Annotated in this window: 102 protein-coding genes (1 of these 102 running past the window's edge); 54 read left to right on the plus strand and 48 right to left on the minus strand. The window is 44.8% G+C overall.

What is annotated here, in order from left to right; translation table 11 throughout:
- The coding region (locus DVG78_RS03135) for a transposase (protein ID WP_147276975.1) at positions 1-386 on the plus strand (386 nt) is incomplete at its 5' end.
- A gap of 27 nt (positions 387-413) precedes the next feature.
- On the opposite strand, the gene DVG78_RS03140 is transcribed toward DVG78_RS03135, so the two are convergent.
- Both DVG78_RS03140 and DVG78_RS03145 read right to left on the minus strand, forming a co-directional pair.
- The gene (locus DVG78_RS03140) at positions 414-1,613 is read right to left on the minus strand and encodes an N-acetylmuramoyl-L-alanine amidase family protein (RefSeq protein WP_114459627.1); all 1,200 of its coding nucleotides are present in this window, start codon (positions 1,611-1,613) and stop codon (positions 414-416) included.
- A 10-nt stretch (positions 1,614-1,623) separates the two neighbouring features.
- Positions 1,624-2,655 (minus strand): LacI family DNA-binding transcriptional regulator, encoded by a 1,032-nt coding sequence (locus tag DVG78_RS03145; RefSeq protein WP_114459628.1) that lies wholly within the window; start codon positions 2,653-2,655, stop codon positions 1,624-1,626.
- 294 nt (positions 2,656-2,949) lie between these two features.
- Between DVG78_RS03145 and DVG78_RS03150 the strand changes: the two genes are divergently transcribed.
- From DVG78_RS03150 to DVG78_RS03175, 6 genes are all read left to right on the plus strand, one after another.
- Entirely contained in the window at positions 2,950-3,711 is a 762-nt protein-coding gene (locus tag DVG78_RS03150) for an SDR family oxidoreductase (RefSeq protein WP_199563188.1), read from the plus strand.
- A 47-nt stretch (positions 3,712-3,758) separates the two neighbouring features.
- Positions 3,759-4,589: a 5-dehydro-4-deoxy-D-glucuronate isomerase gene (gene kduI / locus DVG78_RS03155; RefSeq protein WP_114459630.1), complete on the plus strand. Its 831-nt coding sequence runs from the start codon at positions 3,759-3,761 to the stop codon at positions 4,587-4,589.
- Positions 4,590-4,617: 28 nt separating this feature from the next.
- Entirely contained in the window at positions 4,618-7,809 is a 3,192-nt protein-coding gene (locus DVG78_RS03160; RefSeq protein ID WP_114459631.1) for a SusC/RagA family TonB-linked outer membrane protein, read from the plus strand.
- Positions 7,810-7,876: 67 nt separating this feature from the next.
- Complete coding sequence (locus DVG78_RS03165) at positions 7,877-9,664, plus strand: RagB/SusD family nutrient uptake outer membrane protein (protein ID WP_114459632.1); 1,788 nt, start codon at positions 7,877-7,879, stop codon at positions 9,662-9,664.
- A 60-nt stretch (positions 9,665-9,724) separates the two neighbouring features.
- On the plus strand, positions 9,725-10,798 hold the full coding sequence (gene pelA / locus DVG78_RS03170) for a pectate lyase (protein ID WP_114460017.1): 1,074 nt from the start codon (positions 9,725-9,727) through the stop codon (positions 10,796-10,798).
- A gap of 12 nt (positions 10,799-10,810) precedes the next feature.
- A complete protein-coding gene (locus DVG78_RS03175) occupies positions 10,811-12,694 on the plus strand; it encodes a pectinesterase family protein (protein WP_114459633.1) in 1,884 nt (627 codons plus the stop codon).
- On the opposite strand, the gene DVG78_RS03180 is transcribed toward DVG78_RS03175, so the two are convergent.
- Entirely contained in the window at positions 12,689-15,544 is a 2,856-nt protein-coding gene (locus DVG78_RS03180) for a PAS domain S-box protein (protein ID WP_114459634.1), read from the minus strand. The genes DVG78_RS03175 and DVG78_RS03180 overlap by 6 nt on opposite strands.
- Position 15,545: 1 nt before the next feature.
- Positions 15,546-16,082: a heme NO-binding domain-containing protein gene (locus DVG78_RS03185; RefSeq protein WP_114459635.1), complete on the minus strand. Its 537-nt coding sequence runs from the start codon at positions 16,080-16,082 to the stop codon at positions 15,546-15,548.
- Positions 16,083-16,272: 190 nt separating this feature from the next.
- On the opposite strand from DVG78_RS03185, the gene DVG78_RS03190 reads away from it, so the two are divergent.
- Entirely contained in the window at positions 16,273-17,388 is a 1,116-nt protein-coding gene (locus DVG78_RS03190) for a lactonase family protein (protein ID WP_114459636.1), read from the plus strand.
- Between the two features lie 28 nt (positions 17,389-17,416).
- Complete coding sequence (locus DVG78_RS03195; RefSeq protein ID WP_114459637.1) at positions 17,417-18,682, plus strand: DUF2264 domain-containing protein; 1,266 nt, start codon at positions 17,417-17,419, stop codon at positions 18,680-18,682.
- Between the two features lie 6 nt (positions 18,683-18,688).
- Here DVG78_RS03195 and DVG78_RS03200 read toward each other — a convergent pair whose 3' ends face one another.
- The 10 genes from DVG78_RS03200 to plsY all read right to left on the minus strand — a co-directional run bounded on the left by DVG78_RS03200 (position 18,689) and on the right by plsY (position 28,905).
- Positions 18,689-19,972, minus strand: coding sequence for a UDP-N-acetylmuramoyl-tripeptide--D-alanyl-D-alanine ligase (locus tag DVG78_RS03200; protein ID WP_114459638.1), 1,284 nt, complete (start codon positions 19,970-19,972; stop codon positions 18,689-18,691).
- 59 nt (positions 19,973-20,031) lie between these two features.
- Complete coding sequence (locus DVG78_RS03205) at positions 20,032-20,730, minus strand: membrane or secreted protein (protein WP_229598119.1); 699 nt, start codon at positions 20,728-20,730, stop codon at positions 20,032-20,034.
- Between the two features lie 108 nt (positions 20,731-20,838).
- Positions 20,839-21,765 (minus strand): AraC family transcriptional regulator, encoded by a 927-nt coding sequence (locus DVG78_RS03210; RefSeq protein ID WP_114068635.1) that lies wholly within the window; start codon positions 21,763-21,765, stop codon positions 20,839-20,841.
- Between the two features lie 559 nt (positions 21,766-22,324).
- On the minus strand, positions 22,325-23,464 hold the full coding sequence (locus DVG78_RS03215; protein WP_199563200.1) for an acyl-CoA dehydrogenase: 1,140 nt from the start codon (positions 23,462-23,464) through the stop codon (positions 22,325-22,327).
- Between the two features lie 143 nt (positions 23,465-23,607).
- On the minus strand, positions 23,608-24,498 hold the full coding sequence (locus DVG78_RS03220; RefSeq protein WP_114459640.1) for a leucine-rich repeat domain-containing protein: 891 nt from the start codon (positions 24,496-24,498) through the stop codon (positions 23,608-23,610).
- 47 nt (positions 24,499-24,545) lie between these two features.
- Positions 24,546-25,280, minus strand: a complete 735-nt coding sequence (fabG, locus tag DVG78_RS03225; RefSeq protein ID WP_114459641.1) for a 3-oxoacyl-[acyl-carrier-protein] reductase — start codon at positions 25,278-25,280, stop codon at positions 24,546-24,548.
- Positions 25,281-25,385: 105 nt separating this feature from the next.
- Positions 25,386-25,841 carry a MaoC family dehydratase gene (locus DVG78_RS03230; protein ID WP_114459642.1) on the minus strand — a complete coding sequence of 152 codons (456 nt, stop codon included), beginning with the start codon at positions 25,839-25,841 and terminating at the stop codon, positions 25,386-25,388.
- 55 nt (positions 25,842-25,896) lie between these two features.
- Positions 25,897-27,498 carry a M28 family peptidase gene (locus tag DVG78_RS03235; RefSeq protein ID WP_114459643.1) on the minus strand — a complete coding sequence of 534 codons (1,602 nt, stop codon included), beginning with the start codon at positions 27,496-27,498 and terminating at the stop codon, positions 25,897-25,899.
- Between the two features lie 31 nt (positions 27,499-27,529).
- Positions 27,530-28,150: a rhomboid family intramembrane serine protease gene (locus DVG78_RS03240; protein ID WP_114459644.1), complete on the minus strand. Its 621-nt coding sequence runs from the start codon at positions 28,148-28,150 to the stop codon at positions 27,530-27,532.
- A 113-nt stretch (positions 28,151-28,263) separates the two neighbouring features.
- On the minus strand, positions 28,264-28,905 hold the full coding sequence (plsY, locus tag DVG78_RS03245; RefSeq protein WP_114459645.1) for a glycerol-3-phosphate 1-O-acyltransferase PlsY: 642 nt from the start codon (positions 28,903-28,905) through the stop codon (positions 28,264-28,266).
- A 132-nt stretch (positions 28,906-29,037) separates the two neighbouring features.
- Here plsY and DVG78_RS03250 point away from each other — a divergent pair, with 132 nt between their 5' ends.
- The 5 genes from DVG78_RS03250 (at position 29,038) to DVG78_RS03270 (ending at position 33,589) form a co-directional block, all read left to right on the plus strand.
- Positions 29,038-29,748, plus strand: coding sequence for an SDR family oxidoreductase (locus DVG78_RS03250; protein WP_114459646.1), 711 nt, complete (start codon positions 29,038-29,040; stop codon positions 29,746-29,748).
- 85 nt (positions 29,749-29,833) lie between these two features.
- Complete coding sequence (locus DVG78_RS03255; RefSeq protein WP_114459647.1) at positions 29,834-30,742, plus strand: ROK family protein; 909 nt, start codon at positions 29,834-29,836, stop codon at positions 30,740-30,742.
- 89 nt (positions 30,743-30,831) lie between these two features.
- Positions 30,832-31,947: a glycoside hydrolase family 130 protein gene (locus tag DVG78_RS03260; RefSeq protein WP_114459648.1), complete on the plus strand. Its 1,116-nt coding sequence runs from the start codon at positions 30,832-30,834 to the stop codon at positions 31,945-31,947.
- 56 nt (positions 31,948-32,003) lie between these two features.
- Positions 32,004-32,693 (plus strand): 3-keto-disaccharide hydrolase, encoded by a 690-nt coding sequence (locus DVG78_RS03265; protein WP_229598120.1) that lies wholly within the window; start codon positions 32,004-32,006, stop codon positions 32,691-32,693.
- A 20-nt stretch (positions 32,694-32,713) separates the two neighbouring features.
- Complete coding sequence (locus DVG78_RS03270) at positions 32,714-33,589, plus strand: tyrosine-type recombinase/integrase (RefSeq protein ID WP_114459649.1); 876 nt, start codon at positions 32,714-32,716, stop codon at positions 33,587-33,589.
- A gap of 94 nt (positions 33,590-33,683) precedes the next feature.
- Here the strand turns inward: DVG78_RS03270 and DVG78_RS03275 are convergent, their stop codons facing one another.
- Complete coding sequence (locus DVG78_RS03275) at positions 33,684-34,334, minus strand: SdpI family protein (RefSeq protein WP_114459650.1); 651 nt, start codon at positions 34,332-34,334, stop codon at positions 33,684-33,686.
- Positions 34,331-34,588, minus strand: coding sequence for an autorepressor SdpR family transcription factor (locus tag DVG78_RS03280; protein WP_114459651.1), 258 nt, complete (start codon positions 34,586-34,588; stop codon positions 34,331-34,333). Before DVG78_RS03280 ends, DVG78_RS03275 begins: the two co-directional genes overlap by 4 nt.
- 183 nt (positions 34,589-34,771) lie before the next feature.
- Between DVG78_RS03280 and DVG78_RS03285 the strand changes: the two genes are divergently transcribed.
- The 9 genes from DVG78_RS03285 (at position 34,772) to DVG78_RS03325 (ending at position 46,580) form a co-directional block, all read left to right on the plus strand.
- Complete coding sequence (locus DVG78_RS03285) at positions 34,772-36,001, plus strand: OmpA family protein (RefSeq protein WP_158549954.1); 1,230 nt, start codon at positions 34,772-34,774, stop codon at positions 35,999-36,001.
- 154 nt (positions 36,002-36,155) lie between these two features.
- Positions 36,156-36,824, plus strand: a complete 669-nt coding sequence (locus DVG78_RS03290) for a CBS domain-containing protein (RefSeq protein ID WP_114459653.1) — start codon at positions 36,156-36,158, stop codon at positions 36,822-36,824.
- A gap of 61 nt (positions 36,825-36,885) precedes the next feature.
- Positions 36,886-37,761, plus strand: a complete 876-nt coding sequence (locus tag DVG78_RS03295; RefSeq protein ID WP_114459654.1) for an NAD kinase — start codon at positions 36,886-36,888, stop codon at positions 37,759-37,761.
- An 85-nt stretch (positions 37,762-37,846) separates the two neighbouring features.
- Positions 37,847-38,830: a hypothetical protein gene (locus tag DVG78_RS03300; protein WP_114459655.1), complete on the plus strand. Its 984-nt coding sequence runs from the start codon at positions 37,847-37,849 to the stop codon at positions 38,828-38,830.
- Between the two features lie 32 nt (positions 38,831-38,862).
- Positions 38,863-39,555: a type IX secretion system protein PorG gene (gene porG / locus DVG78_RS03305; RefSeq protein WP_114459656.1), complete on the plus strand. Its 693-nt coding sequence runs from the start codon at positions 38,863-38,865 to the stop codon at positions 39,553-39,555.
- A gap of 67 nt (positions 39,556-39,622) precedes the next feature.
- Positions 39,623-40,633, plus strand: coding sequence for a dipeptide epimerase (locus DVG78_RS03310; RefSeq protein ID WP_114459657.1), 1,011 nt, complete (start codon positions 39,623-39,625; stop codon positions 40,631-40,633).
- A 202-nt stretch (positions 40,634-40,835) separates the two neighbouring features.
- The gene (locus tag DVG78_RS03315) at positions 40,836-42,110 is read left to right on the plus strand and encodes a Gfo/Idh/MocA family oxidoreductase (protein ID WP_114459658.1); all 1,275 of its coding nucleotides are present in this window, start codon (positions 40,836-40,838) and stop codon (positions 42,108-42,110) included.
- Positions 42,111-42,158: 48 nt separating this feature from the next.
- Positions 42,159-45,581: a DUF1080 domain-containing protein gene (locus tag DVG78_RS03320; RefSeq protein ID WP_114459659.1), complete on the plus strand. Its 3,423-nt coding sequence runs from the start codon at positions 42,159-42,161 to the stop codon at positions 45,579-45,581.
- Positions 45,582-45,752: 171 nt separating this feature from the next.
- Positions 45,753-46,580, plus strand: a complete 828-nt coding sequence (locus DVG78_RS03325; RefSeq protein ID WP_114459660.1) for an FkbM family methyltransferase — start codon at positions 45,753-45,755, stop codon at positions 46,578-46,580.
- A gap of 1 nt (position 46,581) precedes the next feature.
- Here the strand turns inward: DVG78_RS03325 and DVG78_RS03330 are convergent, their stop codons facing one another.
- Together DVG78_RS03330 and DVG78_RS03335 are read right to left on the minus strand one after the other, a co-directional pair.
- Positions 46,582-47,292, minus strand: coding sequence for a response regulator transcription factor (locus tag DVG78_RS03330; RefSeq protein WP_114459661.1), 711 nt, complete (start codon positions 47,290-47,292; stop codon positions 46,582-46,584).
- A gap of 13 nt (positions 47,293-47,305) precedes the next feature.
- Positions 47,306-49,087, minus strand: a complete 1,782-nt coding sequence (locus DVG78_RS03335; RefSeq protein WP_229598121.1) for a sensor histidine kinase — start codon at positions 49,085-49,087, stop codon at positions 47,306-47,308.
- Positions 49,088-49,249: 162 nt separating this feature from the next.
- Here DVG78_RS03335 and DVG78_RS03340 point away from each other — a divergent pair, with 162 nt between their 5' ends.
- From DVG78_RS03340 to DVG78_RS03370, 7 genes are all read left to right on the plus strand, one after another.
- Positions 49,250-50,119, plus strand: coding sequence for a T9SS type A sorting domain-containing protein (locus tag DVG78_RS03340; RefSeq protein WP_114459662.1), 870 nt, complete (start codon positions 49,250-49,252; stop codon positions 50,117-50,119).
- A 265-nt stretch (positions 50,120-50,384) separates the two neighbouring features.
- A complete protein-coding gene (locus DVG78_RS03345; RefSeq protein ID WP_114459663.1) occupies positions 50,385-50,954 on the plus strand; it encodes an adenylate kinase in 570 nt (189 codons plus the stop codon).
- 212 nt (positions 50,955-51,166) lie between these two features.
- The gene (gene obgE, locus DVG78_RS03350; RefSeq protein WP_114459664.1) at positions 51,167-52,159 is read left to right on the plus strand and encodes a GTPase ObgE; all 993 of its coding nucleotides are present in this window, start codon (positions 51,167-51,169) and stop codon (positions 52,157-52,159) included.
- Between the two features lie 115 nt (positions 52,160-52,274).
- A complete protein-coding gene (locus tag DVG78_RS03355; RefSeq protein WP_114459665.1) occupies positions 52,275-56,102 on the plus strand; it encodes a T9SS type A sorting domain-containing protein in 3,828 nt (1,275 codons plus the stop codon).
- Positions 56,102-56,860, plus strand: coding sequence for a shikimate dehydrogenase family protein (locus DVG78_RS03360; RefSeq protein ID WP_114459666.1), 759 nt, complete (start codon positions 56,102-56,104; stop codon positions 56,858-56,860). The genes DVG78_RS03355 and DVG78_RS03360 overlap by 1 nt, the downstream gene beginning before the upstream one ends.
- A gap of 16 nt (positions 56,861-56,876) precedes the next feature.
- Positions 56,877-57,668 carry a metallophosphoesterase family protein gene (locus DVG78_RS03365; RefSeq protein ID WP_114459667.1) on the plus strand — a complete coding sequence of 264 codons (792 nt, stop codon included), beginning with the start codon at positions 56,877-56,879 and terminating at the stop codon, positions 57,666-57,668.
- A gap of 106 nt (positions 57,669-57,774) precedes the next feature.
- Positions 57,775-59,001: a 4-hydroxy-3-methylbut-2-enyl diphosphate reductase gene (locus DVG78_RS03370; RefSeq protein WP_114459668.1), complete on the plus strand. Its 1,227-nt coding sequence runs from the start codon at positions 57,775-57,777 to the stop codon at positions 58,999-59,001.
- Positions 59,002-59,113: 112 nt separating this feature from the next.
- Here the strand turns inward: DVG78_RS03370 and fcl are convergent, their stop codons facing one another.
- The 3 genes from fcl to DVG78_RS03385 form a co-directional block, all read right to left on the minus strand.
- Complete coding sequence (fcl, locus tag DVG78_RS03375; RefSeq protein ID WP_114459669.1) at positions 59,114-60,055, minus strand: GDP-L-fucose synthase; 942 nt, start codon at positions 60,053-60,055, stop codon at positions 59,114-59,116.
- 61 nt (positions 60,056-60,116) lie between these two features.
- The gene (locus DVG78_RS03380; RefSeq protein WP_114459670.1) at positions 60,117-60,887 is read right to left on the minus strand and encodes a LytR/AlgR family response regulator transcription factor; all 771 of its coding nucleotides are present in this window, start codon (positions 60,885-60,887) and stop codon (positions 60,117-60,119) included.
- A 97-nt stretch (positions 60,888-60,984) separates the two neighbouring features.
- Positions 60,985-62,016 (minus strand): sensor histidine kinase, encoded by a 1,032-nt coding sequence (locus tag DVG78_RS03385; RefSeq protein ID WP_229598122.1) that lies wholly within the window; start codon positions 62,014-62,016, stop codon positions 60,985-60,987.
- Positions 62,017-62,219: 203 nt separating this feature from the next.
- Here DVG78_RS03385 and DVG78_RS03390 point away from each other — a divergent pair, with 203 nt between their 5' ends.
- Complete coding sequence (locus DVG78_RS03390; RefSeq protein WP_114459671.1) at positions 62,220-62,744, plus strand: gamma carbonic anhydrase family protein; 525 nt, start codon at positions 62,220-62,222, stop codon at positions 62,742-62,744.
- On the opposite strand, the gene DVG78_RS03395 is transcribed toward DVG78_RS03390, so the two are convergent.
- Complete coding sequence (locus DVG78_RS03395) at positions 62,737-63,318, minus strand: Uma2 family endonuclease (RefSeq protein ID WP_114459672.1); 582 nt, start codon at positions 63,316-63,318, stop codon at positions 62,737-62,739. The two genes, DVG78_RS03390 and DVG78_RS03395, sit on opposite strands and share 8 nt — an antisense overlap.
- A gap of 82 nt (positions 63,319-63,400) precedes the next feature.
- Between DVG78_RS03395 and DVG78_RS03400 the strand changes: the two genes are divergently transcribed.
- Positions 63,401-65,476, plus strand: a complete 2,076-nt coding sequence (locus DVG78_RS03400; RefSeq protein ID WP_114459673.1) for a S9 family peptidase — start codon at positions 63,401-63,403, stop codon at positions 65,474-65,476.
- Positions 65,477-65,533: 57 nt separating this feature from the next.
- Here DVG78_RS03400 and recQ read toward each other — a convergent pair whose 3' ends face one another.
- Positions 65,534-67,681 carry a DNA helicase RecQ gene (recQ, locus tag DVG78_RS03405; protein WP_114459674.1) on the minus strand — a complete coding sequence of 716 codons (2,148 nt, stop codon included), beginning with the start codon at positions 67,679-67,681 and terminating at the stop codon, positions 65,534-65,536.
- A 168-nt stretch (positions 67,682-67,849) separates the two neighbouring features.
- Between recQ and DVG78_RS03410 the strand changes: the two genes are divergently transcribed.
- Complete coding sequence (locus DVG78_RS03410; protein ID WP_114459675.1) at positions 67,850-68,683, plus strand: hypothetical protein; 834 nt, start codon at positions 67,850-67,852, stop codon at positions 68,681-68,683.
- 139 nt (positions 68,684-68,822) lie between these two features.
- Here DVG78_RS03410 and DVG78_RS03415 read toward each other — a convergent pair whose 3' ends face one another.
- The 5 genes from DVG78_RS03415 to DVG78_RS03435 all read right to left on the minus strand — a co-directional run bounded on the left by DVG78_RS03415 (position 68,823) and on the right by DVG78_RS03435 (position 74,505).
- The gene (locus DVG78_RS03415; protein ID WP_114459676.1) at positions 68,823-69,668 is read right to left on the minus strand and encodes an HIT family protein; all 846 of its coding nucleotides are present in this window, start codon (positions 69,666-69,668) and stop codon (positions 68,823-68,825) included.
- Complete coding sequence (locus tag DVG78_RS03420; protein ID WP_229598123.1) at positions 69,669-70,772, minus strand: HNH endonuclease domain-containing protein; 1,104 nt, start codon at positions 70,770-70,772, stop codon at positions 69,669-69,671.
- A gap of 148 nt (positions 70,773-70,920) precedes the next feature.
- Positions 70,921-71,172 carry a hypothetical protein gene (locus tag DVG78_RS03425; RefSeq protein ID WP_114459677.1) on the minus strand — a complete coding sequence of 84 codons (252 nt, stop codon included), beginning with the start codon at positions 71,170-71,172 and terminating at the stop codon, positions 70,921-70,923.
- Positions 71,169-71,705, minus strand: a complete 537-nt coding sequence (locus DVG78_RS03430; RefSeq protein ID WP_114459678.1) for a hypothetical protein — start codon at positions 71,703-71,705, stop codon at positions 71,169-71,171. The genes DVG78_RS03425 and DVG78_RS03430 overlap by 4 nt, the downstream gene beginning before the upstream one ends.
- Before the next feature lie 214 nt (positions 71,706-71,919).
- On the minus strand, positions 71,920-74,505 hold the full coding sequence (locus tag DVG78_RS03435) for a glycosyl hydrolase (RefSeq protein ID WP_229598124.1): 2,586 nt from the start codon (positions 74,503-74,505) through the stop codon (positions 71,920-71,922).
- Between the two features lie 234 nt (positions 74,506-74,739).
- Between DVG78_RS03435 and DVG78_RS03440 the strand changes: the two genes are divergently transcribed.
- The 3 genes from DVG78_RS03440 to DVG78_RS03450 all read left to right on the plus strand — a co-directional run bounded on the left by DVG78_RS03440 (position 74,740) and on the right by DVG78_RS03450 (position 76,149).
- Positions 74,740-75,282, plus strand: a complete 543-nt coding sequence (locus tag DVG78_RS03440; protein WP_114459679.1) for a ferritin — start codon at positions 74,740-74,742, stop codon at positions 75,280-75,282.
- Between the two features lie 169 nt (positions 75,283-75,451).
- A complete protein-coding gene (locus DVG78_RS03445; RefSeq protein ID WP_114459680.1) occupies positions 75,452-75,952 on the plus strand; it encodes a hypothetical protein in 501 nt (166 codons plus the stop codon).
- A complete protein-coding gene (locus DVG78_RS03450) occupies positions 75,949-76,149 on the plus strand; it encodes a helix-turn-helix transcriptional regulator (RefSeq protein ID WP_114459681.1) in 201 nt (66 codons plus the stop codon). Before DVG78_RS03445 ends, DVG78_RS03450 begins: the two co-directional genes overlap by 4 nt.
- Position 76,150: 1 nt before the next feature.
- On the opposite strand, the gene DVG78_RS03455 is transcribed toward DVG78_RS03450, so the two are convergent.
- On the minus strand, positions 76,151-76,813 hold the full coding sequence (locus DVG78_RS03455) for a response regulator transcription factor (protein ID WP_114459682.1): 663 nt from the start codon (positions 76,811-76,813) through the stop codon (positions 76,151-76,153).
- Between the two features lie 176 nt (positions 76,814-76,989).
- Here DVG78_RS03455 and DVG78_RS03460 point away from each other — a divergent pair, with 176 nt between their 5' ends.
- The 7 genes from DVG78_RS03460 to DVG78_RS03490 are packed head-to-tail and all read left to right on the plus strand — an operon-like array spanning position 76,990 to position 84,457.
- On the plus strand, positions 76,990-77,610 hold the full coding sequence (locus DVG78_RS03460; protein WP_158549955.1) for an FHA domain-containing protein: 621 nt from the start codon (positions 76,990-76,992) through the stop codon (positions 77,608-77,610).
- 31 nt (positions 77,611-77,641) lie between these two features.
- Positions 77,642-78,430 (plus strand): hypothetical protein, encoded by a 789-nt coding sequence (locus DVG78_RS03465; protein WP_114459684.1) that lies wholly within the window; start codon positions 77,642-77,644, stop codon positions 78,428-78,430.
- 32 nt (positions 78,431-78,462) lie between these two features.
- The gene (locus DVG78_RS03470) at positions 78,463-79,050 is read left to right on the plus strand and encodes an FHA domain-containing protein (RefSeq protein ID WP_114460023.1); all 588 of its coding nucleotides are present in this window, start codon (positions 78,463-78,465) and stop codon (positions 79,048-79,050) included.
- 3 nt (positions 79,051-79,053) lie between these two features.
- The gene (locus tag DVG78_RS03475) at positions 79,054-80,742 is read left to right on the plus strand and encodes a serine/threonine protein kinase (protein ID WP_114459685.1); all 1,689 of its coding nucleotides are present in this window, start codon (positions 79,054-79,056) and stop codon (positions 80,740-80,742) included.
- Positions 80,739-81,815: a PP2C family protein-serine/threonine phosphatase gene (locus DVG78_RS03480; protein WP_114459686.1), complete on the plus strand. Its 1,077-nt coding sequence runs from the start codon at positions 80,739-80,741 to the stop codon at positions 81,813-81,815. Before DVG78_RS03475 ends, DVG78_RS03480 begins: the two co-directional genes overlap by 4 nt.
- 33 nt (positions 81,816-81,848) lie before the next feature.
- Positions 81,849-83,630 (plus strand): serine/threonine-protein kinase, encoded by a 1,782-nt coding sequence (locus DVG78_RS03485; protein ID WP_158549956.1) that lies wholly within the window; start codon positions 81,849-81,851, stop codon positions 83,628-83,630.
- A gap of 35 nt (positions 83,631-83,665) precedes the next feature.
- Positions 83,666-84,457, plus strand: a complete 792-nt coding sequence (locus DVG78_RS03490; protein WP_114459688.1) for a caspase family protein — start codon at positions 83,666-83,668, stop codon at positions 84,455-84,457.
- Here DVG78_RS03490 and DVG78_RS03495 read toward each other — a convergent pair.
- Positions 84,450-86,312 (minus strand): sensor histidine kinase, encoded by a 1,863-nt coding sequence (locus tag DVG78_RS03495; RefSeq protein WP_147276977.1) that lies wholly within the window; start codon positions 86,310-86,312, stop codon positions 84,450-84,452. The genes DVG78_RS03490 and DVG78_RS03495 overlap by 8 nt on opposite strands.
- 164 nt (positions 86,313-86,476) lie before the next feature.
- Here DVG78_RS03495 and DVG78_RS03500 point away from each other — a divergent pair, with 164 nt between their 5' ends.
- Positions 86,477-86,941 carry a hypothetical protein gene (locus tag DVG78_RS03500; protein ID WP_114459690.1) on the plus strand — a complete coding sequence of 155 codons (465 nt, stop codon included), beginning with the start codon at positions 86,477-86,479 and terminating at the stop codon, positions 86,939-86,941.
- On the opposite strand, the gene DVG78_RS03505 is transcribed toward DVG78_RS03500, so the two are convergent.
- Together DVG78_RS03505 and gltX are read right to left on the minus strand one after the other, a co-directional pair.
- Positions 86,938-87,762: a histidinol-phosphatase gene (locus tag DVG78_RS03505; RefSeq protein ID WP_114459691.1), complete on the minus strand. Its 825-nt coding sequence runs from the start codon at positions 87,760-87,762 to the stop codon at positions 86,938-86,940. The genes DVG78_RS03500 and DVG78_RS03505 overlap by 4 nt on opposite strands.
- A 6-nt stretch (positions 87,763-87,768) precedes the next feature.
- Positions 87,769-89,286, minus strand: coding sequence for a glutamate--tRNA ligase (gene gltX / locus DVG78_RS03510; RefSeq protein WP_114459692.1), 1,518 nt, complete (start codon positions 89,284-89,286; stop codon positions 87,769-87,771).
- Between the two features lie 180 nt (positions 89,287-89,466).
- Here gltX and DVG78_RS03515 point away from each other — a divergent pair, with 180 nt between their 5' ends.
- Genes DVG78_RS03515 through hisF form a run of 3 tightly spaced genes read left to right on the plus strand, consistent with a single transcriptional unit; the run spans position 89,467 to position 91,501 of the window.
- Positions 89,467-90,153, plus strand: a complete 687-nt coding sequence (locus DVG78_RS03515) for a CAP domain-containing protein (protein ID WP_158549957.1) — start codon at positions 89,467-89,469, stop codon at positions 90,151-90,153.
- Between the two features lie 55 nt (positions 90,154-90,208).
- Complete coding sequence (locus tag DVG78_RS03520) at positions 90,209-90,670, plus strand: GNAT family N-acetyltransferase (protein ID WP_114459694.1); 462 nt, start codon at positions 90,209-90,211, stop codon at positions 90,668-90,670.
- Positions 90,671-91,501: an imidazole glycerol phosphate synthase subunit HisF gene (hisF, locus tag DVG78_RS03525; protein WP_114459695.1), complete on the plus strand. Its 831-nt coding sequence runs from the start codon at positions 90,671-90,673 to the stop codon at positions 91,499-91,501.
- Here hisF and DVG78_RS03530 read toward each other — a convergent pair.
- Together DVG78_RS03530 and DVG78_RS03535 are read right to left on the minus strand one after the other, a co-directional pair.
- On the minus strand, positions 91,498-92,223 hold the full coding sequence (locus DVG78_RS03530) for a LytR/AlgR family response regulator transcription factor (RefSeq protein WP_114459696.1): 726 nt from the start codon (positions 92,221-92,223) through the stop codon (positions 91,498-91,500). The two genes, hisF and DVG78_RS03530, sit on opposite strands and share 4 nt — an antisense overlap.
- On the minus strand, positions 92,220-93,263 hold the full coding sequence (locus tag DVG78_RS03535) for a sensor histidine kinase (RefSeq protein WP_114459697.1): 1,044 nt from the start codon (positions 93,261-93,263) through the stop codon (positions 92,220-92,222). The genes DVG78_RS03530 and DVG78_RS03535 overlap by 4 nt, the downstream gene beginning before the upstream one ends.
- 299 nt (positions 93,264-93,562) lie before the next feature.
- Here DVG78_RS03535 and DVG78_RS03540 point away from each other — a divergent pair, with 299 nt between their 5' ends.
- Positions 93,563-94,129: a YceI family protein gene (locus tag DVG78_RS03540; RefSeq protein WP_114459698.1), complete on the plus strand. Its 567-nt coding sequence runs from the start codon at positions 93,563-93,565 to the stop codon at positions 94,127-94,129.
- Between the two features lie 74 nt (positions 94,130-94,203).
- On the opposite strand, the gene DVG78_RS03545 is transcribed toward DVG78_RS03540, so the two are convergent.
- Entirely contained in the window at positions 94,204-95,049 is an 846-nt protein-coding gene (locus DVG78_RS03545) for an MBL fold metallo-hydrolase (protein ID WP_114459699.1), read from the minus strand.
- An 84-nt stretch (positions 95,050-95,133) separates the two neighbouring features.
- Between DVG78_RS03545 and DVG78_RS03550 the strand changes: the two genes are divergently transcribed.
- From DVG78_RS03550 to DVG78_RS03560, 3 genes are all read left to right on the plus strand, one after another.
- Entirely contained in the window at positions 95,134-95,745 is a 612-nt protein-coding gene (locus DVG78_RS03550; RefSeq protein ID WP_114459700.1) for a Uma2 family endonuclease, read from the plus strand.
- Positions 95,746-95,793: 48 nt separating this feature from the next.
- Positions 95,794-96,495, plus strand: coding sequence for a response regulator transcription factor (locus DVG78_RS03555; protein WP_114459701.1), 702 nt, complete (start codon positions 95,794-95,796; stop codon positions 96,493-96,495).
- Between the two features lie 131 nt (positions 96,496-96,626).
- Positions 96,627-98,732, plus strand: coding sequence for a M3 family metallopeptidase (locus tag DVG78_RS03560; protein ID WP_114459702.1), 2,106 nt, complete (start codon positions 96,627-96,629; stop codon positions 98,730-98,732).
- A 71-nt stretch (positions 98,733-98,803) separates the two neighbouring features.
- Here the strand turns inward: DVG78_RS03560 and DVG78_RS03565 are convergent, their stop codons facing one another.
- Positions 98,804-100,231: a pyridoxal phosphate-dependent decarboxylase family protein gene (locus DVG78_RS03565; RefSeq protein WP_114459703.1), complete on the minus strand. Its 1,428-nt coding sequence runs from the start codon at positions 100,229-100,231 to the stop codon at positions 98,804-98,806.
- A gap of 101 nt (positions 100,232-100,332) precedes the next feature.
- On the opposite strand from DVG78_RS03565, the gene DVG78_RS03570 reads away from it, so the two are divergent.
- Positions 100,333-101,220, plus strand: coding sequence for a LysR family transcriptional regulator (locus tag DVG78_RS03570; RefSeq protein ID WP_114459704.1), 888 nt, complete (start codon positions 100,333-100,335; stop codon positions 101,218-101,220).
- An 86-nt stretch (positions 101,221-101,306) separates the two neighbouring features.
- A complete protein-coding gene (locus tag DVG78_RS03575; RefSeq protein ID WP_114459705.1) occupies positions 101,307-101,531 on the plus strand; it encodes a hypothetical protein in 225 nt (74 codons plus the stop codon).
- A gap of 43 nt (positions 101,532-101,574) precedes the next feature.
- Here DVG78_RS03575 and DVG78_RS03580 read toward each other — a convergent pair whose 3' ends face one another.
- Both DVG78_RS03580 and DVG78_RS03585 read right to left on the minus strand, forming a co-directional pair.
- Positions 101,575-102,048, minus strand: coding sequence for a hypothetical protein (locus DVG78_RS03580; RefSeq protein WP_114459706.1), 474 nt, complete (start codon positions 102,046-102,048; stop codon positions 101,575-101,577).
- Between the two features lie 6 nt (positions 102,049-102,054).
- A complete protein-coding gene (locus DVG78_RS03585; protein WP_158549958.1) occupies positions 102,055-102,621 on the minus strand; it encodes an RNA polymerase sigma factor in 567 nt (188 codons plus the stop codon).
- A gap of 147 nt (positions 102,622-102,768) precedes the next feature.
- Here DVG78_RS03585 and DVG78_RS03590 point away from each other — a divergent pair, with 147 nt between their 5' ends.
- Positions 102,769-103,110, plus strand: coding sequence for a DUF6249 domain-containing protein (locus tag DVG78_RS03590; protein ID WP_114459708.1), 342 nt, complete (start codon positions 102,769-102,771; stop codon positions 103,108-103,110).
- Between the two features lie 52 nt (positions 103,111-103,162).
- Here the strand turns inward: DVG78_RS03590 and DVG78_RS03595 are convergent, their stop codons facing one another.
- From DVG78_RS03595 to DVG78_RS03640, 10 genes are all read right to left on the minus strand, one after another.
- Positions 103,163-105,121: an alpha-1,4-glucan--maltose-1-phosphate maltosyltransferase gene (locus DVG78_RS03595; protein WP_114459709.1), complete on the minus strand. Its 1,959-nt coding sequence runs from the start codon at positions 105,119-105,121 to the stop codon at positions 103,163-103,165.
- Between the two features lie 85 nt (positions 105,122-105,206).
- Positions 105,207-105,578, minus strand: a complete 372-nt coding sequence (locus DVG78_RS03600; protein ID WP_114459710.1) for a helix-turn-helix domain-containing protein — start codon at positions 105,576-105,578, stop codon at positions 105,207-105,209.
- Positions 105,579-105,649: 71 nt separating this feature from the next.
- Positions 105,650-105,826 (minus strand): hypothetical protein, encoded by a 177-nt coding sequence (locus DVG78_RS29995; RefSeq protein ID WP_158549959.1) that lies wholly within the window; start codon positions 105,824-105,826, stop codon positions 105,650-105,652.
- A gap of 189 nt (positions 105,827-106,015) precedes the next feature.
- The gene (locus tag DVG78_RS03605; protein WP_114459711.1) at positions 106,016-107,410 is read right to left on the minus strand and encodes an NADH-quinone oxidoreductase subunit N; all 1,395 of its coding nucleotides are present in this window, start codon (positions 107,408-107,410) and stop codon (positions 106,016-106,018) included.
- Positions 107,411-107,489: 79 nt separating this feature from the next.
- Positions 107,490-108,944, minus strand: coding sequence for a complex I subunit 4 family protein (locus DVG78_RS03610; RefSeq protein WP_114459712.1), 1,455 nt, complete (start codon positions 108,942-108,944; stop codon positions 107,490-107,492).
- Between the two features lie 37 nt (positions 108,945-108,981).
- Positions 108,982-110,181, minus strand: coding sequence for a hypothetical protein (locus tag DVG78_RS03615; RefSeq protein ID WP_147276983.1), 1,200 nt, complete (start codon positions 110,179-110,181; stop codon positions 108,982-108,984).
- Between the two features lie 63 nt (positions 110,182-110,244).
- On the minus strand, positions 110,245-112,155 hold the full coding sequence (nuoL, locus tag DVG78_RS03620) for an NADH-quinone oxidoreductase subunit L (protein WP_114459714.1): 1,911 nt from the start codon (positions 112,153-112,155) through the stop codon (positions 110,245-110,247).
- 65 nt (positions 112,156-112,220) lie between these two features.
- The gene (gene nuoK, locus DVG78_RS03625; protein ID WP_013928043.1) at positions 112,221-112,565 is read right to left on the minus strand and encodes an NADH-quinone oxidoreductase subunit NuoK; all 345 of its coding nucleotides are present in this window, start codon (positions 112,563-112,565) and stop codon (positions 112,221-112,223) included.
- A gap of 456 nt (positions 112,566-113,021) precedes the next feature.
- Entirely contained in the window at positions 113,022-114,557 is a 1,536-nt protein-coding gene (murJ, locus tag DVG78_RS03635) for a murein biosynthesis integral membrane protein MurJ (protein WP_114459716.1), read from the minus strand.
- Positions 114,554-115,343 carry the 3' portion of a hypothetical protein gene (locus DVG78_RS03640; protein WP_114459717.1) on the minus strand. It continues 188 nt past the right edge of the window, so only the last 790 of its 978 coding nucleotides appear in the window; the start codon falls outside the window, past its right edge; it ends in the stop codon at positions 114,554-114,556. Before DVG78_RS03640 ends, murJ begins: the two co-directional genes overlap by 4 nt.

The following is a 115,343-nucleotide window of genomic DNA, read 5'->3' on the forward strand; positions in this document are numbered from 1 at the left end:
TGCTTACCCAAGCCAATGTGGCGGATAATAATGCTCATGTACTTACCCACTTATTGGACAATTTGAAAGGGCAGTGTTTCGGTGATCGAGGTTACCTTTCCAGTTTGTTTTCCGAGTTTTACCAAAACGGATTGCAAATAATCACTAAGTTACGACGTAAAATGAAAAATATGCTCATGCCGTTAGGGGATAAACTTAAACTCCGCAAAAGAGGACTTATTGAATCTGTCAATGATTTATTGACGTCTATTTTTGATATAGAGCATACTCGACATCGAAGTCCAATCAATGCCCAAATCAACATTCTTGCTGGGCTCATTGCTTATTGTTTTTACCATACTAAGCCCTCAATCGTTATTGCTCCCCAAAAGCACCTATATCCATAACTCACGTTAAAATTACGTAATCTATTTTTACGAACGTTGCTTTCTGACTTGTTTTAGCCAATCTGCTACTCCTTTCCGAATCTGTTTCGCCATTTTTTTTCGGTACCCGTCTTCCAAAATAAGCGCCTCGTCGTCGGGGTGGCTTAAAAACAGCCCTTCTACCAACACGTTGGGGTATTCGGTAGGGCTGTTGAGCGCAAAATTAAAACGACCTACATTGCCGTATTCGGTCAATCCCATTTCCAACAATCGCTCCAAAATGGCTTGACTCAACGGCCTGTATCCAAGGTGTTTATAGTACGTACTTGTTCCTTTGGTTTTGGTGGTATCGCCTGCCGCGTTGTTGTGAATACTAATGAGCAAGTCGGGTTTGAGTTTACGAAGGCTCAGTACGCGGTCGGTGTTATTGATCAGGGAATCATTGTTGCGGGTCATCAGCACCGTTGCCCCCTTACGTTCAAGTTCTTCCTGTAAATGTCGGGCAATGCTGAGATTAAAGTCTTTTTCGTATTGTTTTGACCGCAGTCCCCGAGCGCCTAAGTTGCTACCGCCGTGGCCAGCGTCTACCGCGATGGTCAGGTCACGAAGGCGTAATTTTTCGGGTTGATGCGTAACGCGTATCACCAGCCGACGCCCTTCGTAGCCGATGGCGTAACCCCAATGCTGCGCATGTTGCAGGGAAATAATAACCCGGAATTGGTCATCGGCAACCTGCTCATAATCAATGTTTTTAATCTCTTTAGCTGTGCGAAGTTGCGTAATCCAGTTGGTGTTGGCCGTGACCCCGAAAATGTCCACCACAATTCGCGCTGGATTCATCTCCTGACGGCTGCGGTAGGGCAATCGTTCGGGCAATGGGATGGACACATAATCTTGGCGATTGTCGCCAGATATGCGCCAAGAAGCCGTTAAATATTGTACCGATGGGAGTCGTACGTTGGTATCGCGTTTGGTGAGGGTTTGTGGAATCCACGCCGACAGTTGGTCGGTCAAACGTACCCGATAAAGGTCTTTGTATTTAGCGGTGACTTTGAGCAACACCAGCGAATCGACATACCCCATTTTTGCGCCTCCGAGGCGGTCTTCACCCACCCCATAATTGAGGTAGGCCAATGGGCCTTTGGTGCGGACAAAAAAGGTAGAATCGGATCGAAGTGCCGTGAGGGTGTCGCGGGTTTGGGCCTGTAAAAAAAAAGGAAAACAGGCAATGCACAAAAAACGAAGCATTGGTCTGAAATTACGTGGTGGCTTTGAGAGAAGAATCACGGATAATCAAATGTGTATCCAATTTTTTCGTTTCGAAACGAATCGTCGCTTTCGGGCGCTCAATCAGATCGATTAAAAATTCGGTGGCCAATTGCCCCATCTCATACGCTGGCTGACGAACCGCACTCAGGGCGGGATTGAGCAAATGAGCCGTAATCAAATTGGTAAATCCAACGATGGCGATGTCTTCGGGAATACGCAGCCCTTCTCGCCGAATCAGCGACATGCAAGTGGTAGAAAGGCGGTCGCCAGCCGTAAAAATAGCATCGGGTCGGTTGGGATGGTTAATCAACTCCATTACTGCCTGTTCAACTTCTTCCAAAATCATCCCCCCGTGACTGCAATACTTGATGTAGGAGTCTTCAATGGGGATGTCGTGGTTTTGGAGCGCTTTTTTGTAACCTTCCAGCCGTTCATACGTAATGGAAAGCCACGAAGGACTGGTTAAGTGGGCAATGCGGCGAAAACCCTGTTTAATCAGGTGCTCGGTGGCTTCGTATGCTCCAGCAAAGTTATCGGCGATTACTTTGTGCGTAATGTAATCCTGCGGTACTCGGTCAAAAAAAACAATCGGTAAGCCTTTGGTTTGCAGCTCTTTAAAGTGTTCCAAGTCATTGCTTTCTCCCGAAAGAGAAACCAGAAGCCCGTCTACCCTGCGTTGAGCAAGATATTGTGTGCTGACCAGCTCACGCTCGTAAGATTCGTGGTTTTGCGAAATCACCACATGATACCCACGATTGTAGGCGATGGATTCCATGCCGTTAATGGCCTGCGAAAAGAAATTGTTGGCAATCTCAGGAATAATTACGCCAATCGAACGGCTACGGTTTTCTTTTAAACTCAAGGCAATGGGGTTGGGGCGGTAGTTCATCCGCTCGGCATATTCCATGACCAGTCGCTTGGTTTCGGGGTTAATTTCGTAGCTCCCCCGCAACGCCCTCGATACTGTAGAAGTTGAAAGATTGAGCGCCTTAGCTATATCTTTTATGGTAATTATCTCCACAGTCTTAATTATTGGTTTTGTACAATTTTTTTATTCTGGGTAAAGGATTCTCTTTTGAGAAGTGAAGATACGCCTTTTTGGTAAACAACTCAAAAAAAAACAAGATAAACTCTGTTTCTGACATTTTGGGAACGTTGCCGACAACGATTGCATAAAAAAAGTCAACAAAATATTTGTAATGTACTAAAATTATGGACTAAACTTGAATACTGCAACGACTGAATAGAATGAGGTAAAGCAAATGGATAACAATGCTTTTTATCCAAATTTCTAAAAAAAATTAAAATCAGGAAAATGAAAAACTTCGACTTGACGGGTAAAGTGGCATTGATAACTGGCTGCGACCGAGGAATTGGCTTGGCAATAGCCACTGGTCTCGCCGAAGCGGGGGCCGACATCATCGGGGTGTCGCGGTCAATGCCGTTGCAAGGAAGTGAAATTGAAAAAGCCGTGCATCAATTGGGACGGAAATTCAGCCCCTACGCGGCTGATTTAGGCGACCGCAGTTCATTATACACATTTATCAATCAGGTAAAAAAAGACCATTCTTGCATTGATATTCTCTTCAATAACGCGGGCATTATCCTACGCGAACCAGCGGCTAGCCACCCCGATGAGTATTGGGATAAAGTGCTGTCCATCAACCTAGATGCGCAGTTTATTTTGGCCAGAGAGTTTGGGAAAGAAATGATGGAAAGAGGGTATGGGAAGATTGTCTTCACGGCCTCGTTGCTCACTTTTCAGGGGGGGATAAACGTACCTGGCTATGCGGCGAGCAAAGGGGCGGTAGGGAGTCTCGTAAAAGCCCTCGCCAATGAATGGGCGGGCAGAGGGGTCAACGTCAACGCGATTGCGCCTGGCTACATTTCAACGGATAACACAACCGCGTTGCGGGCCGATGCCGACCGTAGCAAGTCCATTTTAGACCGTATTCCGGCGGGTCGTTGGGGCGAGCCAGATGACTTCAAAGGTCCAGCCGTGTTTTTGGCATCTTCGGCTTCTGACTACGTAAATGGTACGGTTTTGACCGTAGATGGCGGATGGATGGGGCGGTAAATATTTGAAATACAGCGAATTATTTCACATTTAATTAATGAACTCAAATGCAAATAAGACACGAAAGTAGCCGTAAAGAAACGGCCCAGATGAATACCGAAGAGCTTCGCGAAAACTTCTTGATTGAAACACTATTTACACCCAATCAAATCGAATGGGTGTATTCGCATTATGACCGGGTGTTGACTGGCGGTGCAATGCCGCTGGAGAGTACCATTACGCTCGAAACACACGATGCTCTCAAAGCTACCTATTTTCTGGAGCGCCGCGAACTGGGCATTATCAATGTGGGGGGCAAAGGCCGTATCGTGGCCGACGGAGTTACGTTTGAACTGGACAAATTAGGTTGTTTGTACCTAGGGAAAGGTACTCAGAATGTGGTTTTTAGCAGCCAAAATGTAGAGAACCCTGCCCGCTTCTTTTTGTTGTCGTCGCCAGCGCATCATACGTATCCCAATCGGGCTTTTACCAAAGAAGAAGCGTCGCCGGTTAATCTGGGTGCGGTCGAAACGGCCAACCAACGCACCATTTACAAATACATCCACGAAGGCGGTATTCAAAGCTGTCAATTGGTGATGGGATTGACGGTACTCCAAACGGGGAGTGTCTGGAATACGATGCCGGCTCACACGCACGACCGACGCATGGAGGCCTATTGTTACTTTGACGTGCCCGAAAACCACGGGGTGCTGCACCTCATGGGCGAGCCTACACAAACGCGTCATTTGTGGGTAGCCAATCACCAAGCTATCCTTTCACCGCCGTGGTCGATTCACTCGGGCTGCGGTACGTCCAGCTATTCTTTCATCTGGGGAATGGCGGGCGAGAACAAGGATTTTACCGATATGGATTTGCTTCCGATTCCTGCTTTACGATAGTTACTTACACCAATAAACGACCTATTACATGAAAAAACACCTTTTTACCTTATGCTTGTTTCTCGGTTTTGTGCCCTTGGCATGGTCGCAAAATCGGCGGGTAACGGGAACCGTGACCGACGGCGTATCGGGCGAAACCCTACCTGGCGTGAGTATTTTGCTCAAAGGCACCAACGTAGGAACGACCACTTCTGTCGAAGGAAAGTTCTCGATTAACGTTCCCGAAAAAAATGAGGCAGTGCTTATTTTTAGCTTTGTGGGCTACCTCCCCGAAAGCGTCGTAGTGGGCAACCGCTCGGAGGTAAATCTCTCCCTCAATCCCGACCAAAAAATGTTGGAGGAGGTGGTTGTGATTGGGTACGGCGAGGCCATCAATCGCCGCGATTTGACGGGTTCGGTTTCGTCGGTCGGGGCTAAGCAATTGAAAGATATTCCCCTCACCAATGCCGCCGAAGCCCTCACGGGGCGCTTGGCGGGAGTGCGTGTTACCACCTCAGAAGGTGCGCCGGGGGCCGATATTCAAATCCGTATTCGTGGCGGCGGTTCTATTACCCAAGATAATTCACCCATCTATATCGTTGACGGGATTCAGGTTGAAAATGCGCTTTCATTCCTTTCGCCGCAAGATATTGAGACCATTGATGTGCTGAAAGATGCTTCAACGACCGCTATTTATGGCGCACGTGGCGCTAATGGCGTGGTAATTATTACCACAAAGTCGGGCAAAGGTGGCAAAACAACCGTGAGTTATAACGGCTCCGTGGGCGTACGTGAAATATTTAAAAAACTGCCCGTCATGAATCCGTACGATTTTGTACGTTGGCAGTACGAGCGCAGCCGCAACGATGCAGCGGCCGAAAAAAGCTTTTCGGATCAGTACGGTGCTTGGGAAAACCTCAATCAATACAAAACCGTAACCCCGATTGACTGGCAAGAAGAGGTATTTGGGCGGCAGGCCACGTACCAAAACCATAATTTGATTGTCAACGGTGGCAATGCCGCTACCAACTATAATTTAAGTCTTACGGCCAACAAAGAAGACGGTGTATTGTTGGAATCAGGTTTTGACCGGTATTTGGCGACCTTCAAAATGGACCACAAAGCCTCCGAAAAACTGCGGCTTGGATTCAACGTACGCTACCTGAACCAGACTGTCAGCGGAGCAGGTACTACCACAAGCGGGACGAAATCGACCAACCGCCTTCGCCACTCAGTGCAGTATCGTCCGTTGGTTGTTGGGGTGGCTCCAGAAGTAGATGATTTTGATGAAGATCTCTATATATCTTCGGGCAACTTGGTCAATCCCATTCTGATGACGCAGGCCGAATACCGCAAAGCCTACACGAAAGCCATCAACCTGAGCGGCTACGCAAGCTACAGTATTCTGAAAAATCTGACGTTTAAAACCACCATCGGAATTGACAACAATGATGCCCGGAATAACTCATTCTGGAGTAAAATTACGGGAACTGCCCGCAATTTTGCCCGGCAGCCAGTAGCTTCTATTTTTCAACAATCGGCCGTTACCATCAACAATTCAAATACGCTGCAATACAGCAAAAAGTTTGAGTCCAAACACGACTTAAACGTGATTGTAGGGCAGGAAATTTATCAGAATGTCAGCAAAAGTACCACGATTGAAACGCGCTATTTTCCCAGCGATATTTCGGCCGAACAGGCCTTGGCCAACATGGGCCTCGGCTCGCCGCCCACGGGCGCACAGCAGGCGCGGCCTATCTCCAACGAAACGCCTGCCAACCGTCTGTTTTCGTTGTTTGGGCGCGTGAGTTATGGATATAATGATAAATATTTGGCGACGGTTTCGCTGCGTTCCGACCGTTCTTCGAAGTTTAAGTACGCCAACGGAGCGCTCGTTTTTCCTTCGGGAACCGTGGCTTGGCGCTTTACTAAGGAGAATTTTATGAAAGGAAGCAAATTTCTCACCGACGGTAAAGTGCGACTTGGATACGGTGTTGCGGGCAATAACCGCATTGGCGATTTATTGTATCAGCAACTGTACGGCGTCACGGGCGAATACGCCCTCAACCACAGCGTGTTGCCGGGCTATGCGCCGATTGCCTTGGCCAATGAGGACTTGAAATGGGAGTCAAACGTGTCACAAAACGTAGGTTTGGATTTATCATTTTTGAGTAACCGTTTCCAACTTTCCATTGATGCGTACAAAAACAGCGGAAGAAATTTATTGTTGGCCGTGGCTATTCCTCCAACTTCGGGGTATTCGTCGCAAATCAAAAATTTGGGCTCTACTACCAATAAGGGAATCGAAGTACAGCTAAACGCGTACATCATTCAGAAAAAAGACTTTACGTGGAATTCAAACCTGAACATTTCGACCAATAAAAATACGGTGACGGGGCTCGGTACGGTGACCCAATTGACCCGCAACTCAGGCTGGCAAGGCTCCGACGGCACCGATGATTACCTCGTAAAAGTAGGCGAGCCAGTAGGGCTGATGTACGGTTTTGTGACCGACGGATTTTATAAAGTGGATGATTTTACCTTCAATGCAACCACCAATACTTATACCATTAAGCCGGGTATTGCCGTCAATTCTGTCTATGGCACCCCGCAGCCGGGGATGTTGAAATGGAAAGACATTGATGGTGACGGACTTGTCACTGCCGACAAAGACCGCACGGTTATCGGCAATGCCAACCCGAAATTTATCGGTGGCTGGAACAACCAGATTGCGTATAAAAACTTCGATTTGAGCCTGTTTATGAACTGGGTGGTAGGGAATGACATCTACAACGCCAATAAAATTGAAATGACCGACGGGGCGTTTCCAAGCCTAAACATGCTGGAATTTATGAAAGACCGCTGGACCAACATCAACGACCAAGGACAGGTTGTCACTGACCCCACTTCGCTGGCGGCCTTGAATGCCAACGCCACTATTTGGTCGCCAGTGCGCGTTCAGCGTTATTGGTTGCACTCGTGGGCAGTTGAAGATGGTTCGTTTTTAAGAATCAACAACCTCACTGTGGGCTATTCGTTGCCGAGTGAAGTGTTGAAGAAAATCAAACTGTCAAGATTCCGGGCTTTTGCGACGGTCAACAATTTGGCCACGTTGACCAAATACACTGGCTACGACCCCGAAGTAAATACGCGTCGCTCCGATCCACTTACGCAAGGAGTCGATTTTGCAGGCTATCCTCGGGCTAAAACATGGGTTTTGGGAGTGAATTTGACGTTTTAACCTCATCCCTAAATCCCTTCTCCAGAAAGTAGAAGGGACTTTAAAACATCTATAATTTCGATTCAAGATGAAAAATATATTAAAAAAAATAACTGTTTTAGCCATCCCTTTCTTCGTTACGCTGTTGATGGTGAGTGGCTGTAAAGAATATCTCGAAGTGCAGCCCAAATCTCAAATCAGCATTTCGGATGCGTTTGGGAATGTTGCCAACGCCACCAACGCGGTCATCGGAGTGTATGATGAACTCATGGGCGACAATGGCTACGGAATCCGTATCAATATGTATTACCCATACGATTCGGACGAAATGATTGTCTCTGGCAACATTGATAACGGCCGCCGGGGCATTGGTCGTTATCAATTGTTGCTCACCAACGCTGAGCTTCGCAATCCGTTTTTGCAGTTGTATCGGGGTATCGAAAAAGCCAATTTGTGCATCGAACAAATTCCGCAAATGGCTCTTTACGCGAACGGAAGCGACGCCGAAAAGAAAGAATTACGCCGCTTACACGGGGAAGTATTGACCTTGAGGGCACAGTTTTTGTTTGAACTGATTCGTAACTGGGGCGACGTACCTGCCCCGTTTACGCCTGCCTACAAGCAGGAAGATTTGTTTATTCCTCAGGCTGACCGCGACGTGACCTACGCCAAACTCATCGAAGATTTAAAAACAGCCACCGACCTTGTGCCGTGGCGTACCGAAGCGGGCCCTCGCAATGAGCGCATTACGAAAGGAGCCGTGAAGGCGTTGCGGGCTAAACTGGCGATGTTCAGGGGCGGTTACGCCTTGCGCAGCAACGGGAAAATGGAGCGTAATACTGATTATCAAACCTACATCAAAATTGCCCGCGATGAGTGTGCCGACCTCATGGCCAAGCGCGGTGAACATACCCTCAACCCAAGTTTTGAAGATATTTGGCGCAAGCTAACGTCGTTTACGTATGACCCTTTCGGTGAAATTATTTTTGAAGTGGGCGCTGGCGGGTCCAATTCCAACTCCGACAGCCGCATGGGAAATTACAACGGGCCGTCGGTCAATGCCGCTTCTCGCTACGGTACTGGCGGGGGTGGTTTGTTGGTATTACCCAATTATTTCTATGCTTTTGACTCCACCGACACCCGCCGCGACGTAACCACAACGTTGTATGCCGTAGCGGCAACCAATCTCAAATCGCCGCGACGTTTGGGGGAAATCACCGACGGAAAATTCAGAAAAGACTGGCGTGTGCCCTTGCTGCCAGGCACGGCCCTCAACCCTGGCTATAACTGGCCTTTGATTCGCTTTGCGGATGTGTTGCTGATGTTTGCTGAAGCCGAAAACGAACTGAACGGGCCAACGGCCGCCGCCATTTCTGCTTTTGAGGAAGTGCGAAAAAGAGCCTATAAAGGCAACGAAGGCAAAATGGGCAAAACCCCCACCGATAAAGCAGGCTTTTTTGAGGCTATCGTCAACGAACGATACTTAGAATTTGGCAGCGAAGGCATTCGTAAATTTGACTTGATTCGTTGGAATTTATTGACCCAAAAAATTGCCGAAACCCGTCAAAAAATTCAAGATATGAGAGATGCAAAAGGAGCTTATGCAAATGTGCCAAGGTATATTTTCTGGAAAAATAACGGGGAAGAAATCCAGTGGATGAATTCCTTCTATCAGCCCACTGCGCTCACCACGGCCCCTGCGGGATGGACGCGTTTGGATTGGAGACAACACCTGACCACCAATCTCATCGACGGAGTGCAGCTCCACGCAGGAATTGCCCGATTCTTTGTGTCTGGAAAAAGTGAACTTTTCCCGTATGACCAAGCTACGGTAGATGCGTATCAGGGTAAATTGAAGCAAAATCCAGGGTATTAATCCGCAGTTATGCAGTCGCTCGCATCTCGCGAGCGACTGCATAAACAAAAAGAAAAGCCCATGAAAAACAAATCGTTGTTAAGCTTACTGATTACATTTTTGTGTTCATGTCTTCTTTGGGGTTCGGGAAGTTGTAAAATAGCGTTACCGACTTCGACCCCGCAGGAAGTTGTGAAAGATTCGATTGCGGAACGAATGTTGCTCTACCAGCGCAACAACGGCGGCTGGCCTCAGCCGGGAGGCAATGCGATTGATTATAACAAAACATTGCCAGAAGCATTGAAGGCGACGTTGCGTACCGAAAAAAATAACTTAGACGCGACCATCGACGACCAAGCAACTACCCGAGAAATAAAAACCTTGGTTTCAACCTACAAAAAGACCCATAATCTGGCGTATTTGCAGGCTGCCGAAAGAGGGATTAACTATCTCTTGACCGCTCAAAATCCAGCGGGAGGTTGGGGGCAATTTTATCCTGATACGAGTGGCTATCGCAAACATATCACCTTCAACGACAACGCGATGATAGACGTGATGTGGCTCATGAAGTCCATTTCAGAAAGAGTCAATGATTTTGAAAACGTAGATAAATCCCTGATTCCCCGGGCCAAAGTCGCGGTAGAGAAAGGGATAAACTGCATTTTGAAAACCCAATTTATTCAAAAAGGAAAACTCACCGCTTGGGGTGCCCAACACGACCGCACAACCCTCCTGCCTGCCAAAGCGCGAGCTTTTGAGTTGGCTTCTTTGAGCGGAAGTGAAAGCGTAGGAATCGTACGATTTTTGATGTCCGTCGATAATCCGTCGCCTGAAATCAGAAAGGCAATCAATGCCGCCGTGGCGTGGTTGGATGCTTCAAAAATCGTTGGAATCAAAACCCAAGATATTGTAGATGCTACCCAAACCAAAGGCAAAGATAGAATTGTAGTAGCTGACCCCAATTCAACGGTTTGGGCGCGGTTTTATGACCTCGAAACCAACAAGCCGTTTTTTACGGGGCGAGATAGCGTACCGAGAGCGACATTGGCCGAAATTGAGAACGAGCGCCGCGTCGGGTACGCGTATTATGGCACTTGGCCTGCGAAGCTATTGTCAACGGAGTATCCCAACTGGGTACAAAAGTGGGGGAAATAAAAATAACAAAACATGAGAAGTTATCTCTTTTTGAGCCTTATTTTGGTAAACAATTTGTTTGCCCAATCAACCCATAAAAACCTTATTACCGTTGCCCAAGACGGTTCGGGGGATTTTACGACGGTGCAGGCGGCCTTTAATGCGGTGCCTCTCAATAACACAAAGGCGGTTTTAATCCGTATCAAAAAAGGTATTTACAAAGAAAAACTCACCCTCGATTCGACCAAAAATCACGTGACGCTCATGGGCGAAGATGCCCAACATACGGTGCTTACGTACGATGATTATTCGGGCAAAATCAATGCCGAGGGTATCAAGCTTGGCACCACGACCTCAACCTCTACGCGCATTGTTGCCAATGATTTTACGGCCATTGACATTACTTTTGCCAACGCTTCGGGGCCGGTGGGTCAGGCCGTTGCGATGCTTGTTGACGGAGACCGGGCGCGTTTTATAAATTGTCGATTCTTAGGGTTTCAAGATACCCTTTATCCCAAAAGAGAAGGGGCGCGGCAGTATTACAAAAACTGTTATATAGAAGGTACCGTAGATTTTATCTTTGGTTGGGCGATTGCTTATTTCCAACATTGCCGAATCTATTCCAAACTCAAAGGCGGCTATATTACGGCGGCTTCTACGCCTTCGGGACAGGCATTTGGGTATGTATTTAACCAATGCGACTTGGACGGTGAGTCGCCCGAAGCCAGTGTTTATTTGGGGCGCCCGTGGCGAGACTATGCCCAAACCGTTTTTCTAAATTGTAATCTTTCAAAAGTTGTCAAGCCCGAAGGCTGGCACAATTGGGACAAACCCAACGCCGAAAAAACGGCTTTTTATGCCGAATATCAATCCAAAGGTGCGGGGGCAAATCCCGAAAAACGGGTAGCTTGGTCAAAGCAATTATCTGAAAATGATGCTAAAAAATACACTGTTGCGCAGGTGTTGGGCGGCAAAGACCACTGGAATCCAGAAGCGCCTTTGCTTACTTTCGGGTTGACGGGCGTGCGAGATACATCGTTTAACACGAAACGGGCTTTTGCCCAGATTCAGAAACAATTTCCCAACAGTGCAGTGGTGGAAGCTAAAAAGCTTGCTTCGGTCAATGAAGTCTATGACATTGCTTACGCCAATACGGGTACGCGCGATTTGGAATTAGATGTGTTTTATCCAAAAGCCAAAACGACCAAGCCTCGCCCTACGGTTCTCATTATTCACGGGGGAGGCTGGAGGTCGGGCGACCGTTCTCAGCACATACCCTTGGCCCAAAAACTGGCTGAACGTGGATTTGTGGCCGTGACTGTCGAGTACCGACTGTCGACCGAAGCACTGTATCCTGCGGCGGTATATGACCTGAAAGCGGCGGTTCGATGGTTGAGGGCCAATGCTAAAAAATATACCATTGACGTCGACAAAATTGCCGCATTGGGATTTTCGGCGGGCGGGCAGTTAGCGGCCTTGTTGGGCAGCACCAACGGCTTGCCGAAATTTGAAGGGGAGTTGGGCAATGCCGCTTTTTCGAGCAAAATCAACGCCATTGTTGACCTTGACGGTACGTTGGCGTTCATTCATCCCGAATCTGGAGAAGGAGACGACAGCAAGTCTATTTCGGCCGCTACGTATTGGTTTGGCTATAATAAAACCCAAAATCCTGAACTTTGGAACGAGGCGGGGGCGCTACAGCACGTTGACAAAAACACACCGCCTATTTTGTTTATCAATAGTTCGGTCAATAGAATGCACGCTGGCCGCGATGAAATGCGGCGAAAAATGGACGCTTTGGGGCGTTATTCAGAGGTGCACTCTTTTCCAGAAGCCCCGCACACTTTTGTATTGTTTACTCCCTGGTTTGACCCAATGGTGGAGCATATTGTATCTTTTTTGAGAAAGGTGTTATAGTTTCAGCTTCTCAATTTCGCGTTTAATTTCTTTTACGCCTGTTTCAAGTTGGGTATTGACGTGGTTTAAAAGTAGCTGTAAACTTTCAGCTTCTGGTTGCTTACGGGCTTGGTTTTCAATTTCGGCCATTGTTTTTTCCAAATCTGTGAGTCCTACCATCCCGAGGCTAGGTTTTAACCGGTGTGCCAACTTGCTCAAAGTCACCCAGTCGTTGGTATTTATTAATGCCTGAAATTCTGAAAAATCGGGTAGTGCATCGGTCAGAAAAGTTTCCATCATATCCAGAATGTACTCATTGTCGTCGCCGTACAATTCTTTGAGGCGAGAGAAATCGAGAAGCGTAGATGTTGGCTCAGGGAGAGAAACTGGGGTGGGTGTAGGTAGGTTTTCTACTTTGAGGAACTTTTGAATAACACTTAACAGCTGCGAGGGAGTAAATGGCTTGGTGATAAAATCATTCATTCCGACCGATTTCGTCTTGTTTTTCTGGTCTATCATTGCCGAGGCGGTAAGGGCAACAATGGGCGTATTTTGGTTGAGATTATTTGTATTTCGAATGGTCAACGTTGCTTCGTAGCCGTCCATATTTGGCATTTGAATATCCATCAGAATAATATCGAAATGCTGTTTATGGGCTTGTTCCACCGCTTTTCTGCCGTCAATGGCGATGGTAAACGGAATATTCCATTTGTTGAGCAAGCCGCTGATGTAGCGTTGGTTCATGATGTTATCTTCCACAACGAGCAAGTTGCACAGCTCTAAATTGGCGGTGCCATCTTCAATTGTATAGTCGTTTTTAACAATCTCAGTGTCGGATTTTTGAAAGGGCAGGGTAAACGTAAAAGTGGTTCCTTCTCCTTCGTAGCTTTTTACCGTTAGGGTACCGCCTTGCAATTCAACGAGTTGTTTGGTAATAGATAGCCCCAGGCCAGTGCCCTTGTGTTTGTGTCCTTGTGGGTTGACTTGCTTAAATTTCTGAAAAATTAATTCCAATTTTTCTTTCGGAATGCCGATGCCCGTGTCGGCTATTTTAAACTCAATCCAGCAGGTTTCATTGTCTTCTTTCTTGAGTTTTACCGTCATTTCAATCGTTCCTTCTTCCGTAAATTTCTCGGCATTGCCAATGATATTGAGCAGGATTTGATTCAACATTACATCGTCGCCCAGATAGTTGCCCGAAATACGGCCGTCAATCATTAAATCCAACTCAATGGGGCGGTTTTCCAGCTTGATTTGAAATACCCGTTGGGTAGTTCTTAGAAGACCCACTAAATCAAATGGATGGTTCTGAACTTCGATGCGTCCAGCTTCAATTTTTGCCATGTCAAGTAAATCTGAGATAAGACTGTGTAGAAAATCAGCCGATGATTTAAGAATATCAAGGTACTCGTACTGCTGTTTGCTGGGGCGGGTGTCAAATAATAAGTGGGTCATTCCAATGATGGCATTGAGCGGAGTACGAATTTCGTGGCTCATATTTGCCAAAAACTGTTTTTCAGCCTGACGCGCTTCTTCCGCAATTTCTTTGGCGAGGGCGAGTTCTTGTTCTAGGTGTTTTCGTGCTGAAATATCGTAGTGGATTCCCATAGAACCAACTATGTTGCCGTGCTCGTCCATGATGGGCGCACCACTGAGAATGACCCAGATGCGGCTTCCGTCTTTTTTCATCATTTGAACTTCGTACGACGTTGCCCTACCCTCGCTTCTTATCGACTGATGCTGCTCAAATATTCCGCGAAATTCGGGCGGCAAGAATAAATCAGATGCCCCTTTGCCGATGAGTTCCTCTTCTGTGTAGCCCATCATCAGACAGAAGCGGTCGTAGGCCCGGACAATGCGGTCCTCCTTGTCTACTTCAATGAGGCCGAGCTCCATGTTGTTCATGATGCCCCGGTATTTTTCTTCGCTTTTTCGAATTTGTTCTCTGGCCAGAAACTGCTCGGTTACATCGGCATATTTCCAAAGGTGCCCTCGGTATTGACCTTCCAAAAAAATCGGAATATAGTCGCGTTCAAGAATGCGACCATTGACCATGTGTAATTCTTCATTGATGCAGATTTCTTGTTTGGCCAGCAAATCGTTGATTTGTTTGGCGAATTCTTCTGGATTTATGAATAGGTATTTTGATTGTTCAGCTGATTGCGAGCAATCGATCCCGATTAACGTTTCGGCGGGGGCGGGAATCTCAAAAAGGTCGCAAAATAATTGATTGACCAGAATAATTTTGCGGTTTTCGTCTTCTACCAAGACGCCTTTTTGCAGATTGGTGATAAGGGTTGATAAACGAGTTTGGGTAGTGCGGAGGGCATCGTCGGTGGCGACCTGTTCGGTAATGTCGCGTGCTACTGCAACCAGCTCCACTACGTTTCCTTCAATTTCGATGAGCCGCACCGTTTGCCCAATCCAAGCAATTTCGCCATTTTTTTTGTAGACTGGGAAGTCATTATAGGTGCTTTCTTTTTGAAAGTGCACCATTTCCCAATAAAAATTGACAAGTTTCTCACGGTATTCAGGCACCACCAGTTCGGTAAAATGATGCCCGATGATTTCGTCAGGGCAGTACCCCAGACGTTGTTCAACCACGGGGTTCACAAACGTAAAATATCCCGTAGGTGAAATTTTATAGATAATATCCTGCACAGACTCAATGAGCTGTCGGTATCTTTTTTCACTTTTTTGAAGTTTGGCGCCACCTTCAATTACCTGTTGTTCAAGGTTTTCGTTGAGGAGCCGCAGTTGTTCATTGACTTGATAGAGTTGTAAAGCTTTTTCTTCCAGAATTGCCTCGGCTTGCAGGCGAGCTTTGCGTTCCCGTTCTACCCGTCTTTGTAAAATTTCGATGTCTTGCATACTACTTTTCAATCACAAATTTTATCTGACTACCGTCTTCTTGTAGAAGTTCCTGCGTTATCGTTGCCGTTTCTCCGTAGTGCTTCATTGCGCCCTCAATAAGGCCATACGCCAAATCTCCCATGCTTCTGACAGACGAGTAGTGCATTACTAAGGTATTTGCATTGGGTTGTTCTATGTCAAAATGGGGCAGTTCTGCATCCGGGTACAGCTTTCGTACTTCAACATGGATGTAATTGTGAATAGAACCCAGAAAGGAAAAAGCATCGGGGGCTTCGTCAATCAGATGACTGTATATTTTTGTGAAACGTTGAAACAGGTAGCGACCAAAAGTCCTCAATAGCTGTGAAATGGGGGTTTTGGTTCTCATATTCAGGGTTACAAGCAGGTTTACCATTTCTTGGTGATTGTAAGTGCCGATGCTTGTGTAGATGCCTCCTGAAGGTAATTCCGACTCGTTGAGTAATGTGTCAACCATTTCATAACCGAAGTTTTGCTCAACCATGTCGAGAAACTCGGTAAATACTATGCCTTTCATAACGTATATGAGTATGTAAATTAAGGTACTATATTGAACTGAAATAAGACCAAAAGTTATGCATTTTTTTTAACATTCATGATAAACCCCAAAACTAGTGCCGGAATCGTGGGTAAAAGCATTTTTTTTATTACTTTAGAAAAAGAGCGAAAAAATGATAATTACCACTTCTTTTTAACCGATTTAAGACATGAAAAGAGCCAGCCTCCTCCTCTTTGGGTTTCTATATCTAATAAGTATTGTATCAAATGGCCAAAATACAGGCCATCTTCTGTTTATAGGAACCTATACTTCCAAAGCCAGTGAGGGGATTTATGTCTATCAGTTTAATTCCAAAACGGGAGACCTTACTCCCGTAACGATTGGAAAAGGGGTTAAAAATCCATCTTTTCTGGCATTTTCACCCGACCAACGTTTTGTGTATTCTGTGGCAGAAATGAGCGGAGGGGCGGTAAGTGCCTTTTCATTTGACAAGCAATCGCAAAGTTTGATTTTACTAAACACGCAGTCGGCGGGTGGGGTAGGGCCATGCCATATAACGGTTGATAAAACTGGGAAATGGGTTATTGTTGGTAATTATGGCGGTGGGAGTCTGAGCGTACTGCCCATTCAGGCCGACGGTTCGGTTGGGAAGCCCGTCCAGACCATACAGCACGAAGGCAAAAGCGTAAATACAGAACGCCAAGAAAAACCGCACGTTCACTCTATCAATATCGCCCCCAACAACCGTGACGTGTTTGTTCCTGATTTAGGAACCGACAAAATCATGACTTATACGCTGAACGCAGAAACGGGCCAACTGACCCCCGGAAATCCTGCTTTTACGGCTACCACTCCTGGCGCTGGCCCCCGGCATTTTACGTTTCATCCCAATGGGAAGTTTGCGTACGTGATTCAGGAGTTGGATGCCACCGTGACGGGCTTTAACTACAAAGAGGGCAAATTGGCGCCTTTCCAGACGATTACGACCCTCCCCGACGACTACGCTGGCCGCAAGTGGTGCGCAGATATTCACATTTCTCCCGATGGTAAATTTTTGTATGGCTCCAACCGCACGCACGAAAGTTTGGTGATTTACAGCATTAATCAAAAAACGGGACAATTGACCTACGTAGGCCATCAAAATGTACTGGGAAAAACCCCCCGTAATTTTATGATTGACCCCACTGGCAAATGGATTTTGGTAGCCAATCAAGACAGCGACAACGTGGTGGTGTTTAGCCGTGACACTAAAACGGGAAAACTGACCCCCACAGGAAAGGAAATCAAGGTTTCGATGCCCGTTTGTTTGAAATTAATGAAGTAAAAAAGGATTTTGACCTGCTATATCTTTCATGAATCGTCGCGATTTTATTCAAAAAAATACCTTGTTGGGCTTGGGTGCGGTTGGTGTACCTTTGGCTGGTACTCAACTAAATAAAGCCGATGATACGGCCCGACTGTATTGGGCCAAATTGTTGTATAAAATTGCCGAGCCTGTGCTCAAAAATCTGGCAGAAGGTACGTTGGTGAAAAATTGGAAAGTTGAATACAGCCCCGCTTGGGACAACCGAAACGCAAAAGTAGCCTACTTAGAGGGTTTTGCCCGAACCATCGTAGGCGTAGCTCCGTGGCTTGCGCTACCCGACGACACTACCGAAGAAGGGCAACTGCGCAAAAAAATGCGGGGCTATGCCCTTAAAAGCATCGAAAACAGCGTGAACCCATCGCACCCTGATTATATGCTTTGGAGAAAAGAGGGGCAGACATTGGTCGATGCGGCGTTTCTGGCACAAGCCCTCATTAAAGCCCCCGATGCACTCTGGAAACCACTGGATAATGTTACCCAAAAACGAGTCATTGAGGAATTTAAGTTATTGCGTCGAGTGGTTCCGCCCAACAATAACTGGGTCTTGTTTGCGGCCATCGTGGAAGCTTTTTTGCTATCTATCGGTGAAGAAGCCGACCGTTACCGCATCGAATTCGGCGTTCGAAAAATCGAAGATTGGTACGTAGGTGATGGCTGGTTTAAGGACGGTGAAGTCTTTCACACCGATTATTACAACTCCTTCGTAATTCAGCCTATGATGGTCGATGTACTGCAAACATGGCTGGAAGCCAACAAACGACAATCGCCTATGGGCAACCATAAGGCATTGCAGGAACGTTATGGGGTGGCGGTCAAGCGAATGCAACGGCACGCCGATTTTTTGGAAAGATTAATATCCCCAGAAGGTTCTTTTCCTGCCTTTGGTCGTAGCGTAACGTATCGTTTGGGGGCGTTTCAGGCGTTGACCCATGCGGCCTTGATTCATCAATTGCCCGAAGGGGTTAGCCCAGCTCAGGTGCGCTGTGCGCTCACAGCGGTCATGAAACGGATGTTTGCGCAGGAAGGAATTTTTGACAAAGATGGCTGGCTTACGCTGGGTTTTGCGGGGCACCAACCCAATATTGCCGATTCATATTCCAACGCGGGAAGCATGTATTTGACCACTTTAGGATTTATTCCGTTGGGTTTACCCGCCACCGACCCATTCTGGAGCGACCCCGACGCCGAATGGACGCAGCAAAAGGCGTGGTCGGGAAAACCGTTCAAAAAAGACTACGCCGTAGGCTATTAATCTTCGTTATAAATAAGGCACAACCGTTTCAAGCCCCATTCCCCGCGAGCCTTTGATAAGCACGTGGGTATTGGTTTGCGGATGGTCTACAATCCAATTGTGTAACGAAAATTTATCGGGGAAATAGTAGGCTTTGGGTAGCGCTGGCAGGGCGTCCTGCATGAGTTTTCCCGCCAAAATCACCACGTCGAATTGTTGTTGTGCCACTAATTTCCCCAAAGCAAGGTGTTCTTGGGCTGATTCTTCGCCGAGTTCGAGCATATCGCCCAAAATCACCATTTTCCGCTCTGCCTTCAGTCGTCCAAAGTTTTCAACCGCCGCTGACATCGACGATGGATTGGCGTTGTAGGCATCCATAAGTATGGTGTTAGTGCCTTTTTGGATGATTTGAGAGCGGTTGTTGGTGGGATTATACTCCGCTACCGCTTTGTTGGCCAATGCATTGGAAACCCCAAAATGCGTACCGATGGCCATCGCCACGGCGATGTTTTCAAAGTTATACTTTCCCGTCAGGTGAGTTTGTATTTGATTCCCTTCGGCATCACGATACTTTACCAACGGCGAATCTTCGAGCAGAACGGGGGCTGCATCGCCCGTTAAATACGTGATTTTTTTTGCGAAAGAGCGTTGGGCGGCCATGTCCACGAGCGTAGGATTAGCCCCGTTGATAAACACCGTACCTGCCGATTGAGACAACCAATCATACAGCTCTCCTTTTCCGATTTTGACGCCTTCTATTCCGCCAAAACCTTCCAAATGGGCTTTGCCTATGTTGGTAATCAGGCCGTGAGTCGGTTGGGAAATGCTGCTCAAAAGTGCAATCTCTTTTTGGTGGTTGGCCCCCATTTCCACCACGGCTATTTCGTAGCTATCGTCGATGGCCAAGAGGGTAAGCGGTACGCCGATATGATTGTTGAGATTACCTTTGGTGGCGTAGGTTCTGAATTTTTTGGACAATACCGCCGCAATCAACTCTTTGGTGGTGGTTTTTCCGTTGGAGCCAGTCAGGCCAATCACTGGAATGGATAATTGGCGTCGGTGAAAAGCGGCCAATTGTTGGAGCGCTTCCAGACTATTATCCACCAACAGATAACGGTTATCCACAGCTATCTCGGGGTTATCCACAATTGCGTACTTTGCGCCCTTTTCAAGTGCGTCTTTGGCGTATGCATTGCCGTCAAACTTGTCGCCACGCAGGGCGACAAACAAACATCCTTCGGTAATTTGACGGGTATCGGTCGATACACCCGTACAGGTGCGAAAAAAATCGTGGAGTTGAGGAATGGTCATTCTAATTCTAAGCGGTAGTGTGTATTGAGGATTGGGCAGTTAGAGACGCTTTCTAGAGGCTATTGCTCTTTGCTCCATATTTCATAAATCTTGGCGCCAGCGCTGCTCAGGCCGCTATGGTGCCAGTCTTTGCCGTCTTTAAGCTCATAATCAAAACTCAGCGAAGCCCCAACGCGGTTGTTGTCGCGGCTGAAAAAATCAATGGTTTCGGTGTATTTCCCATCTTTGATGGTGTAGGTTCCACCGCCCGTTCCCGAAAACTGCTTGGTCTCAGGATTGATGGCTACCCACTGAAAACGGGTGCCAGTGAGCATTTTGAGGGTTTTTCGTGCGCCGCGCTGCATGGGGCTGATTTTGTTGTCGTTGCCCATACGGCCCGTAATACGGTAGACAGCGGCAGCGGGGGTATTGGCATCATCTACCTGTTGCCATTCGCCCAAGCCCTCAACTGAAAACTTATTGCCTGAAAAATTAATTTTAAAACTCAACGCCTTACCCACTTTGGAAGTATCCACCGAATTGAACTCACTTTTGTAGGTCAGCGTACCGTCGGTGAGGTTGTAAACTCCCCCTTCTGTGTATAAAAATTCTTTTTCTTGGTAACGTGAAATCATTAGGTAATTGTCCGAGCAAATTAACATCGTCGTTTTTCCATCAGGAGAAGTTTGTTTCCATGCACCCTTGATCTGGCCCAATGCCTGTACTGCAAATAAAAGACCTAAAACAACAATTTGCGATAGGTAAAATAGCTTTTTCATATTTGGACAAGGTTTCGTTTTTTAAGCAAATTTAAGCCAAAACCCCGCAAAAACAATAAAGCAGCCCATCGGGATGAGCTGCTTTATGAGTCAATCTATTTTTCACCTTTAAACGTTCATCAGCGATTCGCGGCGGCGCATCTTGCCGGCCGGAATACCAAACATCATTTTGAAGCGACGGCAGAAATAGGCAGTATCTTTGTAGCCCACTTCGGCACCGATGGCCCGAATGCTTTTCTTTGACGTACGGAGCAGCGTTACGGCTTCTTCCATGCGTTGGTATTCAATATAATCCTGCGGATTGATACCCGTCAGCATTTTAAAGTATTGTCCTACGTAATCTTCTGAAACGTTGGCGACGTTGGCCAACACTTTGTTGGATAAATCACCCCCTAAATTATCTTTGATGTAGGCAAAAATATCAATCAAGCGTGGGTCTTTGAAATAAGTACTGTTGGTCACCAATTGCTCCACAAACAGCTTGTTCTTCAAAATATACCTAATGACCTCAATGGCTAGCTCTTCGGTCTTAATTTTGATGATACGACCGCGCCCTGGAGTCTCGTTAAAATCTTCCTGAAGAATCTCGCCGATGAGGCGTCCCAGATAAGAGTTGTTCTTGATGATGAAAGGAGGAATGTCCAACGACGTAAAGAAGTTGACTGAATCAAACACTTTGGCATCAAACGCAACTAAACCAAACGAGTGAGGAATTTTTCCAACCTGAGTGGCATCGCGCAAACTGTCGAAATACAACTCACGACGCGTCAGGAATTCTTCGTTGCTGACCACTTTGGGTTGCACGTTGTCGCCGCTGCTGTAGGTAACGGTCGCGTGTTTTCCGCCTGGGATGAACAGCATATCGCCGACTTCGATTTTTTCGTTGGCAAACAATACCTCTCCATCATAGAGGATCATCAACGAGTTTTCGACGTCGTAAAAGTTTTTAATTGTGATGGTTTGCAGCATACGGATGTGACGAGCCTTGATAAACTTCACTCCGAGCGATTCGATGATTTTATTATAATCTTCCATTGGGTAATGGTTAAGTGCGTTGCTTGTATTCTTACGAAAAACGGATATTCTTTAAAATTTGTACAAAACTAATAATTGTACAAAACTAATACAAGTGTGGAATTTTTTTCAATATAAAAAAAAGTACACGAATCCTGCAAGAAAACGCATACTTTTTTTTACAAAAACAGTAAAAATTGGATTATTTGGGCTTTTTGCCCCAATAAGGCTATTGAGAAATTTTGTATTTCAGGGGTACTTTTTTTGAAAAATATTTTTTTTAAAGAAAGAATCGTAGGAATGAACGGGGCATTTTGCGTTTTGCTCGAATCTTTCCTTAATCCAAATAATGGGGTTTTAGGGTTTGTGATGCTTTGGAAAAAAAGACATTGCTTGGGTATGAAATGTACCAGCCCATTTTTTTAGAAAACAGAATTTTGATGTAGCAGGGGAGAGGAAATAAAATCAGGCTTAAAGGTTGGGGTGCGGGATGACGATTCCCGTAGGGGAGAGGCGAAGCGTTTTGAGGAATAAATAAAGCGGGCCGACACCCGCTTTATTTATTTGATAATTTTCGGTTTTACCGGATTAGCTCTCGGGCAATGACCAATTTTTGTATTTCAGAAGTGCCTTCATAAATCTGCGTAATCTTTGCGTCGCGCATCATGCGCTCTACGTGGTATTCTTTGACATAACCGTACCCACCATGAATCTGCACGGCTTCAGTAGTGGCCCACATGGCTACATCAGACGCAAAAAGCTTGGCCATGGCGGCGGCTTCTACATAGTCTTTGTGTTCGTCTTTGAGGCGAGCAGCTTTATATACCAATAAGCGCGCCGCTTCTATTTTGGTAGCCATTTCTGCGAGTTTGAATTGAATGGCTTGGTGCTCAAAAATGGGCTTTCCAAAGGCTTTTCGTTCTTGGGCGTATTTCAACGAAAGCTCAAAAGCTCCCGCCGCGATACCCAACGCCTGGGCGGCAATTCCGATTCGGCCGCCGTTGAGGGTGCTCATCGCAAATTTAAACCCGAAACCATCCGCACCAATGCGGTTTTCTTTGGGGACTTTCACATCACTAAACATGAGCGAATGCGTATCTGAGGCACGGATGCCCATTTTGTCTTCTTTTTTTCCGACCGCAAATCCATCCCAACCTTTTTCTACAATCAGACAGTTGATGCCTTTGTGTTTGAGTTCAGGGTGGGTTTGGGCAATCACTAAACAAACCGACGAAATGCCGCCGTTGGTAATCCAGTTTTTGGTGCCGTTGACGAGGTAATAATCCCCTTTATCTTCGGCGGTGGTGTGTTGGGAGGTGGCATCAGAGCCCGCTTCGGGTTCAGAAAGACAAAAAGCTCCGACTATTTCGCCCGAGGCCAATCGGGTGAGGTATTTCTGTTTTTGTTCTTCGGTACCGTAGGCTTCCAAGCCGTAGCAAACTAACGAGTTATTAACCGAAACCATCACCGAGGCGGAGGCGTCTACTTTAGAAAGCTCCTCCATCGCTAGTACGTACGATACCGTGTCCATGCCGCCACCGCCGTATTCTGGCGAGACCATCATGCCCATAAACCCTAACTCGCCCATGCGTTTAAGGAGTTTAGGGTCAAATTTTTGTTCGTTATCGCGCTCTAAAATGCCCGGTAGAAGTTCGTTTTGGGCAAAATCACGCGCGGCTTCTTTTACCGCCAAATGTTCTTCGGAAAGGTTGAAGTTCAGACCTTCTAAAAGGGTGTCTTTGAATGCCATAATGAAGTGTATGAGTTTTCTTGACTTTTGCCCAAAGATACATTTTTCAAAAAAGGTATGCAAGCATACTATAGGTTCTGAATCAGTTAACACTATTTAAATGGGTTTAGAAATTACCTGCAAATTTTATAAGATGCAGAAGGATCCTTTGTCCACCTGATACTAGCCACAGATTTTTTTACGTCTCTCACACAAATAGAAGTTAATTTTGGGTTTAAAGAACAATCTAATTGACTTAAAACCGAATTTTGACTGATATCCAGCTTATATAGTTGATTTGAACGGCAATCCAAATCTTCCAGTTGCGTATTTTTGCTGATATCTATTGTTGATAAATTATTTCCATTACACTCTATTCGTTTGATTACTAGATTATTATGTAAATTTATGGATGTTAAATGGTTAGAAGAAAAATTCAAATAGTTTAAAAAGAGGTTATTGTTTAAATCTAAACTATGCAGGTCATTATTTGAACAATCTAGGCTAACTAATTCTGAATTCTGACTGACTTCCAGCATTTGCAGAAAATTATTGCTGCAAATTAGGTCTTCAAGTTTAGTATTATTGCTGATGTCCAAAACAGATAGCTGATTGGAAAAGCAGGCCAATCTTGTTAAATGGCTATTTTTGCTGATATCGAGAGTAGTCAAGGTATTATATGCACAATCCAGTTGTTTTAGTTTTGTATTAGCGTTTAGACTTAAATATGATAGCTTATTACGTTCACAGAATAGTACTTCTAAATTTGTAAAAGCTTCAATTCCTTTTAAATCAGTAATCTCTCGATGCGAGATTGACAATTCTTTAACATCTTTTGCATCATCACTATCCATTTCTCCATTGATTTTACCATCTTTATCAATACCCAGATAAATGAGTCTTTCCTCAAAGTTTTTATCAGGAATAAGAATTTTTGAAGAATATTGATCTTCATTGGATTTACACAGTATGAAAAATATTGAAATAAAACTAAATGTAAAAAAAGCAAAAAGTCGATCTTTCATTTGATTTTCAACTACTTAGTATAATTAATACTTTATAAAAATTATAGCTATGCTACGCCGCCATTCACACTCAATGTATGCCCGTTGACATATCCTGCTTCTTCGGAAGCCAAATAAAGATAGGCGTTGGCGATGTCTTCTGGCAGGCCCATGCGTTTTGCGGGGATTGCGGCCACGGTCTGATTGCGTACTTCTTCTGGAATCAGGTCTGTCATGTCGGTTTTGATGAAACCTGGGGCCACGGCGTTGGCGGTAATGTTGTATTTTCCAAGCTCTTTGGCCCATGTTTTGACCATGCCGATGATGGCGGCTTTGGTGGCTACGTAGTTGGTTTGACCAAAATTGCCCGTTTGCCCTACCACCGAAGAGGTACAGATGATGCGGCCGTATTTATTTTCAACCATGTAAGGAACCACCGTTTTGGTGCAGTTAAAAACACCGTTGAGGTTGATGTCTATTACCTGCGCCCATTCTTGATACGACATTTTGAGCAAGGATTTGTCGCGGGTGATGCCCGCATTGTTGACCAAAATATCAATTTGACCGTACCTCTCAAAGATTTCGCGGGCGGCGGCTTCAATGGCGGGTACGTCGGTTACGCTGATTTTAGTAAATTCTGCCGAATAACCTTTGTCTCTGAGTTCTTGCGCGGTTTGTTCACCAGCGTCAAGCATATCCCAAATGATGACTTTGGCCCCTTCGCGAGTAAATATTTCGGCAGTAGCTTTGCCGATGCCGCGTGCACCGCCCGTAATGATAGCAACTTTGTTTTCTAAACGCATTTTAATTCGTTTTTAGGTTGATTTTAAAGGGTTTGGAACACGGAGACCGAAACGAAGCATATTCATAAATACGTTCTCCATACTCCGTTTTCCAGTCTCCGATTTTCATTCAAACATAAGCGTAATCAATTCGGCTACGCAGGCGGGTTTTGTGCTCCCTTCTAGCTCAAAGGTGGCTTCTATCACCGATTTGACGCCGTTGGGCTGTTGGTCTTCTACCTCTTTAAGGATGGCGTGCATTCGTATTTGGATTCCTGTGGGGACGGGCGAGGTAAACCGCACTTTATTGGTTCCGTAATTAAGGCCCATTTTGACCGACTGTACTTGATACATTTCGTACATGAACTTCGGGGCCAGCGAGAGGGTCAAAAAACCGTGGGCAATGGTCGTTTTGAAAGGCGAAAGCTTCGCCAAATCTGTATTTACGTGAATCCATTGATTGTCGCCCGTAGCTTTGGCAAAATCATTGACCATTTCTTGGGTAATGGTCACCCATTCGCTGCTTCCGAGCGACTGCCCAATGTGGGCGCGGAAAGCAGCAAGCGTATCAAACGTAATCATAAGAAAGAGGTTTAGGATGGTAGGGTAGGGGTAGGCTTTACGTCTGCCCCTACGATTATGGTTTATTGCTGTCGACCTTGATGCGCTCTTCGCGGTTGGATAATTCCCAAGCCGTATGAAAAACCAATTGTACAATCTTGGACTGCTTGTCGAACATAATCTTTTCTACGTCGTCGCCGGGACGGTGATAATCTTCGTGGACGCCCGTAAAATAGAAGATAACTGGCACTTTGTTTTTGGCAAAATTATAGTGGTCAGAGCGGTAGTAAAACCGGTTGGGGTCGCTCGGATTGTTGAATGTATAATCTAAGTCAAAATTGACCGACTTCTTGTTGGCTTCCTCACTGATGGCGTGTAACTCAGACGAAAGCTTATCTGAGCCGATGAGGTACACATAATTGGGGTTGGATTTATGCGCGTTGTCTACGCGGCCAATCATGTCAATGTTAAGATCACAAACGGTATTTGCCAACGGAATGACAGGATTGGAGGTGTAATATTCCGAACCCCAAAGCCCTTTTTCTTCGCCCGTTACAGTCATAAAAACAATGCTGCGGCGCGGGCCGTGCCCTTCGGCTTTGGCTTTGGCAAAGGCTTCGGCCAATTCAAGAATGGAGACCGTGCCTGAGCCGTCATCATCGGCACCGTTGTTGATTTGGCCGTCGGCCGAGATGCCAATGTGGTCTAGGTGGGCGGTAATCATAATCACCTCGTCTTTTTTGTCGGTTCCTTCCAAAAAGCCCAGCACGTTTTCGGTCATAACGATATTTTCTTTTCGCTCGGCTTTGACCCGTACGCTGCGCTCGGGCAGGCTGCCCGCCAAACTTTGGCCTTTGCTGCTGATGGTGTTTTCGATTTTTGCCAATTTTTTGGCTTTGATGTCCAATAAATCGAGTGCCATGGCGCGCGAAATGGTAAAAGCGGCGTTACCTGTGGTTTTTTCGGTGTAAGGCTTCATCGAAAGTCGGTTGAAACGCTGATTCATGACGCCGCGCTTGGTTACTTCTTTGGTAAAATCATCACCCGTCAAATTTGACACAATCAGCACATATTTTGCGCCTTTGCTCGTGGCAAGACTGACTTTACGTTGCCACGACATTGCGTCACTGCTCCATTTGGAGGGTTTTTCGTCGCCCGAAATCAGGTAATTGCCCTTTTTGTTTTTGGGTTCTCCTTCAAGGATAAGTACGGCTTTGCCCGTTACATCAAGGCTTTTATAGTCATCATATTTGTCGGATTCGATACCGTAGCCCGCAAAAACCACGGGGACTTTTTCTTCGGAAAGCACATTGAGTAGCCCGCTCAAATAAAAATCTTGCTGGAATTCGTATTGCTCTTTTTCGGTTGCTAGATAAACTTCGCCCCAACTTTTTTGGTATAATCCATAGGGTTGGAAATAGGATTTTGAACCGTCTTTATCGGTAACAATAGGTCGTAAACCAATGGATTTGAAGAAGTTGGCTACGTAGGCGGCGGCCTTTTTTTGGCCAGGAGAGCCAGTGTCTCGGCCTTCGAGGCTATCGTGAGCAATAACGCGCAGGTGGCGTTCGAGGTCTTTGGGCGTGATGCTCTGGGCGTATTGGACAGACACGTCCTGCGCGTAAGACGCTACAGAAACGAATATGGCAAGCAAAAAAGGAATTTGGATTTTGTTCATGATGAAAAAAGATAATAGCTAAGTAAAAAGCCTAGAACAGACGCCAAGTACTTATCTGTTCAAAAAAATTGGGTACAGCGGCGGGGAAGAGCAACGCCATAAAAAGAATACCGAAGATGGCTCCGTATAAGTGGGCATCGTGGTTGACTCGGCCGCCCATTTTTCGTGATTCGTAGAAGGAATAAACCATGTAAAGAGCACCAAATAAAAAGCCAGGAATACAAATGGCAAAGTATAAACAGACTTTTTGGAGCGGAGCTAATAAAATAAACGCAAACAGCAATGCAGATACGCCACCCGACGCACCGAGGGAGTTGTAGCGACTGTTTTTACGTTGCTTAATAAAGGTAGGAATATCTGATACAACAATGCCCAAAATATACAGCGCGAGGTAATAAAAAGTGCCGTTTGGGCCAAAGATACCTCCTAAAAACATTTCCATGGCTTCCCCAAAGAAATACAAACTAAACATGTTGAAAATCAGGTGGCCAAAGTCGGCATGGACAAAGCCAGAAGTAACAAAACGATAGTACTCATTGTGGGCAGAAACCCGAACGGGGTTCAGTAAGCACTTGTCGAGGAAAGAAGGGTTTTGGAAGCCGTACCAACTAATACCGACGGTAATGATGATAAGAATGAGGGTAATAGACATCGTTTGGAGAATATGGTTGCTGATTTGAACGCAAATTAGTATTCAAACGCAAACATAACGCATAAACTTGCAAACTACTATGAACAAAGGGTCAAGAAGAAGTCGAGAGACTGCTATTTGCGACGTCCCCAAAGATTCACTCTGCTCTCGTTGCCGTTGAGTAGACGAACAATATTTTTTTGGTGGGTAATGACCACAACCGCAAACAATAAAAAGCCAAAAACAATCAATAAGGTGCTAGCTTTCCCAAAAATACCCAAGACCAACATCATCGGAAATGCAAACGCGGCTATGATAGAACTGAGTGATACATAGTGAGATACCAACAATACCAATACAAAAATAACAATGCAGACCGAAGCAACGAGCGGGTCAATGGCCAAAATCATCCCCAATGAAGTAGCGACTCCTTTGCCGCCCTTAAAACGCACAAAAATGGGGTAGAGATGCCCCAAAACGGCCGCAAAACCCAATATTAATTTGAAGGTGGGAACTTGGTTTGGCTGGATAACTTCCAGAAAAAACAGAATACTGGCCAGCTTGGTGGCCGTCCAGCCTTTCAATACATCTATCAACAGTACAATTGTACCCGCACGTTTGCCCAATACCCGGAAAGTATTCGTTGCCCCCGCATTTCCGCTCCCAAATTTCCGAACATCAATCCCAAAATACGCTTCACCGTACCAAATGGCAGAAGGGATAGACCCCAACAGGTAAGCAGTAATAATGGCAGAACAAATGTGCCAAATATTCATTGACGAAGTGTAAGTTTTTTAAGGTTATAAAAAGAACAATATTAAGTTAAAAATACCTTTTTCTTACAAAAAAGCCAACAAAAGTAAAACATTATCTTAACCTTTGCTTAACGAAAATGATATTTTTTTAAGATGAACCCTCTTGTGATTATCAGTAGTGGAACCAAAGGAATTGGCAAAGCTACCGTAGAACGATTTATGGCTGGTGGTTTCGACGTGGTCACCTGTGCCCGTACCGAGTCGGACTTGTTGGAACTTCAACGGTCCCTTCAGGCGAAATATCCGTCGGCAAAGCTGTTTGTGAAAGCAGTGAATATGGCCGTCAAAGCCGAAGTAGAAGCGTTTGTGACATTCATTGCGGCGCTCAATCGCCCCGTTGATATAATTGTTAACAATGCGGGGCTTTTTGTGCCCGGCCAAATCCACGAAGCACCCGAAGGAACCTTAGAGCAAATGATGGAAATCAACCTGTATAGTGCTCATTATCTGACGGGAGGGCTGGTAGAAGGGATGAAAGAGCGCAAAAAAGGCCATATTTTTACGCTGTGCTCAACGGCGAGCATCACGGCTTACCCCAACGGAGGGGCGTATTGCGTTGCCAAATTTGCCCTTTACGGTTTTACCAAAGTACTGAGGGAGGAACTCAAAACCAAAGGGATTCGAGTGACGGCTATTTTGCCAGGGGCCACGTTTACTTCAAGTTGGGAAGGAGTAGAATTGCCGCCCGAACGGTTTATAAAGGCAGAAGATATTGCGGAAGCAATTTGGTCGGCGTATCATCTTTCGGCGGGAGCGGTGGTAGAAGAAATTTTGATACGTCCGCAGTTGGGAGATATTGTTTAAGTTTAGGATTTTTGCGCGTTAAATCAGTACTTTGCACCTAGCCTTGTACTATTAACCACTAACTGATAACGATTTATATTTTCAAATGGAACAATATTTGGGTATTGACGTGGGCGGAACCAACGTCAAAATGGGTGTCGTGGACACAGAAAGCGGTCGAATTTCAAATTTTTATAGCCACGATACTACCAGTTGGCGCCAGTCGGGACACTTTGAGGAACGCCTCGGTGATGCAATTGCGATTCAGTTGCACGAATATCCAAACGTAAAGAAAGTAGGCATCGGATTGCCAGGAATGATTAACCGAAATCGGACCGTTCCGTTGGAAATTACGGCTATTCCCGAAATTGATAACGTTCCGTTGGTGGAATATCTGTCAAAACGATTTGCAGGTGTACAGTTTTTCCTTGAGAATGACGCCAACGCGGCGGCTTTGGGAGAATTTTACTTTGCCGAAGAAAAAATCAACGAAAATTATATATTCATCACCCTTGGTACGGGCGTAGGTGGTGCCGCGATTATCAACCGTAAAGTGTTTGTGGGGGGGGATGGAAATGCCATGGAGCCGGGGCATATTCCCTCGCGCAACGGAAAGGTACTCGAACGCAACATTGGCAAGAAAGAGTTATTGGATTTAGCCAATGAAATGCGTCGGACGTATACTGGTGAGACTCAACTACCCGATGATGGGACCATTTCTACCACGGGCTTAGTGGCCGCTGCCGCCGAAGGCGACGAATTGGCGCTTCAAATCTGGACCGCCGTAGGAGAGATGCTAGGTGACGGGTTGGTGTCTATGATTCGGATTTTGGACATTAAGCTGATTCTTATCGGTGGTGGTTTGTCGGCGTCGTTTGATTATATCATTCCTGCCGTGACCAAACAACTCAACTATTGGTTGACACCGTATTACCTGAAAGACCTCGAAATCAAACGCGCCACTTTGGGCAATGATGCTGGCTTGCTTGGGGCGGCTTCGTTGTGTTTTGACTAGATAAATAAATAAACATAAAGAAAGGGTTAAGAGGTTGTTTATCAATACTTTTAACCCTTTCTTGTTTGTGTTCCAATCTTCTGTAATTTATGAAAAAAATCCTGCTACTTCTGCTTGTTTCTCCCCTTGTTTTTGCCCAAAAAACACAATCTTGGATGTTGGGGCCGTTCCAAAAAATGGACGCCGCCAATCCGATTTTAGAGGCCAAGGCCAACACAACCTTTGCGTGCCCTGTGCGAGGAGAAACCGTTCGTTGGGAAGAAAAAGATGTGTTTAATCCCGCCGTAGTGGTTCGTAATGGCAAAGTATACATGATTTATCGGGCCGAAGATAAAGTGGGCAAATATGCGGGTACTTCTCGTCTAGGATTGGCCGTTAGTAGCGATGGGGTTCATTTTAAAAGAATGCCTGAGCCAGTGTTTTATCCCGACAATGATTTTATGAAAAAATACGAGTGGGAAGGCGGCTGCGAAGACCCGCGCATTGTAGAGACCGAAGACGGGCGCTACGTAATGACGTATACTTCCTACGACGGCGACAAGGCGCGCCTGTGTGTGGCAAGCTCGCAGGATTTGGTCAAGTGGCAAAAACACGGTTTGGCATTTAATAATTTTATCAAAGGAAACCGTGATTTTTGGTCAAAGTCGGGTGCAATTGTGTGTAAAAAAGTGGGAGATAGGTTTATTGCCACCAAAATCAACGGGAAATATTGGATGTACTGGGGCGACCAAGCGCAGCTTTATGTGGCCACTTCCGATGATTTAATCAATTGGTATCCAAGCACTAAACCCAAAGATGCTGCGTATCAGCCCCAAAATGTGTCGGATGTGAACTGCGTGGCGGTGGCATCAACGCGCCCCGGAAAACATGATTCACGTTTGCTGGAGTCGGGGCCGCCTGCTTTTTTGACAAAAAAAGGAATTGTGTTGATTTACAACGGCATGAATTACGCCCAAACGGGCGACCCTACCCTGCCCGAAGGCGCTTATGCGGCGGGTCAGTTTTTATTTGATGCTGAAAACCCTGCACAGTTGAATGACCGTTCTGAAAATTATTTTATCAAACCCGACCGCCCTTATGAAACTACGGGTCAAATCAATCAGGTGTGTTTTGTGGAAGGGCTGGCGTCGTATAAAGGCAAGTGGTTTTTGTACTACGGAACGGCAGATTCTAAAATTGCGGTAGCCGTAGCTCGTCAAAAATGAGTAAATTAGACGAATGTATTCCCTTTTTCAATAAAACTAAAATCAATCAAATGCACATGAAAAGTCTTCGCATTTTAATGAGTGCCTTTTTAGTTGGCGCGGTTACTTTTTCTTACGCTTCCAAACCTGGACCTTGGAAAAATCTATTTGACGGAAAAACCACGGCTGGTTGGCACAGTTATGGCAAAACGGGCGTGAGCGGCTGGATGGTGATGGGCGGTTCATTGATGACCCACGGAAAATCAGGCGACCTCGTAACCGATGCTGAATTTGAAAGCTTTGAAATGGAGTTTGAATTTAAAGTAAAACCCAAAGGCAACAGCGGTGTGATGTATAAAGTAATCGAAGACCCCGCGCACCCGCCGTATTATTCAGGGCCTGAGTATCAGGTGATTGACGATGAAGGCTACCCGCCGTTTAACGACAATGGTAAAATGGTGAAAATCAATGACAAACAAAAAACGGGCGCTAACTACGACATGCAGGCCCCGAGCAAGTTTGTGAGCAAGCCCGCTGGCGAGTGGAATAAAGGAAAAATTGTGGTCAATGGCAATCACGTAGAGCATTGGCTCAATGGCGTGAAAGTGGTGGAATACGAGTACGGCGGTGCCGAATGGAAAGCGCAATTGGCCAAAAGTAAATTCACAAAATGGACCTATGCTACGCCCCGTGCCAAAGGAAAAATCGCGCTTCAGGACCACGGTGATGAGTCTTGGTACAAAAATGTAAGAATCAGAACGTTATAGTAAAGCCTAACATCCAAACAATGCTTGATCAATTCCTCCAACATCTCACGGTCGAAAAACGACTCAGTGTACACACCCTCACGGCGTACAAAAAAGATTTGGAGCAGTTTGCGGAGTTTTTGGATAAAACCTACAACCTCACAGAACTCAGTCAAGCCGACTTTCGCATGGTGCGCGGGTGGGCGGTGAGTTTGGTCGAGGCCGAATTGCATCACCGCAGCGTGAACCGAAAATTGGCCACGCTGCGGTCTTTTTATGGGTATCTGCTGCGCTGCAAAGTGATTACGATGAACCCCATGCTGCGGGTTTCGGCGCTGAAGACCGATAAGCCATTGCCCCAATTTGTCGAAGAAAAAAGCCTTCTCCTCTTGTTTGAAGAGATGGAATTTGGGGCTGATTTTGAAGGCCTGCGCGACCGCTTGATTCTTGAGCTTTTGTACGGAACAGGAATGCGTTTGGCAGAATTGCTGGAGCTGAAAGATGGCGATATTAATTTTTATGACCTCACATTAAAAGTGTTAGGAAAACGAAGCAAACAGCGCGTTATTCCCATCTATAAAAACCTTGCCGACCTTGTAAAAAGCTATCAGACGCTCAAAAATGAGCAGTTTCCTGGTACGAACGTTTTGATTCTGACCAATAAAGGCGAACCCGCCTATGCGGTGCTGATTCAGCGGATTGTCAAAAAATACCTTTCGGCGGTTACTTCTCTTCAAAAACGCAGCCCACACGTACTGCGCCATACGTTTGCTACTCATTTGCTCAACAACGGGGCTGACCTAAACTCCATCAAAGATTTACTTGGTCACAGTAGCTTGGCCGCCACGCAGGTCTACACCCACAATTCCATCGAAAAACTAAAGAAGATTTTCAAGCAATCGCACCCGAAAGCTTAATGCTTATTGAATTAGTTTGTTATGATCTGACTGTTCACAATCTAACAAGCCAATACAGCTAAAAGAAAAATGGATGTGGGAAAAATTGAACAGGTCACCGATTGGCTTGTTCTTCTTTATGTGCTCGATATGAATACACAAAAACCCAGATGACGGTGGCAAAAATCAGGGAAAGTGTCCAGACGATTTTCCACATTTCGGGTAGCCAAACCACGACTAATGCCCCCACAATTCCCATCGCAAAAAACAACTTCGCGCCCATTTGGTGGGTTTTGCGCCATACCGTTTCGCTTTCTAGCGTCCACGGAGTACGAATCCCCACTAAATAATTGGATTTGATGGTGTTGAGGTAATTGCCTATTCCAGCCAACAATAAAAAGACACCGACAAACACTAAGTTGATAAATACTTCTCCCGCCATTTGCTCCAGTGCCGAACGGATAATCAAGATATGAATAGCTCCCAAAAAGGTGAGTACCAATAAAATCAGTTTGGGATAATGCTCTGATACGCTTGCCTGATTGAGACGCGGGTCGAGGTGAGGAACATTGCGCATGAGAAAATAGAGCCCGACAGACACAACGGTCAGGATGCCCAGCGTCCATTTAGGCCCGAAAGCATCGGGTTTTCCACTGGGGCCAAAGTGCGTAGGAACAATGTCGGGCAATTGATTCCAGACAAAAGCTAAATAAATCAGCGGCGCGATAATGGCAGCCAACATTAAGTAATTAAGGGACTTTTTCATGGTTGTTTTAGGGTAAAAATCCACTTTAGAAGTTCATCTAAAATGGTGGTATTTAGTGAGTAATAGATAAATTGTCCTTGTTTGTCGGCAGTGACCAGCTCGGCCTGTTTCAGTAAATCTAGGTGATGAGAAATGCTGGGTTTAGTCATTTCAAACTTATCGGCAATTTCGCCCGCAGTAAAATCTTTTTCCCGCAATATTTCGAGAATTTTTCTTCGGGTAGGGTCATTAAGGGCACGAAATAGGTTGTTCATAGAATTAAATAATTAGACAAATATCTAATTGTCTTTTGACACTTTCAAGATTTTTTGTTTAATTGGTCTAAAAGCAACGTTGAATGGCGACTTATTAACTATTTTTAACAGTATTTCCGCACTAATCGCTCTTCAATGGCGTTATTTCGGGCAAGATTATCCACAAGATTATCTCATCTGACCATGAAACGATTATACTATTTTTTTTGCCTCTTGTTGCTGCTTTCGGGAGGGGCTTTTGCGCAAAAAATCACTACCCTGAGCCCTTATGTGGAGCAACAATCTCAACCCTATGTCAATATCACAAAAGTGGAGTTGACTCAAGACTTTACTATTCTCTATTTTACCCTTGATTACAGGTCGAATCCGCGTTCGTTGGAGGATATGATTTTGGGGAGACGCAGTTCAAACGAAGAAATTGAAATTGACCCTAATTGTCGATTGTATGAGCCCGGAAATGCTGGGCGTAAGTTTAGATTTATCAAAGCAGAGGGTATTCCCGTAGCTCCCCAAAAGCGCGAAATACGACCTGGTGATATGGTTAAATTTGTTGTTTATTTTGAGCGACTAGAACCAGGCATTGAGGTGTTTGATATGTTTGAAGGACGTGACCAAGGAACAAAAAGGTATTGGAACTATTTCAGTGTTCATGTTCGGAATCCGAAGCGGCCCTTACCCAAAAAGCAACCCGCCCCTGAACCTAAGAATCAGGAGCCGCCTGTCATCGCTGAAAAGCCCAAGGATGTTCCGCCGCCTGTTGAACCTAAAAAAGAGACTGCACCCGCGCCGCAATTAGTAACCTTGCGTGGTACGGTGGTTGATGCAAAAACCCAAAAGCCTATTTCAGCACGAATCAGTTATGTAGTGCCAAGTGAGGGCAATGGGCTGGATTCCATGCAGTTGTCAGCGTCGTCTGGGCGATTCAGGCTTAACTTGGATGCGGGGAATAAATACGCTTACGTGGCGACGGCTAAGGGATATTTCCCGAGCAGTGGCGCGTTTGACCTGACGCAGGCCAAAGGAGGGCAAGAAATAGACAATCAAATTGTGTTGAATCCAGTAGCGATTGGGGAGGCGATTACCCTCAATAATATCTATTTTGACATTTCTAAATTTGATTTGTTGTCGTCTTCATTTGCCGAAATGGATCGCCTAACGCAGCTCATGCGCGAAAACCCAACCATGGAAATTCGGGTGGAAGGACATACCGACAATCTGGGTGATTTTGACAAAAATATGGAGCTTTCTCAAAACCGAGCCAATGCCGTCAAGCAATACCTCGTCAGCAAAGGGATTGACGCGGGACGTATCGAAGCCAAAGGCTTTGGACCCACGCGCCCCGTGACGAAGGGAACCTCAGAGAGCGAACGTCGTCGTAACCGACGGGTGGAGTTGGTGGTCGTAAAAATGTAAAATCATTGAAAACGAATCGCTTATTATGGGGTGAAAAAAAATGAAAACGCTGTTTTTTTTGTTCCCCTGTTGATTCATTATCAATAAAATCTCAAAATACTTTTGGAAACTTTAAATAACTTTTCTAAGTTTTCAGAAAAATCACACATCAACCATGCTGGCCGAAGAACTTATCAACCCCGCTACCCCCGTTTTACGACCTTACGACTCGGTCGGGCAAGCGGTTGACTTAATGGACGAATATGGCATTCGGCAATTAGCGTTAGTGGAAAATGAAGTATACAAAGGGCTTTTGAGTGAGGATACACTCTTGAATTTTCCTGACGATGAAAAGCTGCTCTCTGAACTTAATTTGCCACCCAATCCTGTCCACGCCAATCTATTTCAGCACATTTATGAAGTCATAGGCATTGCCAATCAGTACCAGTTAGATACCGTTCCGGTGTTGGATGAAGATAATCTTTACGCTGGCACAATCGTCGTAACCGACATGATGGCCAAGTTTGCTGGACTGCTGGGCGCGCAGGAAGCGGGAGCGGTAGTGGTGCTTAAAATGTCTAACCGCGATTACTCCATGACCGACATTAGTCGTCTGGTGGAGTCCAATAATGTAAAAATCATCAGCAGTTATTTTTCGGGTGCCGAATATGGCGATATTGACCAAGCAACGCTCACGCTCAAACTTAACCGCACCGAAGTGTCGGCGGTGGTAGCTACCTTTGAGCGTTTCAGTTACGTAGTTGAGAATGTATATGCCAATGAGCCGCTTGAAAACCCCGATCGGCACCGTCTGGATTTATTACTGAGGTATTTGGAAACCTAAGCGTCGACTTAAAAAGGATTCTTATACCTTTGCGTCCAAATCTATCCCCGAAGCGATACCCATGAAAATCGCCATTCACGGACGCAGTTTTACAACCGACACGCAGCCTTACGTACAGGCATTGTTTGATATTCTGAAGAGTAAGCAAATAGACTATTCTATTTCTTCTTCCTTTTATTCTTTTTTGTTGAGTGCTGGGGTCAATCCTTACACCGAAAAGAACTACCCGCACCCGCACGGTGCTCCTGATGCTGATTTTATTTTTAGTATTGGCGGCGACGGCACCCTACTGGAATCGGTCATGCAGTCGCGTTCGCGGCAAATTCCCATTTTAGGTATCAATACGGGCCGCCTTGGTTTCTTAGCCACGGTTTCGCCGCCCATGATTAATGATTCGCTAGAGGCGCTCTTTCAAGGGAATTTTCAAACGGAAGACCGTACGTTGGTAAGTTTATTGTCTGATACAGACCTGTTTGAAGATTATAATTTTGCGCTCAACGATTTTACCATTACCAAAACGGACACCTCTTCCATGATTACGGTACACGCCTATTTGGACGGAGAGTTTTTGAATTCTTACTGGGCGGATGGTCTGATTGTTTCAACCCCAACGGGTTCTACGGGTTACTCATTGAGTTGCGGTGGTCCAGTGGTATTGCCCACAAACGATGTTTTTGTGATTACGCCCATCAGCCCACACAACCTTAATGTTCGTCCCATGATTATTCCAGACGTAAGCAAGCTAAGTTTCAGGGTCGAAAGTCGGAGTAGTAATTTTCTGGTCTCGTTAGATTCCCGCTTCAGAATTGTGGATTCAACCGTTACCTTGTTGGTTAAGAAAGAACTCTTTAAGGCGCGTTTGGTCAAATTGAGCCAAGATAATTTTGTGCAGACCTTACGGACCAAATTACATTGGGGTTTGGATGCTAGAAACTAATTCTCGGCGCGATTTTTGTAGTGCCATTCAATAAATACAATCATTTTTGCGTTGAATCAAAGTCACGCATAAATCAGTAAAGCGAATGAAATTCAAAATACTTGTCGGCACCCTGTTGTTTACGCTACTGGTGACGTATGCTTCGGAAGCTCAACGCCGTAAAACTCCTTTTGAGCAGTATTCAACCGTGAGTTTTGGCTTAGGGACATCTTCCTATTTAGGAGAACTAGCCCCCCTTCGTACCCCAGTAAGGTCGGTATTCAGGATGATGCGTTGGAATGTGAATGCGGGGTACACCCGAAACTTTACCCCCCATTTGGCGGCACGTCTGGGTTTTACGTGGGCACGGCTCGCGGGTGATGATGAATATTATAACCGTGGTGCGGGTGGAAATCCTTTTCCTAGCTTTTATGTACGAAATCTTCATTTTCGTAACGATATTAAGGAGTTCAGTGTAGTCGGAATCTATAAACTGCGGGGTGATGGCCGAAGCCCTAACCGTAGAGTAGCATTTAGTCCTTATCTTTTTGCAGGTATTGCAGTTTTGGCCCATAACCCCAAAGCCAAGACCCCGCAAGCACCCGGATATGACAATAATTGGGTAGCGCTTCAGCCACTTGGCACCGAAGGGCAAGGCCAGCCGGGCTATGCTAAGCCTTACTCATTGGTTACGTATTCAATTCCCTTCGGAATGGGTTTTACTTGGCGGGTAAACAACCAATGGAACGTTGGAATTGAAGGAGGGATACGTATTTCAGGCTCGGACCACTTGGATGATGCGGGTGGACTTTTTCCTGACCCCGCAGTGTTGAAAAATGATTTGGCCCGCGCGATGTCTAACCGTACCAATGAACCCATCGCGGCTCGTACTGGAAGAGATCGTACCGATATTGTCAGACAAATTGTGTATCCAAATGAGCCCTCTATTGATCCGTTTGCCACAAGTCCTTTATCGGGTTGGGCACAGGGGGATTTTCGAGGAGGCGGACGCGGTGACAACTACTTATTGACCAACATTACGGTAAGTTATGTATTGCCATCCAAAATTAAGTGTCCTCCTATTCGTTAATACTTGAGAGATTTAACGTTAAGAAATCGATTGTGAGCAACAAAAACTCTTATCTTTTAATTGGCTTCCTTGTGGGAGCCTTTTGTTTACAGGTCAATGCCCAACGCATCAATATCGGAGCTGGGTTGGGAGGATTAAATTACAAGGGTGACTTGTCGCCTGCCTTTAATCCTCGCAATTATCTTCCCGCAGGCCATGCCTTGTTTCGCTATAATCTCAGTCCTTCGGTTTCGCTCCGGGCGGGTGGTATGTTTGGTTTGGTAGGGGCAAAAGACAGCCGTTCTTCCGACCCGCTCAACCAAGCCCGCAATGCGTCTTTTAGGTCTTCGATTTTGGAAGGAAGTCTAATTACCGAATACAATTTTTTGAATTATTCACAAAAACGAAAAGCGAAGAACTGGACGCCGTATCTTTTTGGAGGATTAGGGTTTTATAAGTTTAATCCGCGTAACAAAACAGCGGATTACAAAACTACCCAAATGAATATTCCCTTTGGCGCTGGCGTAAAATGGGAGTTTAAGCGCCCTTGGAGCCTTGAGTTTGAATTTGGTACGCGTAAGTTATTCACCGATTATCTGGATGATTTGGGAGATAATGTCCCCATCACTCAAAAGATTCAACTGGGCAATCCTACCACCAAGGATATGTATTATTACACCTCAATCACGCTCAGTTACACCTTTTATTCAATTATTTGTCCGCCGGGTTTTTCTACGGATTATTAAACAAACTTGGGTGATGGTACCCGTTTGACGTGTATATTTACCGATATAAACATTTGTATTCGGGACTATGCAACTCTTTTTCCATCGCTTTGATTTACGCCTTCGTCATACATTTACTATCGCGCACGATTCGCGGGATGTTCAGCCAACGCTCGTGGTAGAACTACGCGACGGCACACTAAGTGGATTTGGTGAAGCGACTTCTAATAAATACTACGGCATTACGATTGAAGGCATGGTGGAAGCGCTGGAAAATATTCGCGAAGGCATCGAAAGCTACGACCTCCAATCGCCAGAATCTTTCTGGACATTTGTTCATCCTTTACTCTCCAATAATCCCTTTGCCCAATGTGCATTGGACGAGGCCGCTAATGATCTTTGGGCCAAAAAACGTCATCAAAAGTTGTACGAAGCATGGGGGCTTTCTGCCGAGAATATCCCGATGACCAACTACACCATCGGCATTGATACGGTGGAAAAAATGGTCGCTAAAATGAAAGAATTGCCTTGGCCGATTTATAAAATCAAGCTTGGCACTGATGACGATTTAGTCATCATTAAAGAGCTTAGAAAACACACCAATGCTATTTTTCGCGTAGACGCCAACTGCGCATGGACGGCCAATCAAGCGATTCGGTACAGCTATGAATTGAAAGCCCTGGGCGTTGAATTCATAGAACAACCCCTCAAAGCAGACGATTGGGAAGGCATGAAGCGCGTTTTTGACCAAAGTGCCCTTCCCTGCATTGCCGACGAAAGTTGCATTATAGAGGCAGATGTGGCTAAATGTCACGGGTATTTTCACGGTGTGAATGTCAAACTCACCAAATGCGGTGGCCTCACGCCCGCCCGTAGAATGATTGCCGAAGCAAAAGCTTTGGGAATGAAAACCATGGTGGGATGCATGAACGAAACGAGCGTAGGGATTTCTGCCATTGCCCATCTACTACCGTTACTAGACTACGTTGACATGGACGGCACTTTGCTCATTTCCAACGACCCCGCCTCTGGCGTAACTTTCGATTATGGAAGAGTGATTTTTGCCCCTGAAAACGGGACTGGAGCGGCGCTCCTTTAAAATCCACGGTTTGTTATTGCTTTCTAAAACAACTGCTTAGTACATTTTGTGATTAAATCAGTACTCTTCCTAAAGAAGTGTATATCTCCCCTCATTTGTAATTATTTTGGCAAAATCGTCGCTTATTTTTAAAAAAAATGAGTAATGAAGGCTTTTAATTATCTTACTGTTATTAAGGAAAAAATACGCATAACGCTGTCTTATGAAAGAAAATATCCCTGTTTCTGGCTCCCGAAGAAAATTTATCAAAGGCTCACTTGCTACGCTAGCGGCCTTTTCGATTGTACCGCGTCACGTATTGGGCAAAGGCTATTTGGCCCCCAGTGACCAATTGACCAAAGCCATTGTGGGCGTAGGCGGCATGGGCCGTGGGCACATTCCTTACGCTGGCACCAAAGTAGTGGCTATTTGTGACGTAGACAAACGCCACCTCAAACTAGCGCTTGACCAGTTGGAACCGGGCGTAAAAACCTTTTCTGACTACCGTGAATTGATTCAACTGCCCGAAGTGGATATTGTACACGTAGCTACTCCGCCACATTGGCACGGAATCATCGCCGCCGATGCAGCTCGTGCGGGCAAAGACGTGTGGTGTGAAAAACCCATGACCCGCACCATCGGCGAAGGAAAACGTCTCGTGGAAGCTGTACAACAGCACGGTCGTATTTTTCGCCTGAATACTTGGTTCCGTTTTGAATCGAATTTTTATGGCATGAATACCACCGTAAAACCCATTAAAAAACTCGTGGAAAGTGGCTTGCTCGGCTGGCCGCTCAAAGTGACGGTAAGCCGTCATACAGGTTTTGATTGGAAATTCTATTGGGTGGGAAAAACAAATCTTCAACCCGAGCCCATTCCCGCCGAATTGGACTACGACATGTGGCTCGGACCAGCGCAATACAAACCTTACAGTGAGCACCGCGTACACGGTACATTCCGTGGCTATTGGGACTACGACGGCGGTGGCCTAGGCGATATGGGGCAGCATTATTTAGACCCTATTCAGTACTTTTTGGGCAAAGACGATACCAGTCCCATCAGCGTAGAAATTGATGCGCCGCAGCAACACACCGATGCCGTGGGTACGTGGCGTCGCATTGAATATACCTACGCCGATGGCTGTAAAATCATTCTGGACGGAGAAGGTAAGGATGAAAATGTTCCTTACATCGAAGGGCCGAAAGGGAAACTATATCCCAATTTCCGTTCTGATATTCCTGATTTAGAGAAAAAACTCGCGGCGTTTCCCGATTCGGAGCCTCAAGTAACGGATTTTGTGGAAGCCGTGAAAAAGCGTCAGAAATTTGCGCTGAACGAAGAAAATGGACACCGTTCCTGTACCATTGTCAACATGGGATTGACGGCGTTGCGTTTGGGGCGCTCATTGAAATTTGACCCTGTTAAACAGTTATTCGTGGACGATGAAGGCGCCAATCGCCTCATAGACCAGCCCATGCGTGGCCCTTGGACCATGTAACAAAACGTAACTGTGCAAAATGATTGAATCAATTCTTTTCCTGCATTTATGAAAAAAATACAATATATACTCATTGCTCTTTTGGTGAGCGGGTCGATGGCCACGGCGCAGGTTGACAACCGAATCACCACGCTATTGGGACAGTTTCCTGCCCAAAATGCCAAACAATGGCAAAAAAACATGGATGATATGGCCGCTTTGGGCAAGTCGGGCATTGTCCAATTGGCCTCTGGTTTGGTACCTTCGGCCAAAGGAAATAACGCCAAAGTTCAATACGCACTTGGCGGATTTTCGTCCTTTGTCATGCAGCCGGGCAAGGAAGAATGGCGAAAAATGGCCGCTGAAGCCTACGCCGAAGCCTTGGGTAAAGTGACCGATAAAGACAATCAAGCCTTTCTTCTTTTTCAACTTCAACAGGTGGGCAAAGAGGAAAGTGTCGGCATCTTGTCTACTTATCTAAACGATGGGAAACTAAGCGGTCCCGCTGCTAGGGCTTTGGCAAGAATAGGCTCTTCAACAGCGAGTCAGGCCTTGTTGAAAGCACTTAATGGTGCTTCCGGAGAGGCTCAGATTTCCATTGTAGAAGCCTTAGGCGACAGCCGCTTTGCGGAAGCCGCGCCCGCCATTGAGAAATTAGCTTCAAGTAGCGATCTAAAAAGCAGAAAAGTAGCGCTTTATGCGTTGGCAATGACGGGCGCTCCGTCGTCAGAAAGTATCTTGATGAGTGCGGCGGCCAAGGCCTCTTATGGGTATGATGAAGCCAACGCTACATCATCTTACCTTACTTACTTGGGGCGATTGACTGAGAATGGGAATAAAGCCCTGACCATCAAGGCGGCCACGGCATTGTTAAAAAATGCCACCCAAACGCCCACGCGCTCGGCGGCATTGAAATTATTGGCCGACGCACAGGGTGCATCCAGCATTCCTGTATTGCTCAAAGCGTTGCAAAGCACTGATATTAATTACCGAGTAGCGGCGCTGAAATACGCGCAAAAATACATTACTCCTGCCACAACTGGGCTGTTTTTGACAGCTTTGCCCACTTTGAAGCCCGTTGCGCAAGCCGAGGTGATTGGGCTATTAGGAGAAACTGGCGCAAAATCGGCATTGCCAGTCATTCTTAAAAATTTGACCAATAAAGAAAGTGGTGTAAAATTGGCGGCGATTAAGGCCGCAGGAAGAATCGGGCAGGAAGGTGTTTTGCCTAATTTATTGGGAGTCCTCAAAAAAGGTACAACTGACGAGGTAACTGCCGTCAAAAATGCGTTGCTCGTCATGAAAGGCGATAAAGTAGTAGACCAAATCGCGACCGCGCTACCTTCCATGCCTGCAAGTGCACAGCCCGCATTGCTTGAAGTATTGGCGGCGCGTGCGGCCGATAGCAAAATAGAGGTGGTTTTGACGCAATTAAAAAACAACGATTCCAACGTAAAAGCAGCGGCTTTTGCGGCGTTGAAGAGCGTTTCGGCGTCTAAAGACCTGCCTATCTTGGTGGGGCTGTTGAATAGTGTTTCGGCTCCTCAAGAGGTGCTTTCAACGCAGGAAGCGATAACTGCCGTGGTAAAGAAAACAGGCGATGCGATGCAGCAAACAACCACGGTATTGGAACAGATGAACGCAGCACCGACGGATAAGAAACCCAATTATTTGCGCATTTTGGCCAATATCGGTGGCAAAAAAGCACTATCAACCGTGGCGGCAGCTTTTCAAAATGGAGATGCAGCTACGCAAAACGCGGCCCTGAATGCCCTTTCCAATTGGAAAGATGCCAGTGCTGCTTTTGAACTGCATAAAATTGGAAAAAACACCACTGACGCGGGCTACCTTGACCAAGCGGTGAGTGGCTACATCAAAGCGGCCAATCGGCTGAATCAAACGCCCACCCAAAAAGTATTGATGCTGCGTAAGGCGATGGATATGTCCAAAACAGCCACCCAAAAAGAAAGTATTCTAAAAGAACTCGTTCGCAATCGCACCTTCAACGCGTTGATTTTAGCGGGTAATTATTTGGATGATACGCAATTACAACAAACTGCCGCACAAGTGGTCATCAATAGTGCATTGGCCAACAAAGATTTTCAGGGGAATACCGTACGTCAATTGTTAAATAAAGCCCTGAATTTTGCCGCCAACAACGAGCAAAAAGAGGCCGTTCGGAAGCATTTGGCTGAAATGCCAGCGGGCGAGGGGTTTGTTTCGTTGTTTAACGGAAAAGACCTGACAGGCTGGAAAGGGTTGGTCGCCAACCCTATTGCCCGGGCCAAAATGCACCCCGATACGCTCGCCGCCAAACAGGCAAAAGCCGACGAAGTGATGCGGAAAGGCTGGGTTGTTAAAGATGGCGAACTCATCTTCACGGGGCACGGTGATAATCTCTGTACTGTTAAAAAATACGGCGATTTTGAAATGTACGTCGATTGGCGCATTGAACCTAAAGGTGATGCTGGCATCTATCTGCGCGGTTCGCCGCAGGTTCAGGTGTGGGATACCTCACGCGTAGAAGTAGGTGCGCAGGTAGGCTCGGGCGGTTTGTACAATAACCAAAAGAACCCAAGCAAGCCGCTTAAATTGGCCGACAACGCTATTGGCGATTGGAACACATTCTACATCCAAATGAAAGGTGACCGGGTGACGGTGCGGCTTAATGGTGAATTGGTAGTAGATAATGTCATTCTGGAAAACTATTGGGACCGTAAGCAACCAATATTTCCGATGGAGCAATTAGAACTTCAGGCGCATGGTACACTCGTGGCCTACCGTGACATTTACGTGCGTGAATTGCCCCAAACAAAGCCATTTGTTTTGAGCGAGCAGGAAAAACAAGATAACTTTAAAATGTTGTTTGACGGCACCAACATGTTTGAATGGATGGGCAACACCACCGATTATGTCATGGAAGATGGTGCAATGGTGATTTATCCCAACCGTGGTGGCAAAGGCAACCTATTTACCAAAGACGAATACAGCGATTTTGAGTTCCGTTTTGAATTCATGCTAACACCTGGTTCCAACAATGGTCTGGGCATTCGTGCGCCGTTGCAGGGCGATGCCGCTTATGTGGGCACGGAATTACAGATTCTGGACAATGAGGCCGAAATCTATAAAAACCTGCAACCGTATCAGTACCATGGCTCGGCCTACGGCATCATTGCTGCCAAGCGGGGCTACCTCAAACCCGTCGGTGAGTGGAATGAGCAGGAAGTGGTAGTCAAAGGCTCTAAAGTCAAAGTGACCCTTAATGGTACGGTGATTTTGGATGGTGATTTGGCCGAAGCTTCTAAAAACGGTACTGCCGATCATCGCGACCATCCTGGGCTCAGTCGTACATCGGGTTACATCGGATTTCTTGGCCACGGTGATGTGGTGAAGTTCCGGAATATTCGAGTCAAAGATTTGAGCATTCCGCCGCCGCCGCCGCCCGTAGAACCCGAAAAAGTAATTGAGAAGAAAAAGAAACGTAAAAAATAGAAGTAGTAAAAAGTTAAAAAAGGTGGAGGCTTGGGATGAGTTTCCACCTTTTTTAACTTTTTGAGGGGTTTATTTGACTCTTTTTTTGTTTCACCTAATAATTCCTTCAGTTAGGCAAAATATGAAGAAATTATCGACAATATTGCCTTATAATCCAAACCTCAATCATAGATGTTTAAGTACTTCAGAGACTCTTTCCGTCGAAAAATAGCCAGAAGATATACCAAAGAGTATCCTTCTCTCATCAATCATTACCAATTGGAGAAAGACGGACAAATCGATTTTGCAGAATGGGACAATCCTTTGGCTACGCGGTTGGGTTTGAAGCAAGAAACCGTCGATTTTTTTCGTAAATTTATCAAAGAAGGAGATTTGGTCATTGACATTGGCGCCAACATCGGAGATACCACCGTACCGATGGGATTGGCAGCGGGAAAATCAGGCTTGGCGCTGGGCTTCGATCCCAATCCGTACGTGTTTAAAATACTGAAGGAAAACGCCACTCTCAACCAAGACAAACTGTCCATTCATGCCCTACCGTTTGCAATTTCGGTAGAGGAAGAAGAGTTCTTTTTTATCTCTTCAGAGGCTTCTTTTGTCAACGGCGGAATTTCTCCAATCAAAGAAAGCCGTCATGGGAAATTCGTTTATCCCGAGAAAATAAAGGGTATTCCACTGATGCGTTTTTTGGAGGCGAATTACGGAGATTGGCTCCCCAAACTATCGTTCATCAAAGTGGATACTGAAGGTTACGATAAGGAAATTCTCAAATCTATCTCGGACTTAATTGCCCAATACAAGCCAGTGATTGTAGCGGAAAGTTTTGAGCATAACAGTCCTGCCGATAAAATGGAACTGTTTGAAACCATTGCCAAACATGGTTACGATATTTTTTACTTTGAAGAGTTTGATACCACCGCCAAAGTTGTTTCTATTCCTACCAAAGAAGACATAACTAAATGGCATATAAACATCAATATCTATGCCGTTCCGCGCTAACTCATTCATCTACCAATAACTTAAAACCTTCGCCGTGGAGGTTGATGATTTGGAGCGATGCATCGTCTTTGAGGTGCTTGCGGAGCTTGGTAATGTAGACATCCATGCTGCGGGCGTTGAAGTAGGAATCGTCGCCCCAAATGAGTTTCAACGCAAAACTTCGGTTAATAGGTTGGTTTTTGTTTTCACAAAATAATTTGAGCAATGCCGCTTCTTTGCTTGTCAGTTTTTGTGGGGTGCCGTTTTGGGTAAGGACCTGGTGCGCAAAATCGAAGGTGTATTTCCCGAGTTGAAATACACTTTGTTGCGGCTCGTGCATTGGAGCCGTTTTTTGATAACGGCGCAATACCGCCTGTATTCTGAGCAATAGTTCTTCCATGCTGAACGGCTTCGTGATGTAGTCGTCAGCACCCGCTTTAAAACCCTGAATGGTGTCTTCCTTCATGCTTTTAGCCGTCAGAAAAATGATAGGAACCTCTTTGTCGGTGAGGCGAATTTCTTTGGCCAACGAAAAGCCATCTTTTTTCGGCATCATCACATCTAGCAGACACAAATCGAACGAACCTTCCAGAAACCGCTTCAAACCTGCGTTTCCATCTATGGCCAAATCCGTTTTGTAGCCTTTGTTGGTGAGGTATTCCTGTAACAATTGCCCTAGATTAGGGTCATCTTCGGTCAAAAGAATTTTCGTAGACGGCGGGTTGGTTGTCATGCTGTTTCTATTATTAGTTCAAAGTTCCTTTTTGTAACGGCAACTGAATCGTAAAGGTACTGCCTTCACTGGGCTTGCTTTTGACGTCGATGCGGCCGCCGTGGGCTTCGACCATTTTTTTGACGTAACTCAATCCCAACCCAAACCCTTTTACGTCGTGAACATTGCCCGTCGGAACGCGGTAAAATGGCTCAAAAATCTTGGTTTGCTGTTCTTTGGTCATCCCCAAGCCATGGTCTGTGACGCGGATATATACGTTTTCGGCATCACTTTCGGTGCTTACCATAATCTGCGGCGGCGCATTGAGGGAGTATTTGTTGGCATTATCAATCAAATTGGTCAGGATATTGGTCAAATGCAGCTCATCGGCCTGAATGATTTCTTGCTCGGCCTCAAAACTCAGTTCAACTTCTCCTTGCCGCTGTTCCAGTTGTACACTCAGGTTGTTCAGAACTTTTTCAATGACATCGTGAATATTAAGGGTGGTAGGCCGAAGTTTAATTTCACCACGGTCGAGCAAAGCCATTTGCAGTACTTTCTCTACATGTCCGCCCAAGCGTTGGATTTCGTCCTGCACTATACCCAAATAGCGCTTTATTTTGAGGGGCTCGCCTTGCGTTTCTACCTGCTCGCGTGCCATGCCTACGGCCAGCGAAATGGTCGAAATCGGTGTTTTGAACTCGTGCGTCATGTTATTGATAAAGTCATTTTTGACGTCCGAGAGTTTTTTCTGTTTCAAAATGGTCGCCACTGCTACGTAAAAACAACCCAAAATGACGAGCAACAACAAGGCTGAACTGATGAGGGTAAAGCCCATGTTTTCCAAAATAAACGCCTGTCGTTCGGGAAAATACACCAACAGCTTACTGGGCATACTATTGAGTTCGTTAGGAAATAAACTTGCCTTAAATAGTTCTGAATCAGTGCTATCTGGGCGGTAAGATGCCGTCGAAAAGATAATATTTTGATGCACATTGTTCTGAATAGCAAACTCATACGCAATCCCGATACCGCGCTCCTGCAACGACTTTCGCAGCAGTGAATCAAGCATGATTCGATTGACGCGCTGCTCTACTGGGCGTTTGCTAAAAAGCAAATCTTTAAAAACATCTTTTAATAAATCACTCTGCGACGCAGAAGCCACCTTAAGCAGTTTTTCTTTGGTCTTAGCGCGACTCGGCAGGTAGGTCGGCGGCTCATTTTCGGCGTTTTGACGCGCTTTTTGCACCGACGACCGCACCGTCATCAGCACCGAGCCATTGGTGGTGCTATCGGTGGGCCAAAATGCGTGGTCCATTTGATTAAACCAAGCGTCAAAAATTCGTTCTTGTTCGGCGTGAATGCGTAAAAAACGCTCGATATGGGGCAATTCGCTGTTGCGTTGGCGTAAAAACTCGTTGATGAGGTTGGCCTGAAAATCCGTCATGGAGCGATTCCGAGGGGTAAGGGCGTCGGTGGGATTAGAGCCTGTTAGTTTGTCGTCGCGATTGGAAGCATATTCGTTGGGCAACGAGTGTTTGGGCGACTGGCTCGACTTGGCCAGTCGGTTTTTATTCAGCGCTTCCAATTTGCGCTGTTGTTGTTCGATTTGTTCGCGTTGACGAATCAAATAAATGATTTCCTGCTTTTCTAATTTTCGGACCACATCTTGCAGCGCATCCGACACTTTTAGGTCAAATTGCTCATTGCGCAGCGCCAGTGCGCTCGTAATCCAATGCCACTGAAATCCCATCAACCCCAACGCAGCTAGGCCCATGAGCGTAATCAACAATCGTATTTTTTGGGTGGTCATCATTTTTTTTCAACTCCATGCAACGTTCTTTTTGTAAAACGTGACTTTTGATTTGTTACCATTCAAAATAACGTAATTCAACCAATCCTTTAACACAATTTAAGAAAATTTAACACCGCGACTTTTTAAATTTTAAACACTTTTGAGCCTTAAAACAACAAACGCATGAAAACAAAATTTGCATTGATCGCATTGGTCGCTGGGCTGGGAGTAGCCACAACGGCGCTGTCGCAGGACGAAAAGAAAGAAGTGAGAGATTCTGCCAAAGATAAAGTAACCGTTCGCGTACGCATGAGCGAAGAAAAAGACGGGAAAACCGAAATCGTTGAGCGTTCGTATACCTACAACAATCTTTCGGAAGCCGAGCGCGAAGCCAAGGTAAAAGCCATCGTGGATTCATTGAAAGGCAATGGCAAAGACGCTGCCAACCGCCGATTGAGCATCGAGATTGAGGAAGGTGACAGCCGCCACTCAGACCATGACCGTCGGTATGACGATGATAGAATTGTGCGGAAACAAAAAGAAGAAAAGGAGCGGGTAAAAATTTATAAGTCCAACCCCAAAGACCGTCAGGATAACTACAACTACAATCATAATTTTAGGTTTGACTTTGACGAAGAGGCATTTGCCGACCGTATGAAGCGCGTTGAAAAGAAGATTGAACCTCAAATGCGGAAGCTGGAGCGCAACATGGAAGACTGGAGCCGCGATTTTGAACCCAAATTCCGTGAGTTTTGGCACAGCGACATCAATCTTGGAGGTTCAGGCAAGCCTGCGTCAATTCGCGGTTTGGAGGCATTTCCCAACAACCCCGACAAAAACGAACTCAACCTCCGCTTCTACGCCCCCAACAAAGGCGACGTGACCATCACCGTGACCGACACCAAAGGGAAGCAAGTGAGCCGCAAAGAAGTGAAAGATTTTTCGGGCGATTATGTAGGGCAACTTGAACTGGGCAAAAATGCCAAAGGAACGTATTTTGTCAACGTAGTACAGAACGAAGACGGTGCCGTAAAACGCATTGTTATCGAGTAATCTCAATCTTATCAAGTGTACATCTAGGAGGCTGCCTTACGTGAGGTAGCCTCTTTTTGTGATTGCGATATTGTGTTTAAAATTCGAAAAGTAATCGCTTTTTATTTGAATTATTCGGGGTCTTTCTCCTCAAACTACCTCATTTTAGCAAAATCCTTTTTTAATTTGTGCCCAAAAACCGTTGAGTAGTGTGATGAAATTGTAAATTTGCGCAGTCAAACCTCAAAAACATAGCTCTACCTCCACCAAAAGCCCTTTCAGTCAGATGCTTAATATTGTACTTTTTGGCCCTCCGGGTGCGGGCAAAGGCACCCAAGCTGCAAAACTCATCGAAAAATATCAGTTGGTTCACATCTCAACCGGCGATTTGTTTCGGATGCACATCAAAGAACAAACCGAGTTGGGAAAACGCGTAAAAGACCTGCTTGACAACGGGATTTTGGTGCCAGATTCGGTCACGATTGATATGTTGGAAGAAGAAGTTCAAAAAAATCCCGACGCGAAGGGCATTATTTTTGATGGTTTTCCGCGTACGGTGCCCCAAGCTGAGGCCTTGGATGCTTTTTTGACGTCAAAAAACAGCGATATCAAAGCGGTACTCCAGTTGGATGTGGATGAGGCAGAACTTAAACGCCGCATTGCCGAGCGCAAAAAAGTGAGCGGCCGTGCCGATGACGACGAAGATAAATTGGTCAAAAGAATTGACGAATATTTTAACAAAACCGTCCATGTATTGCCGTATTATCAAGCGCAAGGCAAGTTGACCGTGGTAAATGGAATTGGTGAAATCGAGGATATTTTTAATAATTTGTGTTCGGCCATCGATACCGAATAATAATTTTAGGGGTCAATACACATAGACTCTGCCGTTTCTTTCCCAAATTTGTAACTCGTGTGGCTGTGCCGGGAGGCATTCCATACGAGTTTTTTTGTTGTAAAATAAGCAATCAAAGAATCATTGTTGTCTATTAGGAGTTAGTTAGTAGTAAGTACTAAATTCACTAAAAGATAATTTTTCCGATATCGTCGGAAAATAAACACGTCAAAATGGCAAGTTCAAACTTTATAGATTACGTTAAAATCAGTTGCCGCTCGGGAGCGGGGGGAGCCGGCTCACGACATTTCAGAAGAGAAAAATTCGTTGATAAAGGAGGGCCAGACGGTGGCGATGGAGGCCGGGGCGGACACGTGATTCTGAAGGCAAATTCTCAGCACTGGACCCTACTCCATTTGAAGTATAAAAGACATATCCGGGCCGAAAACGGAGAGGCTGGAAGCGGAGCCCGTTGCAACGGAAAGCAAGGAGAAGACGTCATAGTAGAAGTACCGCTCGGTACCATCGCCAAAAACCCCGAAACGGGGGAGATTTTAGCGGAAGTAACCGAGGACGGACAGGAAGTGATTTTGCTCAAAGGCGGTCGGGGCGGATTGGGAAACCACCATTTCAAAACCGCCACCAACCAAACGCCAGAGCACTTTCAGCCGGGAGATCCGTCGCAGGAGGAATGGATTGTGTTGGAATTGAAACTGTTGGCGGATGTAGGTTTGGTAGGATTTCCGAACGCTGGAAAATCAACGTTGCTTTCAACGGTATCGGCGGCGCGACCTGAGATTGCCGATTATCCATTTACAACTTTGGTCCCAAATTTGGGGGTGGTAGGATACCGGGATTATAAGTCGTTTGTAATGGCCGATATTCCAGGGATTATTGAAGGAGCATCGCAGGGTAAAGGATTGGGGTTGAGGTTTTTGAGGCATATTGAGCGAAACTCTATTTTGTTGTTTATGGTCCCCGCAACCAGCGAAAATATCGGTGACGAATATAGAACTTTGTTGAATGAGTTGGAATTGTATGATCCTGCCTTAGTAGAGAAAGAACGATTGTTGGCCATTACAAAAGGTGACTTGATTGACGACGAGACAAAAAAAGAAATGATGAAAACGGTTCCTGGCGATATTCCATACGTGCTTATATCGTCAGTGACCCAAGAAGGAATCAGTGAATTGAAAGATTTAATCTGGAAAACTTTAAATCCTTAGGCAGTTGTGCCGTTAAAAAGCACGTAATAAATATAAATTGAGGCTCTAAAGGATTGAAAAGTTAGTGGCGTTTAAGTAAGTTTAGAAAGTATATATTCCACCAAATACTGAACAAATGAAATTGAACTTTTACCTGAGGAGCCTCTGGCAAAGCTTTGCGTGTATTTTATTTCCTTTGACCATTTTCGCACAGATAAACATCACATTTCCTACCAGTCGAATCGTATTTCAACGTGACAATTTTGGGAACGGTACTATCCACGTCACTGGTCAATATTCCCAGAGTATTGACCGGGTTGAGGTTAGGGTTGTACCCATGAGTCCCGGACAAGGGGAGCAAACGGATTGGCGACTTCTTAAAGACAACCCGCAGGGTGGATTTTACTCTGGTACTATTCAAGTACGGGGAGGCTGGTACGAACTTCAGGTCAGAGGCGTGGTAAATGGCAATGTCATTAGTACGGCCGAATTACAACGTGTGGGAGTGGGGGAAGTGTTTTTAGTGGCGGGCCAATCCAACGCGCAGGGATTTTTTAATTATGGTGCCCCTGGCCCAGGAGATGATCGTGTCAACTGTGTTAATTATCGAAATAACGATAATCAAAATAACTCTTTTCCTAAGCCTGATTTTGTTCGAATGAGCGACAATGGGAATGTGGGCCCCCGAGGGCTTTCTTCGTGGTGCTGGGGACGTTTGGGAGACATGATTGCCAATCGTCTCAATGTACCTGTGTTGTTTTATAATGCCGCATGGGAAGGAACCGCCTCCAAAAACTGGAGTGAAACCGTGGATGGTGGCACTACCAATAGTATCTACATCAATGATACTTATCCGGGAGGGCAACCGTACGGGAATTTGAGGATGTCACTCAATTATTACGCGAGTGTTACTGGAATCAGAGCGGTACTTTGGCACCAAGGTGAGGCAGATAACCTGCTCAACAATTCAGCTGGGACGTACGAATCCAACCTACGCAGAATCATTGAAAAATCCCGACAACATTTTGGTAAAAACGTAGGATGGGTTATTTCGAGGGTATCTTATTATAACGCAAAAGGAAACAATCAGGAGATTATTAATGGTCAAAATCAGGTCGTTTTGGGTGGAAATTCTGTGTACTTCGGACCTTCTACCGATAATATTCAAACCCCCCGTCCTGACGGTTTCCATTTTCAAAACGGGGGTTTGTCGGATTTGGCTGGTGCCTGGAATTCAGCCTTGGACGATAATTTCTTCAATTCTTGTTTTCCTCAAACAGGAACATTTCCGAGCTTTTCGGTTAGCTGTGCTGGTGGAAATCAGTTGAATATCAACGTTCAAGGGCCTTTTTCATCAGTTCAATGGAATAACGGGGCCAATGGCTCATCGGTCAACTTTGGGCCTGGGAATTATCAAGCCACCGTACGAGATGGTGCGGGGAATGTCTATTATACTCCAAATATCAACGTTCCGAATGATTTGCAAAGCGCTCCAATTGCTATTTCAGTAGACGGCAAATTGCCACTTTGCCAAGGCAGTACTGTGGGGCTTATTTCGAGTGGGGCGACAGGAAATCAGTGGAATACGGGTTCAACGAATCAACGTATAGAAGTATCGGCTTCGGGGACTTATTCTGTTTCTACCCAAAACTTATACGGTTGCAAAGGCTCCGCGAGCATCAATGTTACGTCTTTTTCGTCTCCTTTGCCCTCGAAGCCAACCATCGCAGCGTCTGGGTCTCTTACTTTTTGTCAGGGTGAGTCGGTTAATCTTACGGCTACCTCGGCCGCAGAATATCGCTGGTCTACAGGCGACAGAGGACAGGTCGTAACGGCTCGCAGCAGTGGTATATACGAGGTTCGTGTGCTAGATGACAAAGGCTGTACTTCTGAGCCAACAAGCGTGAGTGTACAGGTCAATGCGCCACCTGCTGCTCCTACCATTAGTGCTTCGGGAAACACGTCATTTTGCCAAGGAGGACGCGTAACGCTATCTTCCAATTATGAATCTGGCAATATTTGGAGTTCAGGCCAACAAGCAAAAAACATTGAAGTAACAACCTCAGGGACCTATAATGTGCGCTTTCGGGATGCCAATGGCTGCGACGGAATATCGAATAATATTACAGTAACGGTCAATCCGTTGCCATCAGCGCCCATCATAACACCCGAAAGACCAGTAGTCTTTTGCGACGGCGACAGCACCATTTTAACTTCGAGCAGTTCGGCGCAGTACAATTGGAACAACGGAGCGCGTAGCCGTCGTATCAACATTCTAAAAGCGGGTAGTTTCTCATTGACCGTTACCGATGCCAACGGCTGTACCTCGCCAGGTTCGGAAGTGGTTACTGTAAAAGTCAATACCTTGCCCGCTCCACCGACCATCACTGCCGACCGCAATACCACCATTTGTGAAAATGAAGTAGTTACCCTTACATCGTCTGATCAAACAGGATACATTTGGAGTAATGGACAAAATACAAAAAGTGTGACGGTCAATCTTCCAGGGCGATACTCGGTCAGAACGGTTGACGCCAACAGGTGTCAGTCGCCTTCTTCCAACAACATTTCGATAACGGTAAATGCATTGCCCGCTAAACCAATCATTACGGCTCTTGGACCAACCACTTTTTGTCAGGGGGGACAAGTTTCGCTAAGGACCAATTATAGTACTGGCATTGCGTGGAGTAATTTTCAAAATAGCCAAACAATTACGGCAACTACTGGGGGGAATTATAACGTAAGTTACGTAGATAATAATGGCTGCCGCTCGGTTTCGGATGCGTTTCCAGTCAGGGTCAATCCTCTACCCGCCGCGCCGACGGTGGTCAATGAACGACCGACCACTTTTTGTGAAACCGACAATACAGTGTTGACGATTACGTCGGGAGGTAATATTTTTGAATGGAGCAATGGCGAACGGGGAAGAAGTATCAGGGTGTATAGTGCGGGCAGTATTTCGGCTACTATTTTTGAGCCTTCTACGGGATGTACCTCTCCCGCATCGGCTCCTATTCGGATTGTGGTTAACCCCAACCCAGGACGGCCTACGATTGCGGTAGGAGGACCTACGACCATTTGTGCGGACCAAAATGTAACCTTGACCGCACCCGATGCGAGCGCCTATCAATGGTCCAACAACGCCAATACCAAAAGTGTAGCTGTTAATTTGGCAGGAAATTATACCTTGATCGTTCGGAATCAATTTGGCTGCCCTTCACCCGCTTCTGAACCCATAAACGTGCGAGTAAATCAGCTCCCTCCCATTCCATCCATTATTTCAGAAGGGCGTCTTACCTTTTGCGACGGCGATCAGGTAGGACTTCGAGTAGAAACAAATTATGATGTATTGTGGAACACGGGCGAATCAGGTAAGCGGATTGTTGCCGCTAAATCAGGGAATTATGCGGCCCGCGTCCGGGACGAAATCGGTTGTTTATCCCCGTTTACAGGGCCGACAAGGGTTGATGTAAAAACCCTTCCGCTGACTCCAGTCATTGAAAAAATAGGAGTTTATACACTCCAAGTTTCCAATCCAACTGCTTCTGCGGTATATGCGTGGAAATCTGGTAGCCAAACTTTGGGGGAGATAAAATCAGTGATAAGGGTAAATCAATCAGGAATGTTTACCGTGACCGCATCTGTGCAACACAGCTCAACATTGACGTGCGTTTCAAAGACGTCTTCTGTGTTTGATTTTATTCTGGAGGCCGATAATAATGGCATAGCAGTGTATCCAAATCCTTCGTTGGATGGAAAAGTAATAGTCGAAACCCAGGAGATTCTCAAAAATGCCACCTTAATTGTGTACGATTTGATGGGAAGGCCGATACAAATCATCAATGTGCCGTCTTTTGATAATCAAAAGCTATTTGATTTTAGCGCTTTGCCAGTAGGTGTTTATGTAATACACGTTGAAAGTCAAGGTTTTAGGAGAAATAAAAAACTGATAATTGTTCAATAATGAGAGTATTTGGTTTGATTGGGTATCCATTGACCCATTCTTTTTCTAAAAAATATTTTACGGAAAAATTTGAAAAAGAAGGGATTGAAAACAGCCGTTATGAGCTACTTGAGCTCTCCGATTATCATAATTTTCCTGAATTGATTAAGGCAAATCCTGGCTTGTCGGGGTTGAATGTAACCATCCCGCATAAGCAAAATATCATCCCTTTTTTGGATGAACTCGACGCGGCCTCGGCGGCGCGAATCGGTGCGGTCAATACGATTAAATTCCTTCCTGATGGCAAATTAAAAGGCTATAATACTGATTATTATGGATTCCGAATTTCGTTGGAACAATGGCTGGAGAGTTTAAAAATCGTTCCCAATCAATTGAAATCCTTGGTGTTGGGCAATGGCGGGGCGGCAAAAGCCGTCTTGGCCGCGCTGAAAGACCTCCAGATTGAGTACACCATTGTTTCCCGACAACCAGAACATCAGTCTGCCGCCATTTCTTACCATGATTTAACAGCGGATGTCATTGCTCAACACTTGCTGATTATCAATACCTCTCCCGTAGGCACCTATCCCAAGACTGAGGAATGCCCCGCTATTCCGTATGACCTGCTGGGGGCAAATCATTTACTGTACGACTTAGTATACAATCCAGCCGAAACGCTTTTCCTGAAAAAAGGCAAAGAGCAGGGGGCCCAAATTCATAACGGTCTGCCAATGCTTCAATTACAGGCTGAAAAAGCCTGGGAAATCTGGAATAGCTAAAAAAACTAGAAACACTATGCTTCGTCGTCGAGAATTTCTCCAACTTTCGGTTGGATTACTGGCTTTTGGATGCCAAAAACCTGCGGCCAAATCCGCCAAAAATCTACGTTTTGCCGTGGCGTCTGACGGGCATTATGGGCAGCCCAAAACGAATTTTAAGCTTTACCACGAAAATATTATCAAGAATCTGCAAAAAGAACATGCCGAAAGGCGGCTCGATTTTGTGGTTTTTAACGGAGATTTATTTCACGACAACGTAGCGTTTTTGCCCGACGTAAAGAAAGTTTTTGAGAGCCTTGGGCTTCCTTATTACGTGACCCGCGGCAACCACGATCACGTAACACCCGAGCAATGGCGCGCTACTTGGGGCTACGACCTCAATCATGCGGTTGAAATAGGGAAAAACGCCATCATTCTGGCCGACACGTCCAACATAAAAGGCGAATACCTTTGCCCCGATATTCCGTGGATAGACAAGCAGTTGGCGGGGTTTGCCAAGAAGGAAAATGTGTTTTTGTTTATGCATATTCCCGCTAAAATGTGGTCTGAACACGGCACTGAATGCCCCGAATTAGAAAAAATGCTTGGAAAATACCCCAACTTGAAAGCCATGTTTCACGGGCACGACCATGCCATTGATATGGGAAAAACCACTTCAAAACCCGCGTTTTTTGATGGTCATTATGGCGGAAATTGGGGCGTATCCTACCGTGGCTACCGAATTGTGGAGACGCAGGCCGACAATAAATGCTACACGTACCAGTTCAATCCAGAGGCCCAAATCAAAGTAAATGAGCAGGTATTTTGAGGAAAGGTTGAAACAAAGCAGAAATGTAGCGTGTTATATATACGTTCGTTGTAATTTTGCAACGAAACGATTCTTTTCAACGAACGCGTAATTCTGCTCCAACAGCATGAAGACCTTCCACATACCTGATTTTTACCGTAGTCGAATTATTACGCCCATCAAAGAGCTGCGTCGAAAAAACGATAAGCTTAAACGCGATTTTTCGCCAACGGTGCTTGATTTTGGCCCCGTAAAGTTTCTGATTGCACGGCACTTTGGGTTTTGTTATGGTGTCGAAAATGCCATCGAAATTGCTTACAAAGCGATTGCTGATAATCCAGGCAAGCGTATTTTTTTGTTGAGTGAAATGATTCACAATCCCGACGTAAATCGGGACTTATTAGAAAGAGGGGTTAGGTTTTTGATGGAAACCACTGGGCGGCAGATTATCCCGTGGGAAGAACTACGCCCCGAAGATATTGTGATTGTGCCGGCATTTGGAACCACCGTCGAAATCCAAAATCGGTTGAGACTGTTGGGAATAGATGCTTACCAATACGACACTACCTGCCCCTTTGTAGAAAAAGTGTGGAATCGGGCCACCCAAATTGGTCAGAAAAACTATACCATCGTTGTCCACGGAAAACCACTGCACGAAGAAACCCGGGCGACGTTTTCGCACAGCAAAGAAAATGCCCCAACAGTGGTGCTTAAAAACCTGAAACAGGCCGAACGATTGGCGCGATACATTACGGGAGAGGGGTCGAAAGAAGATTTTTTCGAAGAATTTAGGGGGCAATATTCGGTAGGGTTTGATCCCGAGCAGGATTTGCAACGCATAGGTGTGGTTAATCAAACCACGATGTTGGCCTCTGATACACAGGGTATTGCCGATTACCTAAAAGGGGTAATGATACAGCACTACCAACTGGCACCTCAGCAAGTGGAAGAGCATTTTGCCAACACCCGTGACACGCTCTGCTACGCAACCAATGATAACCAAGACGCAACCTACGCTTTACTGCAACACGAAGCCGATTTTGTACTGGTGGCGGGTGGTTACAACAGCTCCAATACGTCGCACATTGTAGAATTGTGCGAACAAAAACAGCCGACCTACTTTATTGAATCAGAAAATAAAATACTCAGTAACGCCCTCATTAAGCACTATAATCTCCATAAAAAAAAGGAGGAAGTGACCGAAAATTTTATCCCTCAAAAGGAGCAAGTTACGGTGATGCTTACCTGCGGCGCTTCGTGTCCTGATGCGATTATCGAAGGAGTTTTAACTAGAATAGTGTCGTTCTTTCCCGAAGCAAAGCCCATCGAAGAGGTGCTGCAAAAGTTGGGATAGACGGGCGTTTTTCGTTCGTCAAAGCACATTAAGAACAAAATGGAGGTAAAAAACACCTCCACGATAAAAGATATAAACAAAATTGCCCCGCTTTTCTGGCGGGGCAATTTTGCTATACAGCGTATTCTTCGACTTTGGATAAGAAATCCTGATACGTAATTCGGATTCCTTCTTCGAGGTCGTATTTATGTTTCCAACCCATACTGTGCAATCGGCCCACATCCATGAGTTTGCGGGGTGTGCCGTCGGGTTTGTCGGTATTCCAGTGCAATGCACCTTCATAGCCTACGGTTTCTTTGATAAGCTCGGCGAGGTTTTTGATGGTAATATCTTCACCTACACCGATGTTTACAAACTGTTCACCATCGTAGGTTTTCATCAGGTAGACGCAGGCGTCGGCCAAATCATCGGCGTGTAAAAACTCCCGAAGCGGTGAGCCTGTTCCCCACAATTCAACGAAAGGCTTACCTTCTACCTTGGCTTCGTGAAACTTCCGAATCATGGCAGGCAGCACGTGCGAGTTGTTGAGGTCGTAGTTGTCGTTGGGCCCGTAGAGGTTTGTTGGCATGGCCGAAATAAAATTACAGCCGTACTGTTTGCGATAACTCTCGCACATCTTGATGCCCGTAATCTTCGCGATGGCGTAGGGCTCATTGGTGTATTCAAGCGGCCCAGTCAACAAGTAATCCTCTTTGAGGGGTTGGGGAGCCATTTTAGGATAAATACACGACGAACCCAAAAACATCAGTTTTTTCACCCCAGTAAGGTATGAATTGTGGATGATGTTATTTTGAATCTGTAAATTATCGTACAAAAACTCAGCACGATAGACGTTGTTGGCCATGATGCCACCTACCTTTGCCGCCGCCAAAAAGACGTAGTCGGGGCGTTCGGTCTCGAAAAATTCACTTACAGCTTGTTGATTACGCAAATCCAGTTCACGTGAGGTGCGAACTACTATATTTTCATAACGTTCGGCTTGCAAGCGTCGTACAAGCGCCGAGCCCACCATTCCTCGGTGACCGGCAACATATATTTTAGCAGTGCTCTCCATTCCACAAAGTTAAACCATTTTGGTAAAAAACAGAGGTGATTGCCTAAAAAATGACATCCGTTTAGAGCTCAAACCAAATCCGAAACTGCGCGGCTTTGTCTTTGCTGATGATAATTTCTTCTTTGACGGGCACGGTAAGCGACAATTCTATTTTGCCCGAATAATGCGTTCGATAGCTTTCTAGCGCTTCTTTTCTGACGATGTATTGCCGGTTGGCCCGTATAAATTGGGTAGGGTCGAGTAGGTCTTCGATTTCATCGAGTGATTGATAATCCGTAATCAAGCGCTGATTATCGGTGGTGACGAGCCAAATGACTTCTTCCCTCACAAAATAAGCTACCCGCGTTTCGGGGACGGCAACCACCGCTCGCTGGTAATGAGCCGTAAAGCGATGCTTATATTGTTTTGCGGCTCGATGTTCTAAATCATGAAGTAAATCCCGTAATTGATGAGAGAAAACTTCTTTATCTGGCGTGTTTTGCCAGCGACTAAATTTTTCAAAAGCAGACTTAAGGTATTCTTTATCAATGGGTTTTAGTAAATAATCAATGCTGTTGACCTTAAAAGCCCGAATGGCGTATTCGTCATAAGCGGTGGTAAATATAATGGGACAGGATACCTTCAACTCATGAAAAATATCAAAGCTAACGCCGTCGGCCAATTGAATATCGGCCAGAATAAGGTCAGGTTCGGCGTTTTGTTTAAACCAGTTTAATGCCGCTTCTACACTGACCAGCGGTCCTAAGAGGGTTGCCTGTGGTAGGAGCTCTCGGACCAGTTTTTCCAGATTTTTGGCTACCAACGGCTCATCTTCAAGCATTAATATTTGCATACTTCGGGTTTTAAAGGAGTTTTAAAAGAAGTAGGAAGTACGAATTACGAAGTATTAACTTCACCCCTACCTCTTACTTTTCATCTCTTGTGTTCACTCAGACAATCAAAGGTATATACGCAACAAATTTTCCGTTGTGGATGACGGTCTCAAAAGGCGTATCAGTCAGGAATTTATACAAGTTTTTGAGGTTTTGCAGTCCCTGACCATTGGAGGTCTCCACCTGTTTTTTGGGTTGAATATTATTTTCAACTTTTAGATACTGGTCATCGGAACAAATCCGGATGGTGAGCGGGTGAACCGCGCTGACGATATTATGTTTGAGGGCATTTTCAATCAAAATTTGGAGTGTAACGGGCGTTATTTTTTTTTCAAGACTTTCGTCCGAAATCTGAAAATCAATCGTCAGAGAGGTCTCAAAACGTGTTTGAAGCAAAAAAACGTAGTTTTTTATAAAATCAATCTCGGTATAAAGTGGTACTAATCCTTTTTCTTTATGTTGTAAAACATACCTAAATACCTTCGAAAGCTGCTGTAAAAACTGCCGCGCTAAGTCGGGGTTTTCTTGAATCAGGCTGTCCAAAGAGGTCAGGCTGTTGAACAAAAAATGAGGATTCAACTGGTTTTTTAAATTATCAAATTGTACTTGTGATTTTTCTTTTTCGAGGAGAATGGCACGGGTGGCATTTTCGCGCCATTTATGAAATAAATAATCGGAAAGGTGCAGCACGTTGATGAGCAATACGACCAGAAATTGGGCGAAATACCCCGCCACTTTGGCTAAATCGGTGTACTGTTGGGCAATCAGTGAACTGAAAGGGAAAAGGGACATCACCCATGAAACAGTAACTCCCGATACTACCAAAACAAAAACGAAGGTGAGTAATACCTGCGGAATCATGCGCATGATGATGCCATTTTCGTAGGGGAAAAAGGAGTCGAAAAAATGATGGAGTTTACTGAAAAAAAACCATGAGATAACCATGACCGAACCTGAGATAAGGGCGAGAAAGAGATTGGCCTGCCACGGGATTTTAAAAACGTACCACCGCATCAGAAAGGCGCACACAATCAGAAATGTGATGACAACGATGAAGATTCGCGTTTTGGACGCAAGCGGATTTGACATACTTTGATTTTTTATCAAAGAAAGATAGTGAAACAGGATTGTCCAATTTTTAATGTTTGAAACCGTCAAAAACCCATAAGAAACGGAAATAAAACCGATTGACTGCTATCTTTGCGTTGAATGTCGGAGAAAGGAAAACGGAGAGAAAGGAACGAGAAAAAAAGCAAATCGAAAATTAGTAACCACAAATCGACACTGGAACAATGGCTCTTATAAAATCTGTGCGCGGCGCAACTCCCCAATACGGTCCTAACTGTTGGTTTGCCGACAACGCCACCGTTGTGGGTGAAGTTATCATGGGGGATTATTGCACAGTTTGGTTCAATGCCGTGGTGCGCGGCGATGTAAATACTATTCAAATGGGCGATTACGTCAATATTCAAGACGGCGCCGTGATTCATTGTACCTATCAAAAAACCAAAACCATCATCGGCAACCACGTTTCTATTGCTCACAACGCCATTGTCCACGGGTGTACCATCGAAGATAAAGTGCTGATTGGGATGGGGGCCATCGTGATGGATGGTGTACACGTTGGAACAGGCTCAATCATTGCCGCTGGGGCGGTAGTAACCCAAGGGAAAACGATTCCGCCAGGTACGATTTGGGCGGGTAATCCTGCCAAATACCTCAAAGACGTAACGCCCGACTTGGGTGAGGTGTTTATGCGCACCGCCAACAATTATGTGATGTACGCGGGGTGGTTTAAGGAGGAAGATACTATCTGAAAACTTTTTCTAAAGCCGCTTCAAATCCCTCGAAAATCACCGATTGAGCGGGAGATTGGTCATAAATGCCACCCAATTGGTATTGGCCGTTTTCGAGATAATAGACCTGTATCGCTTTTTCGCTCGGGATGGCAATCCAGTATTCACGTACCCCTGCTTTTTCGTACCAGTTAAACTTTTCGTTGAAGTCTTTTTTATACGTTGATGTCGAAGTGATTTCTACAATCAAATCGGGAGCACCTAGACAACCGTCTTCATCCAATTTGGATTCATCACAAATCACACAAATATCAGGCTGCACTACGGTATAGATTTTCTCAGGGAAACGATCATTTCCAATGGGTAAACGTACATCGAATGGCGCTTCAAAGATGGTGCACAATTTCCCCTCAAAATGCTTATTCAGCAGGAAAGATAGTTTATTTGATACCCATTGATGCGCCATTTTCGGAGCAGGCGACATTCGGTAGATTTTCCCTTTGATAATTTCTACCTGCTCATCAAATCGCCATTTCAGGTAATCAGCGTAGGTATACGTACCGTTGGGGTCAAGCGAATGGATGTCAGTAATCATTGCGTTAGTTTTTAACAAAATTACCGTATTTCCGGGAAGATATTGTAATTTTCAGCGTTAAAAACACTCTTTCTTAATCGCTATGTCCCAACGTCAGACTTCCTTACAACCGCCTAAAGCCCCCAAGATTCCGCACCGATTTGAATTACACAATGATGTCAGAACCGACGATTATTATTGGCTTCGCGAGCGTGAAAGCGCGCAGGTAATCGACTACCTGAATGCTGAAAATGCTTACACGGAAGCCGTTTTGGCGCCCGTCAGTGAGCTGCGGGAGAAATTGTTTTTGGAAATGAAGGCCCGTATCAAAGAAGAAGATGAATCGGTGCCGTATAAAATTGGGAATTACTATTATTATTATCGCTACGAACACGGCGGCGAGTACCCCGTGTATTGCCGTAAGCGAGAATCGTTGGCCGCAGCGGAAGAGATTATGCTCAATATCAACGAATTGGCCAAGGGCTATTCGTACTATAACGCCACCTTTCCTGAAATTGCTGACAATGAGGAAATTGCGGCTTTTGGCGAAGATACCGTCAGCCGTAGGCTATACACGTTGAAATTTAAAAACCTTACTACGGGCGAGATGTATCCCGATGCTGTACCCGACACCGAAGGAGGAAACTACGCGTGGGCGGCCGATAATCAAACGATTTTTTATATTAGAAAACACACCGCTACGCTCCTGGGATTTCAGGTTTGGCGGCATCGGCTCGGTACTGATGTGAGTGAAGATGTATTGGTGTATGAAGAGTCGGACGACCAGTTTTATCTAGGGCTGTTTCGGATGAAATCCAAAAAGTACATTGCCATTGTATCGGATCAAAATGGGGTTTCGACCGAGTATCAACTCTTAAAAGCTGACGAGCCTGCGGGGGCGTGCGTTTCATTTTTTCCGCGCCAACGCGGTCACGAATATTTTATAGAGCATTTAGACGAGGCCTTTTATGTCCGCACCAACCTCGGTGGGGCCACTAATTTTAAGCTGATGTCGGTGTCAGAAACTCACCATGGAGATTTAACACAATGGCGTGAGCTCATCGCGCACCGGCCCGATGTGTATCTGGAAGGGCTAGAGGCTTTTCAGCATCATTTGGTATTGCAGGAAAGGGGCGAAGGTTTGTTGAAAATTCGTATTATCAACCAAAAAACAAAGGCCGAGCATTATCTAAACTTTGGAGAACCTGCTTATACGGCTTATTTGAGCAATAATCCTGATTTTAATACCACCGTCTTACGCTACGGTTATACGTCGCTCACGACCCCCAATAGTACGTTTGACTACGACATGGATTCTCAAGCGCGTGTTTTGCTCAAACAGCAGGAAGTGTTGGGTGATTTTAACAAAGAAGATTACCAAACCGAACGGCTTTTTGCCACCGCTCGCGACGGGGCCTTGATTCCGATGTCAATTGTGTATAAAAAAGGCTTTCAAAAAGACGGAAAAGCGCCACTCTTGCAATATTCCTACGGCTCCTACGGCTATTCTATGGACCCGACGTTCAGCGCGGGGCGTTTGAGTTTGTTGAACCGAGGATTTGCGTTTGCCATTGCGCACATTCGCGGCGGGCATGAAATGGGCCGGGCGTGGTACGAAAGCGGTAAAATGCTCCAAAAGAAAAATACTTTTACCGATTTTATTGATTGCTCAGAGTACTTAATTCAATCCAAGTGGACGTCACCCGAAGGGCTTTTTGCCATGGGCGGCAGTGCGGGCGGACTATTGATGGGGGCGGTGGTCAACATGGCTCCGCAATTGTACAAAGGGGTGGTGGCGCAGGTGCCTTTTGTGGATGTGGTCACCACCATGCTCGACGAAACCATCCCACTCACCACGGGCGAATACGAAGAATGGGGTAACCCCAATGAAAAAATCTACTACGACTACATGAAATCCTACAGTCCCTACGATAATGTAGTGGCGCAGGATTATCCCAATATGTTGGTGACAACGGGCCTGCACGACTCTCAGGTGCAGTATTGGGAACCCGCCAAGTGGATTGCGAAGTTGCGCGAACTCAAAACCGATGAGCATCAACTCCTGCTTCACTGCGACATGGAAGCGGGCCACGGCGGTGCATCGGGGCGGTTCAAGCGCTTGAAAGACATTGCATTGGAATACGCCTTTATGTTGAATTTGCTGGGAATAAGGGAGTAAAATCCTACAGATGTTACGCATCTCGGAGGCGCAACATTTGTCAAAATTTTATACGCGTCATTTCTCTTTCCCCCAAATCGCCAGCGCTATGCGCAGTTTATAGTATTCATATTGGCCTTCCAGTTGCTCAAACAATGGTTTTAGCGCTGCGCCGGGCGTTACTTGGAGTAGGTCGGCGGCTTCGGTGATGGTGCGGTATTCATTTTTGGTCAGGTACTGCCATACGTCTACTTCGTAGCCATCTTCGTACAGCTTGGCCAAGTGCGAATAGACCGTCAGTTCGTTCAGGTTTCGGCGTTGGGCAATCTGACTCGGGGTCAATCCCTGTTTATACAAATCGTGGGTTTCGATGTAAGTCATGCCGTTGACGATGCGCGTACCTGGCTGGGTTTTGGAACGGGCGTATTCCAGAATCTCATTGATAAACGCTTCGCCGTAATGTGCAAGTTTTGTTTGTATCATGCCCGAAATCTGTAACATCTGAATACGGTTTATAGGACGTTTTTCGGCCATGTCTGATAAGGTAGCATCCGAAAATATCATAGTAGGAGGAATGTTATTTTCGTCCGATAAGCGTTTACGTACTTTGCGTAGTCGCTCAAACAGTTCATCACGAATAACCTCCTTCTTGGTCTTCACGGGCTCAGCGGTTTCTTCTTGACGCTTCCGTTTTTCTTCGTACGATTCAAACCGCACCAACTGCACCTTGCGCTCTCCGCGCAGTACTTGCCACGAAGTTTCGTTGAGCTTTAGTGAGTGTGCTTCGTCGTAGGCCACATCCATCACGCCCGAGTTGAGCATTTGGGTGAGGTAGTCGGCCCATTCTTCGGCGCGCAGCTCGCGGCCTGCGCCAAAAGTCTTGATGCGGTCGTAGCCGCGCTCGGTCACGTTGCGGTTGTGGGAGCCGCGCAGTACGTCGATCAACAGACCCATCGCAATTCTCTGGTCCGTACGCGCAATGGCCGACAGTGCTTTTTGGGCGGGCAGTGTTGCGTCAAATTTGGAGCGGGGATTGCGGCATACATCACAGTTGCCACAATCGCGGTCGACAGCTTCGTTGAAATAACTCAATAAAATGCGCCGCCGACAGTGGTCTGCCTCGGCGTATTGCTTCATGCGGTCGAGTTTGGCAAACTGAATGTCTTTGAGGTGTTGTGGCAATTCCGAACTTGCAATCATGTCGCGGCGCATCATCCAATCGGCAAAACTATAAAACAGCATCGTGTCGGATTTAAGTCCGTCGCGGCCCGCGCGGCCAATTTCTTGGTAAAAACTTTCGACGTTGCTGGGCATGTTGTAGTGCATAATCCAGCGTACGTTCGATTTATCAATCCCCATTCCAAAAGCGATGGTGGCGACCATGATTTGTATATCGTCGCGCAGAAAATCATCTTGCACTTTGGAGCGTTCTTCGGCAGGGAGTTTGGCGTGATAATGCCGTGCATTGATGCCCTTTGCGCGCAGTTTTTGGGCAATGTCTTCGGTGGTTTTGCGGGCCAAGCAGTAGATAATGCCCGATTGATTGGGGTGGTCGTTGATAAATTGCTCAATAACCTTGATGCGATTGCGTCCGGGAAGTACATTGAGCGAAAGGTTGGGGCGGTCAAACGAGGCCTCAAACACTCGCGCTTCCGGAATGCCCAATTGTTTCAGCACATCCCGCCGCGTCACGCGGTCGGCGGTGGCCGTTAGCGCCACCATGGGCACGTCGGGAAACGCCGCTTTTAGAATGTGTAGCTGCGTGTATTCTGGACGAAAATCGTGCCCCCACACCGATACGCAGTGAGATTCGTCAATGGCAAACAGATTGATTTTCAATGACCTGATGAAGTCCAGCGAACCAGAGGCAAAAAGTTTCTCTGGCGCAATATAGAGCAGTTTCAGCTCGCCCGCGTGGCATTGCTTTTCGATGGCGTATTGCTCCGCTGTACTCTGCGTACTGTTTAGAAAAGCGGCCTCAATGCCGTTGGCGCGGAGGGCTTGGACTTGGTCTTTCATGAGGGCAATCAACGGCGATATCACTAGTGTGATGCCCTCTTTCATTAAGGCGGGGACTTGAAAACACACAGATTTGCCACCGCCCGTAGGCATCAGCACCATGCAGTCGTTTCCTGCCGCTATCCAATCAATGATTTCGGATTGTAACGGCCTAAAGGTATCGTATCCAAAGTATTGTTTTAAAATCTGTTCTTTACTGAGCAACATCAGACTATCTACTTTTTGTGGTTTATGCGGTTCTAGCCCTTTCTCGTATCTCTCGTTTCAGGCGTTCCTACAGCTTAGACGCTATTACTTATTTTATGGTACGGCAAGTAAGGGAAAAGTTGCCTAAAATTGGGTAATTATTCCAAAACCTTTATCCCTTTACTTAAGATGAAAACCTATTTTATGGCCTTTGCAACGCTGTTGTGGGGGTATACCGCACTTGCTCAAAAAGTAGCTCTCGTAAGCCTGGAAGACCGCCGTTCTCTCAGTAATTCTTACTTCGGAAACCGTTGTGAAATTGAAATTAAAACGACTGGCGACGAAGTACGTAAATACAAATACGTCAGAATTAAAAGTCTCGCCAAGGCGATTGATAGTGAAGGCGTTGAGCTTCTGACTGATAAACAAGACCGGGCTGATTATGCCGAAATTGGGGACGAAAAGCTTAAAATTGAACTTAAAAATCCGCTGCGTAAAGCAACCTCTATCAAAGAAGTTTCGGGGACGTTGGATTTGTATAATCCTACCGAAGCCAACGGCGCGATTGTAAAAGTGGCCAATTTTCAGGCAAAGCCCAACGTTAATTTATTGCCTAAAAAAGCACCGCTGTCCATTACGTTTTTTACCAAAGAGTCGGTCGAAAAAATGGCCAAAGAACAAAAAGCGGAGCGTGATGCCAAAATGAAACAGCTCGACCCCGCTGCGCGCGAAATCGCCGCTGGACTCATGGCCTTGGTGGAGGGATTTGGGGCAGGTATGGCTGGCGAAAATGAACTTTCATTTTACGTAAACGGCGATATTAGCAAACTCGTAGACATCAAAATGGAGGACGAAACGGGTAAAGAAATACGCCGAAGTGGACGCTTTATCTCGGGCGACCACCTGCACACCTACAGCTATGATGAAAAACCAAACCCCAAATGGAGACTCAAAATTCTCATCGAAACCTCTGCTTCCGTTAAGTCCGTGCCATTTAGCCTGAAAGATATTGAATTGCCGTAAGCAAATTGTATTATATATGCCTGTACTGGCTGTTAGATTGTAGACAAAGGTCAGACAACAGTCAGACTGGGTCGCGACACCATGAAGTTATATGGCATGTAAGTAAGGTAATGCTATAATTTACAGGCTATTAAGTATTTTACTTTAAAATAGCCCGAATGCCGCCGCTTGGGTTTTTGCAATCGCCCGTGTAACGCGGGATAAGGTGCAGGGCAGCATGGGGGAATTTTTGGCCGGCGCTTTTGCCGATGTTCATTCCTGTGGTGAAGCCGTCGGGCTGAAAGTCGGCTTTGATGCGTTTTTGAACGAATACGGAGAGTTGCACCATGTCTTTTTGTTCTTCAAACGTCAGTTCAAAATAATCGGCCATGTGGCGTTTGGGGACAATCAATGTATGGCCTTTAGCAACAGGATAGCCATCCAGAACCGCATAACTCAGAGGAGTCTCTGCTAATAATATCAGTCGTGATGCAGGCTTGCAAAATGGGCATTTCGCTTGGTTATCAGTAGCTTGGTTAATGTGTTTGTACTCGTAAAACTCGGTGTTTTCGTTGAGGAAAATGGAAGTGTACGGTAATTTTACAAAACATTGATAGGTAGGTTTGCCGTGTACTTGGTGTGTACGGAATCCATCTTTTTGAATATCGCGACGAACGGCAAAATAGGCTTTGCCCGTTGGTTTGAGCAAACTTGAAATCTGCATCAATACCTGATTCTGTTCTTCGGGGAAAAGCACATTTAATACATAAAAACAGAGAATGGTATCAAAGGTGTCGGAAGGGTATTGCGGAAAATAATGCGGGTCAAACCCCTGAACATCAAATCCTTTCTGATGCAGAAAGTCAAGGTCTTTACCGAAACCGCAGCCAAAATCCAGTACTTTTCCCAGAATAAGTCCGCGTTCATGCACCATACGCACGGGCAATGACGGAGTGCTGCGTTCTTTAGCGGTCAGATGCGTATTGGGGTTTTGTAAATCACTCATCTACTTTTCAACATAAATAAACGGGTAAGGAAATCCCAGATTTTGAGCCGTTTGCCATTGGGGCGTTATCTGTTTCCTTAAGACGTCCTGAAACGTTTCAAGTGACATTTCATGTAAATTTTCTCGAAAAAGGTAATTGTAATCTTCTGGAAGTTGTTGATTTTCTTTTTTCAAATAGAATTGAACGGCCTTGTATTGCAAGGTTGAAAACCCTTCAAAATAGGTTTCCAATGAAGGCAATCGGTCGCTTTTGGCGGAGTTGATGTTTTTTGGTGCGGGAATAATATTCCAAAGTTGATCATGAACGACATAAGACCAAGGTAAGAAATGGTCTAAACTCAGGTTTTGGAAGGTGATAAGTTGTCCAGAATAAATACACCTCATCTCTGGATTTTCAGCTAAGTAACCCTTCCAGAAGCGATTGGCTAATTTCAAATCACGTTCCGTTGGTTTTTGAAGTTTTTCCGAAAGACCAATCACGTTTGGATTGTTTTTCTGTAGAAACCTAACCAAATGCCAAAAAATAAAGCCGCGTAAAATTCCTTGATGTTTTTGCAGATAGTCTACCCAAATGCTGTTCAACTCAATAGAATCCCCCACAAAACGATACATGATACGATGGGGTTGGCTTTCAAACAGTTCATCACAAATTCGTACAATAGCAGCATTTACATTTTGGTCTAAAATGCCTTTTGTTTCTGCTTCAATAAAAGGGCGTACAAACCGAAACGGGACCCAACGATACAGTTTTTTCGTTTCCTGAGTAAGCTCTGTTAAATCTTTCTCCGAAAAGCTTTGTTTGATTTGTGTAAAGAGACTTGGAGAACTTGGGCGATTATCAACCGGTATTTTTGATGAAATAAATTGGGCAACATTCTTAAATCCGTCCTGTGAACCAAACGACAGCTTAAAGTAATCCAATGGGTACCAGACATTTGCCAACATTCTTAGGGTAATGTCTTTTTGTGAAATGATGTTTTCACCATTATCGCGCAGACTGTCCAAAATGGAAAGAAACCAATAAAATTTATAGGAGTTTGTCGTATCTCGAAAGACGGAGGAAAGTTTGGCAATGTCTAAATGGTCATGTTCGGGGAGTTGCATGTTTTTCTTGTTCAAGGGCAAGCGAACATACATACTTTCCGCCAAATTATGAACTTAGCCTTTTTGAAACCTGAGACAAAAAATAAAAAATCCCCGCCGGCAGGACCAGCGGGGATTTTTTATAAACAATAGTAAATGAAGTGCTGCCTTACTTCACTAAGCGCATTTTTATTTCTGCCATTTGCTCTTCGGGGAGCTCCGCACCATAGTATTCTTTAATAAGCTCATATTTTAGTTGCGCATCGCTAATGTCTTCCCCTAACCGTTTTTTAATGCGTTTAATGGTCATTTGACGTACAAAGCTCATCATTCCATCAAAAATCTCAAAACGCTCTTTTACGGTTTTAGATTGAATGATTTCAAACTGTTTGCGGACAATAAAATCGGGGGTATCAGTCATAATTTTATTGTATATGTGTTGATATTCAGTTTGTTAATCCAAAATTGTAGATATTCTCTGTCTATAGTATCGGCCGTTATCAGTTGTTGTATATCGTTGGCTTGACGATCACTATAAATTTGCTGAATCCATAGTAGCTTTGCTAATAAAAGATCTTCAAGAGATATTACCCAAACAGGCGCACCAAAGTCCTCACTTAACCAACGACGAATAAAAGCGGTTTTCGCATATTCAGAATTTTTACGAAGAATAAAATCAATTTTATAGCCGGTACTAAAATCTATAAGATTAAACATTCCTTTTAGCTTAATCTCAGTCACAATACTTGGTTCATGAAAATAGTGATTTGGAAATGCCCTCAAAAAATCTTCAAGTTCTTCTTCTCTTAATTCCAGCACAATATCAAGGTCCTGCGTAGTACGAATTACCGAATAGTAATTCATTGCGGCACTACCCGTTAACATATAAGGCAGCTTCAAATCATCCAGCTTTTGACAAACAGATAAGAAAAACTGAATAATTGATTCGTTCATAGTAAGGCATGAGGTCTTTTATGTGATTTCCCAAACAAAAGTACAATATATAAAATTGAGGCTTGCGAACGGCACAAAATAAAAAAATCCCCGCCGGCAAGACCAGTGGGGATTTATCTCTCTAACAGCCATAAAAACGAATACGATTAATGTTGTAACCATAATCTGTTATCCAATACGCCAGTCGATGGGTGGCCGTTGCAGCCGAGACCCATTAATTTTTTGCCGCTTCCAAAGTCACATTGCCCACCAAGCCAGAAGGCATGGGTGTCCATCGGGCGGCGTTAAACGGTTTGTACTGAATATCTACCATGTTGATTTCCTGAAACTTCTTCCATTCGGGCTGCTGCGTGTCGCGCAGGCGCATGTAGTTGGCAGAAAGGTTGGTTACCTCAATCACAATGCGGTTTTGTTTGTTTTTCAGGGTATTGGCAGGAATGTCGAGTCGAAAAGGTAGGCTCCATGTCGTACCGATTTTTTTGCCGTTGAGGGTTACATCAGCCACTTCGCGGACGTCGCCCAAATCTAGGGTCAACTTTTGGGTTGGGCTAAAACCCTTGGGCAAATCAAACGTCAGCGAATAGCGGGCCGTGCCCGAAAAATAACTTGCAGAGTCTGAAAGTGAAGCCCAAGATCTGAGTTGAGTAAGGGTGGTGGCTTTGGGCAAATAGGGTTTTCCTTCAATAAATTCTAATTTCCAAGTGCCTTGGAGGGCTGTAGTTTTAATGTCGGCGAGAACTGGCCCGCGCTGGCGGACCGGTTTGGCGTTTGAAACGGCAGGCCGGTACGCTGGTGCGGCCGAGCCCTCGCCGACGTTGGTGTCCAGCATCAAAAAGCAGGATTCACCCGAAAGAAGTTTTAAGTACACTTGCGTTTTTCCGCCTTCTATCTTCATGGGCAACAGCGCGGTTTTGTCGGTCAGGGGTTGATAAAGGCCGATTTTTTTGGCAGGGGTAGAAAGCGTAATCCAACCTTCGCTGAATTTTTGGTCTTGGTTGGCAATGAAATAAACGACCTTGCTGCCCTGCACTTTACGAATGTATTTCAGTCCCTCTTTGGCCCAAGTTTCCTGACGGAGATTGGCGGAGGTCAGCAGAATTTCAAGCCCTTGAAGGCTTGGAAAGCTTTGGCCCGTCCACGTTTGCAACACTTTTTGAAAGGCTTCATTTCGCTCTTTTTGCTCATGAAAACCCGTGGGTTGCTTTGGTAAATGTTCCATAAAAATCACTTTAACGCCCATCTTTGTTAATTCTCCCAGTCGTGTGAGCGTGGTTTCTGGCAGGTAAGTAGTGGCGGGAACGAGCAATGTTTTGTATTTGCCCGAAGCATTAGGTTTGAACTGTTGGAGTTGATTGTCAGAAACAAAATCAAACGCAAAGCCATTGTTCCAAAGCCATTCGCCCAACTGCCCAAAAGGCAGTTTCAGCAGCCATTTGTCTACGTGATGGACTTCAAGCAGATGGATGCCACCGCTGGCGCGGGCTTGGGTAGCCCATAGGTCGTGGATGGGAAAGTACACCAGCAGGTCGTTGTCGGGCTGACTGTTCTGCAAAATCGTCTGACAGCGCTCTACGTATTGATTCAGCCTTGGATAATGTTTCCAAAAGTGCGAATTGATGCCGTAGTTGGTGGAGGCATAAAATAGCCAACCCGGATAGTCGGCATTTTTGGGCGAGTAGGTGGTACCGTGGTAAAAAATATGGTTGATACCCGCCGTAAACAGCTCATCAAGCTGAGGTTTGATTTGCGAAAGCGAGACTTTAAAGTGATTGGCTAGCCAAGTTGTGGATTCTGAGCTGACCAGTTTCTTGCCCGTCAGGTGCGCTGCTGAGCTGGCAAACTTCATCGCCAGCGGATTTGGCGTACCGTAGCGGTCTACTTCGTATTGGTCATCGACACGTAGGCCTTTGATGGGAAAACGACTGCTGCCAAAGGATTCGGTTTCGGGAATATCCGACAGGGCGTACAAATCCAACAGATTGCCGGGAGAGCCATGGGCTTGGTAGCGGGTCACAAAGCCTTTTTGCCGCGACCAATCGGTCCATTTTTTGGCGTAATTCTCCGCCAACAACTCCGACAGCGTTTGGTGATAATCTATTTTGACCAAGGCCGTGGTTGTATCCGTAAAAGCGCCCCACTGGCTCTGGAGGTCGTAGCCGCGTCGTTTTTTGAATTCATTCAGAAAATCATCTGTCCAGTTGGCACCGTAGACCTCGTAGGAGTCGTTGTACATGGCGCGGGGCAGGTCTTTGATGGTGGCAAACGCCGAATCAAAACGCTGAACGTACTTCGGAATAGCATCTACCGCAAACGGGTCGAGCACCAATCCTGCACCGCCGGTCGCGGCACGTTTGACGGCCTGCTTGGTCAAGACACTTTGGAGTTGGCCGTTGGTATACTGCCATTTTTTTGCGGCCATGTCGGGCGTCACATTCGGGCCGCCGAAGGGCCAGCCCGTTCCGGTGGTCATGTCGACGCCGAGCCCGAGGCGCTTGCCTTCGCGCACGGTGTGCGTCAGCATCTGCATCCATTGTGGACTCAGGTACGAAATGGCTTCTTTTTCAAGGCCTTTGACGCCGTAAATCGGAATAATATGAACACCTCCCAGCCCCGCCTTCGCGAAGTTTTCGAGTTGCCAAGTGATGTCGCTCGACGTAACGGTGCTGCCCATCCACCACCAGTAGGTCCAAGGTTTGGCGGTATTGGTCTGGAATGACCGTGGAGTAGTGTTGGTCTGGGCCGTGATGGATGGCCCCGCCGCCAAGGTAATTAAAATGCAAAGGGAGAAGATTTTTTTCACTTTCTATGGGGTTAATACATCATTACTTTTTCGCAAAGGGAATTGATACGTATAAATGTTTTTTTGCGGAGCTATCTACCTGTTTTTTTGCGGAAATGTTGAGGGTGAATGTGATAAGCAAATTCAGACTGATTCCAAATTTTACGCAAAAATGTTGGAAATCGAACAATTTCAACGACTAGGTTGTAGTATTGTAACAAAGAAACTCAAGAATTATAACCTCGCATAACCAATATGAAAGATTTGATGCGTCTTCGGACCTCCCTCAAAGAAGAGTTGCAATTTGCCCTCAACGCCCAAGTGAAAATGGAAGCGGAGTCTTCGTCAAAATATTTGGCGATGGCGGCGTGGTGCGACCGGAATGGCTATTCAAACAGCGCAGATTTTTTCTTTACGCAAGCCGAAGAAGAGCGTGCGCACATGCTCAAAATCTTCAAATACATTGGCGATATGGGCGGGGTAGCCATTACGCCCGAAGTAACGAATATTCCGCAAGAATATCCGACGTTTCGGAGTATATTCGAAACGGCGTTGGAGCAAGAAATTGCCGTGTCTCAATCCATCAATCGCATCGTGGGCATCAGCCGCCGCAATGATGATTATGCCACCGAGAATTTTATTCAGTGGTTTGTGAAAGAGCAAATCGAAGAAGAATACATCGCCCGCCGTCAGGTGGAATTGTTTGACGTCATCGGCGAAGAAGGCATTGGTCGCTTTACCATTGACTTGGAAATCCCCAAAGTAACCTATCCCGGAGCCGCCGCCGAAGCGGAGTAGAAACACAACATTTGTCATTCCGAAGGAATCTCAACATTCTAAAAGCGCGTCGCAAAATTTGTGACGCGCTTTTGTTTTTGTCTTTATGTAAAAAATATTTGCTTAAATGTAAAGTTTGTTTTACATTTGAATCGAAATTAAATTTTTAATCAATTACCTATTAACAGCTATGGAAACCAAGTTACTTTTGCCCAATCGCTACAAGCGTCTCGGTTGGATTATCTTTGTGCCCTGTTTAATTCTCACCATTTTGAGTATTCTCCAACTAACTCCCGCCCTCAGCTTTTTTGATGGCGAACACATTTTGTCTCAATGGACGACAATTAAAGTGCCCGAAAAAGGGACTTTAGAAGCCCTTTTTGATGAAACATCCAATGACCTTGCAGGTGAAATTTTGATGACACTTACGGCCATCGGCTTCTTTTTCGTAGCCTTTTCTCGCGAGCGTACCGACGATGAATGGATTATGCGCGTGCGGCTTGAATCTCTATTGTGGGCGTTTTATGTACATTTAGGGGCCTTTTTATTGTCCGTTTGGCTTTCCTACAGTTTGGCCTTCTACGCTGTATTATCGTGGAATATGCTCACCGCTCCGTTGGTATTTCTGGCGCGGTTTCACTGGATAGTGTACGTGAAACCATATTTGGAAGAAAGGAGAGCGACGGTATGAAAAACACCATTCACGTAGAGCGCGCCATCCGACGTATCACGCAGGCCGATTTGGCCTCGGCCGTGGGCGTATCCCGCCAAACCATCAACGCACTAGAAGCCGCCAAGTACGTACCTTCGGTGGTGTTAGCCATGAAAATTGCCAATTATTTTGAAAAACCCGTTGAAGCCATTTTTGAATTAGGAGAGGAAGATTAATTCAAAACCACCGATTCTTTTGTCCTATTTTTACCGCATCCAACTTGGAATGAACATGTAATTTTAGGTATATATTCTCGGTATGCTTGCGCACTGTTTTAGCGCTGATAAACAACTTATCGCCGATTTGCTGATACGTCAGCCCTTCGGCGATTTTTTCTAATATTTCCACTTCTCTTTCTGATAAATCAAACGCCGTCGGACTCATCACCGACTGAATTTTAACCGATTCTACGGATTGATTACGAAGTATCTGTAACGTTTTTAGCGCAATAATCGGTGACATGGGTGCTCCGCCTTCCATTACCTCTTCCATGGCTGCCACAATGCGCGAAGGGCGCTCGTCTTTCATTAGATAGCCCGTAGCCCCAGCTTTGATAGCCTCAAAAATTTTGTCTTCTCGGTCAAATACCGTCAGCATGATGATTTTAACGGCTGGGTGTAATTCTTTAATGCTCCGTGTGGCTGCAATGCCGTCCATTTCGGGCATGTCGATGTCCATCAGGATAATATCGGTTGGATGATTGCTCACTTTATGGAGCGCATCTTGGCCGTTGACGGCCTTGAAGACAATTTCTACTTCCTCAAAAAGGGCAAGATTTTGACCGATGTTGCGGAGTAGCGTTGGGTTGTCGTCTACTAAGCCCACTTTAATAACACTCATCGCTTCTTCAATTTATTGTTCCACAAAGTACGAATAAACGAATCAAGCAAACAATACGGCATTTGCCGTATAAAAAAATATCCTAAATCTTCACAAAATACGGCAAATGCCGTATTGAGCGGGGTAAAAAGAAGGTCGAATTTTGGGGTGTCAAAAATGATAATCCTTTACCCAACGTGAATAAGCAATACAAAATAGGTCGCAATGAGGACAACGACATCAAAATCAAACGTCCCGAAATTAGCGGTCATCATTGTACGATTACGATCATTTCACAACATGTGATTGTGCTGGAAGACAATCAATCAACCAACGGCACTTTCGTTAACGGCGTACGAATTAAACGCTCCCTCATTACTCTTCAAGATGAAGTAATGCTTGCCAAACTCAAAGTAAAATTTGATAAAATATTTGAGAAGCAAGGCCCCAAACAAGCTCCCGCAAAACTTGCTGAGAATCAAGCCCAATCAATCAATTATTCCGTAGAGTTTGAGCAGTTAAAAACTGTTTATGAAACCTATCGCTCAGCAAAAGTAGCCGCAATGGGCAGTGGATCCCTCAAACAAAAAGGAATACAGGCCGCGCTGTCTTTCATTCCGTTTGTGGGAAGTGCGTTAGGAATTTTGGCTTCTTCTACTGTCAACCCGCAGGAAAAGTTGTTTGCCCTCAGCGAAGAATTCAAAATCAATTATGTGTGTCCCAAATGCAAGCGCTTTTTGGGGGATTTGCCTTGGCAAAACTTAGCTAACCAGAAAAAATGCGTTGCCTGTAAGGCCGAGTGGGTAAAAGAAGTGTAATCATTTTGTCAATCTATAAAAAACAATACTCATGCAAAACAAACCAGTAAAGTCCGCTTTGGAAGAGTTGAAATTAACTGAAGAAGCGTCAACAGCAAGTGAGAATGCTCAATTGATTCCTTTAGAACAAAGTGAGGAAGAACCCAAAAATGATGCTAAAAGTAAAAAAGCAACCATAGCCGCTACGGCGGCGGGTTTAGTAGGAGGTATTGCAGGCACCGCATTGGGAGCTCAAAATGCCGATTTTATCGGAGGTATTTTCGACAGAGATAACGACGAGCCCGTAGCGGTAGAGCCTGACCCAGAACCACATGCAGGTCCAGCTGACGAGCCTACTCCCCAAAATAGCGTACCACAGGACGAACCAGTGGAGGTAGTACCCGAAGCAATACCCGTTGCCGAAGACACACCTGTACCAGCAGATACATCTGAACCTATTCCAGTAGATTTGAACAATGATGGCACTGTGGACGTCGTTGCGATTGATTCCAATCACGACGGAACCGCCGAAGGAATGGCAACTGACGAAGACCACGACGGGAAGGTAGATACGTACTACATTGATACTGACCAAGATGGTGACATGGATACTATCTTGATTGATACTAACCAAGATGGAACGCCCGATAGCGAGAATACGCTCGCGGCTGATCAGGAAATCACGCTCCAATTGGAAGATCAACCCGACGTACCGCAGGAAGAAGTTCATCAAGACACTACGGTAGTGGATACACCCGAAGCGGTTGACAACACAATTACCGACAACGACATCCCGCAGGATGAGTTTGACCCCAATGCCGACATGTCGGAGTGGGCTTAATCATCTTGTTGTTGCTTTAAATTTTTAATGAAATGATTGTGCCCTGTACCCAATGCCAAGCCAAACTGAAATTGGATGAGACAAAGCTCAAACCTGGAAGCTATACCATTACGTGCCCTAAATGTCAAACGAAGAATAAGGCCGTCATTGCTGCTCCTGAGCCAGAACCTTCCAAAGAAAGTCTTCTTACCAACGAAGCACCAACGACGGAAGTAGGTTGGCTGGTAGTTCACGATGAAAATACCGCTCCCCAAACGCATCCGCTAAAATTGGGGAAGAATGTGGTAGGCCGGCTCTCAGAATCGAAACCCTGTGATGTGATGATTGATACCGAAGACCTGCGAATGAGCCGCAATCACTCCATTGTAGAGGTAGCCATCAAGCCTAACGGGCAGTATGAGTACCTGATCTATGACTGCGGAAGTACCAACGGTACCTATATCAACAGCGATACCTCCAAAAAACTGACCGAGTACGACTTGCTCTACCTCCGCGATGGTGATACGATACAAATGGGGCGTACCAAGATGGTGTTGAAAACCCAAAAAGTAGTTCCCAATGCGGCGAAGGCGGCCCAAGTAGTTGGAAAACAAGGCTTCAATAAAACTGTGATTGTATAAAAGATGATTTCTACCCAAGACATATTACAAAAAGACGCCCGCCTCCAAAATGGAAAATACACCATTGAGCGCGTGTTGGGACAGGGTGGTTTTGGTATTACCTACTTGGCTCAACATACGCTTTTTGGGCAGGTGGCGCTGAAAGAGTTGTTTCTCAACCACGCGGCGCAGATATATTGTACACGTCAAGGCAATACAGTACTGCCCAAGTTTGATTCGGTGCAGTTTGAAGGTTTTAAAGCCAAATTTTTGGACGAAGCCCGTACCTTGGCCCGTTTCAAAGATATTGAAGGTGTTGTAAAAGTGCTTGATTATTTTGAAGAAAACGGCACGGCCTATTTCTCCATGGAATACATCAATGGACAAACCCTCGAAGATTTGGTCGAAACCAAAAAAGTACAACACGGTGGTTTTATGAAAGAAATTGAGGCTTTGGCAATCATTGAGCAAGTCGGGAAGGCGCTCTCGATCGTTCATCAGCAAGGTGTTTTGCACCGCGATATTAAACCCGCCAATATCCTGCTCAACGCACAAACACAACGCGCAGCATTGATTGATTTTGGCATTGCCCGGAGTTTTATTGAAGGCAGTGGCACGGGACAAACGGCCTTTTTTTCGGAAGGTTTTTCTGCTCCTGAATTGAAATTAATCAATTTAGTCAAAGGCACTTACACAGACATATATAGCTTGGGTTCAACGCTCTTTTACTGCCTGACGGGACAACCCGCCCAAGCTGCTGACCAACGCGAAATGGAAGGGTTTAAATCGCCTAAATATCTGAATCCCAGCGTCTCAAAAGCCACGAATGAAGCCATTGTTAAAGCAGTACAATTGCGTCCATCGGAGCGTCCTGCTACAGTAGAGGAGTTTTTGAGCTTGCTTTCTGTCAGGGCCGCAACACCCAAACACGAGCAAACAATTCCTGACCTGCCTAAACCTAAAAAATCGGAAGTTACCATCAATGATGACGTGGTAAACGAAAAACCAAAGATAAAATCTGAAAAGACCATCGTTGATGAAGTGGAAAAAGTCCCTCCGAAAGAAGTAAAAAAAGAGGAAGTAAAAGTGGTTTCACCTCCTCCTATGGCTCCGAAACCCGTTATCAAAATGCCACCGCCACCAACTATTCAGTCTCTTGCTTACAACACCTCTCTATTCGGCTATCTGAAATTTCGTAACGAAGATGCTTTACAAGACTGGTACAAAGCCTTAGGAATTGGAGCCGCCGTTATCTTTCTGACAGGAGTTTCGTTGCAGATTGGAGCCAATATCAACCTATTTATCATGGCGTTTATCTTTGGCGCATTGGTGAAAGTAACTATGATGTACTTCGCGTTTCAAAAATGGTTTGCTCCAAAAACCTACCTCCACAACGCCTACGATACCATTTTATACACAGGTGCTTTAGGTTTAGGATTGGGACTAGGTGGTTTGCTTTCCCTGTTTGTTTTCCCTGCCGAGAGTCAACAACTCGTACTCTTCAGTCTGCTGTATCATAGTGCTCTGGGGGTGATTTTGGGTAAAGGCATTACTAATGCTGACAAACAAAAACCGTACATGGCTTTGGCAGTACCCATTCTGATAGATGGTTGTGCTAACTACCTAACCAATATTGCTCTTTTGGTGTATCTGGGCACAATTGCCTACGGAGCTTGGCTATTTCATCAACAACAAACCAAAGCAACGGCATGACCAAGACGATTTTTCTTCCACAATGCCTTCACGAATTAGGCAATCGGGACAATAACGAGGACAATATTTTCCCTGCTCTTGGACAGGCTTCCGTGCAAAGTCGCTTGTTTATGGTCTGCGATGGAGTGGGAGGAGCGGCCAAAGGTGAGGTAGCAAGTCAATTGACCATTGATGGCTTTAATCGCTATTTTACACAAAATCCAACGGCTATTTCTGATGAAATGTACCTTCAAAATGCCCTCGACTATGTACAGGATACGTTTGACGAGTACATTTCCCAACACCCCGATGCTAAAAACATGGGCTGTACCCTTACGCTTTTGCATTTACACGAAGCAGGGGCGACCGTAGCCCATGCAGGCGACAGCCGCGTGTATCACTTGCGAAATGGCCGAATTCGTTGGCAAACTGAAGACCATAAAATGGTGTCAGAAATGGTAAAAGCGGGGGTTTTAACGCCCGAACAAGCCATTGGGCATCCCCAAATGAACGTGATTTCGCGGGCGATTCAAGGCAAAAAAACGAAAATCATCAAAGCCGATGTGAAGCAAATCTCAAACCTCGAAGCCAACGATTATTTCTTCTTGTGTACCGACGGGATTTTGGAGAATCTAGCGGATGAATTGTTGGAAGACATCATCAAAAATGCTGAATCAGACGAAGAAAAAATGGAGCTTATTCGTCAATTATGTCAAGGAAGAACGCAGGATAATTTTTCGGCTTACCTGATTCACATCAAAGAAGGAACCCACTATAAGACTGCTGTGGCGGAAGAGACCGAAGAAGACGTGATTGAACTGGAGTTGAATGATGTGACGGCGGAGAAAGCAGTGCCCTTTGTACTCAGTCCTCCCGCCTCATTTCCGAAAGCATATGCATTCCCAAAAAAACAAGCCCTTCCTGCTAATAACCAAACAAATTCGGTAGCGCTCAAAACCAGAATTCCTATTTGGATAGCCGCCCTGTTGGTGGTTTTGGGTGGCTTGATTGGTTGGTTTACTTATAAAAAATTTATTGCCAAGGAAGAAACACATCTTCCCTATTTTACTCCGGGACAAACCCTGAAAAAGTAGTTACACTTCCCTTGTTTACAACCAATTATGCCGATGGAAAATCTGATAGGCCAACAAATAGGCAGCTACACGCTTTTACACTCACTGGGCGAAGGTGGAATGGCTGAAGTCTTTTTGGCAAAGAACAGCTTAGGTAAAAAGTTTACCATTAAGGTACTAAAGCCTGAATTGTTTAGTCGTGAAGCAATCAAGCAACGTTTTATCAACGAAGCTAAAGTGATGCTTTCGCTCGAACATCCGCATGTTCGGCAGGTAATAGACTTCCATGAGGATAAAAACCTCATGGCCATCATTATGGAATACTTGGACGGAGCCGACCTTGATTCTTACGTTGAAAAAAACGGCCCTGTACCCGAAAAACAAGTCCTTGAGTGGTTTAAACAAATTCTCCCCGCGTTTTCTTATACGCACGAGCAAGACATCGTTCACCGCGACGTAAAGCCTTCCAATATTTTTCTAACTAAAAATAATGCGATAAAAGTATTGGATTTTGGGATTGCTAAAATCATTGACAATAACCTGAATCTGACTGGCACCACTTCCAAAATGGGGACGCCGATGTACATGAGCCCCGAACAAATCCAAACACCCAAAGACGTAGATTATCGCACTGATATTTACTCGTTGGGTGTGACACTCTACGTACTTCTGACGGGGCGAAAACCCTACGATGATGCTACCGATTCGGAGTATTGGATTCAGACGCAGATTGTGAATGAGCCCTTACCGCAAGTATTGACCATTGCGCCTTACCTCAACCAAGCCATTGCCAAAGCCACCGCCAAAAACCGCAATGAGCGTTATCAAAGTTGTGAATTGTTTTTGAAAGATTTATTAGCGGGAAGTAAAGGGGTAATTGAAGAAAAACTTATGTCGAAAATTGTTCTGGAAAAGAAAATCATCTCAATGCCGTCACCTAAAATAAAAGCAGAAGAAAAATCAAAACCTGTCCAGAGACCTACGCCTTGGGCCAAATACATTGCTATTTTTTTTGGTACGATTATTCTTGTTTTTGCCATATTGGCATGGATAGGAACGTATTACAGCAAAGAAGATGAGGTGGATGATGATTCGGAAGTAGCTGAAATACAGGTTGATAAAATTACATGCCGACTCGTTCGGGTGAGTTTTTCGGATGGAAGTTTTAACAAATTTGAATACAATCCAGATGGTACACTCAAGGTGGCCACCACCATGTACAACGACCCAAAGGGAGTAAAAAATACATCGATTATTACGGTTTCTTACAACGACGACGGTTTGGCGGTTCGCTATACTTACACCTATAACCAAGCGCCGAATGGTTATACCGATTTGTTTTACACCAACGGTGCTATTTCTGAGGCGGAAGTCTACGAAGCCTCTGGAAAACTGTATCAAAAAATGGAGTTTATTACCGACTCAAACAAGCGAATTGTCAAGCAAAAAAATACCACTGGGCAGCAGGCAGGAGCCTACTTTAATTACTACTACGACGACCAGGGCAACATCACCAAATGGGAACAGGTGGACGCCAAAGATAAAACCACCTCCTACACGCTTTACAGCAACTACGACGATAAGTACTGCGAAAGTAATTCTATCAAAAAAGGACTTCCGTTTAACCCTGTGGATGGCCTGCCGTTCATGACCAACAACTACCAAGTTTCGCGCTTCTATCAAGTTGATGATCATGGAGTTTTACAACTAAAAGAAGAGTCTATATTGTCCGATTTTCAGTACAATAGCAGCGGATTTATCACCAGTAATCGCTACGTGCATACCGTTGATAAATTGGCTGGTAGCGCCAAATCTACTTACGATAACTGTCAATAATCCCTTTTTTAAAAGAACTTTTAATACTCTAAACGATGAAACTGACACTAAAATCTATTTTTACCCTGCTGTTTATACTTGTTGTAATTCAATCGACAGTTGCCCAAAAAGCCACCACTTACGCCATTGTGGTTGGCATTGCTGATTACAAATACATCGGTGATTTGACATTTACTGTGCCAGATGCCAAGAAAGTGTACGCGTTTCTCAAAAGCCAGGCTGGGGGAGCGGTACCAACCAATCATATTCGTTTTTTGACCAACGAAACGGCAACCAAAGCTAATATCATGAAAGAAATGAATTATATTTTCAGCTTTGCTAGGCCGCAGGACCGCGTTATTTTTTACTTTTCTGGACATGGAGCCACGGGTTTTTTCTGTGCAAGCGACATCCGAATCAACGGGAATGAAGCCGAGAATGCCCTTTGGCACGACGAAATAAAAGATGCCTTTAAAAAATGCAGGGCCCGTACCAAACTGTGCATCGCTGATGCCTGCTACGCTGGGAGTATTAAGGGTGTAGATACCTATAAATCCGTGCGGCAAAAAGGCCTTGGATTAGAAGAGAAAAGTGCAGGTATTGCCGTAATTATGGCATCAAAATATAACCAAACATCGGGAGAAGATGCTAGACTTCAACAGGGCTTTTTTAGCTACTTTATGATTCAGGGCTTGAGTGGAAAATCAGATGTAAATCGAGATAAAATTGTTACTATCAAGGAGTTGTTCTCTTACGTTTGGAAAAATGTGAAGACATATTCAAAAGGGAGACAAGTGCCTATTATGTTTAGTAATACGTATACCATGCCTGTTGCGTATCTCAATTAGGATTGTCGAGCGGTAGCATAAGACTTACCACCGTTCCTTGAATAGACCCAGCCTGAAGGCTCAGTTGTCCCTTTAGTTCCTGAGCCCTTTTCTGCATATTTTGTAATCCGTAGTGCTCGGTGAAGTCAATGTCTTTTAATGAAAACCCAATGCCATTATCCTCTATCTTTACATACAATATTCTTCCCTTTTGATTTATTTCCACGTTGATGATAGTGGCGCATGCGTATTTTTGGATGTTTTGTACGGCTTCCTGAATAATGCGGAAGGTATTTAAGGCCTGCGCTGAAGATAGCTCGGTGGCTTCGGCTGTACAATTGAAATAGACCTTGGTGGCAGTGGTGTCCAAAAATGCTTTTTGGAGATAATGTTGTATCCTGATTTTCAGATCAACCACCCGAAGGTTTTCTTGGTGTGTTACCCAGATGGTATCTCTCAAACTCTGTACTGCTTCACGTACGTTTTGATTAATTGATTCTAGGTTGTTGGAAGACAGTTGGTTTTGTTCAGCCAGATAAAGGGCATTGTCCAATCCAGATGATACGATGGTAAGTTGAGAGCCGACATTATCGTGTAAATCGCGGCTGATTCGTTCCTTTTCTTGCCATAATTTGAGTTGGTTTTCGTAGGCAAGTCGTTTCTGCTTATCTTTTTCATCGCGGAGGGCTTTGTATCGGTAGCCCAAACCAATCATAAGGACTAAAATGTCGAAACCAAAGCATAGGTTCCTGACTTCATTACCTAAAAGCCAATGGTTAGGAAAAAAATCCAAGTTGCGCAGATAGGAGAATATCGAATAGAGGAGCATTGGGAAAATTCCCAGCAAATAAGTTTTGGCTGCTTGGGGTTCAATCTTATGCACCAAACTGAGTAGTATCAAGTAAAAACCCGTTAGCACAGGCAAAAAAAATGAAAATGTAATAAACAATAACAACGCATTAGGAATGGGCCAACTATGTCTTTCAACCAAGAAAAGTAAGTTAATAAGTATCAACAAGATGCCTTGAAGACTAAGGGCGAGGTACCAGATGTATTTGATAAATCCTGTAAGACGATAATTGGGCAAAACGTAATTTTTGATAAAAAATAACAGTGACAATTGTCCAAAAAGTAAAGGCAAGGTTTTGGCTTCTGTGCCCGTTATACCCCAAAAGCCTTGCTGGTAGTAAGTGAAAAAATACCCAGTTATCATCAGGGTAGAAAGCCCCGAAAACAAAATATAAAGTGCGTAATAAGCGTATAATCGATCTTTACTAATCGTAAGAAGTAGTACAGAAATAATAAAGTTAGTGAGGAGAAACCCCATAAAAAGTCCCATTAAACCGCTTTCGGTATTCTCTTTCTGTACAAATGTATTGCCCTCCCAAGCCTTGATTTCACCCGTTACGTGCATGTATTTCTTGTAGATTCGGACATAATAAACGAGCCTTTGGGCAGGGGGAACTATAGATTTAGCAACGAAATTACGGTGGGGATAGCTTCGGTTTTTGTATTGCGTTTTCCATCCTTCTGCTACTTTTTTTAGAATATTTCCTTGGTTATCAGCTATATAAAAGACAGTTGAGTCGAGATAAGGTTGAACAATCTCTACTATGATTTCTTTTGAAAATAGTCCTCTATTCTCTACTTCAAACCGAAGCCAATGGTTAGATGTGTCTTTTCCGAAGCTAAAAAAAGTACTTTTTAAAGGCCGAAATTGGTTGGAGTGCTGTACGTCTTTGATAGTAAGTTTACGTGAAGGCTCACGTAGGTAAGATACCCCATATTCTTTCAGTAATTGTTGTCCTAAGCTTTGAAATGGAATACTTTCAAGGACTGCAAGAAGGCAGCAAAAACAAAAAAATAAGCGTTTCATACGGAGTACGGCAGGCAAACGACGATTGTTGGATTGAATCAATCGTTGAAAGATAGGATTTTTGTTCCATAAAATCAAGATGCTTAATTAAGTCTAGCAAGTGCCAAAATTAGTTCTTCAGGATTGTATTTTGTATTTTGCTCTTCAATCCTAAATCACTATTAATGAACACTTTTTTGCGCGCTAGCTTTCTTTTGTTGATTTGTTTTTCTTGTAAAGAAGAAACGCCTGCGCCTACCAAAACCGAATTGCTTACGGGCAAGCCCTGGAAATGGGTTGGTGGAGCGGTAACGCCCGCGTTTGATGTATTCAGCAACGGTAATCTCAATAATGGAGAGTATTGGAGCCAAGCACCCAAATGTTGGCAGGACGATATTCGGGTGTTTACAACGGCGGGAAAATTCACGCATGAGGAAGGCGCTACAAAATGTAATGTAGCCGACCCCCAAATTTATGCGCAAGGAACGTGGCAATTTGACGCTTCTGAAAAAGTCGTTAAGATAAACGATAGTGCGCTGGGTGAACAAATGTGGGAAATACAGGAACTCACGGCCACCTCCCTAAAAGTAGTGGAGGTTTACCAAGAAAAAGGTAAAACCTATACGTTTAACTATTCTTTTACGCGCTAAAGAGCCACATCCTGCCATTTTCCACCCAATAATATTCGTACTTGCTCGTATCCTGCTGCTTTGGCTACCTGATAGGCCAACGGAAACGACGCCGTGATTTCTTCGGGACGGTGGCTGTCGGAATTGATGCAAATCGGGATGTTTAATTCCTTCATGCGGTTGATAATCCACGGAGAAGGATACAGTTCCAAACCACGTTTGTAGTTGCCCCGTGTATTGATTTCGGTCGTGATTCCTGCTTTGGCAATGGCCTGAAGGGTTTGTTCTACTTCAGCAACGTACCAACTTTCTGACTCATCAAACAAATGACGGGCGGCATTGTGCATTTTGATTTTATCCAAATGTCCCATCACCTGCGGCGGGTCGGTCTCGACCATTTGCCGAATAATGCCGTAGTATTTTTGAATAACTGCCTGTATATCTCCGCCGTAAACCGTGTCTAAACATTCCAGAAATTCCACCGAACTACCGTCAATTTCCCACGGCTGTCCGAATTGATTTAGCCCAACATAATGCACCGAACCGACGCAGTAATCGAGCATCGGAAAATCGCTCGGTCCCACCATTTCAGGAATAAAATCTACTTCTAAACCCACGTAAAGCTCAATTTGACCTTCGTATTTTGCTTGTAGGGCGCGGGTTTCGGCCAGGTATTCGTCTAAGCGCTCGGCCTTCATGCTCCATTGATTATCAAACGAAACGGGGCAGTGCGACGAAAAGCCAAAGGCGCGCAGCCCTTGGGCCAGCGCGCCTTGTACCTGTTGCTCTGGGGAGCCTTTACCATCGCAATAGTGGCTGTGGCTGTGGTAGTTGGTGAGCATAGTGTATTATACTTGCGGTAACGTACTGATTGCTTTTTCTAAACGACTGATTACTTCGTCTTTCCCCAAAATCTCCATGGTAAGCATCAAGTCGGGCCCGTGGCCTGCCCCCGTAACGGCGAGGCGAAGGGCCTGCATTACTTTGCCCATTTTGATGCCCACTCGCTCAGCGGCAGCGGCCCAAATGGCCTTGGCCGAATCGGCCAGAAAATCACCTTCGTAGATTTTTAAATCCTCCACATAAGCTGTGATGGCTTTGATGGCGTCGGCGTTCCATTTGCTGGCTACGATGGCTTCTTCATACTCCGTTGGTGTTTCAAAAAGAAAGGCCGTTTCGCTCAAAATCTCCTGCGGAAAAGTCACCCGCTCTTTCATCAGATGACAAACCTTTAGTAACGTATCGTGACTTACCGCAGGTGCGTTGTTATTTGCTTCTAAAATAGCCGCAAGTTCTTCGTCAGATTTTCCCTTCAAGTATTGCTGATTGAACCACTTTGCCTTCGTGATGTCAAAACGAGCCCCTGCCTTGTGGATGCGCTCCAGCGAAAAAGCTTCGATAAGTTCGTCCATTGTAAACAGTTCTTGTTCGGTGCCTGGATTCCAGCCCAAAAAAGCTAAAAAGTTGACGATGGTTTCTTGTAAATAACCATCCTCCCGAAAACCGCGTGCGATGGTCTTCGTCGCGGGGTCTTGCCACTGTAACGGGAATATCGGGAAGCCGCCCAAATCAGCATCACGCTTCGAGAGCTTGCCGTTGCCTTCTGGTTTGAGCAGCAATGGTAAGTGCGCAAATTGGGGGGCGGTCCAGCCAAAATATTGGTACATCAACACATGCAACGGCGCCGAAGGAAGCCACTCCTCACCGCGAATCACGTGCGTGATGCCCATCAAATGGTCATCGACGATGTTGGCTAAGTGATACGTGGGCATTCCGTCTGATTTGAGCAACACTTTGTCGTCGAGTGTAGAAGCGTGGACTGCTACCCATTCCCGAACGATGTCTTTGAAACGAATGTCTTGTTTTGGATCAATTTTGATGCGAACTACGTACGGGTCGCCGTTGGCGATACGTTGTTGAACTTCTTCGGCCGACAAAGTCAGCGAGTTGGTCATTTGCAAACGCGTAATGGCGTTGTACTGGGCTGCGTCGGCACCTGCTTCTTCGAGGCGCTTGCGCATGGCTTCAATTTCTTCGGCGGTGTCAAACGCGTAGTAGGCTTTGCCCGCGGCAATAAGTTGTTCGGCGTAGGTGCGATACATTTCTTTGCGTTCTGACTGGCGGTACGGTGCGTGTGGACCGCCAATCCCCTGACCTTCATCTATCTCAATACCTACCCATTTCAGCGCTTCCAAAATATAGTTTTCAGCTCCCGGTACGTAGCGATTTTGGTCGGTGTCTTCGATGCGAAGGAGCATTTTTCCGCCGTTTTTACGGGCAAATAAATAGTTATACAAAGCCGTACGAACACCGCCAATGTGAAGCGGTCCCGTAGGACTGGGAGCAAAACGAACTCTTACGGACATAGTAATCGTGATTATTTAATCGTCAGCCGCCGTCAATCCTGATTACAGGAACGGCTAACCCTAACTTTTAATTTTTTGAGCGGGCAAAGTTACCACAAAAACAAGTTCAATCGGGCAATTATGTACAACTTACTCAATAAGTTACTATTTTTAATCTCTAAACGCCAACCTTGTGTTCTGATGAAACGGGTGCTTCGGTTCTTGGTTTTGCTACTGCTCGCTGGTTCATTCCGAACCGAGTCGCCTGATTATTATGCTTTTCCATTGGAGCGTTTTGTTCAACTCCCCGAATTGAAAAGCGGGGTCGATGCATGCCATCCCAATTATGAACTGTTGGATGCGGCTATTTTTCATCTGACCAATCAAACCCGTAGCCAATTTGGCCTAAAGTTACTTCAATACGATTCAGGGCTTCATCAAACGGCGCAGGGCTACGCGACCGATATGATTCAGATGGGTTTTTATGGACACAATCACCCTTATAGCCCGTCGCTGACCACGCTGAGCCAGCGGGTGAAAGTGCATACGTGGGCTTTTCTCAAAAAAGGAGAAAATATAGGTCAATACCAGCTCGTTGACACCGCGCTCGAGTACTGTTGTCGAAAAAAACGGGACGGTCCTTTTGAGTATTTTGATTGCGAGAGCAAAACGGTTTACCATCCCTACACTTACGAGGGCTTTGCCCAGTATGCCGTGGGTGAATGGATGAAATCACCGGGCCACCGCCGAAATCTTTTAGACTCTACTTATACGCATCTGGGTGCTGCCGCCCGAATTTCCAAAGACCCTTACGGCACTTGTAGCGCACCATTTGGTCGTTTTGTGCAGAATTTTGGCGCGATTAAACCAGAAGTCGCCAAACAATAACGCAGAAAAATCGCCTTTTTTTCGGTTCTTTGTAGGCTAATAATTGCCAATAGTCATGTCATTGCTCGATACTGTTGTTCACGAATTTCGGAAAGAAGCTTTTTTGATTTCTACCCAAAAGTCAAAATTAGACCTTGACTTGATTCATGATTATCTGTCAAAGCGTTCGTATTGGGCCGAGAACATCCCACGTGGCATTGTGGAGCGATCCATTCAAAATTCGCTGAGCTTTGGCGTGTATCACCACGAAAAACAAATAGGATTTGCCCGGGTAACCACTGATTTTGCCACGTATGGCTACTTAGCAGATGTGTTTATTGTTGAAACCTACCGTGGTCAGGGGCTGTCAAAATGGTTGATGGAATGTATATTTAATCAAATTCCCGAATTGCAGGGGTTTCGTAAATGGTCATTGGCAACGGCCGACGCGCACGGCCTGTATGATCAATTTGGATTTACGACGTTGGCGCATCCCGAACGCATGATGGAAAAAGTTAACTTTAAGAAATATAGTTAAATGCTTACAAAACGTATCATACCTTGCCTTGATGTGAAAGACGGGCGAACTGTAAAAGGAGTCAATTTTGTAAATCTCCGCGATGCTGGCGATGCCGTCGAACTCGCCGCCGTATATGCTGAGCAAGGAGCTGATGAGCTTGTGTTTTTGGATATTACGGCCACCGTCGAAGGGCGCGGAACACTTTTAGAACTGGTACGTCGTGTGGCGCATACCATCAATATTCCTTTTACCGTTGGCGGGGGAATCTCTTCCAAAGTCGATGTTTCGGCGCTGCTCAACGCGGGAGCCGATAAAGTTTCTATCAATTCAGCGGCGGTCCGTAATCCCGACTTAATCAACGAGTTGGCATTGGAGTTTGGTAGTCAGTGCATCGTGGTAGCGATTGATACAAAGTCAGTTCACAGTTCACAGTTCACAGTACTTAGTGAATCCCCAACAGACTCCTTCCTCACTCCTCACTCCTCACTTCTCACTTCTAATTTTGTTCATACCCATGGCGGGCGTAAGCCGACGGAATTGCGCACGTTGGAATGGGCCAAGGAGGTAGAAGAGCGCGGAGCGGGGGAGATTTTACTGACCTCGATGGATACCGATGGTACCAAAAATGGCTTTGCGTTGGAACTAACTTCTACCATATCGCGCAACGCCAACATTCCCGTGATTGCTTCCGGTGGGGCGGGTACGATGGAGCATTTTTATGAAGTATTTACCACTGGCTACGCTGATGCGGGCTTGGCAGCGAGTATTTTTCACTTCAAGGAAATTGAGATTCCAGCGTTAAAACAGTATTTGCACGAGCGGGGGATTCCGATGCGGATGTCGCGCTAACTTTGTTTACGTTCAATAAACTCTTTTACGCTTTTTCGGTACGTATCGCTGATTGGAATCCATACTTTCCCGATTTGTATTTTTTCTTTTTCGATGGTGTCAATCGCGTCAAACGATACGAGGAAAGAATGATGCACGCGGATAAAATGATGAGGAGTAAGCTGTGCTTCCAAGGATTTCAACGTTTGCAGCGTCACCACCTTTTTTTCTTTGGTATGAATCGTGACGTAGTCTTTTAGTCCTTCGATATAAAGGATTTCGTTGAGCCGGATTTTGACCAATTTTGTGCCGTCTTTGACAAAAATGGAGGCTTGTGTTTGGTCAATGGGAGCGGCGGTTTCGAGAGCGGGCGACGGGGGCGCGGTGGAAAGCCGCTGCGTGGCTTTTTCGACAGATTTTAAAAACCGTTCCAGCGTAATGGGCTTTAATAAATAATCCAGTACATCCAGTTCGTAGCCTTCAATGGCGTACTCTGAGTAGGCCGTGGTAAGAATGACCAACGGTTTTTTGGGCAGTATTTTCAGTAGCGAAATGCCCGTGATTTCGGGCATTTGAATGTCAGAGAAAAGAATATCAACGGAGTTGTTACGCAAAAACTCCAAGGCTGTCAATGGATTGGAAAACGACTTGACCAGCTGTAAGTGACTTACTTTCAGGATGTATTGCTCCAATAAGTTTCGGGCCAGCGGCTCGTCTTCCACCACTACGCAGGTCAGGGTCATACCAAATTTAATTTAAGCCGTACTCGATATTCATCAGCATTGTCTTCGATTTCGAGTTCAAAATTATCGGGATAACTCAATTCTAAACGTCTCTTTACATTTTTTAGGCCAATTCCAGATTGTTCCTCCTGATTTACCAGACTTTGCGGTAACTTGCTGTTGGCAACCGTATAGATGCAGGCCGTTCCTTCCAATAAAATATCAGCCGTAATCCAAGCCCCTGAAAAATTGTTGCTTACACCATGTTTAAAGGCATTTTCGAGAAAACTAATAAAAATCAAAGGCACAATCAGTACACCACTGGTATTGCCAGTCACCTCAAAATTAATGGGAATAGGCTCGTTGAGGCGAAGTTTTTCGAGGCTGATGTAATTTTTCATGTACTCGATTTCCTTAATCAACGGCACTTTGGCGTGGTTGGAGTCGTAAATCATGTACCGCATCATCTGCGACAGTTTGGCAATCACTTCTGTGGTATTGGGAGAATTGGTAAAGGCCAAATAATACAGGTTATTGAGGGTATTAAATAAAAAATGCGGGTTGATTTGGGCTTTTAAGAAACGAAGTTCGGAGGTAAGTTTCTCATTTTCAATCTCTTTCTTTTTGGCTTCTAGTTCAAACCAACCTTCGGCAAATTTGAGCATTCCTACAAAAATCACGATAAAGAGCGTACTCAATACAACATTAACCGTAAATTTATCTTCGTAGAAATAGCATATTTTTTGGGTATTGCCATCAATCAAATACCGTTTTAGCAGAATAAACGCCCGTACCAACACCGCAAACGGGATAGAAAATTCTACAACATAACGCACCAAACTTTTGTGTTTGAGAAATCGGGGAAGAAAGAAAAAATAATTGAGATACACCACCAACGCCATGAAGAGTACTTCAAACGAAGTATTCTTGAACGCATCCCAAAAACTGACTTCTTGCCCTCGAATGGGAAAGCGAATCTGGTAAAAGAAAAAAGAGAAATAAACGCACCAAAAGGAAAGGTGTAAAAGTAAAATTCGGTGTCGTTTGATGAATACTTGCATGATAGCAGGCAGGCGCAAGGCGTAAAGTAAGATTCGCTAAAGCGGCTAAATTTCGGGAAAAGAAAGGTATTGTACTAATTTCTGTGATTTAGGGAGAGATTTCTGCGCTTTTTTTCGGCATTCTTGGTATTTTAGTCGACCATTCAGCTGAATGGTTCTGCTTTACCAATTGGTCGAATAATCTACCGTATGGCCGATTTGGTGGAGTCAATGGTCGAAAAGGTGCGGAGAAGTTTAAAACTTTATTTTTGATTTGTGCTCATTAAACTATTTGCTAAATCATTACAACCAAAACAACAATGAAAAAAATCACGCTAGTAGCCACGGCCCTTCTGATGTCATTCGCCACTTTTGCTCAAACATGGAAAGTTGACAAAGCGCACGCAAAAGTAGGTTTTACCGTAACCCACTTATTGATGTCGGAAGTGGATGGTAATTTCAAAGCATTTGATGCCACCATTACATCCTCAAAAGAAGATTTTTCGGATGCAGTTTTTGAAGTTTCTGCCGATATAAACAGCATTGACACCGACAGTGAGATGCGTGATAATGACCTCAAAAGTGAAAAGCATTTTGACGCGGCGAAATTTCCAAAGTTTACTTTCAAGAGTACTTCTATTTCTAAAGTAGCCGACAAAAAATACAAATTAACGGGCGACTTAACGCTTAAAGGTGTAACAAAACCGATTACGCTTGATTTAGCAGTGACTGGAATGGGCATGAATGGCCGTACAAAAAAGCCCAAAGCAGGTTTTAAAATCACGGGTATCATCAAACGTACTGATTTCGGTGTAGGTAGTATGCCCGCCGCTGTAGTAGGTGAAGATGTAGAGCTCCGCGCTGTTGGTGAGTTTGAGCAAATGTAAGTATTGCGCTCAAAAGTAAGTAATAAAAGCGTCCGACGGTTCCAAACCGTCGGACGCTTTTATTTTACGGGAGATTATATAAAATCACTGAGTAAGCCTTTGTTTTTCACCCGAATGCCTTTTTCCGTCATTTCTACCGTGCAACAATCGTGAAGCGGGTCGTGGTCAAAAAACAGAATATAATTATTGTCCAATGCTTCTTTGAGTAGCGCTTCTTTTTCCTTCATGGTTTCGAGCGGGCGCACGTCGTAGCCCATCACGTAAGGTACTGGCAAATGCGCGTGTGAAGGAATCGTATCGGCCATAAAAACCACCGTTTGGCCCTTGTAGGCTATCTTCAACATGGTCATTTTTTCGGTGTGCCCATCCACATAGAGAGGCTGCACATTTTCCCCGAAGGGGTTCTCAGTTTTATCCGAAAAATACAATTGTCCTGCTTGCTGAATAGGTAAAATATTTTCTTTAAAAAAAGTGGCTTTCTCGCGAGCATTGGGAAAATTGGCCGTTTGCCAATGCTCCGAATGCGTCCAATAATGCGCCTTCGGAAACGTCAGTTCGTAACCGCTACGGTCAGAATTCCATTTGACCCCACCGCCGCAGTGGTCAAAATGAAGGTGTGAAAAAATTACATCTGTGATTTCGTGCGCGCCAAAACCTGCTTTTTCGATGGATTTAACCAAATCTCCTTCGCCGTGGCGGTAATAGTACGACTGCCATTTGGAGTCTTGTTTATCACCCATTCCGGTATCAATGAGCATGAGTCGATTGCCGTCTTCGACGAGCAAACAGCGCATGTCCCACGAGCAAAGGTTGTTTTCGTCGGCGCTAATCATCCGATTCCAGATTGTTTTTGGAACAACACCAAACATCGCGCCTCCGTCGAGTTTGAAATGTCCGGCATCAATAACGTGTAAATTCATGATAGTGAGTGATTGCGTAATTGGCCTAAAACAACTAAATTCTATCAAAACTTGTTATATTTACTGTATAAAAATTAAAAACTGATGACCGCCGTACTTGTCAATGAGTGGATGAATGGGGGCACCGAACCCTTTACGTTGGAATTGGCCGATGAAATGGACGACAAAGCATTCTATAAATTTTGCCGCCGTAACGACCACCTTCGTTTTGAACGCAACCCCGACGGGACCATTTTAATGATGCTTAATACCGGAGGAAAAACAGGAAAAAGAAATTCGGAAATCAATTTTGAACTGGTTTTATGGAATCGTAAACACAAAAAGGGAGTCGTTTTCGACTCTTCAACTGCTTTCAAACTTCCCAATTTTGCTACCCGCTCACCAGATGCGGTGTGGATTAGTGATGAGCGTTGGAATAGCCTGAATGAGGACGAACAGGATCGCTTTCCGCCTATTGCCCCAGATTTTGTGGTGGAACTGATGTCGGCTAGTGATATCCTGAAAAAAGCCCAAGAAAAAATGCACGAATACATCGAAAACGGGGTGCAACTGGCTTGGCTTATTCAACCAAGCACTCAAACCGTGTTTATTTATAGAATAGACGGAACAATCAGTAAAGTAATTGATTTTAATAATAAACTATCGGGAGAAAACGTCTTACCCGAATTTGAGTTTTCACTAAAGCTGCTGCTTTAAGTACAGAAATTTCGTCCACTTTTATACACAAACCTGAGAGCTTGATTGATGACCCACGACGCAAAAAAAATCCTCATCGTAGAAGATGACTCCCGTATTGCCCAAAACATAAGTAAAGGACTTCGTGAAAAAGGTTTTGAAACGGAGATTGCGTATGATGGACTCATTGGTAGTAAAATCGCCACCGCCAATCATTTTGATTTGGTCATTTTAGACATCAATTTGCCGTCTATGAACGGCTACGAAGTGTGTAAACTCATTCGCCAACGTGACCCCAATGTGCCCGTTTTGATGCTCACGGCCCTTGGCGAGCCCGACGATAAAATCGAAGGATTTAACGTGGGAGCCGATGATTATATCGTCAAGCCGTTTGATTTTCGGGAGTTGTTGGCGCGCGTTAATGTATTTCTCAAACGCTCACAGTCGGACGCCGACAACACGGGCGGTAACATTTTGCGCGTGGCCGACCTTGAAATAAATACCGATACCAAAATTGTGGTTCGGGCCAATCACGCCATCGACCTCACACCCAAAGAATTGGCGCTTTTGGAGTATTTGGTGCGCAACAAAGGACGCGTTGTTTCCAAAACCGATATTGCCGAAAAAGTTTGGGACATGAATTTTGACAGCGGAACCAACGTAGTGGAAGTGTACATTAATTTTCTGCGGAAGAAAATAGACCGTGATTTTGACACGAAACTGATTCATACCAAATCAGGAATGGGGTATGTTTTAAAAGAAGATTCGTAAAAAAAGTCCTGAAAAAACAATCGGTACTCACTTTATATCGTCTTTTATGCAATCACCTGTTTTGGGGGAGTTGTTTCTCCTGCTTTACCGTTAAATTGCCGCACTTTTGCATCAAACCAATCGTTCATCACATGAAAACCTATATTTTAGCGGCAAGCCTGCTTTTCAGTAGCATTGCTTTTGCACAAAACCCGAGTAGTATGAGTTCAAATCCCTTGTTGCAGCCGTTTAATACCCCCCACCAAACGGCCCCCTATGACAAAATTAAGCCCGAGCATTTTTTGCCAGCGCTCAAAGAATCCATGGCCGAAGGGCGCAAAGAAATCGACGCGCTCATCAACAACCCCGCCCAGCCTACTTTCCAAAACACCATTCTCGCGCTTGAGCAAGGCGGCGGAAATGTGGGGAAAGTAAGCAGTATTTTGTTTCACCTTAACGGTGCTGAAACCAATCCCGAAATTCAGAAAACCATTCGGGAAGCCTCGCCGATGTTGACCGAATATGGCAATGACATTACGCTCAACGACAAGCTTTTTGCGCGGGTCAAAGCCGTTTGGGACCAACGCGACAAGCTGAAATTGGATACTGAAAGCGCGATGTTGCTCGAAAAAACCTACAAAAGCTTTTCCCGTAACGGGGCCAATTTGAACGACGCCGACAAAGAAAAACTTCGTGGAATCAACAAAGAACTGTCGCAGTTGTCTATCAAATTTGCCGAAAATAACTTGGCCGAAACCAACGAATACGCCCTCACGGTTACCGACGAAAAAGACTTGGTTGGTTTGCCTGATTTTGTAAAAGAAGGAGCCAAAGCTGCGGCTAAAAAAATGAATAAAGAAGGCTGGATCTTTACGTTGCAAGCCCCGAGTTATGGGCCGTTTATGCAATATGCCGAAAATCGCGACCTTCGTAAAAAACTCTTTCTGGCGTTCAACGCGCGTGGATTTGGCGGAGGTAAGAACGACAACCAAGCCAATATCGCCCAAATCGTCAAACTTCGTTATGACAAGGCCAAGTTGCTGGGCTACGCAACTTGGGCCGACTATATGTTGGAAGAGCGCATGGCCAACAGCAAGCAAATTGTTATGGACTTCCTAAACGACGTGAAGAAATACGCCGAACCCGCCGCCGCCAAAGAATTGGCTGAATTGACGGCCTACGCGAAGAAAAACGGTTTTACGGAAGACAAACTTCAGCGTTGGGATGTGTCGTATTATTCTGAAAAACTGAAGAAAGAAAAATATGCCATCAATGACGAATTGTTGAAGCCTTATTTCAAACTCGAAAACGTATTGGATGGCATTTTTACATTGACCAACAAACTGTACGGCATCACATTCAAAGAAAATAAAGAAATCGCGGGTTGGCATTCAGAAGTGAAAACGTATGAGGTGTTTGACAAAGACGGCAAATTTTTGGCCGTTTGGTACGGAGATTATTTCCCCCGTCCTGGCAAACGTGCTGGCGCCTGGAATAACAGTATTCAAGACCAGTGGGTTGAAAATGGCAAGGAGTTTCGGCCACACGTGGTCAATGTGTGCAACTTCTCGCGTCCAACCGATAACAAACCTTCATTGTTGTCTTTCAGCGAAGTAACAACTCTTTTCCATGAATTTGGACATGCCTTACACGGGATGCTGGCGAACGGCAAATATCAAACTACCTCTGGAACGAGCGTGGCGTGGGACTTTGTAGAGTTGCCGAGTCAAATCATGGAAAACTTTGCCGAAGAACCCGAAGTATTACGGATTTTTGCAAGACATTATCAAACTGGCGAAGTGATTCCGCAGGAATACATTGACAAAATCCGTGCTAGCTCTAATTTTATGGCGGGCCTCGCCAATATGCGTCAGGTAGGTTTGGGCATGATTGATATGGCGTGGCACAGTACCGTTCCTAACGGTGAAACCGTGGTGCAAATCGAAGAAAAGGCCGACGTAGGCGCTAAACTATACCCCAAAACCGAAGGAACGAGCGTTAGCACGGCTTTTAGTCACATTTTTGCGGGGGGATATTCGTCTGGTTATTATAGCTACAAGTGGTCGGAAGTGTTGGATGCCGATGCGTTTGAGTTATTTAAAGAGAAAGGCATTTTCAATCAAGAAGTGGCACAATCTTTCCGTGATAATGTACTCTCAAAAGGCGGCAGCGAAAAGCCAATGGTGCTCTATAAGCGCTTCCGTGGCCGTGAGCCCAAACCTGAAGCAATGCTGAAACGGGCTGGGCTGGCCTTGTAACTACTTAAAATACAGCAAAAAGGCAGGTTTTCTAAAAGCCTGCCTTTTTTGTATTTATGGGTTTTATTTTACTACCCAATAGTTGCCGCGATTTTCTCAATCTCTGCCAAAAGTGCTACTAAATCTTCCTTTGTTGTGAGGGGATTCATCAACGATACCCGTAAATATAATTTTTCGCGGAGAGTGGTTTGAACAATGTAAAAATTGCCCTCTTCCAATAACCGTTGTCTGATGATCGTGTTGACTGAATTGTACGCTTCTGGGTTTTGACGCTCTCCCACAAATCGAAAACAAACGATATTGCTTTGTGGCTCAACACCTAATTCAAAACATGGATTTGCTTGTATTATTCCGACAAAATCATGCGCTAAGCCGTGAAGTGTATCTACATTTTCGGCAAAGATCTCTTCGCCGTAGGCTTTCAAAATCGAATATATTTTGACGCTCATCATCAGTTTGGTACATTCAAAGGTGCGTTTACCCGAGTTGAACCATTCCTGTGAGCCTTGATTAGCCCACAAATACTGCGCTTTTTGGTGAAAAGTTTTGAAGGCATCGTCTCCGTTTTTGAAAATAAGCGCCGTGGCTAGCGCAGGTGTCATGAGCATTTTGTGCCAATCAATCACGACCGAATCGGCAAGGTTGATGCCTGCGACCAATGATTTGTATTTTTCGGAAAATACCACCGCACCGCCGTGCGCCCCGTCGACGTGAAACCAAAGATTGTGTTGAACGCAAAATTTGCCGATTGCCTTCAAATCGTCGTACGAGCCTGTGGAGGTTGAGCACGCGCTTCCGATGACCGCAATAACGGTTAAACCCTCGTTGGACGCTTGTTGGTAATAGTCTTCCAAGAGTTCGGTGCGTAGTTGAAAATGCTCGTTTGTCGGAATTTTTATGATGCCTTCGCTGCCCATTCCCATGATGCGTGCCGCCCTGTCGATGCAGTAGTGGGCTTCTTCCGAGACCATCACGGCCAAGCGCCCGCTGTGACCTTCTTCCCACACATCGGTGGGGGCTTTAGCCGCGCGGGCTGCCAACAAAGCTGTCAGGTTGGCCAATGTACCTCCCGATGTTAACAAACCAGAGGCGTGTGTAGTAAAGCCGATTTTGTTTGCCAATAAATCACTCAAAATTCGTTCTAATGGGTTGGAAACCAGTCCCATTTCATAAACCGCCATGCCGTTGTTGAGCATTCCAGTCAGAAGCCCCGTCAATGCCGCAATGGGCAACGGAGGTGATACTTGATGGCCCATGTAGCGGGGATGATGCAAATGCGTGGATTGCTCAATTACCTTTTCAAAAAATGCCAATAGATTGCCCTTTCCCTCCTCAAAGTCCTGTTGCCAAACTTCCAGATTCTCTTCCGGTAAACGGTACGGAATCACCGTTTTCAGCGTCTGATTTTGGGCTTTAGAAAGATAATCTGCCAATGTATCCACCAATTGGTGGGCTTTTTGGCGAAAATGTTCAGGCGAATAGGCTTGTGTAAGATTCATATTGAGGGTACGTGTTGCGGTTCTGGCTACAAAACAAATCACTATATTTGATACTAAAAAATGCTTAATTTTTACTAATTAATGCTGAATACGTATCAGTTATGGATATTCGTACCCTTAAAAATTACTTGAGATTAACTCAAAACTTGAATTTTCGTAAAACTTCCGAAGAGGTATTTATTGCTCAACCTGCGTTAAGCCGGCAAATTCAACAGTTGGAAGAGACGATTGGAGCGGTGCTTTTTGACCGCGACAAGCGTAACGTACGCCCGACGCCCGCAGGGTTATTCTTTCAAAAGGAAGTAGAACGAATTGTTTTTTTGTGGGAAGAGGCTTGTCGAAAAACTGCCCAGATTCACCGAGGCGAAGCGGGGGAAGTAAGGATTGGGCACGCAAGCTCGGCAATGCAGTCGATTTTGCCGCAAATTTTGGTCATGTTGCGACACCAAATGCCCGATTTACACACGGTTTTGACCGAAACTGCTAATTTATTTTTGATTGAAGAAATTCAAAACCATCGTTTGGATTTGGGCTTTGCTCCCAATATATTACCCCCATCGGGTATTGCTCAGCGTTTGGTGTATCAGGAAAATTTTGTGCTTATTTTGCCCAAAAATCATGCAATTGAGCCAGAACATTTTACGGATTTATCACTCTTAAAGGACGAAGATTTTATCATCCCGCCGTTGTGGCTCGGGATGGGTTATGTAGAAACCATCCATCAGATTTGCTGTGATTATGGGGGTTTTATTCCCAAAATCGTCCATGAGTCGGCCTACTCTGCGTCGGTGCTAAGATTAGTAGAAGCGGGGATAGGTATTTCAATCGAGCCAAAATCCACGCTTCGCGGCCAAAATCTCCAAATTAAGTCGGTGGAATTGTCGGATATTGCCCAAAAAGCGGATATGAAAATGCTGTGGTTGGAGGAAAGATCGGACGAGCTAAAGCCGATTATTCAACTCGTCGAAAGTAGCGTTTTTGATTTCTAATTTGACATAAAATAAGCCCATTTGACTAAAATCATTTTTTTGTATTATTGAAAGATTTATTTTGACTTTACTAAATCCCTATGTAAATGAAACAGTTTGATTCAGCGGCTGAGAAAGAAAGCTATTATGCCAAACGCCGCCAACGCGGACTTATCGTCGGGGCTATTGGCGGAGCCATATTGGGCCTTGGCTTTCTTGTTCAATACATTTTATACATGCAAGGACATTCCTTCAATACCGTGATGTATACGCTCACCAGCATTGGTATTATCATGGTCCTCTACGCAGGAGTAGAGATTTTTGGATGGTAAATTGCGGCTAGAATAAAGATACAATATTCTGATAAAGAATGCCCTAAGGCTGTCGATTTAAGCGTTTTCTAAGAATTCGTTCTGCAATCAATAGAAACAAAACGGCGTTGAAGGGGAGGAGCACCTGTTGTACAAGGGTAGGATTAAGTGTTTGGTCCCAACTTTGTAATTGCTCAGTCCATAAACTTGTGGATTGTGTTTCTCCCAAAATGGACACCCCAACCAACGTGAGTATAAGCATCATTGAAATAAATACGAAAGGTACCCATTTGGCCAACATGGTGCGTGTAGAGCGAGATTTCTCGGATGCCCATTGGCGTATCACATTATTCTCAAAAGCCATCGAAGGACTTTCAAGGTGTATCGTTTCTAAATCGTTGTGCAGTTGCGACAATTCAATAAAGTACTCGCAGTACGCGGTATCTGTTTCGAGCCAATACTGGTGCCGTTGCCGCAATTCTTCGGTTGCGCTGCCATCGAGTATTTCAAAAAGCTCGTCGTCGTTGGGTTGTTGCATGAGTTTTTAGTACAAATTGTTTACTTCTTCTCCCAATTGCTTCCGTAAGGTGTCGGCCAAACGTTTGCGCGCGCGGTGCAATTTTACTTTTATCGTTTCGGCTGATATTCCCGTTATTTCCGCAATTTCTTCCAACGATTGTTCACGCAAATAAAATAGCGTAATCATGGTTACATCGTCGGCCGAAAGTTGCTTCATCGCCTGCTGAATATTTTTGATACGCTCCTTCTTATGAAGGCTTTGTTGGGTATCCGTCACGGCATACGCCAAGGCATTGATTTCGGTGATTCCTTCCGTCGGTTTTTGTCGTCGCTTGGCGCCCAAAGCGGCGTTGAAAACGATTCTGTAAAACCAAGTCGTAAATTTAGCGGTTTGGTTAAATTCTTTCAACGCGCCAAAAGCCTGCAAAAAGGCGTCCTGGGCAGCTTCTTCGGCTTCTTCGCGGTGATTGAGAATCCGATACGCTACCGTAAAAGCAAAATCTTTGTGGCGTTGCACCAAGGCCCGGTAGGCCGAGGTTTCGCCCGCCAAAATTCGCTCAATGAGTTGTATATCTTTCAGATTTTCATTCACAACGGATTGGATGCTAAAAGGTCGAATAAGGTTACAGCTAAGTTCGGATTTTTTCAGGTAAAAGTTTTTAAGATATACCGTAACCTTCCGTAAACCTTTTTCATCCTATGCCCAAAGAAACTTGTTCAACACTTAAAAAAAGTCATTATGAATCCCCTTATTATTCCGCTTATCTCTGTTATTGCAGGACTGATTATGATCGTTTTTCTCCGCTATTTTCAAAATATGGAACGAATGTCGATGATTGAAAAAGGACTCAATCCTTTTGATAATCAATCATCGAAACGCAGCCGTATCAGTCCTGACAACACCCTTCGATTTGGGTTGTTGCTCGTAGGGGCAGGACTAGGTTTATTGATAGGTGCTATTATAGCTCCCTATACCCAAAGCGAAGGTATTCAGGTAGCGCTTGTTATGATTTTTGGTGGAGCAGGCTTGTTGCTTTCTTATGTCATTCAGATAAAAAATGACAAGAAATCTCAGGAGTAATCAAAAGATACATTACAAAAGCGGGTTGGTGATGAGCCAACCCGCTTTTGTGTTAGATATCTTCAATCCGAAACAAATGGAACGGAAGAAAATACGGGTCAAGCTCAATGTAATTATATTCGCCTTTCCACACGTATTTAGAACCAGTAATTAGGTCATGCACGATAAAATCTTCCCAACCTGCTTTGCCGATTTTTTGGAGTGGAATCTTCACCATATTGGCTCGGCGATTGTAGCCATCTAAATTAACTACGCACAAAATACGATTGCCGTCGGGGTGGGTTTTGAGATAGGCCAGCAGTTGGTCGTCGTTAATGTCGCAAAAAGTAATGTTGTTTGTATACTGCAATGCAGGGTTTTCTTTACGGGCGTGATTGACCATCGTAATGACATAGGTAAGCTTATTGGTTAGCTCCCAATCCCAATGCTTGATCTCGTATTTTTCGGAGTTCCAATATTCTTCTTTCCCTGGAAACGCCTCGTGGACCATGTATTCAAAGGTTGGCCCGAAAATTCCATAGTTGGAGGACAAGGTTGCCGCCATAAAATAGCGAATCAAGAAATTAGGCTCGTGTCCTTGTTGCAACAGCGGTGGGTTAATATCGTGCGTATTAGGCCAGAAATTTGGGCGGAAATAGTACTGCAAATCGGTTTGGGTCAACTCCGTCATGTATTCAATGAGCTCCTGCTTGGTATTGCGCCAAGTATAATACGTGTACGATTGCGAATACCCTCCTTTAGCGAGTTGTTGCATGACTTTAGGGCGCGTAAATGCCTCCGCCAGAAAAAGCATGTCGGGGTACTTCTGCTTGGTTGCAGCAATAATCCATTCCCAAAAAGCAAATGCTTTGGTATGCGGATTATCGACCCGAATGATTCTAACGCCCCATTCTGCCCACGTAAATATAATCCGACGAAGTTCTTCCCACAGGCTGGGCCACGCTTCTGTTTCGAAATTAATTGGATAAATATCTTGGTATTTTTTTGGCGGATTTTCGGCGTATTGAATGGTACCATCGGGGCGAATCTTAAACCATTCGGGATGATTTTTGGCCCAAGGATGGTCAGGGGAACATTGGATGGCCAAATCCATGGCAATCTCCATGTCGTGGGCTGTACAGGCCGTTACCAATGCTTTAAAGTCTTCGAGGGTGCCGAGTTCGGGGTGAATGGCATCGTGGCCGCCCAATTCTGAACCTATGCCGTAAGGAACGCCAGGCTCGCCTGGTTGACACACTACATTGTTGTTTTTCCCTTTTCTGAATTGATTACCAATGGGATGAATAGGGGTCAAGTACAGCACATCAAATCCCATGCGCTGGATGCGGGGCAAAAGGTCAATAACGTCGTGGAAAGTTCCGTGTTTGCCAGGTTCTTTTGCGGCCGAGCGGGGAAACAAAGAGTACCAAGAAGAGAAGCCCGCTTTGGGTCGGTCTACCCATATTTTCAACTCATGGTAGTGCGTAACGTTTTCACGATCGGGGTACTTTGCAATCCACCCGACGAGGGCCTCACTGATGGCCCAAAGTACGGCTTCATCATATTGATGCTCATTTCTGAAAATCTTTATTGTGTCCAGAATAACAGCCTTATCTTCTTCGGAGGCTTGTTCTACTATTTTTTCGAGCAAGGTAGCTCCTCCTAAAAGTTCGCTATTTACGTGCTGAGCGTCACGGATTTTGAGTTTTATTTCGTGCTCCCAAGACGCCAAATTGTCTACCCAAGCTTCGATAGTATAGCTATAAAAGCCTTCTTTTTCTACCACAAATGTGCCGCCCCAACGGTCATTGGTAATAAATCGCATGGGAACTTCGCTCCATTTGTCTTCAAGAGCATGTTTATAAAGCAGACGTGCGGCGATTTTATCGTGCCCGTCGCAGTAGATATCAGCTTCGACTTTAATGATTTCTTGGGGAACCGATTTAATAAAAAAGCGCCCACCCTCCAATTCGGGGGTAACGCTCTCTACTATCACACGGTTTCTTCCTTGAATATCGGCGAGATTTATCATAGGTTATTTGGTTTTAAACCTTAAACCTAAAAAAATACCCCGACGTGAACAAGCGTCGGGGTAGGGCAATTGCTATTTTATTTAACTAAAATCCTATTCTTTGTCGTTCGGAAGTAGTTGGAGCATCCTTCTGGATTAAATCAATAATCATTCTTCCCGCTATTTTCTCGCGTAGATATTGATTTTCAAGCCGTAATTTCTCGTTTTCAATTTGGAGTTTTTCTACTTCGAGTTGTTGTAGTTCCTGCTGGAGTGGGGTGGCTTGGCCCATTAATACCGCAACACTTATGTGTAACACCTCCGCAATTTGATAAAATCTGGAAAGGGTCAAATCAGTTTTGCCTCGTTCAATATCCCCGTAAGCGGTGGTAGAAATGCCTAGTGAATCGGCCATGTTTTCTTGGGAGAGGCCGTGTTCAAGGCGATAGAGACGGATTTTTTCAGCAATAGTTTTCATCTTGACCTAAAAACCACAAAAGCCACGCGAAGGTTCGCGTGGCTTTCATTTGTCGTACTCGTTGGGGCGAATTATTTCGCAGCAGCAGTATCAACAGCAGCAGTATCAACAGCAGCAGTGTCAACAGTAACAGTAGTATCAACAGCAACAGCTGTAGTATCTGTAGTAGCAGCTTCTTCAGTTTTACCGCCACAAGCTGCAAGAGTTACCATACCAGCTACGAACAAGAATGCAAATGCCTTTTTCATTATTTTGTGATGTTTTAAGGTTTCCTTGACAAAGGTAAATCCTTTTTTAATATTAACAATGCTTTTCTTAAAAAAAAATTAAAAAATACTTAAAAAGAAAAGTTTTTATCAAAAAAGTACAATATATATTGCCAAATCCCCCTTTTTTTTACAACTCTCCGCTGAGAGTCATGGGCAAAAACTTAAAATTTATACCAATCCTTTCAGAAAATCAGGCATTAAACCGAATACCAGCGTAATGATTGTGGTAGCAATCAATATCAAACGATAAAAAGGCGACACTTTGATGGCGCTCAACTCTCCTTCGCGCATGTAGGCAGCAATGATGGCTTTGAAGTAATAATAAATACCAACGGTAGACATCAAAATGGCAATGACCAACATCCACGTAAGGCCACGGTCGGCGGCGCTGGAAAAAACAAAAAACTTACCCCAGAAACCGGCCGTTAGCGGTATTCCTGCCAGAGACAGCATAGATACGGTCAATACAAAAGCCAATAAAGGATTCTTTTTGCCTAAGCCGTTGAAGGCCTCAAAACGCTCAGCGTTTTCGTACGAATGAACACCTGTTTCTTTGGCTACCAGCATCAGTACACCAAATGCGCTGATGGTGGCTATAGAATAGGCCAGTGAATAAAATACGATGGCACTTTGAGATTGGTTGGTGAGGGCGGTTAAGCTCAAAAGCAAATAACCCGCGTGCGAGATACTTGAGTAGGCCATCATCCGTTTGAAACTGGTTTGATAGACCGCCGTAATATTTCCTGCCAAGAGGGTCAAGACGGTAATGACTGCGAGGGTCATCCACCAAAAACTGTAAATTCCCGAAAAAGAGCCCGATAATAAACGATAAATGGCCGCAAAACCTGCCGTTTTGACGATTGTTGACATATACGTCGTGAAAATCGTAGGAGCGCCATCATATACGTCAGGGGTCCAGAAGTGAAATGGTGCGGCAGATACTTTAAATAACATTCCAATCAACAGCATCAACAACCCGACATAAAGCATGGCTGAGGGGGCATTGTTGGCCATTACATAGCCTTTGATAGCGGTAAGGTTGAACGAACCCGTTGCGCCGTACAATAAGGCCATGCCAAAGAGCATAATTCCCGTAGCAAATGCCCCCATTAAAAAATACTTTAGCGCAGCCTCGTTGGAACGAAGATTCTTTTTATCACTTCCGGTTAAGATAAACATCGAAACCGATAGGATTTCTATCCCCACAAAAAGCATGATTAGGTTTTCGAAGCCAATCATCATCACGGCACCTACTAATGAAAATAACATGAGTGTGTAGTACTCAGCTGGCTGAGCCGACTCATCATCCACAAAGCCCCGAGTAAGCGCCACAATCAAAAAAGCAGAGAATATAACAATGCCCGAAAACGCCATGGTAAATTTGTTTTCGAACAGCATATTTTTAAAATACAGCGATGGCATATCGTTCCAGTGGAGAAAATTGGCCACTAATACAATTGCCAGTACTAAAAGGGTAGCGGGAAGCAAAAGGTTTTTTGATTTTTGGAAACCCAAAAACAAAACCACAAGGCCCAGTATAGAAAGAAGTACGATTGGAAGCATTTTAGTAATGTTTCAATTTTAGAATGTAATGTGGTAATCTCAGATGACCGAATGAGCAAATCGAGCCGCCCGTTTTAATTTAGTAATGAATCATTTGTAAAAGGTTACTGACGGCAGGCTCGGTCAATTTCAGAAACGAATTGGGATATAAGCCCATCCAAAAAACCATTATAATCAACGGAACCAACACCGCGCGCTCACTGAAAGATAAGTCAGCGAAGTGCTCGGTAAAGGATGTTTTATTACCAAACATTGATTTTTGAAAGAGGCGAAGCATATACACCGCCCCTAAAATGATGGTTGTTCCTGCAATGGCTCCCAACCAAATATTTGATTCATATACGCCTTTCAATAACAAAAACTCACCGACAAACCCATTTGTTAAGGGAAGGGCAACGCTGCCAAGCATCAAAATCATAAAATAAACACTGAGGTTGGGGGTACGTTGGGTAATACCGCCAAGCTGCTCAATATTTCGTGTTTTGGTCCTTGAAAAGATGATTTCCACGATAAAAAACAAACCCACTACGTTGATGCCGTGGGCAAGCATTTGAATTAAAGCTCCCTGAATCCCGCTCAGTGTTTGCGAGAATACCCCTGCTGACATCAGACCTACGTGTGCAAAAGAAGAATAGGCAATAAGGCGTTTCATGTCACGCTGTTGGATGGCGATGATAGAACCATATACAATTCCAATGACCGATAAAACAATAGCCGTAGTGCCCCAGGTTTGTAAACCCAGCGGGACGATTGGCAAAATGAAACGAATAACGCCATAAACCCCCATTTTGAGCATAATTCCTGCTAATAACATGGTAGCCGGCGTAGGAGATTCTGTATAAGTATCGGGCTGCCAAGTATGGAAAGGGAATACGGGCATTTTGATGGCGAAGGCAATGAAGAACGCCCAGAATATCCAACCTTGCTTTTGAGCATCCAACGCCAATTTATAAAAAGCGGTGATTTCAGAAGTGTGCCCTTGGGTGCCCGTGGTTTGGTAGTATAAATACACCAACGCTACCAGCATAAACAAACTTCCAAAGATGGTATAAACGAAAAACTTGAACGTAACTTTGATGCGGTTTTCGCCTCCCCAAACGGCGGCCAAAAAGTAAATAGGTATTAATGCCGCCTCAAAGAATAAGTAAAACAAAAAGGCATCAGTAGCGGTGAATACCCCCATCAAGGCTGACTGCATAAACAAAATCAGGGCATAAAAGGCCGAAGCATTTTTGTACGGCTGGCGAAACGTAGACAGAATAATGAGGGGTGTCAGGAAGGCTGTCAGCATCACTAGTAGCAAACTGATACCATCTATGGCGCCCGCAAATAAAATTCCTGCGGACTTAATCCAAGGATAGCTGAAGCTAAATTGCGCGTTGGCGTTCGCTTGGAATTGCGTAAAAATAAAAATTGCCAATCCCAATTCAACGATGGACCCTGCCAGAGCAAGTTGTTTAGCGCTGTTGTTTTTTGTACTTAAGGAAACTATACCCGCAATCAACGGGATGAGTATGAGGGAAAGTGTAAGCATAATTCACTTATATCGTTAAACTATTTTATTCGTTCGTTTAAATGTGTACAAAAGTATTCAATAGCCAACCGATTGACTCTTTAACGGGCGTATGATAAACAGGACGCATCCAGACGTAGTCACCCTTAAAATAATAGGTTGGAAAAAAAAAGGATATACAAACCGCCGTTATTACAACTTTCTTCACAAAAACAGGGCTTTCGGTTTCGTGAAGCATTTTTAAGGCAATAAACAGGAGCGGGAATATTAAGGTTAAACTTTTGGTGGTATCAAGAATACTGAAGGATACTACTAGTGCTCCTAAAAAAGTGATAAATGCCAGTAAAAACCACTTGAATTTTACAGTTCGGCGGCTTTGATAGGCATATACTACAAAAAAGATGAGTAACAGCCAATATCCTTCAAAGGGTAGCAGCATTCCTAACGGTATATGATTAAACTGTTCGTAAAGGCACCAGAAATAATCAGCTCCTGTGCTTCGAGGGTGTAATTTGTACGATTCTGATCCTTTGATAAAATAGGTAAACAAATAATATCTAACCCCAAAATATAGGAAGAGATTGACGATGTAAACCAACGAGAATGCTTTGAATTTTTCAGGAATGTACAACTTCCACCATAACAGCATGATTGGTGAAAATACGAGCATGCGCTCGTCAGACCAGAATCCTAACAACAAACTCAAAAACAACACAGGGAGGTTTCTGGTAACAACGGTCAGTAGTGTGAAAAAATAGGCGAACGGAATCAGCCAAGTAGAAACATCCCAAAAGAAATCCTTCCCTAAAAAGATAAAACTAAAGCCAAGACAGAAATAACTCGAAATTAGTTTGTCTGCCGTAATTTCGTACACCAGCCTAAGTACGAGATAAAAGAAGGCGATGCCAAATAGATGTTCAATCACGGTCAGCAAACCAACTACCCGTATTTTGTGCGTAGTGTCTAAGATGCCCGCAATCAATACTGGGGTCAACCTGTATTGTTTATTGTGTTCATTCGTCCCCAATCGTTCTTTATTTTCACCAAATGGGTCTTTTGCTTTCTGGTGAATAAAATCCCAAGCGTAATCGTGGTTTTTAAGGTTTGAAAAGTAATAGTAATGAGGAAACGAGAACATCAAAACCAAAAAACAGCAAACAGCCGTAACTCTGACTTTCCAAAATTTACCAACCAATAGGTACGAAGAAACCATGCTGTCGCTTCGTGCTATCAGAGATGATAAATAGGTTTGAATCATTACAATTGTATTTTTAACTGTTTAATGAATATTGCTCTTTTTAGATTTTAGAAGAAGAAAATCTTACTTCAACAAAAGATTCCAAGCCAAAATCACTAAAATACCAAGGACCATTGCAAAAACATAGAAACCTGTTTCTCCCGTTTGTAACAAACGCAGACGCCCCGATAGGAACTGTACCAAACGGCCCGTGCCATTTACTACTAAATCAATCAGGAATTCACCGAAGCTATACAGCAAGTCGGATAACTTACGCATGGGATTGACAAACACAGCTTCGTAGAATTCATCTACATAATACTTGTTTTGTAAAACCTTGGGAAAGCCCGTTACGTCTTTGTCGGCGGCAGGAACTACTTTTTTGCCCATAAAAAGATTATAAGCAAACAAAATAGACAAAACCGCTGCCCCTACTGATACGCCCATCAGGATATACTCGGTAGAATGCTCCAAATGACCTTCAAACAAATCAGGGTTGACTTGTTTTGACAATTCAAACAACGGAGCCATAAAATGAGCCAGTGATTCTCCACCGCCCAATACGTGAGGAATGTTTAGCAAACCACCTGCGGCTGACAATACCGCCAAAATAATCAGCGGAATGGTCATCGTTGCGGGTGACTCATGCAGGTGATGCTTCTGGTCGTGCGTACCACGGAACTCACCGAAGAACGTCACAAACAATAAACGAAACATGTAAAAAGCAGTCATCATTGAGGTAAACAAACCAATTCCCCACATGATTTGATTGTGCTCAAATACGTGTGCTAAAATTTCGTCTTTTGAGAAAAAACCGGAAAGCGGGAAGATTCCCGAAATAGCCAAGGTAGCAACGAAAAATGTCCAGAACGTCACGGGAAGGTGCTTACGCAAACCACCCATGTTGCGAATATCTTGCTCGTCAGACATGGCATGAATCACGCTTCCTGCCCCCAAAAACAAAAGCGCTTTGAAAAATGCGTGCGTCATAACGTGGAACATTGCCGAGGTATAAGCGCCTACGCCCAACGCAAGAAACATGTATCCTAATTGACTTACGGTTGAGTAAGCCAGTACTTTCTTAATGTCGTTTTGGTACAAACCGATGGAGGCCGCCACTACCGCAGTCAACAATCCAATGCCGCCTACTACGCCCAATGTAGCTGGCGCAAGCGAGTACAACACGTTGGAACGAATCACCATGTAAATCCCCGCCGTCACCATCGTAGCGGCGTGAATCAGGGCTGATACGGGCGTCGGACCAGCCATTGCATCAGGCAACCATGTATAAAGAGGTATTTGGGCTGATTTTCCCATCGCACCCACAAAGAGCAAAGCCGTAATGGTGACAATAACGGTGTCGTTGATGCTAAAACTACCGTTGGCCGCTTTGGCAAAAACCTCAAGGTATTCTACTGAACCAAAGGTTTGGATAATCATGAAAATACCCAACAAAAAGCCTAAGTCACCGATACGGTTCATGATAAAGGCTTTGCGGGCGGCGTTGTTGTAGTTGGTTACTTTGTTCCAGAAACCAATCAATAAATAAGAACAAAGTCCTACTCCTTCCCAACCAATAAACATGATGACGTAGTTGGAACCCATCACGAGCAATAGCATGAAGAACAAAAACAAGTTGAGGAAGGCAAAAAACTTCCCGAACCCTTCGTCGTGATGCATATAGCCCATTGAATAAATGTGAATCAATGAACCTACGCCCGTAACGACCATGAGCATCAGGAGCGATAGCTGGTCTATTTGGAAGGCAAAAGGAATGGTGAGCTGGCCAATGGAAATCCAATCAAATAGTTTCACCACCTGTGGTTGACCCTCAAAGGCGTTCCACGCTAAAATGGATATGGCAAAAGCACCGAGCGATGCTGCCGAACCGATAACGCCCGCAAGGCTTTTAGGGACATGACGAAATCCAATCCCATTGATGATAAAGCCAATGAGCGGCAAAAGGGGTATTAAAAAAAGTAAGGATGAGTTCATAAATTGCTCAATTTGAGAATTTAAAAATTTGAAAATAGCCGATGTCGTATCTCCAAATCAGAAAATTACCACTTCAACTTGTTCAGGAATCCAATATCAATAGTACGCGTATTACGATAAATCATTACGATAATCGCCAACCCTACGGCTACTTCGGCCGCGGCTACCGCCATAATAAAAAAGACAAAAACCTGACCTACAGGGTCGGATTTGTAGGTTGAAAAAGCGATAAGCAACAAGTTGACGGCATTGAGCATCAATTCGATACTCATAAAGATAATCAGCGCATTACGACGAGTTAATACACCCACAATACCGATGATAAACAAAGTCGTTGCTAACAGAACGTAGTTTTGTAAAGGGATAGATTGAACAACGTCGGGAATTGACGGGGTAGCTAATGGGAACATAGTGCAGTTAGGTCGAAAGAAGTCTTATGGTCAACGAGGATTTTCCAAAAACGTGGCAAATTTACTGAATAATCGTACTTGCCCAAATTCAGGCCTCAAAAAACTATGACCGTTAATTCAGCATTTTGATTATCTCTCACTGCAATAGTACGGTAGGAATTTGCAAGAACCAAGAAGATTAAGGGTTTTTGCGCGAAAGTGTCGCAATCCATCATTTTGTTATTTTTGGGAAATTACTTCCAAACCAGCCAGCAAACCGCTAATCTAGCGGAGGGATTTCTGACGCGTTTGCAATTTTGGGAGACAAAAAGTGTGAAAAATATTACTGGCGTAGGCACTATATTTAAACCCGTCATTAATAAATCTGGTAGTAAGATAAATTAAATATAGGAGGGAGTAATTAGCTCATTATGAGTTTGAAATCTATTTTATTTCTTACTATAAACTATTTTGATTCTATTTGATACGTTTCAAAATTTTGGATTGAATTAGATGAATGTCATGAACTTTGAGTAATAAACAGCAGGAGATAAAAATACCACTAGAAATTAAAGCCGCAGAAGTCCCTATCAAAAATCCAGTTATTTTGCTGTAAGAAACGGCATCACCCCAAAGGGTATTGAACTTCCACCCCGCCACCGCCCCTATAGCAAATGCCAACGTAATCTTAGCCACTTCCATTGCTTCATATATTCCCAAATAAGTTCTTTTTTTACTTAAAACAGTCAAAAAAGGAACCAATGCCATTAACAAACTATGTAAAAACACTTGAAACATGACGCCTTTGAAACCCAGATTTCTGATGAGAAGATAACTCAAAGATGCCGAAATTACGTGCATTATCCCCCAATAATAATATTGCCATTCAGGGTGGGTTACAGTAATGGCTAATTTTCGAAAAATCATATAAGGACTGGTACAAATCATGGTAAGAAAAAAGATGCATAATAACTCATAGACGCTGGTTACGTTATTGACGGTAAATTTTTCTCCACCCCACAATGTCCATATCAAAAATTTGCCGCCTGCCCAGAAAGGTAACAGAATAAAAAGACTCATGAAATAGGAAAAATTAAGGTTCTGGGCTACAAACTTTTTGACCGACTTGGCATTATTGTTATTAATAAGGTTATTGATTTGGTTAAAAAACACCGTACTGATAGGGCTCATAAATACGTTGGCTACTTTACCATAAATGACTTCAGCATACCGGTAAATGGCATAAGTCCCAGGAGGAAGCAGCGAGAGAGAAGCGTTAAAAATAAAAATATATAGCTGTACACCCACCATATAAAAAGAGGTGGCACTAATGGAATGAAACAACTCGCGAAGCGAAAAAAAATGATTTCGTAACGTGAAAGAATGTTTATATCCAATTTGCTTAAGGTAATAAACAGTAGTCAGAAATTGAGCCAATATGCTGAGAATAAGTCCTAATACTAAAGCGTCAATCTGGCCGCCCCACACACTCAACAGTCCAATGGAGATGAGCAGCGAGAGAGTATTGGTCAATTCTACTTTGCCGTAAATATTTTCGGCATTGAGCATCCCTTGAAATAAGTTGGTCGCAATCTGAATGGGCATCAATAACCCCGTCCAGTAAAATATTTTTAAAACCTCGGCCTTGGCTAAGTCTTCAAATCCGGGTACCATCAGTTGAAGTATGAATTCTCCACCTGCAAAAAGCAATAATACCAACATCAAGGCCGTAAAAGTCAAAAAATTGGTCAGCATTGCCACAATTGACATGGCTGCTTTAGAGCCAGACTCTTGTTTTATTTTATGGTAACGGGGTATAATAATCTCCATGAGTTGACCCGTTTGCACAAATCGTGCAACGGTGGTGCCAAGTACAGTTGCTGCAAAGAATGCTTCAACTGCTGCCGAGGTTCCAAAGTAATAAACCGTCAATGTAGAATAGGTTACGTTGAGGATGATATTAAAGGTATTGAGACTGAATAGTACCCCTATATTTCGGTAATCAAGACTCATCGGATGGCTTTGAATAATTTTTTTATTGCCTGTTTTACCGCAAACTCAGTACGATGCTTCCATGTATATAAGAAAGGGTAGTCAGCTAATCGATTTTGTTGGTAATTTGAATCAACAACGTGGGTCTGGAGCGACTGTAAATGCTCCCTAACATACTTCGGAGAGTTTTGTGGTGTCAAAGCTACTTTTTCCATCCATAAATCTTGGTGTAAGTCCAGCTTTTTTCCTCTTAATGATGAAATAGGAATGTGATTACATCGCATACTTTGAAGAATTTCCTCATTGGTCATACCGCCGTGCGGAAAAGTTCGATACTTACGCAGGATTGCTTCTTTGGGGTAGCAATAAGAGTATTCAAAGAGGAGGGGATATTTCCACTCCCCATGCGCCCCAATGTTGTCTGAGCGCAGGAAGCCCATGCCCATTTCACCCTCCGCTTGTCGAATTCTTTTTACAGTTGTCATCGGTGTAGCCCGAAGGGCTAACCAAAGGTTGTCGAAGTCATACCAAAATCGCCGACGGGGTACGCAAACCAAGCCGTCTTTGGAGGCAGAAAGCTTCTCCAATAAAAAAAAAAGATGATTGGGGTCTGAGGTTAGATCTAGAGCTTCGTCGGCATCTGATAGTAATACCCATGTATCATCTTGGTATTTATGAATGATGTATTCACGGGCCAAAGAGCGTTGTCGACGTTCAGAATTCATGCCCTGTGTGTCAACATCCGCCAAAGTATAATCAATTGGAGGGTGCTTATTTTGTGCCGATATGATATGGATGCGGTCACGG

Origin of the sequence: Runella aurantiaca (assembly GCF_003339505.1) — a bacterium.
Lineage (GTDB): Bacteria > Bacteroidota > Bacteroidia > Cytophagales > Spirosomataceae > Runella > Runella aurantiaca.

Coding starts and splice junctions, on each gene's coding strand:
- DVG78_RS03365 (WP_114459667.1), top strand. CDS start 56,877: ATGCTTCGTCGTCGAGAATTTCTCCAACTTTCGGTTGGATTACTGGCT.
- pelA (WP_114460017.1), top strand. CDS start 9,725: ATGAAAAACAAATCGTTGTTAAGCTTACTGATTACATTTTTGTGTTCA.
- DVG78_RS03480 (WP_114459686.1), top strand. CDS start 80,739: ATGACCAAGACGATTTTTCTTCCACAATGCCTTCACGAATTAGGCAAT.
- DVG78_RS03385 (WP_229598122.1), bottom strand. CDS start 62,016: ATGTCAAATCCGCTTGCGTCCAAAACGCGAATCTTCATCGTTGTCATC.
- gltX (WP_114459692.1), bottom strand. CDS start 89,286: ATGTCCGTAAGAGTTCGTTTTGCTCCCAGTCCTACGGGACCGCTTCAC.
- recQ (WP_114459674.1), bottom strand. CDS start 67,681: ATGTTGCTCAGTAAAGAACAGATTTTAAAACAATACTTTGGATACGAT.
- kduI (WP_114459630.1), top strand. CDS start 3,759: ATGCAAATAAGACACGAAAGTAGCCGTAAAGAAACGGCCCAGATGAAT.
- DVG78_RS03610 (WP_114459712.1), bottom strand. CDS start 108,944: ATGCTTACACTTTCCCTCATACTCATCCCGTTGATTGCGGGTATAGTT.
- DVG78_RS03230 (WP_114459642.1), bottom strand. CDS start 25,841: ATGATTACGTTTGATACGCTTGCTGCTTTCCGCGCCCACATTGGGCAG.
- DVG78_RS03565 (WP_114459703.1), bottom strand. CDS start 100,231: ATGAATCTTACACAAGCCTATTCGCCTGAACATTTTCGCCAAAAAGCC.
- DVG78_RS03390 (WP_114459671.1), top strand. CDS start 62,220: ATGGCTCTTATAAAATCTGTGCGCGGCGCAACTCCCCAATACGGTCCT.
- DVG78_RS03270 (WP_114459649.1), top strand. CDS start 32,714: ATGCTTGATCAATTCCTCCAACATCTCACGGTCGAAAAACGACTCAGT.
- DVG78_RS03490 (WP_114459688.1), top strand. CDS start 83,666: ATGAAACTGACACTAAAATCTATTTTTACCCTGCTGTTTATACTTGTT.
- DVG78_RS03370 (WP_114459668.1), top strand. CDS start 57,775: ATGAAGACCTTCCACATACCTGATTTTTACCGTAGTCGAATTATTACG.
- plsY (WP_114459645.1), bottom strand. CDS start 28,905: ATGAATATTTGGCACATTTGTTCTGCCATTATTACTGCTTACCTGTTG.
- DVG78_RS03180 (WP_114459634.1), bottom strand. CDS start 15,544: ATGCAAGACATCGAAATTTTACAAAGACGGGTAGAACGGGAACGCAAA.
- DVG78_RS03500 (WP_114459690.1), top strand. CDS start 86,477: ATGAACACTTTTTTGCGCGCTAGCTTTCTTTTGTTGATTTGTTTTTCT.
- hisF (WP_114459695.1), top strand. CDS start 90,671: ATGCTTACAAAACGTATCATACCTTGCCTTGATGTGAAAGACGGGCGA.
- DVG78_RS03520 (WP_114459694.1), top strand. CDS start 90,209: ATGTCATTGCTCGATACTGTTGTTCACGAATTTCGGAAAGAAGCTTTT.
- DVG78_RS03280 (WP_114459651.1), bottom strand. CDS start 34,588: ATGAACAACCTATTTCGTGCCCTTAATGACCCTACCCGAAGAAAAATT.
- DVG78_RS03505 (WP_114459691.1), bottom strand. CDS start 87,762: ATGCTCACCAACTACCACAGCCACAGCCACTATTGCGATGGTAAAGGC.
- DVG78_RS03535 (WP_114459697.1), bottom strand. CDS start 93,263: ATGCAAGTATTCATCAAACGACACCGAATTTTACTTTTACACCTTTCC.
- DVG78_RS03165 (WP_114459632.1), top strand. CDS start 7,877: ATGAAAAATATATTAAAAAAAATAACTGTTTTAGCCATCCCTTTCTTC.
- DVG78_RS03560 (WP_114459702.1), top strand. CDS start 96,627: ATGAAAACCTATATTTTAGCGGCAAGCCTGCTTTTCAGTAGCATTGCT.
- DVG78_RS03285 (WP_158549954.1), top strand. CDS start 34,772: ATGAAACGATTATACTATTTTTTTTGCCTCTTGTTGCTGCTTTCGGGA.
- DVG78_RS03240 (WP_114459644.1), bottom strand. CDS start 28,150: ATGTCTATTACCCTCATTCTTATCATCATTACCGTCGGTATTAGTTGG.
- murJ (WP_114459716.1), bottom strand. CDS start 114,557: ATGAGTCTTGATTACCGAAATATAGGGGTACTATTCAGTCTCAATACC.
- DVG78_RS03335 (WP_229598121.1), bottom strand. CDS start 49,087: ATGATGACCACCCAAAAAATACGATTGTTGATTACGCTCATGGGCCTA.
- DVG78_RS03250 (WP_114459646.1), top strand. CDS start 29,038: ATGAACCCTCTTGTGATTATCAGTAGTGGAACCAAAGGAATTGGCAAA.
- DVG78_RS03550 (WP_114459700.1), top strand. CDS start 95,134: ATGACCGCCGTACTTGTCAATGAGTGGATGAATGGGGGCACCGAACCC.
- DVG78_RS03515 (WP_158549957.1), top strand. CDS start 89,467: ATGAAACGGGTGCTTCGGTTCTTGGTTTTGCTACTGCTCGCTGGTTCA.
- DVG78_RS03330 (WP_114459661.1), bottom strand. CDS start 47,292: ATGACAACCAACCCGCCGTCTACGAAAATTCTTTTGACCGAAGATGAC.
- DVG78_RS03315 (WP_114459658.1), top strand. CDS start 40,836: ATGAAAGAAAATATCCCTGTTTCTGGCTCCCGAAGAAAATTTATCAAA.
- DVG78_RS03200 (WP_114459638.1), bottom strand. CDS start 19,972: ATGACCATTCCTCAACTCCACGATTTTTTTCGCACCTGTACGGGTGTA.
- DVG78_RS03475 (WP_114459685.1), top strand. CDS start 79,054: ATGATTTCTACCCAAGACATATTACAAAAAGACGCCCGCCTCCAAAAT.
- DVG78_RS03410 (WP_114459675.1), top strand. CDS start 67,850: ATGAAAACCTATTTTATGGCCTTTGCAACGCTGTTGTGGGGGTATACC.
- DVG78_RS03555 (WP_114459701.1), top strand. CDS start 95,794: ATGACCCACGACGCAAAAAAAATCCTCATCGTAGAAGATGACTCCCGT.
- DVG78_RS03175 (WP_114459633.1), top strand. CDS start 10,811: ATGAGAAGTTATCTCTTTTTGAGCCTTATTTTGGTAAACAATTTGTTT.
- DVG78_RS03235 (WP_114459643.1), bottom strand. CDS start 27,498: ATGAACAAAATCCAAATTCCTTTTTTGCTTGCCATATTCGTTTCTGTA.
- DVG78_RS03580 (WP_114459706.1), bottom strand. CDS start 102,048: ATGCAACAACCCAACGACGACGAGCTTTTTGAAATACTCGATGGCAGC.
- DVG78_RS03260 (WP_114459648.1), top strand. CDS start 30,832: ATGAAAAAAATCCTGCTACTTCTGCTTGTTTCTCCCCTTGTTTTTGCC.
- DVG78_RS03185 (WP_114459635.1), bottom strand. CDS start 16,082: ATGAAAGGCATAGTATTTACCGAGTTTCTCGACATGGTTGAGCAAAAC.
- DVG78_RS03140 (WP_114459627.1), bottom strand. CDS start 1,613: ATGCTTCGTTTTTTGTGCATTGCCTGTTTTCCTTTTTTTTTACAGGCC.
- DVG78_RS03345 (WP_114459663.1), top strand. CDS start 50,385: ATGCTTAATATTGTACTTTTTGGCCCTCCGGGTGCGGGCAAAGGCACC.
- DVG78_RS03325 (WP_114459660.1), top strand. CDS start 45,753: ATGTTTAAGTACTTCAGAGACTCTTTCCGTCGAAAAATAGCCAGAAGA.
- DVG78_RS03455 (WP_114459682.1), bottom strand. CDS start 76,813: ATGAGTGTTATTAAAGTGGGCTTAGTAGACGACAACCCAACGCTACTC.
- DVG78_RS03380 (WP_114459670.1), bottom strand. CDS start 60,887: ATGCAAATATTAATGCTTGAAGATGAGCCGTTGGTAGCCAAAAATCTG.
- DVG78_RS03615 (WP_147276983.1), bottom strand. CDS start 110,181: ATGATTCAAACCTATTTATCATCTCTGATAGCACGAAGCGACAGCATG.
- DVG78_RS03210 (WP_114068635.1), bottom strand. CDS start 21,765: ATGGAAGATTATAATAAAATCATCGAATCGCTCGGAGTGAAGTTTATC.
- DVG78_RS03205 (WP_229598119.1), bottom strand. CDS start 20,730: ATGAAAAAGCTATTTTACCTATCGCAAATTGTTGTTTTAGGTCTTTTA.
- DVG78_RS29995 (WP_158549959.1), bottom strand. CDS start 105,826: ATGAAAAAGGCATTTGCATTCTTGTTCGTAGCTGGTATGGTAACTCTT.
- DVG78_RS03340 (WP_114459662.1), top strand. CDS start 49,250: ATGAAAACAAAATTTGCATTGATCGCATTGGTCGCTGGGCTGGGAGTA.
- DVG78_RS03605 (WP_114459711.1), bottom strand. CDS start 107,410: ATGCTTCCAATCGTACTTCTTTCTATACTGGGCCTTGTGGTTTTGTTT.
- DVG78_RS03600 (WP_114459710.1), bottom strand. CDS start 105,578: ATGAAAACTATTGCTGAAAAAATCCGTCTCTATCGCCTTGAACACGGC.
- DVG78_RS03420 (WP_229598123.1), bottom strand. CDS start 70,772: ATGCAACTCCCCGAACATGACCATTTAGACATTGCCAAACTTTCCTCC.
- DVG78_RS03300 (WP_114459655.1), top strand. CDS start 37,847: ATGAAATTCAAAATACTTGTCGGCACCCTGTTGTTTACGCTACTGGTG.
- DVG78_RS03415 (WP_114459676.1), bottom strand. CDS start 69,668: ATGAGTGATTTACAAAACCCCAATACGCATCTGACCGCTAAAGAACGC.
- DVG78_RS03355 (WP_114459665.1), top strand. CDS start 52,275: ATGAAATTGAACTTTTACCTGAGGAGCCTCTGGCAAAGCTTTGCGTGT.
- DVG78_RS03255 (WP_114459647.1), top strand. CDS start 29,834: ATGGAACAATATTTGGGTATTGACGTGGGCGGAACCAACGTCAAAATG.
- DVG78_RS03445 (WP_114459680.1), top strand. CDS start 75,452: ATGGAAACCAAGTTACTTTTGCCCAATCGCTACAAGCGTCTCGGTTGG.
- obgE (WP_114459664.1), top strand. CDS start 51,167: ATGGCAAGTTCAAACTTTATAGATTACGTTAAAATCAGTTGCCGCTCG.
- DVG78_RS03360 (WP_114459666.1), top strand. CDS start 56,102: ATGAGAGTATTTGGTTTGATTGGGTATCCATTGACCCATTCTTTTTCT.
- DVG78_RS03290 (WP_114459653.1), top strand. CDS start 36,156: ATGCTGGCCGAAGAACTTATCAACCCCGCTACCCCCGTTTTACGACCT.
- DVG78_RS03395 (WP_114459672.1), bottom strand. CDS start 63,318: ATGATTACTGACATCCATTCGCTTGACCCCAACGGTACGTATACCTAC.
- DVG78_RS03590 (WP_114459708.1), top strand. CDS start 102,769: ATGAATCCCCTTATTATTCCGCTTATCTCTGTTATTGCAGGACTGATT.
- DVG78_RS03275 (WP_114459650.1), bottom strand. CDS start 34,334: ATGAAAAAGTCCCTTAATTACTTAATGTTGGCTGCCATTATCGCGCCG.
- DVG78_RS03485 (WP_158549956.1), top strand. CDS start 81,849: ATGGAAAATCTGATAGGCCAACAAATAGGCAGCTACACGCTTTTACAC.
- DVG78_RS03160 (WP_114459631.1), top strand. CDS start 4,618: ATGAAAAAACACCTTTTTACCTTATGCTTGTTTCTCGGTTTTGTGCCC.
- DVG78_RS03595 (WP_114459709.1), bottom strand. CDS start 105,121: ATGATAAATCTCGCCGATATTCAAGGAAGAAACCGTGTGATAGTAGAG.
- DVG78_RS03450 (WP_114459681.1), top strand. CDS start 75,949: ATGAAAAACACCATTCACGTAGAGCGCGCCATCCGACGTATCACGCAG.
- DVG78_RS03295 (WP_114459654.1), top strand. CDS start 36,886: ATGAAAATCGCCATTCACGGACGCAGTTTTACAACCGACACGCAGCCT.
- DVG78_RS03570 (WP_114459704.1), top strand. CDS start 100,333: ATGGATATTCGTACCCTTAAAAATTACTTGAGATTAACTCAAAACTTG.
- DVG78_RS03195 (WP_114459637.1), top strand. CDS start 17,417: ATGAATCGTCGCGATTTTATTCAAAAAAATACCTTGTTGGGCTTGGGT.
- DVG78_RS03220 (WP_114459640.1), bottom strand. CDS start 24,498: ATGAAAGATCGACTTTTTGCTTTTTTTACATTTAGTTTTATTTCAATA.
- fabG (WP_114459641.1), bottom strand. CDS start 25,280: ATGCGTTTAGAAAACAAAGTTGCTATCATTACGGGCGGTGCACGCGGC.
- DVG78_RS03575 (WP_114459705.1), top strand. CDS start 101,307: ATGAAACAGTTTGATTCAGCGGCTGAGAAAGAAAGCTATTATGCCAAA.
- DVG78_RS03465 (WP_114459684.1), top strand. CDS start 77,642: ATGCAAAACAAACCAGTAAAGTCCGCTTTGGAAGAGTTGAAATTAACT.
- nuoL (WP_114459714.1), bottom strand. CDS start 112,155: ATGAACTCATCCTTACTTTTTTTAATACCCCTTTTGCCGCTCATTGGC.
- DVG78_RS03425 (WP_114459677.1), bottom strand. CDS start 71,172: ATGACTGATACCCCCGATTTTATTGTCCGCAAACAGTTTGAAATCATT.
- DVG78_RS03440 (WP_114459679.1), top strand. CDS start 74,740: ATGAAAGATTTGATGCGTCTTCGGACCTCCCTCAAAGAAGAGTTGCAA.
- DVG78_RS03545 (WP_114459699.1), bottom strand. CDS start 95,049: ATGAATTTACACGTTATTGATGCCGGACATTTCAAACTCGACGGAGGC.
- DVG78_RS03530 (WP_114459696.1), bottom strand. CDS start 92,223: ATGACCCTGACCTGCGTAGTGGTGGAAGACGAGCCGCTGGCCCGAAAC.
- DVG78_RS03430 (WP_114459678.1), bottom strand. CDS start 71,705: ATGAACGAATCAATTATTCAGTTTTTCTTATCTGTTTGTCAAAAGCTG.
- DVG78_RS03190 (WP_114459636.1), top strand. CDS start 16,273: ATGAAAAGAGCCAGCCTCCTCCTCTTTGGGTTTCTATATCTAATAAGT.
- DVG78_RS03470 (WP_114460023.1), top strand. CDS start 78,463: ATGATTGTGCCCTGTACCCAATGCCAAGCCAAACTGAAATTGGATGAG.
- DVG78_RS03265 (WP_229598120.1), top strand. CDS start 32,004: ATGAAAAGTCTTCGCATTTTAATGAGTGCCTTTTTAGTTGGCGCGGTT.
- DVG78_RS03495 (WP_147276977.1), bottom strand. CDS start 86,312: ATGAAACGCTTATTTTTTTGTTTTTGCTGCCTTCTTGCAGTCCTTGAA.
- DVG78_RS03540 (WP_114459698.1), top strand. CDS start 93,563: ATGAAAAAAATCACGCTAGTAGCCACGGCCCTTCTGATGTCATTCGCC.
- DVG78_RS03310 (WP_114459657.1), top strand. CDS start 39,623: ATGCAACTCTTTTTCCATCGCTTTGATTTACGCCTTCGTCATACATTT.
- fcl (WP_114459669.1), bottom strand. CDS start 60,055: ATGGAGAGCACTGCTAAAATATATGTTGCCGGTCACCGAGGAATGGTG.
- DVG78_RS03320 (WP_114459659.1), top strand. CDS start 42,159: ATGAAAAAAATACAATATATACTCATTGCTCTTTTGGTGAGCGGGTCG.
- nuoK (WP_013928043.1), bottom strand. CDS start 112,565: ATGTTCCCATTAGCTACCCCGTCAATTCCCGACGTTGTTCAATCTATC.
- DVG78_RS03150 (WP_199563188.1), top strand. CDS start 2,950: ATGAAAAACTTCGACTTGACGGGTAAAGTGGCATTGATAACTGGCTGC.
- DVG78_RS03400 (WP_114459673.1), top strand. CDS start 63,401: ATGTCCCAACGTCAGACTTCCTTACAACCGCCTAAAGCCCCCAAGATT.